Consider the following 115,343-nt stretch of genomic DNA (forward strand, 5'->3'; position numbering starts at 1 on the left):
TTGCCAAAAGGAGGAAAAGCGTTGTTGTTTGGTTCTCAAGCTCGTGGGGATGCACGGGTTGATTCTGATTGGGATATTTTGATTATTTTAGATAAAGAAAAACTGGAGTCTGAAGATTATGATAAGGTAAGTTTCCCATTAACTATGTTGGGATGGGACTTGGGAGCGCGGATTAATCCGATTATGTATACCGTGAAAGAATGGGCTGCAAGTTGCATTACCCCCTTTTATAAAAATGTAGAACAGGAAGGAATTGAATTGATATGAAATTGACAGATGAAGAACGCAATTCTTTAGTAATATTGCAATTAGAGAAAGCTAAAGTATTTCTAAAACAAGCAGATGAAATGTTTGATATGAAGTATTGGGATATTGCTTCCAATAGATACTACTATGCATGTTTTCATGCAGTTCAAGCCTTGTTAATACAAAATGGATTGTCATGTAAGACTCATGATGGATTGATAGCTTGCTTTGGTTTGAATTTTATAAAAACTGGTAAAATAAGTTCACGTTTGGGAAGTTTTTTGGCACGTATGGAACAATTGCGGCAGAAAGGAGATTATAATTGCATTTATTCAATATCGGAGGATGAAATCAGTACGATAAAGGCTCCGGCAAGAGAACTTATTGAAACTATTGAAGTCCTGCTTGCCGAATTATAATTATTTTAGTAAAGGCTATCATCACAAAAGAACCAATTCTTTAATCTTTTCAGCAGCATCTGCTATATATGCCGGATTAAACTCTTCCAGTTCACTCTTGGGACGAAATCCCCATGTCACTCCGCAAGCGGTAACTCCTGCGTTGGCAGCCGTTTGCATATCTACTCCCGAGTCGCCTATATAGAGAACATCTTTTTTTTCTACATTAGCCAGTTGTAATATATCAAAGACAATAATCGGGTCAGGTTTAACATTCACCCCTTCCCGTTGACCGAATACGGCAGTAAAATGAGTTTCGGGAAAGTAGTGGGCAACAAGCTTTTCGGTAGCAGCCTGATATTTATTGGAAGCTACGGCAAGCTGAACTCCTTCGGATTGCAAATAGGATAATAGTTCAGAAATACCCGGATAAGGGCGGCTGTCATCTGCATTATGAATGTCGTAATGAGGAACAAATTCATTGCGTACGCGACGAACATTTTCTTCTGTCTTTTCTCCTTCGGGCAGTGCACGTTCAAATAGTTTGTTGACCCCGTTTCCTACCATGAAGTTATACTTTTCTATCTCATGTGTGGGGTATCCCAGTTTATTTAAAGCGTAGTTGGTACTGTGTGCCAGGTCGGCGATAGTATTCAGTAATGTACCATCCAAATCGAATATTGCTAGTTTTTTCATTGCGGTTTGGGCTTGTTATTAATCCTGTATTTATAATCTTTCTGTGTACAAAGATAGGAATAAAAAACGGATAAATGAACCTGTTTCCGGTTACTTTCGTTATCTTTGTACTTACTTAAATGAAAGAAGAAAGGAGATAACAATGGACAATTCAATGGAACTGGAAGCATATAAAGCAGAATTGGCCCGTGAGATACTAATGTCGAATAGTCGTCAATTACTGGATAAGGTGAAGATGGTGCTTCATAGCGAATCATCAACTAATGTAAATGTTGTGAAAGAAGATTGTGAAGAATATAAACCTCGAACCAAAACAGAGGTATTGAGTGACTTGAGGGAAGCGTGTGAGGAAGCCCGGCTGATACGCGAAGGAAAGGCGAAAGGGATTTCAGCAGAAGATTTACTTAATGAATTGTAATATTGTAGCTACCTCTTTATTTAAGAGGGAATTGAAAAGATTGAGCAAACACTATAAATCAATGCAACAGGATTTTGCTGATTTACTGGACTCATTAAGGCAGAATCCACAGCAGGGAGTTGATTTGGGTAAGGGACTGCATAAAGTACGCATGGCAATCTCTTCCAAAGGGAAAGGCAAAAGTGGCGGAGCAAGAGTCATTACTCTTACAGCATTAATCTCAAAAACAGATACTAACATTGTTCTTCTGACTATTTACGATAAATCTGAATGTGAGAATCTCACAGACAAAGAATTGGCGGATATTGTGAAGAAGAGCAGTTTATAAGATTGCTGTTTTTATTCTCTTGTATCATTGAATGAGAATATATAAATTAGTATCGCCCTATTGATATGGTTATGTCAATAGGGCGATATTGTTTCTTTATACTATTCCATTGGAGAAAATTACTTCTTGGTAATGCGGAACCAATCCACATCCGCCCATCCGCCGTCATTAGTAACAACAGCCGGACGTGTGCAGAACATCCCGACCTTAGTACCAATCCATTGTCCTTCTCTTGCTTGGAAAGGACTGCCTAATGATTGATATTTCTTTCCGTCAAGGCTGTAACTGAAATCACACATGACAATGAGGTCATGTCCGCCTTCGCTGGCTTTGATTTTCTTGCCGTCACAACTAAAGCGAACTTTCAGATAAACTGTTTTTTGGGAAAGGTCAACGGTGGCTTTCGTTTCTTCCGGCTTCCCTTTATCTGCCCTTTTGCATTCAACTTGCGACAATACAAGTCCTTTATCTGTATTTTCTAAAATAAGTCCGGCATAATCCCTGCCCATAACGACAAGTCCGGTGCGTTCACCTTTATTCTTTTGGTTAGGGCTGAACGTTAGTTTCATCGTAGCGGTGAAATTGTCCGAAGGAGTTTTCTGTAATAAGAGGTTGGCTACATCCCACATATTCTTGTAGTCTTGTACGACAGGGTAGGAGTACAATCTCACGTAACTCTTGTCACCTGCATAGTACGCCCATTTTTCGTTGATGTTAGCGTGCCATTGCCATTGCGGAGACAGTGTGTAACCGTCGAATTCGTCGCTTTCCTGCGGGGTACAGATGGGATAAGTCTTTCCTACATTCGGCTTTTTGTAAGTCAGGACAGGTTCGCCGCAGCCGTCGCCGTCTTTATCTACGCCGATAACAGGCCAGTCGTTTACCCATTTCATGGGTTGCAGGTGCATGATACGACCGTAAGCGCCTACGTCCTGGAAGTGGAGAAACCAGTCTTCACCAGTAGGGGTATCTACCCATGCACCTTGATGAGGGCCGTTGACGGGAGAGTTGCCTTGTGCAAGCACTGTTTTCCATTCGTAAGGGCCATATACGTTTTTGGAACGTAACACCACTTGCCATCCTGTCGGTACGCCACCTGCCGGATGGAAGATATAATAATAATCGTTTCTTTTGTAGAATTTGGGGCCTTCACAAGTCTGGTGGGCTTCGTGACCGTCAAAGACAATGCGTGAAGGAGTGATGGCTTTTGTTGCTTCCGAATTCAGTTCGCAGATAGTGATGACACTTTTCAATCCGGCACGGCTTCCTGCGTATGCATGTACCAAATATACTTTTCCGTCTTCATCCCATAACGGGCAGGTGTCGATGATTCCTTTTCCTGCTTTAACCAAAACGGGTTCGCTCCACGGGCCTTTCGGGTCTTTGGCTTTCACCATGAAAGCACCCTGGTCGGGGTCACCCCAAAAGATATAGAATTCGCCGTTGTGATGGCGGATGGCAGGAGCCCAGACACGGTTGCCGTGTTCGGGACGTTCGGGAGTTTCGATAGGAGTGAGGGCATTGGGCACTGCTGCACCGATAATTGTCCAGTTCACCAAGTCTTTGGAATGTAGAATCTGCAATCCGGGAAGACAGTTGAAACTGGATGAAGTCATATAGAAATCATCGCCTACACGGCAAGCGTCAGGGTCGGAGTAATCGGCATAAAGTACCGGATTCTTGTATTTACCGTTTCCAAGGTCGGAAACCCATACTTCGGATACATAGTTGTTCTGTGCCAGTGCCGGAAAGGCGGTCAGCAGGCAGAGAACTAAAATCTGTGTCAGTCGTTTCATGATATAAGAAGATTAAATAGTTTTATATAAATGATTTATACGATTTATCTGATGTGGCAAAGGTAGAAAAAAAGACTCTGCACAGGGAGTAATAATTGTGCAGAGTCGTATAAAAATTGGTAGAAACCTCGTAAATTTTGTTTAGTTGTATTTGTATCTACCTTATTGGGTGGGATGTGGTTCTTTAATATGTGATTCTTTAGTATGTGGTTCTTTTAGAGTGTGTCTTCTTTATTTGTTAGCGTGGCTGTCCTTCACTTTTACAGTCACGGGATGAGCCAGTTCTTCTTTCCATTCGCGGAGATAGGCGAACCATGCTTCCGGTGTCTTGTATCCGAAGGTTTCCTTCATGGAAGTGAAAGTCGTGTGATACTGGAAATATTTGTTTCCCGGAGCGGTAATCGTATAAAGGAAGTTGGCTTTATCTTTCTCTTCTGATTTCACGTAACGTTGAGGAATACAAGTTCCCAAGCCTACAGTTTCTTTGGCATACTTCACTGTGTCGTTCACAGGCCAGTCTGTTCCCCAGCTCCCTACCAAGCCTTTATGGTCGGAGAAAGATTTGGAAGCACCTACGATGTCCTGCACACCTGTGCAGAAAATTTCTTTATCGAGCGGTTCGTCGAAGAATGCTTCGATACGAAGGTCGCGATGTCCCGCATAAAGCGTATAGCGTGTCATCATATCCAGTTCCGCGCCCTGATACTGCCATCCGGTCACTTCAATTTCCGCAATCACACGTACCGGGCCGTAAGAAATGATACGCTCGGTACGGGTTTCTACTGGGGTGATATGAGTCGCTTTCTGTCCGTCCCAACCTTTCAAAGCACCCGGACCGCAGCTATCGAACACGCGAAGCACGTCATCGCCGAAACCTTTGGCTAACTGTGCGTCCGTAGGATAGAACTGGGATTCTTTGATTTCCAACCCTTTGTTGAATTTGCCGTAAATGTCCGGTGTCTGTTTCTCATTGAAGTAGAGGCGGTAACCTACCAACTCCGATTCCAGGATAGGGCCGTGAGGACGTACCATGCTGTATATATTGCTCGTTCCGGGAACAGTAATCGCCTGTACACGTTGATGTTTCCCTTTCCGGGAGTCAGCAATGAACATATCGGCATATACCCGTTCAGGATAAGTCTTTGTACTTTTCTCCGAAGAAAGTGTGACTTGGAAAGTCTTTCTGCCACGAGCGGGAAGGTCGGTGACAAAGGCAAGTTCATCCATCTTCCTGTCTCTGTTCAAGTCGTCCAGTTGGGATGGAATTTCATTCCTTCCTTCCATGACAACTGCGGATTTGATTTTGAAACCTGCGTGCAGGTCATGCAGATTGATGACAACCGGAGCATCCGTTTTCGCCTGCTCCCAATTGTTGTGTACTTCTATTGTAAGGGTCTTCTCTTGTTTTTGAGCCCAGGCCGACAGACTAAAACTTCCTAAAAGGAAAGCAATTATAAAAAGATTCTTCTTCATGATTCCAAATGATTCAAAGGCTGATATTATTATACGTCGTATTTCTCTTTGCAAAAGTAGCTGAAAAAAAAGCAGACTGTCTATCTTTTGAAGATAAAATAGTCTGCTATTTGAGCTTTTTACTCTATATAATGATATTGTGGTTTTCTTTTCTAATATAGTGCAGGAGATTTATTTGAAACTGAGGAATTCTCCTTTCGCACTGATTTCTTCGTATGTCTTTCCGTCTACGGTCAGGTTCTTGGCGTTCTTGACGTTCAGGATATTGTTGCCTTTGGACGATTCTACATAAACATTCTCCAAAGTTACACCGTCCACCTGGCTGATGACAACACCATCCGTAGCTTCCGTCATCACGACATTTTTGACTGTGATATTGCTGATTGGCATTTCCGGCAGGCCGTTGAAGAACATGGCACGTCCCGAACCTCTGCACACAATATTCGAAATATGAATGTCGCGGAATGCAGGTGTTTCTTCCGTCACCGGCGGGATGGCTGTTTTCATGCGGTTCAACAAATCTTCTTCCGGTTCTTCTCCGGCACCTTTGCCGCCATAGAACAGGTCGAACAATAACGGTTCGTTCGGAATGTTAATCATGTTGATGTTGTTGATGTAGATGTTTTCCACTACACCACCACGTCCGCGGGTACTCTTGAAACGCAAGCCTACGTCAGTGCCCAGGAATGTACAATCTTCTACATAGATATTCTTCACACCGCCGGACATCTCACTACCTACAACGAATCCGCCGTGTCCGTGCAATACGGTATTATTCTTTACAATCACATTCTGACAAGGTTCTCTGCGACGGCGACCATCTTCGTCCTTACCGGATTTGATGCAGATAGCATCGTCTCCCGCATCAAACACACTATTGATAATCAGTGCGTTCTTACAAGATTCCAGGTCAAGAGCATCTCCGTTTTGAGAATACCAGGGATTGATTACCATGATATTGTTTACTGTGAAGTCTTCGCAGGACAGCGGGTGAAGACACCAGCTCGGTGAATTTTTGAAGGTAACACCTTCCAACAATATCTTCTTGCTCTTGATGAAACTCAACAATACAGGACGCAGCCACGGACGGATTTCATTCCATTCTTCATCCGTGTTGATACCTTCGGGCACGTTGAAGTCCTTGCAAGCCATAGCACCTTTCAGTGAGCCGGCAGTGGGATACCATATTTCTTGTTTCTCATCAAGGACACCGCCTGAATTGACCAGTTTTTTCCATTGAGAAGCAGTCAGTTTGCCTTTTTTTACCGGACGCCAGCAGTCGCCGTTTCCGTCGAATGTGCCGTATCCTGTGATAGCAATATTCTCCGCGTCGCGTGCCGAAAGCGGTGATTGGCAACGGCGGGTTTCCAAACCTTCAAAAGAAGTGGCGATGATAGGATATGCTTCGAAATCTCCGGTAAAGAGTACCAGTGAATTTTGTTCCGTATAAAGATTTACATTACTCAGCAGTTCGATAGGGCCGGTCAACCAGATGCCTTCCGGGATAACCACTTTGCCACCGCCGCGCTGGTTCACGTCTTTGATGGCATCGTTGATAGCTTTCGTGTTTAGGAACAGTCCGTCCCCTTTAGCTCCGAAATCTACAATGTTCACCTCATAAGCAGGGAAAGCCGGTTGTTGCACTTTCGGCATTTCGAAAGGTAAGTTCTGATAAATGGCGTCGTCTATGCTGCTTTCGCTAACTGTCTTCTCGCCGGATTTGCATCCTGCGACGAACGGCAGACAACATATGGCCATCCAGAGAAGTCTTTTTGTCAATGTGTTCATTTAGTAATCTTATTTTCTATAGGGTTATACATCTATTGTTTTCATTGGTATTTCATTGGATATTAATGAGGGTGTTTTTCATAATTCTTATGTCCTTCCGCAGGCTATCTGTCGCAGGCGGCCTGCAGGAGAGGAATAAGACGAATTCATGTTAACCTAATTCTAACCTTAAATAAATATTATGAAAAAACCTCTTAATTATCGAATGCAAAGATAGGAGCGAAACCCCAAGAGGATGTGGACTAATTGATAGATTACGTGTATTTTTTGTCATTTCTGTCTATTATTTGCACACATCTCGTGATTTTATGCAGAAAGTTCCTATCTTTGCACAAAATTTAACTATTAAAAGATATGAGTTACAACTTGTTGAAAGGAAAAAGAGGTATTATTTTCGGTGCGTTGAATGACCAGTCCATTGCGTGGAAGGTAGCTGAACGTGCTGTAGAAGAAGGTGCTACTATTACATTATCAAATACTCCGATGGCTATCCGTATGGGTGAAGTCGATGCTTTGGCCGAAAAACTGAACTGCCAGATTGTTCCGGCAGACGCTACCAGCGTAGAGGACTTGATGAATGTATTCAAAACCTCAATGGATATACTGGGTGGACAAATTGACTTTGTGCTCCATTCTATCGGTATGTCTCCCAACGTGCGCAAGAAACGTACTTACGATGACCTTGACTATGGAATGTTGGATAAGACATTGGATATTTCGGCTGTTTCATTCCACAAAATGATCCAGTCTGCCAAGAAACTGAATGCTATTGCCGATTACGGTTCAATCGTTGCATTGAGCTATGTAGCTGCACAGCGTACTTTCTACGGCTACAACGATATGGCGGATGCGAAGGCATTGCTGGAATCTATTGCACGTAGCTTCGGTTATATCTACGGACGCGAACGTAGCGTACGTGTGAACACTATTTCACAATCACCTACATTTACAACAGCCGGTTCGGGTGTGAAGGGTATGGACAAACTGTTCGACTTCTCCAACCGCATGTCTCCGCTTGGAAACGCGACTGCTGACGAATGTGCCGATTATTGCATCGTGATGTTCTCCGACCTTACCCGCAAGGTGACTATGCAGAACCTCTTCCACGACGGCGGATTCTCCAGCGTAGGTATGAGTCTTCGTGCCATGGCTACTTACGAGAAAGGACTCGATGAGTACATGGACGAAAATGGTAACATCATTTACGGTTAATACATTATGAAACTACGGATTTCTCTTCTTATAATAGTAATAAGTATGCTTTTCGCCTCCTGTGGGTTAAGCACAGGAAACAGTACGGAGCAGAAGGAAGAGGAGATTTCTGTTCTAAGATACGATAAGCTGTTGGGCGAATATGTTCGCTCCAACAGCTTTTCTGCTATGCAGAAGTTGACGATGGATTATCGTATGCCGACAAAGATTCTGATTGAAGATGTGCTGGCCATCGGTACGGTGAAGGATGATACCATCGCGCAGCGGCTGCAAAAATTCTATTCGGATACGACACTGGTTCGTCTGGTGGGGGATGTGGAAGCTAAATTCCCCAATTTGGATGAAGTGGAAAAGGGACTGACCAAGGGATTCAAGAAACTGAAGAAGGAGGTTCCCGATACGAAAGTGCCGTTTATCTATTCGCAGGTGTCTGCATTCAATGAGTCTATTATCCTGGTCGATTCCTTGCTCGGTATCAGCCTTGATAAATATATGGGAGAGGATTATCCTCTTTACAAGCGTTTTTATTACGATTACCAATGCCGCTCGATGCGTCCTGAACGGATTGTGCCGGATTGTTTCGCTTTTTATCTTTTGAGCCGTTATGGTATGAATTACCACGAAGGTACTTGCCTTGTCGACCTGATGATGCACTCCGGCAAAATCAATTATGTGGTGCAGAACTTATTAGGATATAATAATATAGGTGAAGCGATGGGATATTCGAAGGAAGAGAATGCCTGGTGCAAGGAAAATGAACAGGCGATTTGGGATTATATCTGTTCCAATGACCATTTGAACGCACGCGACCCGATGGTGTTCCGTTATTATATGAAACCTGCTCCGGCTGTTGAAATGCTAGGTGGACAGGCTCCTGCATTGATAGGTACATGGGTAGGCGCGAGAATCGTCGCTTCATATATGAAAAAGCATAAAGATATGAAGCTGAAAGACCTTTTGGAATTTACCGACTACCATGAGATGTTGAGTGAATCCAATTATATGGCTTCCTGAATCATTTCTCTTTCTTATTTCTCAATTTTTAATTCTCAATTCTCAATTTAAAAAGTGGAAACTGCCCTTTATTTGTTGCCCGTAACTTTAGGTGATACGCCTATTGAAAAGGTATTGCCTTCTTATAATAAGGAGATTATCTCCGGTATCCGTTATTTTATTGTCGAAGATGTTCGTTCAGCCCGTCGCTTTCTGAAGAAGGTGGACAGGGAGATTGATATTGACGCATTGACGTTTTATCCGTTGAACAAGCATACTTCGCCCGAAGATATTTCCGGTTATCTGAAACCTTTGATGAATGGTTCCTCTATGGGAGTTATATCCGAAGCGGGTTGTCCGGCTGTTGCCGATCCGGGTGCGGATGTGGTGGCTATTGCGCAACGAAAAAAGCTGAAGGTGGTTCCGTTGGTCGGCCCTTCTTCTATTATTCTGTCCGTGATGGGCTCGGGTTTTAATGGTCAGAGTTTCGCGTTTCACGGTTATCTGCCGATTGAACCGGGAGAACGTGGCAAGAAGTTAAAGGCGCTGGATCAGCGTGTATATGCCGAGAATCAGACGCAACTCTTTATCGAGACGCCTTACCGGAATCATAAAATGGTGGAAGATATTCTACTGAACTGTCGTCCGCAGACAAAGCTATGTATTGCCGCCAATATCACTTGCGAAGGAGAATATATACAGACGCGCACGGTGAAAGACTGGAAAGGACAAGTGCCCGATTTGTCTAAGATTCCTTGTATTTTTCTCTTATACAAATAACATTTTTCAGATGTTCGTATTCGTCTTCAAAGCAACTGCTGAAGAAGCCTTTATCTAAGTTTTCCTCTATCTGCTTGAAACTCCACAATTTACTGTTCTTAAAACGGGGCGTACAGAGGACGGAATCATCGTCCAAGTCGACAATGAACAGATAGATAAGGCGGTTTGTCACTTCATTTTCGAAGTGATAGGCGATGTTGAACTCCGGTTTTATATCTTCGACATGGGGGAGCGCGTTGTTCATCAGGCGGGTAGCGCCTGCTGTCAGGGATTCTCCGTAGCGAAGATAACATTCCATTGGAATATCCACCTTATTCTTGTCCAGAATAGCTGTTGACGGCCTGTCGCAAAGGAATAACATTCCGTGTGTAGACACGGCAATTCTTATCACCGGATTGATATAGGCATTTTTGTAATTGATTGCTTCAATGGCAGGTGTTTTTCCAATCACATCTCCTTTGGTATTGACGATAGGCACGTACTCTGTGTGAGACATCAGGTGATTAAAGAAACGGATAGCAATCTGATTGAACAGTATGCTTAATATAAAGATAGTAGGGGGCAGTATCTTATAGAGAATAAGCCCGCTTATCTGTCCTATCGGGTCTTGGAAAACAACAACGATGCTGATAATGATAAAATGCAGTACACCGAAGATTAAAGCGATGCGTGCCGATACGATGGCGGCTTCCGCTCCTTGTGCATACAGGCGTTTGTTACAGGAACCGATTTGTTTCAGGAAGTGGTTGATGAACCTTTTCTTATGCATGTAAAGTATCAGCATGGGAATGAGGATACTGACTTCCAATGTAATGGGAAGTGCGCCAGCCGGAACATAATCACCGGGAATAAGTGCGGCTAAGGATAATAGTGCCAGCATCCCGGTCGCAATGTATAAGATAAAGTTAGGAATTAGTATCCCCTTTCGTTGGTGGGAAAGATATATACCTACGATACCTATACCTGTACCGATATAAATGGCCGTGTCTTGCGTTATAAGTTCACACAATAAAATGGAAATAATAACGGGGATAAATCCCAGCGACATGTTGAATGCGGAAGAAAGTGTTCCTTTATGATTCATCTCTACTTTATGTTTATTTGTCGGTTCTATTGATAAAACAAATAGTGTCTGTGTTTTGTTTGCTAACGAATATGTTTCTCTGCATGGTAGGATGAACGAACAAGGGGAGCACTCTCTACGATGTTAAATCCTTTTTCTAAACCGGTGGTCTTGTATTTTGCGAATTGTTGTGGAGTCACGTATTCCGCAACGGGATAATGACGGTGACTGGGTTGCAGGTATTGTCCTATAGTAAGAATTTGGCAGCCGACTGCTAATAAATCGTCCATCAACATTTCTACTTCTTCGGGAGTTTCTCCCAGCCCGACCATGATGCCGCTTTTGGATTTGACTCCTTTGGCGGAGATGCGTCCGATAACTTGCAGGCTTGTATCATAGTTGGCTGCGCTGCGTACTAGCGGGCTGATGCGGCGGACGGTTTCCATATTATGCGAAATGATGTCCGGACAGGCTTCTATCACGAGGTCTACCAGTTCCATTCTGCCCTGAAAATCGGGTATCAGTACTTCGATGGTAGTTTGGGGATTCAGCCGTTTGATTTCACGGATGGTACGTGCCCAATGTTCCGCACCCAAATCGGGAAGGTCGTCACGGTCTACGGAAGTGATGACGGCATGGTCTAGCTTCATCAATGCGATGGATTCTGCCACATGGGTAGGTTCATTGATGTCCAGTGGATGCGGGCGTCCGGTCTGCGTGTTGCAGAACTTGCAACTGCGGGTGCAGATGTCACCGCCAATCATAAAGGTGGCAGTGCCTTTTCCCCAACATTCCCCCATATTAGGGCAACGCCCACTGCTGCATATGGTATGCAGGCAATGGGAGTCGACAATCCGTTTGGTTTCGGTGTATCGTTCGTTGGCACCAATATTTATTTTCAGCCATTCAGGCTTACGTACTCTATCCGCCATTATAAATTATTCAAGAAGAAGTTGGTCAACCGTGTGTACAGGTGTTGGCGGGTGTTGCCACCGTATATTCCATGATTGCGGTTGGTATATACTTGCATATCGAATTGTTTTCCGAGTTGAACCAGATGTTCGGCGTACTCGGTACAGTTCTGGAAGTGTACATTATCATCTGCCATACCGTGTACGAGCAACAAGTTACCATGAAGCTTGTCGGCACGGGTGAAAGCAGAGGATGCCTTGTAGCCTTCCGCGTTTTCTTTTGGAGTACGCATGAAGCGTTCGGTATAGACCGTATCATAGAAACGCCAGTCGGTCGGTGCGGCAACGGCTACTCCTGCTTTGAATACGGGAGTTCCTTCACTCATACTCATCAGAGTCATATATCCACCGTAGCTCCATCCCCAAATACCGATGCGGTCTTTGTCTACATAAGGTTGTTTGCCGAGGTAAAGAGCGGTTTCTACCTGGTCTTTGGCTTCTTTTACACCGATTTTCAGATACGTGCATTTTTCAAAGGCTTCTCCACGACCGCCTGTTCCGCGACCGTCTACGCATACAACGATGAATCCGCGGCTTGCCATATAGGTTTCCCAACTAATGCCCCAGTTGTCCAATACCTGTTGAGAGCCCGGACCGCTGTATTGATACATCAGCACCGGATATTTTTTCGATGCGGAGAAATCTACGGGTTTCATCATCCATCCGTTCAAGGTGACACCGTCCGTAGTCTGGAAAGTGAAGAATTCTTTCTGCGGCACTGCGTATCCTGATAAAGTCTCTTTCAGCTTGTCATTTGTAATCAATGTCTTGAGCGTTTTGCCTGAGTTATCGTTCAATGTTACCACCATCGGATTATTCAGGTTGGTGAACTTGTTCATATAATACTTCATTGATTTGCTGAAAAGCGGGGTGTTCGTTCCAACTTGCTGGGACAGTTTTATCTTTTTGCCTTTTTTGTCTGTCTTGTAGACAGCTTTGCGAAGCGGACTTTCTTCATTGCTGGTGTAGTAGAAAGAACCGTCTTCCTCGTCATATCCCAAGAAGTCTTTTACTTCGAACTTTCCGTTCGTCACCTTTTTTATAAGATTCCCCCCCATGCTATACCAGTACAGATGGCTGTAACCATCGCGCTCACTGAGCAGGCTGAAGTATTCAGGGTAGAATTCGATGTTGTCGAAGGTATTCTCTTTAATATAATAAGGAGATTCGTCACGCAATACGAGTTTGCAAAGCGTGGAACGAGGGTCGGCAAAGTAAAGGTCGAAACGGTCTTGATGACGGTTCAGCGTCATGATTGCCAGTTTGTTGGCATCTTTGGTAAAGCGGATGCGGGGGATATATCCGTCTGCATCCAGCGGCAGTTTCATGGTGCGGGTGACGTGTGATTTAATATCATACGTGCGTACTTCTACTTTAGAGTTCGGATAGCCGGCCTTCGGATACTTATACGTATATTCTCCCGGATAATCCTTGAGAGCATCTATGCGGGGAGCTTCTCCGGCAAATACCGGGAAAGAGTAGGAGGGGACTGCCGATTCATCGAAACGGATAAAGGCAATCTGCGTATTGTCAGCGCTGAATTCCAAAGCACGGTTGAAGCTGAATTCTTCTTCGTACACCCAGTCGGGGATACCGTTGATGATAGAGTTTGGTTTGCCGTCTTCAGTCACTTGGCTTTCACTGTTGCCATAGAGCAGCTTGACAAGGAAGATGTTATTGTCACGGACAAAAGCAATCATCGTGCCGTCCGGTGAAAAGACGGGGACCTGTTGAGGTCCGCCGTCAGACAGCCGTTCAATAATGTTGTTTGTCGTAACGCCCTTATCATTTCGTTTCAAAGGGTAGATATAATGTACAGCTGTATATGAATGCCGGTAAATCGGATTTGTCTTGGTAGCAATCAGCAATTTTTGCCCGTCGGGTGAGAATTGGTAGCTGTCGAAGTTCTTGAAGTCGCATTCACGCGCTTGAGCTACATCGAAAATCACTTCTACTTTTTCTCCTGTACGGAACGAGTATTTGATGATTTGCGTGCCGTCACTGTTCATCTGAGTATAGTGTTCACCATCGGGCATGGGGATTACTCCCTGAATGTTTTCCGGGCGGAAGCGTCCGGATGTGATGTCTTTTAAATCGAGTGCCTTTTGACCCTGTGCCATTCCGGTCAGGCAGATAAAGCAGAAGAGTAGGACTAAACTAACTTTTCTCATTTTATGAATTGTTTTATATTTTACTATTTATGGGTTTAAGCTCATATTGTGCAAAAATAGTAATAAACTTAAATACCTCAAAGTGCAAACTCTTTTTAAGCTTCGGTTGGCGCCTTATTTCCGTAACTTTTATATTTGTTTAGTACCAGCATACGGCCGTTTTTAGTTAAAAATATAATATGAGCGCGAAAAACGTTCTTCTTTCTTGCATATTTGAATAAAATAACGATATATTTGTGATATCAAAATAATATCAAAATAGAATGCTATGAATACAAAAGAAATTAAGTACGATGACGTAGTAGTCGATGGCTTTTTAGCCTTATTTTTAAATGTGGCAGTGTTGCCATGTCTGGCAGTGATGAGTTTTGTGCTTTTCAAAGGAAGCGGTATTTTGTTTGTTTTGCTACTGCTCTTTATCGCGTTGGCTATTCTTATGATTCCGGGTTACTTTTCACAAGAACCGAATGAAGCTCGCGTGATGGTATTCTTCGGAAAATATAAAGGAACATTCACCAAGACGGGGTTCTTTTGGGTAAATCCTTTTATGAATAAGAAGAAATTGTCTTTGCGTGCCCGTAATCTGGATGTGAAGCCTATTAAGGTAAATGATAAAATAGGTAATCCTATTTTGATAGGCTTGGTGCTTGTTTGGAAGCTGAAAGATACCTATAAGGCTATGTTTGAAATTGATGCGCAAACGATGGCGGACAATAAAGGCACTGGACAGATGAGTGTGACTGTTGCGGGAAGGATGAACGCTTTTGAAGACTTTGTGCGTGTGCAAAGTGATGCGGCGCTTCGCCAGGTAGCCGGTCTGTATGCTTATGATGATAATGAGACGGATGCGGACGAATTGACTTTGCGTAGTGGTGGTGATGAAATCAACGAGCAGTTGGAACAGAAATTGAACGAACGCTTGGCCATGGCCGGAATGGAAATAGTGGAAGCCCGTATTAATTATTTGGCTTATGCGCCGGAAATTGCGGCAGTAATGTTGCGTCGGCAGCAGGCATCGGCTATTATTACAGCTCGTGAAAAGATTGTGGAAGGTGCTGTGTCGATGGTGCGTATGGCATTGCATAAACTTTCTGAAGAAGAGATTGTTGAACTTGATGAAGAAAAGAAAGCAGCCATGGTTAGTAATTTGCTTGTGGTGCTTTGTGCGGATGAGTCTGCACAGCCGGTAATTAATGCCGGCACGCTGAATCATTGATAAAAATAAAATAAGAAGGTAGTAAAGAAGTGGCTAAAAAGGAATCTTCAATAAAGAATTTTGTTCTGCGAGTGGATGCTGAAACAATGGATGCCATAGAAAAATGGGCGGCTGATGAGTTTCGTAGTGCAAACGGGCAGCTTCAGTGGATTATTGCCGAAGCCTTGAAGAAAAGTGGGCGGTTGAAAAAGAAATCTTCTAAAACGGGGCACGGGCCAGTGAAATCTGACGAAGGAGAAGTGGATGATTAACTATTCTTCTCCTTCTTCACTGTTTTCTCTTCATTTTCTCCTATATTCATTGGGATAATTTAATAGGTGGTGATACTATTTTTGTATGGTTTTGATAAGGATTATTGGATGGGATTCAATATCTTTGTGAAAAGGACTTTAAATATTACCACTATGAATTCAAAAAGGAAAGACTTGCAGTATGCTTCTGTCTTCTTGTTGGCGGTGGCGTTGACCTTCCTGCTAGGGAAGGGGGATAATCTGTGGCTGGTGTCGTGGGGCGACTTGATACCGGGTTTGTTTGTACTGTTCATAGCAGGCGATTGCCTGTATAGTTCCCTGCTGCGTATTAAGCGCGGCGAAGAAGAAGGTGGCGCACGCTGGAGCACCTGCTTCACTTTTCTAGTGTTCAGCATTGTTTTTATGGGTGATTTATTCTTTATCGGCAACTTTATTGTCGATAAGCTGTGGGGATAAACTAGATGCTTTAGTTTACTTTAACTAGGAAAATTAGTTTATGAACTAAAACTTTTCGTTATTTGCAGTAAACAATGTTGCAAGTATGAAAGGATTAACAGCAAAAGAGGAAGAAATCATGGGCTTTTTTTGGGAAAAAGGCCCCTTGTTCGTGAAAGAAATGTTGGCTTTCTATGAAGAGCCGAAACCACATTTCAATACCTTATCTACTATCGTGCGTGGGTTGGAAGACAAAGGCTTTCTGGCTCACAATACGTTTGGTAATACCTATCAATATTATCCTGTGGTCAGTGAAGAAGATTTTCGTAAAGGAACGCTTCGGAATGTGATTAGCAAGTATTTTAATAATTCTTATTTGAGTGCTGTTTCTTCTTTGGTCAAAGAGGAAGATATTTCTTTGGATGAACTGAAGCAGCTCATCGACGAAGTGGAACAGTCAGATAAGAAAGACTAATCTGTTAAACGAAAATCTATACTATGGGAGCTTTCTTCATTTATATATTGAAATCATCTGTTTGCCTTGTCTTATTTTACCTATTTTTCCGGTTATTATTGAGCAAGGAGACTTTTCACCGTTTCAACCGGATTGCTTTACTGGGAGTGTTGTTCTTCTCGTTGCTCATTCCATGCATTGAGATGACTACCCGTCATCAGGTTGAAGTGCAGCAGGCTGTACTTTCTATCGAGCAGTTGTTGATGATGGCGGAACTGAACGCAACGACTCCGGAAGTGGGAACTGTAGTGCAGGAAGCGCCTTCTGTTTCCTGGATACAAATCGTTTTGTTGGTTTATTTGGCAGGCATTGTATTTCTTGCTTGTCGCAATATCTATTCTCTGATTTGTCTTTTCAGACTGATACATTCGGGTAAACATGAGAAGTTTGAGAAAGGAGTCACGCTTGTGGTGCATAATCGGGAGATTGCTCCATTTAGTTGGATGAAGTATGTCGTTATCAGTCAGAAAGACTTGGAAGAGAACGGCCGGGAGATTCTTATCCATGAAATGGCGCATATCCGTCACCGTCATTCTATTGATTTATTGGTAGCGGATATTTGTATCTTCTTTCAATGGTTCAATCCCGGCGCATGGTTGCTGAAACAGGAATTGCAGAATATCCATGAGTACGAAGCAGACGAGACTGTTATCCATGAGGGAGTAAACGCGAAAGAATATCAACTATTATTAATAAAAAAAGCCGTTGGCACAAGGCTCTACTCTATGGCCAACAGCTTTAATCACAGTAAACTTAAAAAACGTATCACTATGATGTTAAAAGAAAAATCGAATCCGTGGGCGCGTTTGAAGTACCTGTATGTACTTCCGCTGGCAGCTATTGCAGTAACTGCATTCGCCCGTCCCGAAATCTCTGAAAAAGTTGAAGAGATTTCAGCAGTCAAAGTTAATGATTTAGCGGAAATTGTGCAAGAAAAGGTGCTGCAAGATACAGTGAGAGTATCAAAAGTCGTGAAGAAGGATGATTCAAAGGTGACTGAAACGAAAAAGAAAGCGGAAGATGAACTTGTTATTTTTGAGGTAGTGGAGCAGATGCCTGAATACCCTGGTGGTATGAAAGCATTGAGTAAGTATTTGGAAGGTAAGGTAGCTGACTCTCCTATGAAAGGCAAAGCAGGCGGGTTGGTGACGATTGGCTTTACAGTTACTGAAACCGGAAAGGTGATAGATGTGCAAGTTCTTGAATCTGACCAGCCATCGCTGAATGAGGAAGCCGAAAGGATCGTTCGTGAAATGCCGAATTGGATCCCGGGAAAGCAGCGTGGCAAGCCTGTTCCTGTGAAATATTCTGTTCCTGTAAGATTCGGGAATATCAGATTTGGATTGGATAAGCAGCCGCTGGTTTTTGCTGATGGTAGAGAAATCAGTATGAATGCTATGGAAAGGATGGATCCATCGGAGATAGAGAGTGTGTCTGTACTAAAAGATAGTGCTGCTATAAAGATATATGGTAAGCGTAGCATAAATGGAGTGATACTCATAACCACGAAAAAGCCTGGTACGACAGGGGTATTTGGTTATTCTAAAGTGGATAATCAAGAAAACCTAGTGCCCGATTTTCAAGTTAGTGGAACTGTCGTTGATGAACAGGGACGTCCGAAAGCAGGCGTAAGTGTGCTTGTGCCTAATACAACTTATGGCTCAATTACGGATACAAATGGTCATTTTAGTTTGAAAGCGGTGAAAGGGGGGAATCTCCTGTTTTCATTTATCGGATATAAATCCATGAAAGTTCCCGTAAGTGCTACGATGTCAGTGCGGATGGAGCAGGAAGTAGTGAAACTCTTGCCGGAAACAACAAGTCGGCTAATGAGGATTAAAAGTACAGGATCTAATGGTCTTGTCAATGGTATCAGTGTTCATGGAATAAAAAATGGCGAAGAGCCTTTGATTATTATTGATGGGAAGGAAGCTATGGAAAAGGATGCTTTATCCAAACTTGCTCCCGATCATATCAAAAGCTTCTCTATACTGAAAGATAAATCGGCTACGGCTGTTTATGGGGAAAAAGGAAAGGATGGAGTAATTATAATAGAAATGCTGACAGATGAAGAATTTCAGGCTAAGAAGAAAAATCCAAAACGTACCTATGCTAATGCATGGCAATTAGCTGAAAATGCAGCGAAAGATATGTTGGGAGAAGTTATATATATCTTGGATGGAAAAGAAGTACATGCGGGCATATTGGAAAATATGTCAGCTGAGGTCATTAAAACCGCTTCTGCGGAAAATGTTGATGGCAAGGTTGTTATTCGTTTGGTGAGTAAAAAGTAAGATAGTCAAAGGCTTACGATAAAGATTGGCGGAGATACTCAAGTATCTCCGTTTCTTGTTCCGGGTGGAACCAGCGTATTTCTTCATCACGCTTAAACCAGGTCATCTGTTTGCGTGAATAAATACGGGAGTTTTGCTTGATTTTTTCTATGGCAAACGGTAGTTCCCATTCTCCATCCAAGTATTTGAATATTTCTTTGTATCCTACCGTATTAAGAGAGTTAAGGTGACGATAGGGAAGTACGGAACGTACTTCTTCCAACAAACCTTCTTCCATCATCATATCCACACGTCGGTTGATGCGGTCGTAAAGTTCTTCCCGGTCACGGGTTAATCCTATTTTGATAATACGGAAAGGGCGCTCTTTCTTTTGTTGCGTACGGAAAGAAGTGTACGTGCGTCCCGTCATATAGCAAATTTCCAGTGCATGAATCACTCGCTTGGGATTCTTTAAATCTACAATACGATAATACTCCGGGTCTAATAAGCGGAGTTCCGCACAGAGTTGTTCGAGTCCTTCTTCCTCATATTTCTGCAACATGAGTTGGCGGGTTTCCGCATCAACGGTAGGAATATCGTCAATACCTTTACAGATAGCATCGACATACATCATCGAGCCGCCGGTAAGAACCACGACCTCATGTTGAATAAATAACTTTTCAAGGATTTCCAGTGCTTCCGCTTCATATTGGGCTGCACTGTAATAATCTGTAAGATGGAGCGTACCGACCAAGTAATGGGGGACACGTGCCAGTTGTTCGGGAGTAGGCGCTGCCGTACCTATTTTTAATTCGGCATAAAGTTGTCTCGAATCAGCAGATATAATGCTTGTCTGGAAATTCTCTGCTATCCGTAGACTCAATTCGGTTTTCCCTACGCCGGTAGGACCTATAAGAACAATGAGAGTAGGCATGGATTTTAAGTATTAAGTATCAGGCATTAAGTATTAAAATGTGAGCTAAAAAATAGTAGGTATTAACTGCCTGGCATTGCATAGCAATTAATACCTAATACTTGATACTTAATATTTAAAATTTCTCCTCTTCGAATGAGCCACCTGCATCGCCACCAATATCGAATCCTTCCTGATCGAAGTCTTCCATATCGAAATCCTGGTCGCCATAGAAGTTTTCGTCCAAGTCGAGAGAACCACCGGCAGCAGCCATTTCTTCAAAATCGACTGTCTGTTTCGGGGCATCCCCTGATTTCTTGGTACATTTAGCACCGGTCATTTCTTTTCCGGTAATGATTTCAGATAACTCGATGAAGAAACAACGTTCTGTCATGTAATCGAATACATACAGTAACTTCTGTTTTTCATCTTCTACCAGTTCACTGATAGTAGTTTCTTTCATCACCCAGCTATCCATTTCCGGGTTGTCGTCCATTTCTTCCAAAGTCACTTCTTTTTCTTTTTCCCAATCGTCGTCGCAGATAAAGAAAGAAGTCATTTGGTCGTTTGCGTACCCAACTGATTTTACGATTGCCTCATGGAAGTCTAAAAAAGTAGCTTCCGGATCAATTTGTATTTCTCTGACAAAATCGTCAACTTCATCAGATATGATAGTAAATCTGTATATCATAATATGACTATTTTGAACTGTTTATTTAATTATACCACGTTCTGAATTACGGATGAAGTCGATGATGTAGTCGATTTCAGGACTCTTCTCGAATTCATCTTCAATTTTCTTTAATGCTTCTGTCGTGTTCAATCCACTTTGGTAGATGATACGATAGGCATTGTGAATACTTTCAATCACCTCATTGGTAAAACCACGACGACGTAAGCCGATAATGTTGATTCCGCTGAAAGCGATTGGTTCGCGTCCTGCAATAATGTAAGGAGGAATGTCCTTGCTGAAACGAGAACCACCTTGAATCATTACATAGCTGCCCACATGACAGAATTGATGCATTAGTACGCCGCCACTAATAATAGCGTTATCATCAATTACGATTTCACCGGCCATCTTGGTAGAGTTACCAATGATGCATCCGTTACCGACCAAAGCATCATGTGCTACGTGCACGCTTTCCATCAGTAAGTTGTTATTTCCCACAATCGTGCGCCCTTTAGCTGCCGTACCACGGTTAATTGTCACGTTCTCGCGAATCAGGTTATTGTCTCCGATTTCGGCTGTTGAATCTTCCCCTTGAAATTTGAGGTCCTGCGGAATAGCCCCGATGACAGCACCCGGAAAAATAGTATTTCCGTTACCAATACGTGAACCAAATAAAATGTTGGCATTAGCCATAATTTTATTGTTGTCGCCGATAACCACGTTTTTATCTATAAATACAAAAGGCGCAATTTCTACATTTTCCCCGATTTTAGCTTCGGGGTGAATATACGCTAAAGGACTTATCATTTGATTTTCCAATTGTTAATTACTTATTTTTTACTATTTGTGCCATAAATTCAGCTTCGCAAACTACTTTTTCCCCAACGAATGCGTAGCCTTTCATTGTGGATATACCACGACGGATAGGTGCTAATAATTCCACACGGAATGTCAGTGTATCTCCCGGCACAACTTTCTGGCGGAACTTCACACCGTCTATCTTCATAAAATAAGTAGAGTAACGCTCCGGTTCGTCAACAGAGTTGAGAACAAGCAAACCACCTACTTGTGCCATTGCCTCTACTTGAAGCACGCCCGGCATAACGGGTTCTTGTGGAAAATGTCCTTGGAAGAAAGGCTCATTGGCAGTAATATTTTTTACACCTACTATATAGTTGGCACCAATTTCAATCACTTTATCTACCAGTTGGAAAGGATAACGGTGCGGCAATAGTTCGCGGATACGGTTTACATCCATCACCGGTTCACGGTTACAATCATAGCTTGGTGCCTGAATATCGTGCAAACGAATTTCTTTCCGCATCTGACGGGCAAACTTGTTGTTAATAGTATGTCCGGGACGGGTAGCGATGATACGCCCTTTAATCGGCTTGCCGATTAAAGCAAGGTCGCCGATAACATCCAGTAATTTGTGACGGGCGCATTCATTCGCCCAAACCAACGGTTTGTGGTTGATGTATCCTAATTCGTCGGCATTCATGTGAGGAACTCCCATAACGTCTGCCAACTGGTCGAAACTTTCCTGTGACATCTTGCGTTCGTAGATTACGATAGCATTGTCCAGGTCGCCCCCTTTAATCAATCCCGCAGAGAGCAGCGGTTCTATTTCGCGAACAAAGACGAATGTACGGCTGGCAGCCACTTCGTCTTTGAATTTATGCATGTCTTCAAGTGTAGCAAACTGATTCGGGATAATGGTCGAATCATAAGAAACCAGTACATTCAGACTGAAATTTTCGTCCGGCAATACAATGATGGAAGAACCTGTCGATTCGTCACGGAATTCAATCTTTGACTTGATGATATAAAAGTCCTTGACAGCATTCTGTTCTACTGTTCCTACACGTTCTATTTCTTGTACATAATATTGTGCACTACCATCTAAAATCGGAAACTCCGGGCCGTTTACCTGAATAAGGCAGTTATCAATGCCCAATGCGTAAAGGGCTGCCATACCATGTTCAACGGTGCTTACTTTGACTCCATTCTTCGACAACACAGTACCACGGGTGGTTTCTGTCACGTTGTCGGCTACTGCATCGATAGTTGGTTGTCCTTCTACGTCAATACGCTGGATTTTGTATCCATGATTGTCCGGAGCAGGATTAAATGTTACAGTGAGATCAAGTCCAGTGTGAAGACCTTTCCCGCTCAGTGAAAAGCTATCTTTCAGCGTTTTTTGTTTCAGCATTGGCTATTTATTTACTTATTTAATAGTTGTTTTAATTCTTCGATTTCCTTGCGCAGGTTACGCAGTTCTTTCTGCATGTCAGGCAAGCTTCTTTGTGCGATAGATGATTTGAAATATTGTTTTAACTCCATAGGAGGGGTACCAATGAGCTGGCTACCGGACTTGATATCTCCCGGTACGCCTGATTGTGCGCCCAAGCCTACTTTATCTCCTATTTTCGAGTGTCCGGCAATACCTACCTGCCCGCCAATCATACACCATTCTCCCACTTTGGTAGAACCGGCGATACCGGCTTGTGCAGCCATTACGGTATGCGAACCGATCTCGTCATTATGGGCTATTTGTATCAGGTTATCCAATTTGACACCACTATGTACTACCGTAGCTCCCATTGTAGCACGGTCTACACAGGTATTGGCACCTATATCTACTTTATCTTCCAGAATAACAATTCCGATTTGAGGAATCTTATCGTATCCGTTCGGAGTAGGGGCGAAACCGAATCCGTCGGCTCCGATTACCGCACCCGAGTGCAGGATACATTCGTTGCCTATGCGGCAATCATGATAAACATTTACATTTGAGTAGAGCAGGCAACTGTTGCCTATCTTTACTCCGTCTCCAACAAAAGTATGTGGATAAATTTGAGTATTATCTCCGATCACGGCGTTTTCGCCAATGTAGGCAAAAGCACCTATATATACGTTCTCACCAATCTTGGCACTGGAGGCAACAAATGCTAATGAATCGATACCCTGTTTTTTAGGTTTGCTCATTTCATAAAGGTTGAGCAATTTTGCCAGGCTTTCGTATGCATTGTCTACTTTGATAAGGGTCGTTTTAATTTCGTGTTCAGGAGTGAAGTCCTTATTAACCAGGACAATGCTAGATTGTGTCTCGTAGATGTAAGGTGTATATTTGGGATTTGACAGGAAAGAAATTGCTCCGGGCATTCCCTCTTCAATTTTAGCGAATGTGTGTACCGTAGCGTTTTCGTCTCCAATGATTTCCCCTTGGATAAATGCTGCAATTTGCTTAGCCGAGAACTCCATGTCTTTAATTTAAAATTTAATTAGTTCACAAATAACGGACTTTTTTTTCAGATTTCCGTGTTATTGCATGAATATTTTATACTTATCTATGTAATCTCTGGTAGCAGAGATAGTATTTCTTTACCTTTTTGGACAATAACGAGATATTCAACATGTCCGATGCTTCGGCAATATTTTTGATAGTGCCGTCTTTGTAGATAATGTCAATACTGTCATCTGCCGGGTCGTACATATTCTTTTCGATGCTGGGGGTAGAGACAAAATAGTTCGCTTCGGAAAGTGTTATGCCTAATTGCTGGCTGATTTGCAAAGTTAATTCTTTTTTTCTGTCTTCACTAATCGGTTCCGACGAAATTTCCACTTTAAAGATATTTCGGTTAATCATTCCCATGCTTAAAGTGGAAAGAACCTTGTCGGTATGGGTACTCCATACTTTCAGGGCCGTCCATATATCGTTATCATCCAGTTGTACAAAGTTCTCCAGACAATCGGGGTTGTTGTAGAACTCTTCGGGAGTGATATCTTTGTAAAGGAAAAAACGCAATGCGGGTGATGCGAACAGCTCCACTCCCTGCGAAGCCAGTTCTTTGGCGCGCAAAAGGGTACTGATAAGCATCTTTTCGTAGGCTACCGAAGTCTTGTGCAGATATACCTGCCAATACATCAGGCGACGTGCCGTGAGGAAGTTCTCGATGGAGTAGATTCCTTTGGATTCGATGACAAGGCGGTCGTCTGCCACATCAAGCATCTTGATGATTCGTGCCGAGCCGATGTTTCCTTCCGTAACTCCCGTATAGAAACTGTCACGACGGAGATAATCAAGCCTGTCCATATCCAACTGACCGCTGACAAGCTGATGCAGGAAGCGTTTCGGATACTCGTCCTTGAAGATTTGAATGGCAAGGCTAAGCTGACCGTTCATTTCTTTGTTCATCCGTTCCATTAGCATAATGGAAATCTCTTCGTGGGGAATTCCTTTAACAATGGTGTCTTCCAGTACATGAGAGAAAGGGCCGTGTCCAATGTCATGCAGCAGAATGGCAGCCTGTACAGCTTCCGCTTCACTGTCGAAGATGAAATTACCTTTGGAAGCCAGTTGTGTGATTGCTTCGCTCATCAGGTAGAAAGCACCCAGGGAGTGTTGGAAACGGGTATGCTGCGCACCGGGATATACCACAGACGATAGCCCTACCTGCTTGATACGGGTAAGGCGCTGCAAAAGGGGATGCCGTACTATATCGTACAGCAACCCCTTCGGAATATTGATAAACCCGAATACCGGGTCGTTGATTATCTTTCTTTCGTGAGACATTCGTTTCTTTTAGAGATTTTGTTTTCTTTTCAGAGAATTGCTTTGAGCTGTTCGGCCATTTGTGCCTGTACTTCTTGTGCGGCGGTGCGGGCAGCTTCAGCAAATTTTTCCGTTTTGTCCACGTAGATTATACCACGGGATGAGTTAACAATTAATCCGCAAGTACTGTTCATTCCATATTTACAAACTTCTTCGAGTGAGCCACCTTGAGCGCCGACACCAGGAACAAGAAGGAAGTGATTGGGAACAATCTTACGAATATCCTCGAAAGCGCGTCCCTGCGTTGCGCCTACCACATACATCATGCAGTCGTCGCTTGCCCATTCCTGTGATTTGCGCAGTACTTTTTCAAACAAACGTTCACCGTTCGCGTCTTCTGTCAATTGGAAGTCATGAGAACCTTTGTTGGATGTCAAAGCTAATAATATAACCCATTTTCCTTCATAAGTAAGGAATGGAGTAACACTGTCCTCACCCATATAAGGAGCTACTGTGACAGAGTCGATATTCAGTTCTTCGAAGAATGTACGGGCATACATGGCGGAAGTGTTTCCGATATCGCCACGTTTTGCATCGGCAATGATGAACTGGTCGGGATAATTATCTTTGATGTATTTTACTGTCTTTTCAAACGCAATCCATCCTTTTACACCCATGCTTTCATAAAAAGCCAGGTTCGGTTTGTAGGCGATACACAAATCTGCTGTTGCATCGATGATTGCTTTGTTGAATGTAAAGATAGGGTCTTCTTCTTTCAACAGATGTTCCGGGATTTTCTTGATGTCGGTATCAAGTCCTACGCAAAGGAATGATTTTTTGCGTTTTATGTTTTCAAATAATTGTTGCTTATCCATCTTGTTATTTACTATTATGCGATTTACTATTTACAATTTAAAGCCCCGCTCTCAACTTTCTATTTTCTACAACTCACTTTCTTTCAATCTTTCCGCATTTTCTGCCACAATCAGGTGGTCGATGCAGTCTTGGATATCTCCGTCCATGAAAGCAGCAAGATTGTAAATTGTATAGTTGATACGATGGTCGGTGATACGTCCTTGTGGATAGTTGTAAGTGCGGATTTTAGCCGAACGGTCTCCGGTTGATACCATTGTCTTACGCTTGGAAGCAATGTCGTCGATATACTTTTGATGTTCTTTGTCGTAGATAAACGTACGGAGACGGGCCAATGCACGTTCTTTATTTTTCGGTTGGTCGCGTGTTTCGGTACATTCAATCAGGATTTCTTCGGCGATACCTGTATTCGGGTTCTTCCATATATAGCGCAGGCGCACTCCGGATTCTACCTTATTTACGTTCTGTCCGCCGGCACCGCCGCTTCGGAAAGTATCCCATTTGATTTCACCTTCATTGATGACTACATCGAATTCTTCCGCTTCGGGAAGTACAGCTACTGAAGCTGCTGAAGTATGTACGCGCCCTTGAGTTTCTGTGGCAGGAACACGCTGTACACGATGTACGCCCGATTCATATTTCAAGATTCCGTAAACATTGTCACCTGTGACGCTGCAAACTACTTCCTTGAAGCCACCGGCTGTTCCTTCGTTTGCATTGGACACTTCCATCTTCCAGCCTTTTGTCTCACAGAATTTAGCATACATACGGAAAAGGTCACCGGCAAAGATAGCGGCTTCGTCACCGCCTGCACCACCACGAATTTCAAGAATTGCATTCTTACTGTCTTGCGGGTCGGCAGGAACAAGCATCAGTTTGATTTCTTCTTCCAATACAGGAAGGCGTTCCTGACTATTGTCCATCTCTTCCTTTGCCATTTCACGCATTTCGGCATCCGACTCATTGGACAGAATATTTTTGGCTTCTTCAATGTTGCCCAACAATTGGATATATTCCTTACGGGCTTTCATTAAATCATCCAGTTCCTTATATTCCTTAGTCAGTTTAACATAACGCTTTTGGTCGGCAATTACTGACGGGTCAGTGATAAGGGTTGATATTTCTTCAAAACGGGCTACAAGACCGTCTAATTTTTCTAATATGGTACTGTTATCTGCCATTCTTTAATATCTGAATTCTCCGAACTCGCTCTTAATAATTAATTCCGTATTGTCACATTCTTCAACGCGTCCTACAATTTGCGCCGGGATACCGAATGATTCGGAGATAGCGATAACTTCAGCTGCATGCTCGGGTGACAGATAAACTTCAAGACGGTGTCCCATATTGAATACTTTGTACATTTCTGCCCAATCAGTACCGCTTTGCTCTTGAATAGTCTTGAACAACGGAGGAACAGGGAAAAGATTGTCTTTTACTACACGGACGTTTTCAACAAAGTGAAGCACTTTGGTCTGCGCACCGCCTGAGCAGTGAACCATTCCGTGGATTTCAGGGCGTAATGCATCCAGCAATTTCTTCACTACCGGTGCATAAGTACGGGTAGGAGAGAGTATTAACTTACCTGCATCAATCGGGGAATCTTCTACGCTATCCGTTAATTTTAGATTTCCTGAATAAACCAATTCTTCGGGAACTGCTGCATCATAGCTTTCCGGGTATTTTTCAGCAAGATATTTGCCGAATACATCGTGACGGGCACTTGTCAGACCATTGCTGCCCATGCCGCCGTTATATTCTTTCTCGTAAGTAGCTTGTCCGTAAGAAGCAAGACCAACGATTACGTCGCCCGGACGGATATTGGCATTGTCAATAACGTCTGAACGTTTCATGCGGCAAGTTACAGTAGAATCAACAATGATGGTGCGTACCAAGTCGCCGACGTCAGCCGTTTCACCACCGGTTGCATATACGCCTACACCCATTTCGCGGAGTTCGGCAAGTAATTCGTCTGTTCCGTTAATGATGGCGGAGATGACTTCTCCCGTGATTAATAACTTGTTGCGTCCGATTGTTGAAGAAACAAGAATGTTGTCTACAGCGCCTACACAAAGCAAGTCGTCGATATTCATAATCAAAGCATCCTGGGCAATTCCTTTCCAAACAGACAAGTCGCCTGTTTCTTTCCAGTACATATAAGCGAGGGAAGATTTGGTTCCGGCGCCGTCGGCATGCATGATATTACAATATTCCGGGTCACCTCCCAATATATCGGGAATAATTTTGCAGAATGCTTTCGGGAAAATTCCTTTGTCGATGTTCTTGATGGCGTTGTGCACATCTTCTTTTGATGCGCTTACTCCACGCATCATGTATCGTTGATTACTCATGAGTTATAGAATTATTTTGTATACGGCTGCAAAAGTACTGCTTTTTTTTCGTACAGCCAACTATCTTAATAGAAATGCCGCTGACTAATAAAGTTTTCGTGTCTAATGAGATACGAACACTTTTAGTCAGCGGCACAATCTTTTCAGCAGAGTTTTCTTAGAATTCTACTTTAGGCGCTTTTTCGCTACCTTCTTCTGCTTCAAAATATGCTTTCTTGTCGAATCCGAACATTCCTGCAAAGATACTCTTAGGGAAACGGCGGATATTAGTATTATAAGCCTGTGCAGCATCATTGAAATTCTTGCGTGCTACATTGATGCGGTTTTCCGTACCTTCCAGTTGAGCCTGCAATTCAAGGAAATTCTGATTCGCTTTCAAGTCGGGATAACTCTCCGTGATAGCTAATAACTTACCTAAAGCAGAAGTGACGGCACCCTGCGCTTTCTGATATTGCGCGAGCTTTTCCGGTGTCAGGTCGGCAGCATCCACTTTGATTTGTGTTGCTTGGCTGCGTGCGGCAACAACTCCTTCCAATGTCTCTTTTTCGTGCGTTGCATACCCTTTGACTGTATTTACCAGGTTGGGAATCAAGTCGGCACGGCGTTGATATTGCGTTTCCACATTCGCCCATTGACCGCTTACATTCTCGTCCATAGTAACCAGGCCGTTGTATACACTGACTGCCCAAAAGACAAGGATAGCTACAACGGCTAAGATGATGATAATTGACTTTTTCATGTTTATTGTTTTTATTGATATTGATAATCTGATTTATTAAATTAGGAGTTTTAGAACCGTGAACCGGCACCACCGCCGCCACCCATTCCGCCACCGAAGCTGCCGCCACTAAAGCCACCACCTCTGCTGCCGCCGAAACTTCCACCAGCCATTCCACCGATGAATGGTCCTCCTCCGCCACCACTACGATGATGATTGTTATTCTCGTAACTTTGCTGACGGCGTTTTACTTTATTCCCACAATTTGTACAAGTATAAGTAACGTCTTCTACCTTTATGCCATTAAGCCGGGAAATGATTTTGCTACCACTTCTTTGCAACGTATGTTTTCCGCATTTCGGGCAACGACTTTGCTTGCGTGCGGCAAAGAAAGAAATAGTTCCACCTATTAGACAGAAAAAGAAGATAGCAAGGAGAACATAAGCTAAACCATCGTTGCCTTCGCCCGAATCGGAAAGGGAATCATTCTCCATAGAACCGTCAAGCCGTTGGCAAGTTGCTTCCAACCCCGCTACCATTCCTTCGCTCCAATTCCCGTCTTTCAGATAAGGAATCATGTACTTCGTCTGAATCCTCTTGCAGATAGCATCAGGAAGAACTCCTTCCAATCCATAACCAGTGTAAAACTGGATACAACGCTGGTCGGTAACTAATAAAATAACCAAACCGTTATTTTTGTCCTTCTTTCCTACACCCCATTTATTGAGTAGCTGGTGGCAGAAATTGAAGCAATCTTCATCCCCGATAGATGGGACAGCAGCAACTACTGTTTCAATTCCCGTCTGCTGTTCCAAGGCATAAAGCATTGCATCTATTTTGTTACAAGCAGCCTGTGAAAGTATCCCCGCAGGGTTACAGACATACTGCATTTTATTTTGTAAGTGAACTTTCGGAAGATTATCTACCGTATATACTTTCTCTTGAGCCTGTAAGGGTATCAGCAGAAAAGTAAAGATTATAAGTGTGAATATTGATTTCATAACAGTCGTTTTACATTTGCAAAGATAGAAACTTTTTCTGTTATGAATCTAAAACTCCTTGTTATAATAGGTTTAATGAATGTATCGCCCGACGAACTCACGGACTTTATCGGTGTATTCCTGTTTATTCTCTTTGTATGAAACGGCATGAGCGGCACCCGGCACAATCCAAAGCTCCTTTGGTTCCGGTTTGGCTTCATAAAGCGAATATACCATCCAGGTCGGCACATACGTGTCTTTATCTCCATGAATAAAAAACATAGGCAACTCGCACTTAGCCACTTGTTTCAGTGAAGAAGCTTCTTTGAAATTCCAACCGTATTTCTTTTCGCATAGCCAGCTCGTGGTGTACATCAACGGGAAAGACGGAAGTCCGAAAGACGACTTCAGCTCATGTGAAAATTCATCCCATACACTGGTATAACCACAATCTTCCACAAAGCATTTTACAAAAGGCTGCTGTTCCTCACCGGATAGCATCATTGTGGTTGCACCGCCCATCGAAATGCCGTGTACGACCATCTGCGTACTGTCTCCGAATATATTATTGGCAATATTCATCCATTGTAATACATCAAATCGGTCTTTCCAGCCCATCTGAATGGCCCGTCCTTCACTTTCTCCCTGATGCTGAAGGTCGGGAAGTAAAATGTTATAGCCTAAATCGCGGTTATATAAATAACCAATCATAAACATACGAATAGCATTGTCCGTATGTCCGTGAACAATAACAGCCGTTTTATTGGTAGGTTCGGGAGCAGCGACATAGTAGGCATGAAGCTGTATGCCGTGCGGATTGATAATAAAGGTATCTTTCAATGCATCTGCCTGCCGCAGACTATCCACCCACGGACGCAGAAACGGATAGTTACTGTACATAAAAGGATAAGAGTCAGCGTCTTTAGACAAAATTTTGGCATTCGGAGTGAGAGAGAAGTTCAGCATATAGAAACTTCCCCCAATCGTACAACCCGTCATCATCAACATGATGATGATAATGCTATAAACAACTTTTCTCTTCATATTATACCTTTAACTTTTTTTGCTCCATCGCCTTGAAAAAGGGGTAGGAGAGATACTATTTATGCCAGATTTCCCAGGCGGCAAATGCCTGAAGAAGCAACATCTCAAGGCCGTTTTTGACGACGGCACCCTGTGCTTCTCCCTTTTTCATGAAAAGGGTAACGTTTGGATTATATAACAAATCGTAGAGCAAATGGTTTGGAGTAACTAATTCATAAGGAATGTTGGGACAGAAATCGACCTTAGGAAACATACCGACAGGAGTACAGTTTACGATTACTGTATATTCTGCCATAATTTCAGGACTTAGTTCTTCGTAAGTGAGCATACCGTCCGCTCTATGGGTACGCGAAACGAATACACTTTCGATTCCTAAATTTTTCAGACCGTGGTAGACAGCTTTGGAAGCTCCGCCAGTACCTAGAATCAGGGCTTTTTTGTGATGAGGTTGCAATAGCGGTTGTATAGACTGTGTAAATCCGATAATATCGGAATTATAGCCAACCAACTTTACCTTGCCTTTCGGTTGACGAATAATTTTGATTACATTCACTGCGCCGATTTTCGCAGTATCAGGATCCAGTTCACTTAAAAAAGGAATCACTTGTTCCTTGTAAGGAATGGTGACATTAAGGCCGCGCAGATTGGGATTCTCTTCAATCACTTCCATGAAATCATTGATTTGGGGAATCTCAAAATTCACGTATTCCGCATTGATGCCTTCGGATTTGAACTTCTCATTAAAGTATCCGATAGAAAATGAATGTCTCAAGGGGTAGCCGATTAAACCATATTTTTCCATAATACGAAAGGATTAAATTAATCAATCATAAAAACTCACTATTTTGTCGCGGTATAAAGAGTGCAGATGCCAAAGGTTAGTCGCTTGAAATTAACTTCGCTGAATCCGGCTCGTGAGATGACTCCTTTCATGATTTCCCCTTGGGGAAATGCCTTGATGGTGTCCGGCAGATAACGGTAGGCACTGTTGTCTTTGGAGAGAAGTTTGCCCAGCAATGGGATGACGACTTTAGAGTAGATGGAAAACAGTTGTTTCATCGGGAAACGGTCGGGAGTGGTAAGCTCCAGAATCACAAGATGACCGCCCGGTTTCAGCACGCGGCACATTTCGGAGAGCCCTTTGTCGAGGTCTTCGAAGTTGCGGATACCGAACGCTACGGTAATGGCGTCAAAGTCATTGTCGGCAAAAGAGAGTGAAGTACAGTCCTCCCGGGCAAAAGAAATTTTGTCCGAGAGTCCTTCCTTCTTTACTTTTTCACGTCCCACGTTCATCATACCCTCCGAGATGTCCGTGCCGATCAACTCGGCAGGTTGCAACTTGCGGCAGGCGAGGATGGCAAAATCACCCGTGCCGGTAGCTACGTCCATCATACGCTGTGGCTGGAAAGGGCGTAGCCAGGCAATGGCTTTGCGACGCCAACTGCGGTCGATACCTAAAGATAAGGTATGATTCAGTTTGTCATAGGCATGCGCGATGTTGTCGAACATGCGTTCCACTTGCTCCGTCTTCTTTCCTTCCTCATCGTAAGGCTTGATATGTTGTTGTGGGTAGTCCATTCTTATTTAGTCAAGAAATTCATTACGTTCTTTTCGATACGTTCAGCGATATTGCTGGTATCTTCTTTCACAAATTTCTCGCCGGTGATGTTTTCGAACAATTCGATGTAACGGTCACTGATGCTTTGTACGATAGCCGGAGTCATTTCAGGTACTTTCTGACCGTCTTTGCCCTGGAAACCGTTTTCCATCAACCATTCGCGAACGAATTCTTTAGAAAGCTGTTTCTGCGGTTCGCCTTTCTCGAAACGATCCTGATAACCTTCCGAGTAGAAATAACGGCTTGAGTCAGGAGTATGGATTTCGTCCATCAGGTAGATAATACCGTTGTGCTTGCCGAATTCATATTTGGTATCGACAAGAATCAATCCGCGTTCAGCAGCGATTTCAGTACCACGTTTGAAGAGGGCCAGTGTATATTTTTCAAGTACTTCATACTCTTCGGGAGTAGCCAGTCCTTGTTTCAGGATTTCTTCTTTAGAGATATCTTCGTCGTGCAGTCCCATTTCGGCTTTGGTAGTCGGGGTTACGATTGGTTCGGGAAATTTCTCGTTTTCACGCATTCCGTCCGGCAACTTCACACCGCAAATCTCGCGAACGCCGCTTTTGTAAGTACGCCATGCGCTGCCGCACAGGTAGCCACGTACAATCATTTCTACTGGAAAGCCTTCGCATAATACACCGACAGTAACCATCGGGTCCGGCGTAGCCATTTTCCAGTTCGGACAGATGTCAGTAGTGGCATCGAGGAATTTAGCTGCAATCTGATTCAGCATTTGCCCTTTGTAAGGAATACCTTCAGGCAGTACTACGTCAAAGGCCGAAATACGGTCGGTTGCTACCATGACGAGTTTTTCGCCGTTGATGTTGTACACATCGCGCACTTTTCCGTGGTACACGCTTTTCTGTCCCGGAAAGTTGAAATCTGTTTTTGTTAATGCTTTCATTGTTTTATTTATAATTACAAATTACAAGTTTCAAATCACAAGTCGCAATAGGTATTCCGTACCTGAAGCGATTATTCTTTTGCCAGTTTCACCGGACGTTCGCCGTTGAACACCAGTTGTTCGTTTTTCCGCTTATCCCGTTCGGCTTTTGTTTCTTTGTCGAATTTCTCATAAGCGTCTACGATACGTTCCACCAGTTTGTGGCGTACAATGTCTTTCTTATTCAGTTCGACAAAGCTGATACCTTTTACTCCTTTCAGGATGCGGATAGCCTGTACCAGTCCCGATATTTGTGAAGCGGGAAGGTCAATCTGTGTCATATCTCCCGTCACAATCATTTTGGTGTTCATCCCCATACGGGTGAGGAACATTTTGATTTGCTGTGCGGTAGTATTCTGTGCTTCGTCAAGAATCACGACTGCATCATTCAGCGTGCGTCCGCGCATAAAGGCTAACGGGGCAATTTGTATAATGTTCAATTCCATGTATTCCTTTAACTTGGCGGCGGGTATCATGTCCTGAAGGGCATCGTACAAAGGTTGCAGATACGGGTCAATCTTATCTTTCATGTCGCCGGGCAGGAAACCGAGCTTTTCTCCGGCTTCTACGGCGGGACGGCTGAGGATAATCTTCTTGATTTCCTTGTTCTTCAGCGCACGCACGGCAAGGGCGATGGCAGTGTAGGTCTTTCCCGAACCTGCCGGGCCGATGGCAAATACCATATCATTCTTGGCGAATCCTTCCACCAGCTTTAGCTGGTTTTCACTTCGGGGGATGATAGGCTTTCCCGTGACGCTGAACACAATCACGTTTCCGGTCTGTTCCGCTTGGGGAGCATTCCCTTTTATAATGTCGATGATAACTTCTTCTTTCAGAGAATTATATTCGGCGCAATACTTTTCGAGTTTGGTGATATTTTCTTCGAAAGCACACATTTCTTCCTCGTCGCCCAGCACTTTGATGACATTGCCACGGGCAACGATACGTAGCTTCGGATATAAAGCTTTAATTAACTGTATGTTGGCGTTGTTTACGCCATAAAAAATAACAGGATCAATATCCTCAAGAACAATCAGTTTCTCTATCATTCAATCGTATTAAAGAAAAATTTCTGCAAATTTAATGAAACGTTTTGGATTCTCTGATTGTTTGGGGATGAATTTTTATTCAACTATCCACTTCTCGATGTTTCTCGTCTCATTGCTGAAGTTTACACCGATTTTGATAATTTTTCGCTCATCAGCAGAGAAAGGTTGGGCATATTGTTTCTCGTTGATTTGTTTCAAAGCTTCTTCGGCACTTCCTTCCAGTTTGAATTCCATCACGTAGATGAAGCGTTCTGTTTGTAGCACAAGGTCAATGCGTCCCTGTGAAGTATGATACTCGGCTTTAACGTAAAATCCTATCAGCTTGAATACAATGAAAAGAACATTTTGATAATGTAATTCCAAGTCGCGTATCAGTTCATAAGGAGTATCTGCAAAGAAGCTTTGCAGACGGTGGAAGAAAGCATCATAATTACCTTGCTCTATTTCTGCAACGAATTTACGTATTTGAAAAGGAGATTCAATAGGATCTACATTCGCATAAAAGGGAAGAAGATATTTCACGAATCCTTCTTCAACTTCACGATTGGGGAAACCTAAGCGATAGATGTCAAACCGCTTGTCATATCCTTTAATCGTCAGATACCCACTCTGATAAATGACCGGAATAGGATTTCTGGAAGTTGAATCAATGCTGTTCAATATGTCCGAATCCGTTTCTTCGTTTGCCATGCGTTGAAGATCATAGTGCGAATGTTTTAATAATTCCACCAAATAGGTCGGAGTTCCGGTTTCAAACCAGTAACTTCCGAATTTCATCTTATAGAATGTATTAAGCAGGCTAAACGGATTATATATACCTATGGAGTCCTCTACAAAGTGATAGCCGTCATAGCAGTCTTTCAGTTCTTTACATACTTCTTCATACGTCATTTTCTGACTTTTTGCCAAGACGTGCAAGTCTTCCTCCAGGTTATCATGAATTTCTTTTTCTGTGATACCGCAAATATCGACGTATTGTTCGTCCATCGAAATATCAATCAGATTGTTCAGGTCACTGAATACGCTGATTTTTCCGAATTTAGTGACACCTGTCAGAAATCCCAATTTGATACAACCATCTTTGCTTTTCAATACTCCATAGAAAGGTTTTAGCGTGTTTCGGAAATACCGTTGCAGTTCTTCATTACCGATAGCTTGCAACATTGGTTTGTCATATTCATCCACTAGAATGACTACACGTTCTCCCGTTTGTTCGTAAGCGCGTTCGATGATTCCTGCGAAGCGTAGCGAAAAAGTAACCTCAGACGGACGTGTTCCGTACAGATTCTCCCAACGTTTCAGATTATCATTGAGAATATAATCAAGGCTTTCGGGCGTATCATATTTCTCAATATTCAAGTCAAGATGCAATATCGGGTGCTTTATCCAGTCCTTTTCCAAATGTTCGATAGCGAGTCCTTCGAAAAGCTCTTTTTTTCCCTCATAATACGCTTTGATGGTGGAGAGCAGCAGGCTTTTACCAAAACGGCGCGGACGACTGAGAAAATAGTAACGACCGGTCTTGGCTAATCGATAGACAAGCTTTGTCTTATCTATATAAAAATACCCGTCTTTTCTCAGACTTTCGAAATTTTGTATGCCGATAGGATATATTTTGCTCATAATCTGATGTTTTAAACTGTAGTCACACAAAGATAGATGTTTCTCTGCATAACACAAAATTAAAATGAAAGGTTTTGCCCCGTTCTGTCAAATCATCCGGAAAAGGTTTGTCAACGAGCTGTGATGTGGAAGCACCCTTGCTTTAACTCATATTTGATATAGCATTTTTCCGCTTTCCGCAAATCCCTTAGAACCTCTGACAGAACGAGTTTCAGCGTATCCGCGCTGACATCCTGCAAAGGGCGTCCATCTTTATCTTCCACCTTCTTGAAGCGTTTCCAACTGACATCGAAAGTGGCTCCGAAGCAGTGTGCGGAGTTGGCAGAAGCATTTCCATTCCGGCGGCGGAGGCGTTTCACATCGTTCTCGGTACGCAATACTGAAGTGACGATTACCTGATTCGGATTCAAACCTTTGGCAGTCAGTGAATCGAGGAAGTTGGAACCAATCGAGTCGAGCAGTGCACTGGCACGGGGAACGAGGTAAGGGATGGAGTGTGTAAGTGAATCTACCACATAAAAGTCATTACCAGTAATATGCTCTAGCTTTTCTTTCATATCTTCAGCAGCTTCACGGTCGGCCAGTGGACGGATGCCAATCTTCTTGGCTACTTCCAAATGGGCGTCATTCAAATCAGGGAAAGAACGTTTGTAGCTGACTACCCCATGAATGTTGCGCGGCTCGTTCAGTTTCAGCGACATATCTTTCTTTTTGCAGCCGGCTGTGAGAGTAATGAAACTTGTAATTAGTATAAATAATGGTAGAATGCGAAGTTTATTAGGGCTCATTTTGATTTTTTTGCCTGCAAAGTTATATGAAAACGTTGGAATATATGCATGAAATTGAAAGAATTGAATATTTTATAATGGAGAATGAGTATATAAATAGTGTGCTGATGAGAAAAAGAATTCCTTCTTTTCCCATCAGCGCACATTATGTCGGAACAGAATTATTTCTTATCCTTTTTCTCTTCTGCTTTTGTTGCAGGTTTCTCTTCCGTTTTGCTTTCCGGATTCATGATACCTTTCACGGTTTCACCGATAGGCAATTTATCCAGTACGCCAAGGCTAGGAGCTACCGTTTTTACTAATGAGCTGAGGAAGTTGCTTGTACCGCCGTTTCCACCATCGAATACAGTGATATTTCCTAAGTTCATGTGTTCGAACGCCTTCACCTGTTCGCCGGCAATTTCCTTCCACTGGTCTACCATCTTGTATTGGATAGCGATGGCCGGATTCGATTCGGCTGCCCTTACCATAGCTTCGAAACCCTCTGCTTCGGCAAGCAGTGAACGCTTCTTACCTTCCGCTTCGGCTTCCAACTTCATCTGAATAGCTTTTGCTTCTGCTTGTGCTTGTGCCAAAGTAGCTTTTGCACGGGCTTCCGCTTCACGGGTAATCTTTTCTGCAATAGCATTTGCCTGAAGAATAGCTTCCTGTCTTGCTATTTCGGCAGGAACAATCTTTTCTGCTTTCAGTGAAGATTCAACTTTGCGGGCTTTAGCTTCTTCCACTTCTTTTTGAGCAGTTTCGCGGGCAGTCTGTACGGCAGCTTCTGATTTTGCGGCAGCTTCACCGGCTTGTTTGTCGGCGTTGGCTTGCGTCACGGCCAGTTCGGCATTGGACAAGGCTACTTCTTTCTGTGCATCATTTCGTCCGATGGCAGCTTTTTTGGAAGCTTCCGCCTGTTTGATTTCCATGTCGGAATTCAGTTCGGCAACGCGGCTTTCCTTTTCGGTATTTGCCTGCTCGATGCGGATATTCTTTTCGGCTTCGGCTTTTGCTACTTGCGATTCTTTTTCAGCATTGGCTATGGCTACTTGCGAGATTCTGTCTTTGTCGGCATTCGCAACGGAGATTTCCTGTTGTTTCTTAGTCTCTGCGATAGCAATATCCTGGTCTTTACGGGTTTCCGCTACTTTCGTTTCACGTTCCTTGATCTGATTCGCAATTTTGATAGCACCCAGCTTTTCTTGTTCTTCGATGTTTGCCTGTGCTTCGTTCAATGCTTTACTTTCGGCTTCCTTACCTAAGTTGACGATATAGTTGGCGGCATCGCGAATATCACTGATATTGATGTTCATCAGATACAAACCGAACTTGCGGAGTTCCGTATCGATGTTGTCTTTTACTTTAGAGAGGAATTTGTCGCGGTCGGAATTCAATTCCTCAATAGTCATGTCGGCAATAACCAGACGCATCTGACCGTAGACTACGTCCGTAATCAGGTTTTGCTTGTCGTCTATAGTCAGTCCGAGCATACGTTCGGCGGCATTTTGCATTACATCCGCATCCGTACTGATAGCTACGGTAATGGTAGTTGGTACGTCAACACGAATATTCTGTGCGGATAGTGCGCCTGTCAGTTTGCAGTCTATCTGCATTGGTTTCATGGAAAGGAATTCATAGCCTTGTATAATCGGCCATACAAAAGCAGCTCCACCGTGATATAATTTCGCAGATTTCTTTTCTCCTCCTGTCTTACCATATACAACGAGTACTTCGTCACTCTTACATTTGCGGTAACGGGATAAGATACCGATAAAGGTGAGCAGGATAACCGCCACTAATATAGCGGCCATAATTAGCATTTCTTGTGTCATAGAATTGTGTAAATTTGAATAGTTATTGAATATATAATGTTCCGTCCTGATATCTGGTGATAACAGTGCAGTCCCCGGTTTGATATGTTTTTTCCGATTCGGAGATTACGTCTATTTCGCGCATGGCTCCATCCCGGCTTACCTGTACGGTATATTTGTTGTCGCTTTGCTTGAAGTAGATGGTACATTCGCGCCCCACGAGTTCGTTGGTCGCTTCGGAACGGTTCACCTGTTGCAGTTGATAGGCTTTCTTATACAGAAACCAAACGGCGAAGACAAAGAAGAGTCCAATCAGGATAGCGATGATATAGCTTTGTATCTCCGTGTTGTTTGCCAGATACATATACCAGCCGAAGCCGATACCGAAATGGGTGAGTCCTTTGAACGAGACTACACTGCTGATGTCAGCATCCACGTCTACATCTGCATCCATATCTCCGAAAAAGATTGATAGAATAAACTGAATCGCAAAAATGCCTGTCGTGACAAGGGCAATAATGAGGAAAATAGTACTGCTCATAATTTTGTACTGTTAGTGAATCATAGGTATTGTTCTCCAAATATACAGGTTTGTGCGGATAATACAAAGAGATATGGGATAATTTTGTACGGGTATATAGAATCTTGTCCATGCAAAAAATCCCCACCCACTCAATGCTACCTTCACAGGCGGCGTTTGAGTGGGGTGAGGAACACAAACAAAACAAACAATATTTTTATAATGCTAATCCAAGTAAATGGATTATGGGGCCCGTACGCTTACGGATTTTTTTCTTAAATGTTATTAGGACAATCAAGTACAAGAGTTGAATCTTCGCATAACATGATTGAGCATTTGTCCAGAATGTTCAGGTCGATTTCGACTTTCATATGACCACAGACGTCATGTATCTTGTTCTTGAAGTCTGCAAAGCCTTTCACGAAGTTTTCGATTCGTTTGGCTGAGCGTTCAAAAGCATACCAATGTCCGTTCTCCTCAAACAGATAGGCTTGTCGCGTATCTGATGCTTCTAGTTGCAGAATGTCTTTCGTTTTCATGGTATAATATTTTTTTATTCTATTTCTACGTCGCGTACACAACGTATTTTAAATTTCGCTGTTTTATCCACCTTATTTGATAAGTACAAATTCCTGTTTGCGCAAAAGAACCGTTCTCCTCCTTCATAATTCCAATAAGTACGGGCAAGAGTGTTGTTGGTGTTATCTTTATTTTGAATGTACATCAACATCATTTCCCGTTGATTAGGTGCTCTCCAAAGTCCCCGGTCACTTTTGTCAGCCTTTTCGGAATAATTTTTGCAGAGACTGCGGTCGCCGTCAGTGGTCAAATAATTTATATTATTGGCTGTTTTATACCAGTATGAGCGCATGACTACGTCCCAGGTAGTTAAAGTAAATGAATTATCACCATCACGTACTGTTGTTCCGCCTATTCTGTTGCTTGCCGGAGAATGAGGATTCGCCGACATCTGGAATGCTTTGTATGGTTTGTTGCCATCTTCAAAATTATGATGAATGGCTATTTCACCTATTCTGATTCGTCCACGTATGTTTAAGTCTGTTAATCGAGACATCTTGAAGATGTTGTTTGCCGTAATGGTTTCATCTCCGGATGTTGTATATACTTTTACCCGCGTTCCTGTTGACTTGTATTCATACGCTTGTTGTGGGAGATCCTTCGTTTTATCGACTGTTGTTTGCTTTGTTGTCTTGTCTATTCCCAAATTACGTACGCATCTGAAGTTCCTCGGTAATTTTGCGTTATTAACCGAGTAATCACCTACTGAAGCGCCTTCTTCCGACCAGATCCGTTTTTTGTCACTGGTGACATAATGATAATTCTCCCTATCATCATACACGAACGTAATGTTATCCGCATCAAATAACGGAGAAGGCAGACTCTTTGCTCCCAAATACATACCCATCAATTGTTCACTGCTGGGCACATACCATTTTACTTCATTCAATGAAATCGTTCCGTCTCCGTTTTCATCGCGATTGCGGGATAAACAACGTGCTAAAGCGATTGCATCGTTTCGGGTTGCAAATGTGCTCATCTTTTGATCCCAACTGGTAACGTTTACGTAAGTATTCCAAGAGGTTTTCTTGCGTAGGTATTCCCAGGTATTCCACAAACCGTTTGCGGCAGAAAGATCACTGACTTCCGGGCTTCCCCATGTGGCTGCCCCCGTTTCGTTGCTGTGTTCCATTCCTAAGGCTGTGGTGGACTCTGTACTGTAATAGGTTTGTATGGAACGCTGTGTCAACATATACTTGGCGCTGGCATAACTGCTGTTACCATCCGGGCTATACGTAGGAGAATATACTAACATCACATAACGATTGTCCGCATTGGCGAAGTGCCGCCAATAGGTTTTAGCGTCACTGCCCCAGTTTTGCCCTTTGGGTGCTTCTGTATAATAGTATTCATCTACAAATACTGTATAGTAATATAGCTTGTCCTTCGTTTTATCTGATGAGGCGTCCTTATTGTAACGTTCCTGTACGCTATTTGAAAGTCCGAATAAATCAATGACGTTATTTTTCTTGTATGTCTCTAATTGAGTTGCGCTATTGCTCGCATTTGATATGAAGTGAATCCAATGATAGTCTTGTTTGGCAGGGCTATTTGCATTATCGGGTGTACTTTTGTCCGTTACCTCTCCGAAAGGGGTTCTTACTACGAATTTTAATCCCGTACCTCCGGTCTTTTCGTCTACCACATTGTTGTAGCTGAATCCCATAACAAAATAATTGTAGTGTGCATCCAGGACACGGACATCCGAATCAGCGTCGATGACGTTTCCTTCTGCGCCCGGACGATTTTCAGTCTGTTCCAATACTTCAACCACAATATCTTCTACATCATTGATTGTCATTTCGTAGGTGTATTTCGTATTCCGTTTACTCGTGAAGTTGGCAGGATTGTCAATGCCTCCCCCAAGATGGATTCTATAAGTTACGGTAGCTACCCGCTTGCCGGCATTATTGTCGTCACGCTTGATTTCCAATTCACCTTTAATTTCCACAAACGTGGCATGCGGTTCTGAATATTTGTATATACCCGTGTTTGTCCCGTCCTGGTTTTTAATTTCGGCTTCTCGCTTGGCGTATTCTTTTATTTTCTCCTCGTTCGACATTCCGCTGACATTCCGGCTTATGGAACTGCCCTCGTATTCTTTTGCATTCTTGATGTTCTCCGTCATATAGAAGTCGAAAGTACGGAAAGATTTGTTCGATTCGTTTTCAGTGCCGAATCCTGTAGATACCTTACTGTTTCCATAATCGCTTTTTTCATTGAAACTGCTTGTAGTTTGCTCGATTATTTTTGATTTCAACGGTACTTCCTTAACCTGCCAACTAGTAGGAACGAAACTTAGAACTTTGGGACCTGTTGATATTTTAAATTTGATATGTGAATCCAGGCGTGTAAGTTCTATCTTTCCGCTTGATATAGTTCCTCCCTCTTCGGGAATAACACAATATCCCTCCGGTTTCACCTCCGATTCATTTGTCCGCCTGAATGCGCCACTCATGACCAGACTGCCTTGTACGCGTTCTATATTGGCTTCGGATATACTACAGTATACCTTAAATAAATCGTCGATATTACTAACTTGGTCCAATTGGCTTCGTATTGCACTTAATTCGTTGGTTTCTACATTGGCTACGGCATAAATACGGCATACTCCGCTGGAGGTCTTCAAATTCAACGTACCTTCTCCCTTGTTTTCCAGTGTACTAATGATTTCATCCGTCGAGTAGAACTTGCCGGTTTTCAGATTTCCGCTCGTAGCGTCGAATACCAGTACATAAAGGTCATTTATGCGACTTTCTTCTTTTTCGGGAAGTGCGCGGGATGTTATTTTATCCATTCCGGGGATGGATAAACCGAGGTTGATTTCTACGGGAATACCCTCTTTGACATGAGTAGGAGTATATATGTCATCATCTGCACACGCATTGCAAAATATGCAGGCGAATGTTATATATAAGAATTTTAATATATTGTTTTGCTTTTTCATCAGGCTTTCCTCCTTATATTAATTGAATGGCGGGACGATTACTGTTTCAGTATCCCATGCAAGTACTTCATATGCCAATTCACAATCAAATTCGGTTTTTACACTTACGATATTGAATATATATATATAATTGCGAAGAACATCATAGGGCATATTATTTTCTACGAATGGCAGTGTATAAGTCTTGCTGTAGCTTCCATTTATTGTCGCTGTTATGGTCAGATAGATTTTCTTGCTGTCATCAACTCCTATGTTTTTATGCTCTGGAATGTAAAAGCGGTCTGCAAAATTGTTTCCTTCAGCACCAGACAGAGGACCGGAAGTCAGCGCTTTGGTGGAACACGTGGCATCCGCCGGGACAGACGGTTGGCCGTCTGCCACTGCCGGGATGGGAGCACAATATCCTTTTGTATTATAATTTTCCAATTTGATTTCCGTTATTTCAAAACCTTTCAGCCCATTGCCGTCATTGACAGTTACGTTCACTTTGGCAATTGCACGTCTCAATGCCACTTCTCCGACATTATAACCTCCTTCTGTGATTGGTAGTGTGACACTGCTCACTCCCCACATCGGGATATTTTCCGTCCAATTATTGCTTGCATATGTATAGGTCAGTTGTTGGTACAAGTCGTTCTTGCTACTGATGCCTTTGTTCAGACTGATATTGGTGACATCTTTGCTTTTTGCGTTGGCGATGACAACAAATTCCATCTTACCCTTGCTTGCGTAAGTCTCTGATAGTCTTCCCTCTATACGTCGGGTTGTTGAACCGTCTGTACCGCTTATCAGTATATTTTGTACTTCTTCAATGAATCGGTCATTAAAGAAGGTGTAGATTTGCACGTCATTAATCTTTCGTTCTCCTTCCAGCCCACCGGTTTCACCGATGATGCCGCGTGTGTCAGTAGTCGGAAAGGAAAGTATGAGATTTACTTTGCCGCCTTTTATAAGAGCCGGGTTATTCTCGTCGCTGTTGTCCGAACGATCATCCATAACTCCGTCTGTGACACACGAAGTTGCTATCATGCAAAGGATAGCCAGCAAGTAATATGTCAATTTAGAGTATTTCATCGTTTTGTTTATTTTAGAGTTCAATTTCGTTAAGATGGATGATCCAATCGTTCACGTCAATTACGGTATTGATTAATGCCAGGTTTTCGTCTACAAAAACGATGATACCATAATTATCTTCACGGTCCAAGTATTCTTGGAGAGTGTAATTTCGATCTTTGTATTTTTCTAACTGAAGCAATTCAAAATAAGTGACTAGATTATCGCATTTGAATAATGTTTCGTTGGTGATGGTGTTTTTAATGACCAATTGCGGTGTCTTGTCTTTTATTAACCTGCCGACATTTAGTTCACTGACAATTGCGGGGTACTCTTTAGCGCCTTCACCTTCGGCGCTGAAAGCTCTGGATTTGACATTCTCTTCATTGATAACGATAGGCTTATAAGTGAGAAGATTGTCATCCAGCAGGCTATTGTCATAGTTCATATATCCATTGTCATCATAGATCACGCAGCCGAATGACTTCTTGGTCAATGCTCTTGTGACCGGACCGCCTGATTCGTTTTTCTGTGCGATGATGATTCGGATGCTATTGGTGTTTTTTACCAGGTTTACTGTTGTAATCTGTTCTCTTCCATTGATGGTAGTAACGCTACGGGTATTGGTGGCGTTTTGTTTGACTTCTCCGTGCCATAGTGAGTGAAGACTTTGCTCCACTAAGTATTTCCCTTTTTCTTCTTCTTCGGGAGATGTACGGACCTGAGCCGCTTCTCTACGCAGAGTTTTTACTTTTAGTTCTTCAAGTTTGGATTGCTCCGGAAATAAAACTGGAATAGCAAATGATTCGTCATTTAATCCCGCCCATGCAATGAGATGATATTGGGTGGGGTCGATGTCTAAATCCATGGCATAAATTTCATTTCCCAACATTTCTCCTTCATCCGTTTTCTGGTATACCAGATTGTTTTTATCATCAAAAGCATAGAGTGTGACGGTTCTCACTTGTTTGGCAAAAGCGTCTACTTCGTCCATATTATAGTCATACTTGAACTTCACACGATATTTGATACTGCAATCGCCATCGTCGTATCCCAAAACGGAGTCGCAGGATGCGATTGCACTAGCCAATATGGTGAGCAACAATGCCTTGCTTGCCTTTTTTTGTATGGTCGTCAGTATTCCTTTCATCTTTTTTCGTTTTATGCTTTTGAGAAGTTGATGTTTTGTTTGAAGTGATGTTCGTAGATGGAAAAATCGGGAGAGGAGACTTCTTCTCTCCCGATTTTATGCTTTTAGATATTGTTAGAGTCCGATATTATTCTTGTGAATTGTCCAAGGCATAATATTTGCTTTCACTGTCAACTTGGTCGGATCAGTTGCCGGCGGAGGTACTTCACCCGGCCAGCCTAAATCTGCAATCTTTGTAACTGTAAGCTGATACCAATTGTTGCGAACGATTGTACAACCTTTACCCACATGCTGAATCGGAGCTTCGTAATAACATATACCGTCTGTGTATTTCACTATACCATTGTTTTTGAGGTAATCTGCGTCTCCTTCTTTCTCGCTAAGACCAGAGAAGTCTGCTCTCATCTCTGCCCAAGTTTTATAGACCGTTTTTACTTCTTCATTATTGTTATTGTAATAGCTCTTTACGTAGAAGGTTCCAGCCTGTGTAGGAACCTCGCCTACCATATAATATACTTGCCCTTTGTACTGTACATTGGTAGCGGAAGCTTTTGCAGCATCCCAATCTCCACCAACTTTATTTTCAAGACAGTAGGTGATAGAGTTAGTAATCCATTCATAATTACCTGTAGAGTACGCCTGTAAATAAGGGGATTGGCCTTTCCAACTAGATGTTTGTGACAATACGTAAGAGTCCTTTATTAAATTGGAATATGAATGTCCAATGATAGCTACTGCCAACGTTTCTTTGTTACCATCTACATTTACGGTTGGGTCCGATAGACTGAATTTAGTGTCATCTGTCTTTTCTTCCAGTTTAGCGCATACACGATTCACTTCTATAGTTTCTTCATTGGTGTCAACGCCTGCAAGAATATTTACACCTGTTTCCACTCCGCTCATGAGAAAGTTATTTTCCTTGGCAATACCTGTTGTCAGAAAAGTGTTAAGTGGCAATACCTGGTTTCCGATGAGCAAATTTTCTAAACTGCCAGTGTTTGATGCAATAGCTGCATTTAACGCTTCCGACGGATTAATAAATACAGTAATTTTCACATTACTACCGGAGGCTACTTCAAACTTAGGAGTACTAGCTATTAAAACCTTATCTCCGTCCGGCGTTCCGTTTAAAGTCAAGTTGTTTTTGACAATACGTTTATTGTCACCATAATCTAATACGATTGTAGCAGTTGTGATGCTTGACTCTGCTTTAGTTCCTTCATCCTTACCACCGTCTGTAACACTGGATGCTCTGGTTATAGCCGATGTAGAGAAACTGATTCTCATATTGGCTTGTTCACCGGTTGGGGGTTGAATACTGTTATCTACGAATTCTTCGCTGTTGCTACAAGCTGTCATGGCAGCTACTACCAAACCTGCTAATAATAAATTTTTGATTTTCATTTTTTTTGTTTTAATGTGTGATGCAATATTTTTTCTTGAGTGATGTATATACCTATTATATATACAACATAATTTGTTTTGTTTTCCCTTTTGAAAGGGAAGTTGAGGTTCATCGAAAGTGATGAGAGGACATTTGTTCTGGTTTTAAAATCAGTAACATCATATCTTTTTGGTTGGAAGCCCTTATACTATATAAGGAAGAGAGTCTTCCGGAAAGTGGTGGAGTTTTTACTTCTTATAGGCAATGTTTGTTTTTTTGTTTATTACTCTATTATGTTATGTTTTGTTTCTTTTATTTCAGTGAGATTTTAGTGAGTTCCGTATCTCTTACTGACACTGCAAAATTATGCAAGAAAAGCATAACCAGTGGTTGGCATTCTCTTCAATATTCAAGGTGATTTTTGCAATCTTTTATATTTGATTTTGGTAGTGGGTATTTCATTCATTTCTGAATGATATTACAGGTGGAATGATTATTTTACCTATTTTTGTCTTTGATTTACCCTTGTTCTTAAGGTGGATGGATATGGGAGAAGTATATTCAGTCTTCGTATAATTCTGTATATACAGCCGTATTGGGAGAAATTGAGAAAAATAGTGGTATATTTAATCAGTAAATAATGAGAGTTGATAGCAGAACTGGAATAAAACAGTATTTGAAAAGAACTAATTCATTTCTGTACGGGAATGAATTAAACGTATCGGTATGAATAGTTCCTGCATATTCCTATTTATTATATGGGTTGCAATTAATTTCCAATTATACATAAATTTAATCGTCTGACTATAGTTTCTTTTTCGTCTGACTATAGTTAGACGAAAGTTCAACTATAGTCAGACGAAAGAAGCACTATAGTCAGACGATTAGAGTTGTGCATAGCATGTATTAGTTTTCGGTGAATAAAGAACTAATATTTACTATGAATAATTTTATTCGTCTGACAGCTGTTGTCTTTGCGTCTGACAGCTGTTAAACTTTCGTCTGACAGTTGTTGTCTTTGCGTCTGACAGATGTCAGACGAATAAAATTATGTATGACTGGAGCTAATTGTAATCTATATAATAAATAGGAATATACAAGAACTATTCATACCGATATGTTTAATTCAAAACAGTACAAGGATGAATGAAAGTTTGTTTTAACTACTGATTCGGATGAATGTGTTGAACTTGATATAAAAAGAAAACGCACGACCTTCGCAGGCGGTGCGTTTGATACCATTTTAAGGGAAATGGTTTTGGGGGTATATTGTTAGTTTTCTAGTTTGCAGGATAGTTTTTCTTTTTCTTTAATTCTATAAGATTCATATCCGCTTGTGTTTTGAGTCCGGCAGCTTTTGCTGCATCAAAGTACTTTTTTGCAGCTTGCATATCACCTTCTATCAGCGCAATGACTCCTAAATTATTAATAGTCTCTGCCGCTTTTGGATCGGCTTTGGCCAAATGCTTTTTGGCATTTGTCAAATCACCACCTTTTTGAATTTCCATAGCAGCAGCATTCAGATTGGCGATCGGGTCATCCGGGAACATGACGGCAGCTACCTGGAAAGCATGGTTGAATTCTTCACTTCCCGGCTTATAACTTTGTGCTACAAGATAAATCTCCTGTAAACTCAGTAACTGCGGACGTTTTTTGATAATTTCTTTCGACTCTTCAAGATTAAAACCGCGTACAGTGTAATTTACTACATAGTCGGAGTGGCGTAATGCCGGATAGCATTCGGACAATAGGTATTGATAAGCCTGTACGCCGATTAGTTTGGCAATGTTGTGTTCTTTAATATCAATATTCACTTTCTGATTATCCATCATGCGAAGTATCTCTTCTTTTTTATCCATTGAAGAAGATTCTACGAATTTGCGGAAACCGTCCCAATCTTCCGGTGTATATTCTGAAGAAATAAGATTGTGGTCGAAATTATAATAACTGGTCACATAATCAACAAGTGCTTGAGTACGCCCTTTGGCTAGATGCGTGTTGTTGGCATATCCTCCTTCGGGAGAAGCATAACCATGTATTTTGATTCCGGTTAATTGAGTATTCTTATCATTACGTACCGTGTCGATGCTTGCCCGTATTCTAGCCAGTTCTGCCGAGTTACGACGATATTCCGGATAAATAATCGTTTTGTTTACCGGGAAGTCCAAAAAGGCACTGCCTTCTACGGCACGGTGTTTCACTCCTTCAGCCTTCGGGGTGATGTAAGCTATTGCCGGATGTAATTTTAATAACTCAATATTCAGCTTAGTAATCATTTCACCGCTACTTTCTTCTACTACATCGCAACAGCCACACATATCCACATTCAGTTTCAAGTCAGCCTGACGCATCCAGGCTTCATAAGGTAATTGTATTAAATAGTCGATTTTTTGATTTTCGTGTCGTTTGTGACGGATGATAGTGTATGTACCTTCAGGATTTTGATGATTTCGCTGGTTTATGAGTTGGCGTTTACGTCCATATATCACAATGGCTGGCAACACTTTTGTTTTTCCTTGTGATTCGAGGAATGGAGTCAGGGTGGCAACATTGTTGGAGGCTAACTTTAGATTCTCCTGCAAAATGAGCTCCATACGAATGGTCAGGCGATTGTCGTCACTGCGTGTGATGGACTCGTTGTCTACACGTATCTGGCTTCTGTAAAGAGTCTGCGCTTTCCCACCCAGTACGGGGAGCAGGCAGAAGAGTATATATAGTATCTTTTTCATATTTGTTTTGTTTTAGAATAAATAAATCAGACTAACGGCAGCTTTGGTAGGACCTACATAGTTTTTGTGTCCTTCATCTGTTTTTTCGCCACAAGTCTTACATTCATATTGTTTGTACTTGACACGGGCGTAACCCACGCCTATGTTTCCTTCCAGATTCCAGTGTCTGCCCAGAATCCACTGATATCCATAGGATACGCCAAAGCCATAGAAATGACCTTTGAAACGATGTTCCTTTAATTCAGGCCAAATGCCCCAAGGCATGTCAATGGCAGAAGCCTGGTAAACACCTCCATGAAGATGCGCGCCAACAAAATGACCATTGAACTTGTCGCAGAACCAATAACGAAGTTCCGGCTGAAAAGCCAGCATCTTCATCATTTTTGGGTCTTTGTACTTCCATGGATTGTAATTGGCATACAGTTCTAAAGTTAGCTTCTTACTCAAGCCTACTTCGGCTCCAAGATTAATGATTTTCAACGCGTCCATTACAACATTCGTTTTAACTCCGACAACCTGACTATATAATAAGGTGGAAGTGAAAAATGTAACAAACAGGAATAAGATTCTTTTCTTTTTCATTATTACGATGGGTTTTGTTTGTTGATGTGCAAATGTAGGGATATTCTTAATTGGCCTTAAATGGCATATTCATCTTTCTTCGGATTGCTTTCAGTGGAAATTAATAATGGGGTGGCTATTTCTTTTATAAGGAGGTGGTATATTAATCTTTTTGCGACATAGGTGTTTTTATCGTCATGGGTGAATGATTTACCGGTGATGTGTTTTTAATACTTGCAGAATCTATTTATCTACTTGTATGTGTTGTGTTTTGTTCATTAAAGAATGGTAAAATGTTCATTTTGAGGGCAAAAAAGTTTTTCTTTTTGAATAAAATACCTATGTTTGCCCAGTTGAACAAAACAACAGCGAACAAGCAATAGTAAAAGTAGGAATCTCCTCCTGAGGAACGCAAACGAACAACAATGTATGTCTAACGTCGAATTGCTAAACAGAACAACAATTCGCAAACATTTTAAACAAACAAATTAGGAGGAAATATTATGAAATCTATTCATCTCTTTTTCGTATCAATGATTACATTAGCTTTCATGGCATGTACTAATGCTGAAAGTGATAGTTTTGAAGATAATGCTTCAAACTTTGAATCCATGAAGTCTTTATATGGTATTGAATCTGCTGCATATGATGATGCGCCGGTAAGTGAAGTTCCTTCTGTGACAACAGAAGAAATGGGAAGTGTATTGGAGGCACTCCGTAAAAATACCACAGGCGTCCAGAATTGTAAAGTGGAAGATGCTGAAGGATATTATGGAACTGATGGCGACAAAAGGACGGTGATGATGACTGCCGAATATCAGGCCCGTACACGAAGCGGTGCTCTCCTGGAAAATTTTGCATTATGTGTCTCTTTGAAATTTAATGTGGATGAGGGTGCATTATATTATGCAGGTACCAGCTATGATTGTGTAACAGACCTGTTCACTTGGAAAGGATATGGAGCTTCACTGACAACGGCTGCCGGTGGTGGCACCTCATTCAAATCCACTTCTTTTCTTTATTTCCGCGTGAGTGATCAAGATAATTGCCTTGTAAAAGTTTCAGTTACTTTTAAAGGAAACTATGATTTTGCAGCTAACCGAGGTACGTATCATTTTATTCTCTCTAAGGTTGCCCAATAATTCAGCTTGCTATTTATTAAATAGATATTAAAGTATTATATACAAAGATGATTTTGTTATAGCACGATAACAGAGTCAATAAGTGAGGAACCAAACAGCAAACAATTTGTAATTAGTAGGTTAGGGGTTGGGGAATAAATGTGCGAGACTGGTTGTAATGAGGAATTCTACTGATTCTTGAGAGAAACAGTGGACTTCCTCACTATGAAATGTTCTTAAAAATAGCTGCTCAAGTTTTGCTCTTTAATATATATCCTTTATCTTTAACAAATAAAATCGCATGAGCAAAACGCTATATAATTATGGGAAAACTCTCACTTGTGTTACTCTTCCTGTTTAATATCAATTTGTCATATTCTCAGGATGTTCATTGGAGTTCGGAACCGATAGTTGTTACGAATGGACTAAACAATACGGTCTATAATATTAATAATGGAAAAGATGGCTTCATATGGTTATCTACCGATAGGGGAATTTCACGTTACGACGGATTTCGCTTTCGTGATTATCCGCTTGTGATGGGAGTTGATTCTCTTTCTGTTCCTTTCCCACAGGCAGTAAAAGCTCTTAAAGAGACTCCCGACGGACTTTTTTATGCTCAATTATATCAAGGTGGTATCGTTTGTTTTGATAAAGTGGAAGAGAAATATCTTCCATTTGTCTTTAATGCATCTTTCTCTTTAAGAGACATTCTTGATTTCTGTTGGAATGACGATACCTTGTATTTGGCTACGTCTCATGGATTGTTTCAGGCTCATGTTACCCGTAAGACTGAACATGAGGAAGATTTCATCTCCTGCACTTTGAATACTAATGCTTTAGTGGAAGGGAGTATTACGAATTTGTGTACTGATAGTAAATCCAATTTGTATTTTTCGGTCGATGGGAAAAAGGTAGTGCATTATAATATACCGTCTCAAAAGGTATCTTTAATAAAAGAATATAATACAGTAAACCGATTGTTTCTAGTCAAAGGGTATTTATGGATATGCAGACTGTGGAATGATATTATATGTTATGACCTTAAAAGACATCAGGAACGTAGTATTTCAATAAGTGATTTTGAAACCATCGATTTTTCCAATCCTTATATTACGGATTTGGAATGTAAGGATAAGCGCACCTTCTATCTGACAACTTGGAACGGATTGTTTAAATTGGAGTTTAGTACTGATGATTTTTGTAAGAGCCCGTTTACGTTGACACCGTTGACACCGTATGAAGATGCCTATCATCATAATATGGAACGTAAAATGACCAGTCTGATTTGGGATAATAGACAGAATATTTTTTGGGTGAGTACATTTGGTGGTGGGATTGTGAAGTTTGATATGAGCGATAGTATGTATAGCCGTGTGCGGCAGAAAATCACTCATAGGGTAAGAGGAATGGTAGAGGATACAAGGGGATATGTCTGGCTGATAATGTCGAATGGAAAGATAATGAAAAGTACGACTACTTCTTTATCTATTACAACGAAATTCGATTGGTGGAAAAAGTCATCCGGCTTTTCCGGACATTATATTATATATAAGGATAAGAATGGGATGATTTGGTTGGGGAACAATTTGGGAGAGCTGGTGCGTATAAATCCGTTGACTGATGAAATGAGCTCTTTCTCATTGAAAACAAAGGATGGGAAGAAACTTGTAACCCGTATTTATCAATTATGCCTGAATGCCCGGAATCATTTGTGGGTAGCTACTGCCGATGGCTTAATATGGGTTGATCCGGAAAATCTCGAATGTAGGAAAGTAGAGCCGGAGAATGAATCTATTGAAACTGCGCGTGCCGTAGTGGAAGATAAGGAAGGGAATATATGGGTTGGTACAAACAAAGGTATAAGAAGACTGGTGTATCAAGGGGATAAATTCCAGTGGAAAGGAGACTACGAGAAAAATAGCGGCTTGGAAGAAACGGCTGTACAAACTATTTATGTGAATAATTCGAATCAGATTTATGTAAGCTATCTGAACATGGTAGTCCGAATTGACGGACGGGATAAAGATAAACTGGAATCTGTATATACTTTGGATAATGGGTTGACTAGCGGGCATATTGCCTGTATGGTGGACGATCAGATGGGAAATACCTGGGCAGGTAATAATGTCGGAATTATGACAATCAGGAGTGGACAGGATGCTTTTTATAATTATCTGTCAACGGGAAACTGTTGTGCGGTATGCAGATTACAGGATGGCAGATTGCTATGGGCTAATTCCTGGGGATTGTTTTATTTTGATCCGGTTGTTTTTAAAATTGATAAAGGAAAGAAAAAGCTGATACTTTCGGATATAGAGGTAAGTGGAAAGGCCGTTCTGGCCGGAGAGGAAAGAAATGGGCAGATTGTTCTTTCGGCATCCCCGGAGAAACAACAGAAGCTGGTTTTTAATTCCGATAATAATGATTTTCGTTTATACTTTTCAGACTTGGGTTACGGAACGGTGCAACGTAAAATGGCTTATCGGTTGCTTCCTGAAGATGAGGAATGGAGAATGCAGTTACTTGGAGATTGTTTGTGGTATAATAGATTGCCGGCGGGAGAATATACGCTACAAGCCAAACTGGTATTCCCGGATGCGACAGAAGGTAATATCATTCAGATACCTATTATCATTAAAGCGAAGTGGTATCATTCTGCCTGGGCTTATTGGAGCTATGGTTTGCTCCTAATTATTATCGGATATCTGATTTATCGTTATTTTGAGAAGAAAAATACTCGCAAACAGATGCACCGGGAGCGTGAAATCTTATTGAGGGAAACATTGAATATTGAAAAGGTGAAACAAAACCAGAAACAGGAAATGGAATCTATGCGAAACCGTTTGTTGATGCTGTTTGTTCAGGAATTGCGTACCCCGCTTTCGTTGATTATTGGTCCGTTGAAAGATATGTTAGGGGAGCAGACGCTTATCCCCGGTTTTGCGACTCGTGGGCGGGTGGCTTATCGGAATTCTCTTCGTATGTTGGATGCCTGTAATCAGTTGCTGGCTATTTATGGTCATGGTGATTTGAATAATAAGTTGAAAGTGGCCCCTTATCAGGTAGAGAAATTGATTGATAGTAGTTTGTTGGATACCCATGAACTACTGAAGGTTTATTCCATTCATTTCCAGTATGAAAGGCGGATTAGGAAAGAGTTGGAATTTTATGTGGATAAGAAAAAGGTGGAGTTTATCATCCATAATTTGGTGACGAATGCTCTTGTACATACCAAATACACAGGAAGTGTGTCTTTAACTCTTTCGGAGAAAGTGGAAGAAAATATGCATTATGTCACTGTGACAGTAGAGGATGATGGAAAAACTCCTGTAAAAGTACCGGTGGAATTTATGTCTGAAGGTGAACGGACAGAAGATGCATTTGCTCTTATCGAAGTTGGATTCTCTGTCATGCAAAGGATGCTTGAAATGCATCATGGCACGATTGCTATGGAAAATTCACAGAAGAAAGGAACAAAAGTGACTGTCAATTTCCCGCTGGATAAATTTGTATTGGAGAGTGACCCGAATATTGAATTTGTAGAACCCGAGGAAATTGCTGACGTAGAGTCTGAAGTCCTGGAAACTTTGCAACCGGAACCTGTGGCTGAAGCCGCATCGCCCACTGTCGTTACAGAAACGAAGAAAACATTACTGATTGTAGAGGATCAGAAGGATATACGCCTTTATTTGAAAGTATTGTTTAATCATGAGTATAATCTGCTGATGGCAACTAATGGACAGGAGGGTGTCGATATGGCAATCAAGGAACTTCCTGATTTGATTATTTGTGATGTGATGATGCCGGTGAAGGATGGCTTCGAATGTTGTAGCGAGGTGAAGAACGGGTTGGAAACATGTAGTATTCCTTTTATCATGTTGACGGCAAGAGTGGAAGATGAAGATATAGTACGTGGACTGGAAGCGGGAGCGGATGATTATATTCTGAAACCATTTACACCTACTATTCTGAAAGCTAAAGTGCGTAATCTGATTAATAGCCGGCAATCTTTGAAACAGATGTATACCAAATTGTTTATGTTGCCGGGTACGGATACTGCAGAATTGAGTGAAGCGGGACAAACAGAAGAGAATGCAAAGGAGGAAGACCCTTTCATCAGTTCGGTTATCAAGATTGTAGAGGAGAATATTGGCAAAGCGGACTTTAGTGTGAAAAAACTGGCGTCGGAAATGAATATGAGTCAGCCTACCTTATATCGTAAAGTGAAACAAAGTACGGACTACACGATTATTGAACTTATACGGGGAGTGCGTATGCGCCGTGCGGGTGTGCTCTTGAAGACAAAAAACTATGGTGTTCAGGAAGTGGCGGAAATGGTGGGATACAATGACATTCCTACCTTCAGAAAACATTTTGTAGATGCATTTGGTACTACTCCTTCCACTTATGAATAAAAAAATGACTACTTTTGCACGCGAAAACCCTAAAAAGAAGGAATGAGCGTGCAAAGGTATTTTATTTATTTGGCTTATGACGGAACCAACTATCATGGTTGGCAGATTCAACCGAATGGGATTAGCGTACAGGAATGTTTGATGAAAGCATTGTCTACCTTTCTGCGTCGTGATATAGAAGTGATAGGTGCGGGCAGAACGGATGCGGGAGTACATGCATCTTTAATGGTGGCTCACTTTGATAATGAAGAGCTATTGGATACTGATTCTGTCACTGATAAGCTGAATCGTCTGTTACCCCCGGATATTTCCATTTATCGGGTTTGCCGTGTCAAGCCGGATGCTCATGCTCGTTTTGACGCAACAGCCAGAACATATAAGTATTATGTGACGACTGCGAAATACCCTTTCAACCGGCAATACCGTTGCCGTGTTTTCAATCCATTGGATTATGAACGTATGAATGAGGCCGCACGTACCCTGTTCGAATATACGGACTTTACAAGTTTCAGTAAGCTGCATACGGATGTAAAGACGAATATTTGCCATGTGACTCATGCCGAATGGACACAGGAAGAAGATGCTACCTGGGTGTTTACCATTCGTGCCGACCGCTTTCTGCGGAATATGGTGCGCGCCATAGTGGGAACTCTGATTGAAGTGGGGCGCGGAAAACTATCGGTCGAGGGTTTCCAGCGTATTATAGAGCAGAAAGATCGTGGGAAAGCAGGAACGTCGGCTCCCGGCCAGGCTTTGTTTCTGGTGAATGTCGAATATCCCGACGATATATTTGAAGTTAGTAATTTGTAATTAGTAGATACTCTCATGTGGTTATTATTAGCATTTCTCTCGGCGACTTTGCTGGGATTTTATGATGTATTCAAAAAGAAATCGCTGAAAGATAATGCGGTACTTCCCGTTTTGTTTTTAAACACTTTCTTTTCCAGTCTTATCTTCCTGCCGTTTATCCTGCTCTCCGTATATCAACAGGATTTGCTGGGTGGAACGATATTTAATGTTCCGGTTGCGGGCTGGGAACAACATAAATATATTATCATCAAGTCATTTATCGTATTGTCTTCATGGATATTCGGTTATTTTGGTATGAAGCATCTGCCCATTACCATCGTAGGCCCTATCAATGCCACTCGTCCGGTGATGGTGCTGGTAGGAGCTATGCTTGTATTTGGCGAGCGACTGAATCTCTATCAATGGATTGGTGTAATGCTGGCTATCGCTTCTTTTTTCATGTTGAGCCGTTCGGGAAAGAAAGAAGGAATTGATTTCAAACATAATAAATGGATCTTCTTTATTGTATTGGCAGCAATAACAGGGGCTATCAGCGGACTGTATGACAAATATCTGATGAAGTCATTGAATCCGATGTTGGTGCAATCCTGGTACAATGTCTATCAGGTCTTTATCATGTGTCCTATCTTGCTGTTACTTTGGTGGCCGAAAAGAAAGTCCACCACTCCGTTTCGCTGGGACTGGACAATCATTCTGATTTCCATTTTTCTTTCGGCGGCAGACTTTGTCTACTTTTATGCATTAAGCTATGACGACTCCATGATTTCTATCGTTTCGATGGTTCGCCGGGGAAGTGTAATTGTTTCTTTCATTTTCGGAGCTCTTTTCTTCCGTGAAAAGAATTTAAAAAGCAAAGCGATTGACCTTATACTGGTGTTAATCGGAATGATATTCTTATATTTGGGGACTAAATATGATTGATATGAAAATAAATAAACTTTTTATCGCTATACTCTTTTCAGTTGTCGGATTATTTTCCTTGACTTCCCTTCAAGCACAAGAAGCTAAAACCTTGTTTGTGAATATGCCGGATTCTTTGAATCCCTTACTGACTAAAGTGAATCGGGCGGATTGTGTGGATTTTTTGGAAAGCAAAATGAAGGCACAAGTAGAAAATCGTTTTGGAAAGAAGTCGGAAATGACTGAACTTGGAAAAGACTACATCCGTATGCAAATGTCTCCGCAAACTACATGGCAGATGAAAGTCTTGGCATTGAATGATACAACGAACGTGATTTGTACGGTTTCTACCGCTTGCGCTCCGGCTTGTGATAGTAGTATCCGTTTTTATACGACTGCCTGGAAACCTCTTACCGAGTCACAGTTCATTACACTGCCTGTAATGAGCGATTTTCTGAATACGCCGGACTCGGCAGCTATCTATGACTTTGATGAGGCTAGCCGTTCAGCCGATATACTTTTAATGAAAACTGATTTCAACAAAGAGAATGCAGAGCTGACCGTTACACTTACTACTCCTGACTATATGTCAAAAGAAACGGCAGAAAAACTGAAACCGTTTCTCCGCCGTCCTATTGTGTATCGTTGGGAGAATGGAGCTTTTACTAAATTGAGAATTGAGAATTAAAAATTGAGAAATAAGCTATGCAGCGCGCAGCCATTTCTCAATTTTTAATTCTCAATTTTTAATTTAATAAGCATTCATTGATGAATGACACCATTTCCGGTGTGTGTGCTTCTACGCTTTGAAGTAATTTGAACTGTGCTTTCGTACGAACCAGGTTATGTTCGGGATATTTAATCTTGTAGTAAGTATCTCCATTGATATAATCGGCAAGGAAACGTACGCATTGCATATATGGGAATAAAGCAGCAGCATAAGGAAGATTTTCTATCTCAATCGGTGTCAGGAATGACTTGGCACCTTTTAAATATCCCTTGGTAAATGCTTTGAATATGTCCATATTGAAGTTTACGCGGTCGAGGTCTTTGTCATCCTCATCACCTGTGTTGGCTCCTGTACGCAGGAAGTCACCGTAATCGGAGAATATAAAGCTAGGCATCACTGTATCCAGGTCGATAACGCAGAGTACTTTACCCTCTTCGTCGAACATCATATTATTAACTTTCGTATCGCAGTGGCATACACGTTTCGGCAACTTACCTTCTCGGTACAGACGTTCTGCTTTGCACATTTCGTCTGCACGCTTTTCTATTTCATCCAGAAAATATTGCACTTCTGCTACTCGTCCTGCAGCATTGGCAGCAACGGCATCGCGTAGTTGTTTCAGACGGAACTCCATATTATGAAAATCAGGGATAGTCTCACCCAAAGTTTCGGGAATATCTGCCAACATGGCCTGGAAGTTACCAAAAGCTTCTCCGGCATAATTTGAGTATTCGGGATTTACCGTTTCATAAGTCTTGGCACGTGGAATAAATACCATAACGCGCCAATAATTATCACCGTCGAACCAGTAAGTCTTGCCTTCTTCTGTTTCAAGGAAGGACAGAACTTTACGGTCGATATCGGATTCTCCTGCTTCAGTCAATTTCTTGCGGATATGTCCTGTTACGGCAGCAATATTGGATTGAAGCATTTCTACATTCTGAAAGATGGCATGGTTGATACGTTGCAAAACGTAGTCAGGGGCGTCTGCTTCTTTCGTGTTTACTTTGTAAGTGTCGTTGATAAGTCCTGCTCCCAACGGTTTGATTTCTTCTACCGTGCCTTGGACTTTGAATTTAGCTACAATGCTAGATAAATCTTTCATGGGTCTTTTCTTTAAAAATTTATACTAAGGTTATTGATAATCGTATTTAGCTGCTTCATTAACCTGATTGGCTGAACGAACGGGAACCAAGGTGAATCCCCAATTGTATTCGCGATTGGCAGGAATCTGATAGAAAGGTTCAGGGCGTGCTCCCCAACTGTCATAACCACCGACTCCCTGTTGCTTCATGTCTACACAGACTTCTACGAAATCCCTTGGAGTGATGTCATTGACATGGTGCATTCTTCGTAATACGTTGCGGGCAGCCTTCTCGTCATGATTGGCAACTTCTTCCGGGCTGAAGTTGTTCCATTGATAAGGGTGGGGCAGGGCTTCTTCCGAGTCGAAGTCTTCGATGGAGTTGCGTAAAGCATTGAATCCGACAAGACTATCGGCTACAATAGCCAGTCCGTTACCTTTATCGGGTGATAGTGCAATCCAGCGGGTATCCGTACGATGTCCGTTTTCCTGCGGGCGAACGTAGTTGAAATACATCTTGTCTGCTGTTGTCTTGTATACTCCAACAAGAGTACCATGATTACGGTCGATATAATTTTCTTCCGGGCCACGGCCGAAATATTGCACATTATTCATTTGTGCCGGCAGACGGAAACGTACGCCGATACGGGGAACTTCCAGTTTCGAAGCAGCCTTACGGGCCGCATCACTTCCGGGAGTGAAGGTTGCCGTGCGGGTAGCTTCGGACGCTTCTGTCTCTGTCGCTTTCATATCTGTAGATGTAAACTTGGCATTTACGTTTACGACTCCGCTCGGATAAATCTTATAAGTAACGACATAGAGATTGCCGGCAGCCAATAGATAAGTCACTTTCAATGAAACAACTTTATTCTCGGTAGTTATGCTGGCATCTGTCACTTGGAAATTCTTGCTTGATTGTTTCCAAACCTGCAAACGTTTGGGGGCGCTGTTTCCATAATCATTGTCATTAGGAGCACGCCAGAAGTTGGGTTGGATACCAAATCCGTCTTTGAAATATTCCGTTCCGTCTACTTTATAAGAAGTAACCAATCCGCTTTTCTTGTTAAATACAAAATTCACCTTTGAGGATGAGGCCATTAGTTCATCTCCTTGCGTGGATGTATTCAATGCAGGACCACTGACTTTATATCTTCCTTTCTCTGCCTGGATAGGAAGCTGGAACTGGTCGTATGCAATTTCATATCCAACAGGAATCAACGGTTCCGGTTCCGTAGTTGTCACGCTGAAGTTGACAAAATATTCTGTTCCCGGTTGGGCTTTCAGACCATTTACCGGTACTGAAAACTCTTTGGATGCTTGCGGAGCAATATCCAGGGAGACTTTTCCACCTCTTATTATCTTACCATTGGCAAGTACATTATAATGAATCTGGTACTTTTTCAGATTAGTGAAGTAGAAACGGTTGGTGATTTTGAATTTACCGGATGCGGCATCTGTTGCTTCAAAGCCTACGTTCTGATGTACATATTTAATCTCTGCCATTGCCGGATGCGGACCACGGTCGGGGTTGACAAGGCCGTTGCAAAGGAAGTTACCGTCACTAGGTGCATCTACACCGAAGTCACCACCGTAAGCCCAATATTCTCTTCCGTTCTTATCTTTCTGAAGGATACCTTGATCCACCCAGTCCCAAATATATCCACCCTGAAGGTTCGGATATTTATAGATAGCCTGCCATTGTCCCCACAAGTTTCCGGTGGAGTTACCCATGGCGTGTGCATATTCGGAAGGAGCTACAGGACGGTCGCTGCCGTTCTTACCAATATTTTCCAGCCAGTCGGCACCCGGATATTGGGGAACATACATATCAGAGTTCCATTCCCATTGCGCACGCTCATAGTTTACAGGACGTGCCATGATGTCTTTATCCGCTTCTTTCACCCAAAGATAGGTCTGATAGAAGTTATATCCATTTCCGGCTTCATTACCCAGTGACCAGAAAGTGACACTCGGATAATTCTTGTTGCGTTCGAACATATTGATAGTACGATCCATGTGCGGTTTCAGCCATTCCGGGTTGTTACCTAACGAGCCGCCTTTACGCAGGTCGTAATACATGCCGTGACTTTCGACATTTGCTTCATCGTAGACATATAGTCCGTATTCATCGCAAAGTTCATAGAAACGACGGTCTTGCGGATAGTGGCAGAGACGTACACTGTTTAAGTTGTGCTGTTTCATCAACTCGAAGTCGCGACGCATTAAATCTTCTGTTACATAATGCCCTGTTTCAGGATTATGTTCATGGATATTCACACCTTTCAGTTTCAACGGCTGTCCGTTGATAAACAGACAAACATAAGGTTGTCCATTAGCTGCTTTTTGTTCTATAGGTTTAATTTCTATACGACGGAAACCGACATTGAACGGGATAATTTCGTTTACCATCCCATTTTCTTTTACTGTCAACAGTAGTTTATATAGGTTCGGATGCTCCGATGTCCATGTACTTACGTCAGTTAGATTCTTGTCGAAAGAGAGAGTACGTACTTCATTCGAAGGAACATAAGCCGTTTTTTCTTCCGTTGCAACGACTTTTCCCTGAGCGTCCAATAACTCATAAACCAGTGTAAGATTGGTCGCTTCTTTTTCGTGGTTTCTCAAATCCACATTCAGACCGAAAATACCATTCTTGTAGCTGTCGTCCAATGTAGATTTAACCCGGAAGTCCTTGAGGGCAGCTTTGGGTTGTGAATATAGAAAGACATCACGTTCAATACCACTTATGCGCCAAAAGTCCTGACATTCGAGATAAGAACCTGTGCTCCAACGGAAGATTTTTATAGTAAGCACGTTCTTGCCGGGCTTCACGTATTTGTTAATTAAGAACTCGGCGGGATTCTTTGAATCTTCACTGTATCCTACTTCCTGTCCGTTGATATATACATATACACCCGATTTTGCACCTGACAAATGCAGGTAAATATCACGTCCGTCCCAATCAGCCGGGATGTCTATATCACGGCGATATACGCCTACCGGATTAGCTTCGGGAAGGGTAGGGGGCTGCGGATGGCGCGGTTTGAATTCATACCCATGATTGGTATAAATAGCTACTCCATGACCTTGAACTTCCCAGTTGCCCGGAACTGTTATATCATTCCAGGATGCAGTGCTGACGGAAGGGTCAGTAATGTTATCGGGAAGATTCTTGTAACTGTCTACGAAGAAGAATTTCCAGGTACCGTTCAGCAACTGGTAATATTTACTCTTTTCGTATTTCCCGGTCAGTGCGTCCGTGCGGTTGTCATACGTCATAAAAGAAGTACGTGGATACTCCTTGTTGACTGAAACCACCTGTACGTCCTGCCAGTAGGGTTTCACGGCTTTATCAGCCTTTGCACTCAATGCTGTCAGGGAAAATATTCCCATGAAAATGCCTGTTAATAAATTGGGGGTTGGTCGAAATTTCATGTTTTTCAATATTGGTTTTTCATTCTTTTTTATTTTACTTTAATATGATCAAATCCTTCTCCGTAAACTCCGATGACCGCACTTTGCGAAACAAATGCGTTGGGGTCTATATCTTTTATCAACCGGAATATAATGGGCGATTCCCTCTTTTTGGCAAGTACGAACATCATCTTGATTTCCCGTCCTGTATAGAAACCGCTTCCATTGATAATAGTGACTCCGCGATGCGGATATTCGTTGATGCACCGTCCTATTTCTTCATATTTGTTGGATATGATAAAGAACTGTACGGACTGTCGTGCACTATTCACTACCTGATCGAGTACGAAGCTACAAATATATAGAGTTACGAATCCATACACTACTTTTTCCCAGTCTTTTAAGACAAAATAACTGGATGATATAATAATCATATCACAAATTAATACGACCCTTCCTAGTGTGATATCCCGGTATTTGTTGATAATAGCCGCAATAATGTCAGTACCGCCGGTACTTCCGTTAGCTGAAAAGGCGACACCAATACCACCACCGCAGAAGGATGCTCCGATGACACATGCCATAAAGGGTTGGTCTTGAAGCAGACTGATACCTGCCGCTAGCTTTTGGATGACAGACAGAAAAAAGGTCAACGTGAATACACCGAAGATTGTCTTGATACAGAACTTCAAACCCAAGAGCTTGAGAGCTAACAACAGCAGGAAGAAATTGATGGCAAAATACGTATATTGCACAGGAAAGCCGGTTGCCCAATATACGATAGAAGCAATACCCGGTACTCCCCCGGTGGTGATATCGTTAGGAAGTAGAAATACAGTCCAACCGATACCATACATAATCATGCCGACGGCAATCATTACATAATCTCTGGCTTCACGGATAATGCTTTGCTTGGAAGGCTTTGGAATAGCTGTTTTCATAAATGTGATTATGATATTCTATAAAATGTTCAAACACGAACCTATGAATAATCCGGCTTTGGGGGGGAAAGCCGGATTGGTTCGCAGTGTTCGTGCAAAAAAGGAAAATTCTATTTTATTATTTTGCAAAAGCGTGACGGTAGCCTTGTACCTTATTCCATCCGCCGCGAGTGAAATCGGGAACTTCAACCGGAGCCGAATTGTTTTCGATAGAAAGGCGGGTAAGTTCAGCCATACAGCACCATTCTGCAAGGTCGTAAACGTCCATGTCCAATGGCAGACCATTCTGCAAACAGTATGCCAGGCGATAGTCCATGATAAAGTCCATACCACCGTGACCACCAACTTTCTTAGCAGTCTCTTCCAGTTCGATGTGAATAGGATCTTTGTATTTATCCATCAAGGCTTTCTTAACATCTGCAGGAACAGAACCATGTGCGTTCAGATTTTCGTGATTAGGAACATCGTTAGAATCAATTTGTGAAGGTCTCAAACAGTATTCTTCAATCGGATATTTGCTTGCATAACCATCAGCACCTACTACCTGATACATACGGCTGTATGGACGGGGAGTCATTACGTTATGCTGAATCAACATAGTCTTACCGTTTTCAGTGCGAATCAATGTTGAAGTCTGGTCACCATTCTGGAAATCAGTAACTTCTTCACCTGTCTGCTTTTTGATATAAGCCGGTCCGTTGACAGCTTTTGTATCCATAGAAACCAATGTTTTCATGCGGTCACCACGGTGGATATTGAGAACCTGACAGGCAGGGCCCATGCCATGAGTAGCATATACATCACCACGATGCTTATGATTGTAATCCATTCTCCAGTTATCCCAGTATTCAGGCCAGAAATCTTCCAGATTATGGATGTATGAACCTTCTACGTGAAGTACTTCACCGAATACACCTTGTTGAGCCATGTTCAAAGAAGTCAGTTCAAAGAAGTCATATACACAGTTCTCAAGTTGCATACAGTGCTTACGAGTTTTTTCGGATGTATTGATTAATTGCCAAATTTCGTCCAGTGTCATAGCAGCGGGAACTTCGATAGCCACGTGCTTACCGTGCTCCATTGCATAAACACCCATTTCTGCATGGTGCTTCCAGTCTGTTGCGATATACACGAGGTCGATATCGTCACGTTCGCAAAGTTGTTTCCATGCATCTTCCGAACCGCTGTAAGAAGCAGCTTCTGCCAGTCCGGCATTTTTCAGGATTTCCTGTGCTTTCTCAACACGTTCAGGGCGCAGGTCGCATAAAGCTACAACTTTACTGCCTGGAATATGTGTCCAACGTGCAACAGCACCGGGACCGCGCATTCCTAAACCGATGAAACCGACACGTACAGTGTCAATCTTAGGAGCAACGAGTTGGATTACATCTTCTTGCCCTGCAGGACGAACAGGTGTTTCTACTTTAATAGGAGTAAAGGCTTGTGCTGCCTTTGGTTGTGTGCAACTGGTGTGCCAAGTCAACAAAGTGAGACCGATTGCAACGGCTGTTAGTAGTTTCTTCATCATTTTTTAAGTTTTTAAAATAGGGGTTATTTGTTGTTTTTCATTCCGCTGTCAAAAGTAGTAATTAATAGTCAATTATGTATATCTGTAACAGATATTTTTACTATAAATTCATATTTCAGGTAGAAAATGAGTCCTACTTTTTTCTTTGATTTCATCTTGTCTTAATGTGTTTGCGTTGCGACGGTAATACTTCGTTAATACGGAATAAATACACGTGGAAAAAGCATAACCCTATGTTATGATACTTTTTTTAGCATTTCTTAAATATCCATAGGAATACTGATTATCACAACGCATCCATATAAAGGACACGCATTGAGGAACTTCTCCTAAAAAGAAACGGCCTTTTTAGTATAGCTTAACGTTTTAGTGCCCTTTACTTGAATGCGTTGATAATCTGTGTTAAGTAATAATTATCCAGCTAACAGGATCCGTTTTCCATCAGCCTGTACAGCGTATAGTTTGGCATATGTCAGCGATACTGACAGAGGTATTTCGAACTTGGTGAAGGTAGAAAAATAAAGTAGTTTTCCATTGGCATCTTTTTCTCTTAGTTCGAAAGCTACGGCTTCATCTCCATTGGTGATACTTACTTCCCGGCCGTTGATGTGTCCGTCAATATCTTTTGTTATCGGCTTCAGCGTTTGGAATTGCGTATAGTAACCCACATTCGGTGGAGTAGTATCCAATCCTTCATCGCCTGCTTTCCTGTCTTCCAGATAATAGAATGGCTTGGCTTTCTTCGGATATTTAGCCATAGCTTGCCTGGTTTCCTTAATCATATCATCTGTCACGATGTACTGATAGCTACCATATTGGTCTATCTGTGTATTCACAGGCACAAAGAATCCCCACATTTCGAAGAACTCGGTCAAATCTTCCTGTGCCGCTTCGCAGGCCATTCGGGCAAATAATAGCTGTTTATCTCCAGGATTAATGGAACTCGTCCGGTGTTCCCGCATCAACTTAAATAGTTTCTGCCAAAAATCAGGTTTATGTCCACAGCGGTGATAGTAGTTCCATAACTGCCAGTTCATACGCATATGTAATTCAGTGTTTTCTCCTTGATAATTACTGCCAAAGTTGCACCATGCCCGATTGAGTACACAATGAGCTTCCGAGAGTGTCATACTTGTAATATTTCCATTAGTGTCAGTCGTTCGGTTATCATCAGCTTTAGGGAGATTCAACTCCGTGCCGCGAGAGCAATATTTACCAAGTTTATATAGAATGAAATTGGAAAACAGATTATTGGACGACTCTGTAGAACTTGGCCAGTCTATTGCTAGTTGGTGGATATGCCCGATTTCATGCGCAGGTCCCCAGGCATTATCTTTGGCGCTCATTACATTATCATATAACAAGATATTCTGCAAGTAAGTATATACAAATGCGATGCGATAATCAGATGCCCACATGTAAGCACCTTCGGGTGAAATAGCAAACAAATGATTGTTTACCTGAGCGGGTCGTACATCTTCAATGCCCATCAACTCTTGTTCCCAACCGATGATATTATCCCACAGACCGATGGCGGATAAAATTTCATCTTTAACGAACTCGCGCAGTTTATCCCGGTGAAAATAGAAGATAATCTTATCTCCACGTACTCCGAAATACTTGTCGGTCGCTTTGGATAGCAACTCGGCATACTTGGCATCTGTCTTATGTTCTTTCAAGTCAAAGAAACCACTGACAGTTCCGCTCCCCAATGGAATATGTATTTTTATGGGCTTCGGATTACTGGTCAGGTCGCAGTTGTACATGACAAACAACTGTCCCTTGTTGCGTATCTTGATTTTATTAATACCCGGTTCCAGATAATAAACATCACCCGAAGCGGCAGTCTGCACATATTCATTTGCTTCCCAGAAATTCGTTTTTTCTTCTCCCACACATTGTAGCGAAACTTCGCGTCCGTAGGTGTCGCCAACAAGAACAATGATTTCATCGTCTTTCTCTACAGCAATTCCGGTCAGGTTGTCCAGACTGCTGTAATGTTTGGTCATCAGTTTCTCAGCCCATTCGTTGATGTCACTATAAGCATTGTATTTGCGAATACGGAATTCTTTCTCCCATTCGTCATAAGAATTGTTTTTCAGTGCTTCGGCTATGCGGACAAAATAGTTGCTTGGTAGCTTATTAATGTCTTTATCGGTGGCATCAGGCTTCAATTCGCTACAAGTGATATCTTTGAATACGCCCAATAGCTTACTTTCTAATGTCTTGTCTGTATTCTTTTGAAAAAAATGCATTTCATCACAACTGACAAAGTTGCCGAGCCCGCTTTTGACAACAAACTTTATTCCCGTGGCTTTTACTCCCTTTTTGAAAACGATTTTGCTCGGGTCGTTTTTCATCTTGAAGTCGTAAGTTCCCTGCAATGTATAATTCTTTCTGCCGGAATCAGTAGAGGTGTATACTTCGACTTCGCCAAAGTTACCATTTCCGGAGCGGGTATAATAGATGAAGTAATTGATTTCCGTATCTCCTTTGAAGAAATACTCCAACGTGACAGGGAAAGTTGTATTGCTCCATGAACTGTGATAATGAGATTCGTCAGTTCCTTCTGTGAATTTACCGTCGTATGATTTGTCTATGTCATAACCGGGATGACATTCACTGGCTTTTCCGCTGATCGGGATAATTTGAATATCCTCAGGTAGTACTACACCTTTTATTTCTTGTTTTGATACATCTGCAGAAGACTCTTCCGATGGTAATTGGCTTTTGGCTTGACATGAGAATAGTATACTGCTATTGCAAATAAAAAGAAATGGAATTAATATAGTGAACTTATAAAGTGTATTCATAGATATTCTTGATTAATATGGTCAATATGTATTATTTTAGTAGATATATAAGAATGGCAGGTCTTATGCTACCTACCATTCTCATAGCTTTTATCTATAGTGTTGATATTAAATTCAAATTAGTGCGATAAATTTTCGCACTCCATCTGCCTGCACCGCATAGAGAGAAGCTCCACTTGTGTCAATAGAAGAAGGTATAGTGAATTGGACAAAATTTGAAAAATAGAGTAAATCTCCAGTTTCATTTGTACCTTTTCTTATTTCGAATGCTACAGCCTCGTCTCCGTTTGATATGGTAATTGATTTACCAGAGATAATAGCTGACGGAGTCTTGTTTATTTTTTGATTATCTTTGAATTGCGTATAGTATCCGACATCTCCCACTTCCGTATATCGATAGTCTGTTGATGGAAACTCATCCTTTTTACGATCTTCTATATATTGGAAAGCATGTTTGGGTTTGGGGAACTGGCTCATGTATTCTTTTGCCGCATTAATCATGGATTGGGTTACTGTATATTGGTACTCTCCATACTGTTCGATTTTAGTATTCACTGGTATGAAGAATCCCCACATTTCAAAGAAATCTGTAAGGTTTTCATTGGCAGCTTTACTTGCCATTTTAGCAAATTCAAGTTGTTTTCGTCCCGGATCATCCGTATCGTTCAGTCCCATTTCACGCAACAATTTGAATAAGGTTTGCCAAAAATTGTTTTTATATCCGCATCGATGATAATAATTCCATAATTGCCAGTTCATGCGCATATGTACTTCAGTATCTTCGTTTTGATGAGTGGCATCTCCCATATTATACCAAGCTTGTTTATTTGCATATCGGGCAGTGGCAACTTTCATTAACCCGTTTCCACGAGACTTGTATTTACCGAGTTTGTAGATGATATAATTGGAGAACAGATTATTGGACGATTCAGTGGAACTAGCCCAGTTGATAGCCATTTGATGTACATGCCCAATTTCATGAGCAGGTCCCCAAGCATTATCTTCAACTGCCATTACATTATCTTTTAATAAAATATCGCCCAATTTGGTTGTTGTGAACGCAATTCGGTAGTCTGAAGCCCACATATAACTTCCTTCTGGTGAGATGGCAAATATATGATTGTTTACCTGCGACGGACGTACATCTTCTATTCCCATCAACTCTTGTTGCCAGCCGATAATATCATCCCAGAGGTTTATAGCCGAAAGGATATTATTAGGTAGATGCTCACGCATTTTTGTCCGGTGGAAATAGAACATAATCTTTTCTCCCCGCACACAGAAATATTTATGGGTTGCTTTTGATAACAACTCTGCATATTTCTCATCCGTTTTGTCAGTCTTTAAATCGAAATATCCGGTAACTTTGCCACTGCCTAGTGGAATATGTATTTTCACAGGTTGGGCACTAGCCGAAGTTATATCCGTGTTGTACATAACGAATAGTTGGCCTGCACTACGCATTGTTAATTTATTGACTCCTTCTTCCAAGAAATAAGATTCGCCGCTAGCGGCTGTCTGCACATAGTTATGTGTACTGCCGCCCTCGCCTGATTCTGATTGATTTTCCTCTCCGATACATTGTAGAGAAATATTTTGATGATGAGTATCTCCTACAAGTACGATGATTTCATCTCCCTTTTCTACGCTGATTCCAGTGGGGTTGTCCAGATTGCTGTATTTCTTGGTCATCAATTTTTCAGCCCACTTTTCCACGTTACTGTATGCTTCATAATTATGAATTCGGAACTTTTTTTCCCATTCATCATATGTATTATTGCGAAGCGCTCCCGCTATGCGCACGAAGTAGTCGGGTAGTGCATCTATTTGTTCCTGTGTCACATCCGATTTTAGTTCCGAACAAGTGATATCCGTAAATACAGTCATCAATTTTTGTGGCAGAGTTTTTTCTGTATTTCGTTTAAAGAACTGCATTTCATCGCAGCTGACGAAGTTGCCTAGTCCGCTTTGGACTTCAAATTTGATTCCTGTTGCTTTGACTGGTTGCGCGAATACAACTTTCGAAGGTGAATTTTGCATTCCGAAATCGTAACTACCTTGGAGTTCATAATTTTTGCGTCCTTGATCGGTAGCAGTATAAATATCCACTTCTCCAAAGTTTCCATTACCGGAACGAGTATAATAGATGAGGTAATCTATTTCTGTATCTCCGCGGAAATAATATTCCAAAGTTACAGGAAAACGGGCACTTTGTCCCCATTTTGTATGAAATGGCGTACCACCATCATTTGAGAATTTGTCATCGAAAGTATTGGTTATATCTTGACCTTCCTGATGTTCACTATCCTTACCACCATATGGCTTGACTTTAAAATCACTTTCTGTTATGACGTCGTTTGGACCATACTGGGTAATATCGATCGTATATTTACGAATGGACGAGATGACATTAATAGTAGCAGTTCTCTTGTCTCCCGTATTTTCTTGTACTGAAATACTTATTTGATTGTTTGACTGAAATGTGGTAATCCATTTATCTGTGTACTTTATTTGCCATTCTTTAGTAGAAAGTGTAGTGTTCACTGGTATTGAAAAACTAACCGCAGATTTGTCAATCTCTTTTTTCAAATATTCTGTTGATATTTCAAAGATAGCAGTATCGGCTTCCTTGTCATCCTTGCAACTAAATAATGCAATCAATATCAAACAGGTTATGTATCTGAATATAAATCTTTTTTTGAGCATAGTTTATAGTTTTATATGAAAATGAGGTGCTTTACATGCATCCTCATTTTCATATTCATTAGTATTAAACCTTATAGAACGTATAGACTGAATTCACTCCATACAAAGTATGCTCCGCCTGTCCAGTTCTTTTTACAGGTAAACCGTATGCTGTTGAAAGCTGATTCACTTTTTAATTCAGTAGAATTAAATACTCCGGCGCCTGTACCGGGAAGCCCGTCGATATCTTTATCGAAACTCTTTATTTTAGTGAAATTCTTCTTATCGCTGCTAACACTCACATCAAATATGCCTAGAGCAGCATTACCATTCGCTTCTCTATTGATATATGAGAACATGAATGATGAATAAGATTCCGGCAAATCAACTTGTACATAATGTTCTTCACTTATTGCAATACTCCATGCACTGTGGAAGTATGTTCCTATCTTACCATCCAAAATATTAGATAAGGCACCTTCGCTTGGTTCCTGAGCGTTGGTCGATAACATATTTGACATTAGTGGATATTGGGAATTTATTCCTAATAAGTAAGCCTCCTGATCTTTTCCGAATGTTTCGAGACTGACGCTTTCTATCGATAAAGGAAGTACAAGTGTTTCCATGTTTAATTCTTCCAGCTCTGCTTCTGCTCTGTCTACTGTTACTTTCAGTGTGGCTGATTTATTACCTTTGGAGAAAGTTACTACGCCGTCGTTTGCTAAAGTATATCCTTTACGCAGTAGTGTGTTACCTTGAATCTTGCTCTCATCTACTCCGACTGTACAGGTAAAGTCCCATTTATTATCAATTTGTAGTTCTAGAGGAACTTCTATTGTTGTTTTTCCTTTTCCGCAATATTGAGTGACCAATCCCGTCTGTTTGAATAGTACAGATGGAATGATGATATTGGGTTTAATGATTAATATATTCTTACTTTCGTTGATAGAATCATTCTCACTTTTCAGTATTAGCGGAATTACATAGTCTGCCTCACTAGCAGGTAACTGGGCTATCATATTAGTATGCAAGGCCAGTTCTATTTTTTTATATCTTTCGTTAGGATTAAAATATAATTCCTTTTCGGATAGTTCATAGCAATTTGAAGGAACCTCCAGAAGATTTAGTCCCCGATCATCTGAATAGGTTTGCAACTCTTCTTCGGTCATTGGCGAAATATAAGCATTAGCTGTTGTTTCTGGTGAAGTACCGGATTTCATGACTGAAAACTCATAATTTGAGTCTTCACCTGTATTATATACAGTCAGGTCTAATACACCATTTGTTTTCAGCAAAAGAATTTTATGAAATTCATTTTGATAGATTTCATTTTCATCAACGTCGCTACAACTAATTTGGGTAACTAGTAGTCCTAACAATAATGATGCTAAATATATCTTTTTCATATTCATATGCATTTAATAATTAATAATTGGGTGCTTGAACCATTTGTGGATTCTTATACACCTCATTGTAAAAGACAGGAGCAATATACATTCTGTTTTCCCACATATAAGGCTGTGGTACTTTTATGCGTTGATTGTACTCATCAAAAGTCGGATTCACTTTAGCTTCAGCATTCAGACCTTCACGTTTACCCGAAGCTAAGTATTTAGGACCTTCCGCCCATCGGCGAATATCAAAGTAGCGTTGTCCTTCACCCCACAATTCAATGAAGCGTTCATTGCGTACCCAGTCCATTAACGTCATTTCTCCGGTTAAGTCCGAAGTTGTCAATGCCGGTACACCTGCACGTTCACGAATTACATTCAAATTTTCTAGCGCATCTTTGTCATCTAACGCAGCCTGACATTCGGCAAGGTTAAGATACAGTTCTGCCATTCTTATCAAAGGTTTGGGTTTAGCTTCCCGGTTCCAGGAATTATTGACAGACAAATTTAAATTAGGTTGAATAAATTTCTGACACAGGAAACCTGTTACACAATGGTCTCTATTGAAGAGTGAAGGATTGTATCCTTGTTTTTCTCCATTTCTCATTTCTAGTTTAAGCGGCTGTCCGGCACATAGGGTAGAAGTAAAATCACCTCCATTGAAAGCAATCCATGCATAATAACGTGGTTCGCGATCTAGATTAATATTGGTAATGTCTTCTCGTCCAGCTATATTGGCACTCTTCAACCAATCACCTTTATCATAAAAACTTGGATCTTTTTCCGGAAGCTTCCCTTTTTTAGTATAAAAATGCTCTATAGTATAAAGATAGGGTGATATGCCACTATATCCGCTATACCAGTTACCGCTATTTAACTTTAATACGCGAGTGGGTAATGATGCCATATAATTACTATCATCAGAATTCAATCCCCATATCGTTTCTCTATTACCTTCACTGGCTCTCATTTGTATAATATAGCGCATCAAAAGTACTTTCTTGGCGAATGCCTGACCTTCTTCTGTTGTAGTATTAACATTGGGTATGTAAGGTAAAGGAAGTTTTTGTTCCAAGTACTTCTCTTCATTGGTGAAGAGTGCAAATCCGTTGTCTTTTGCTGCTTGTAAAGCTTCTTCACATGCTTTTTCTGCACGTACCCATTTTTCTCTACTATAAGTTTTGCTAACTAGCTCCTTTCCATAACCGGGAGTCTCACAATTCTTATTTTGCCATTCCGGGAAAGGAAAACTGCCATTCCATAACGGTGAAGCGGCATACAGCAATACCCTTGCTTTCAGTGCCTTGGCTATTACCACGGTTGCACGTCCCCATTCGGTGACATCAGAGCGAGTTTCAGGGAGTCCGTTGTTTATTGCGTCTTGCAACATGTTGACAATCCATTCCGTTACATAATCGTAATGAGAACGACCGTGATATTCGGCATTAGGAGTATCTTGTGGTACATAAGAATCTGTAATAGGACAAGGACCGTAGAAACGAAGTACTTCAAAATGGTAATAAGCAAGCAGGAACTTAGCTTCAGCCGTCCATTCAATTCGCTGTTGTTCCGTGATGGCTTGTGCATTATTTAGTTCTTGCAGGAATAAGTGAGTTTGTCCGACAAAACGGTAAAATGAGCCCCAGCGATGGTCTACAAGACTTTGAGGTGTATTCAAGTTATAAGCCATTTTATGTGCTGCATGTCCCCATAGTTCGGGTAAGGCATATTCATCCGCACTTGCTTCCGAATCAGTATAAGCCATGGGATTTCTAACTCCGGCATAGCAGGAATAAAGAAAACCGAGTGTAGATTCTGCGTCTTTTGTAGCATCCGGAAGACTTGCTTGCTCAACAGGAACTACATCAAGGAAGTTACATGAACTTACCAGGCAACATGTTGCTGCAAAAAATGCGCAACTCCATACTTTTATATTATTAAGTAATTTCATATTCTAACAGATTTTTTTATTTAAAAATTCAGTTGTAATCCGACATTAAACGTTCTCTGCAATGGATATTTGTACCATTCCAATTCTGGATCCCATTCTTTAAACGGTGAAAATATGGCAAGGTTATCTCCTGTAAGATAGATGCGTCCATATTTGAAGCGATAACCTACTTCTAAGGTTTTAAAACGGATAAAGTTACCGTTTCTCATCCAGTAAGTACTGGTTTGCTGGTTGTTGGCTACGCTTCCGTTGGTAAGCCCGAGACGAGGATACTTGGCGTTTGGATTCGGATTAGCTTCTGTCCAGTAGTCATCAGCAATAAATTGGAAAATGTTTCGGTCTCCTTCTCCGAAAGGATGAATACCTGATACAAAAATTTTACGCATGGCAGAACCGTTGAAAAAGACTCCCAAGTCGAATTTCTTGTATGTGATATTTAGTCCGATACCATACTGGATACGTGGTGTCTTTCCATATTCGGAAATAAGAGAACTATCGTAAGAGTCAATAATGCCATCACCATTCAAATCGCGATATTTGATATCACCGGGTTGCGGTGTACTTCCCAAGCTTTGTACAGGACTATTATCTATCTCTTCCTGACTTTGGAATAATCCTTCTGCAATGTAACCGTAAGATGCAGCTAATGAATGTCCGGTTGAAATTTGCCAATTGTATGGATAAAGCGGTTCGTCCAAATTCTCATATCGATTTTGGGTATATGTGAAATTACCACGAATATCCATAGATAAATCTTTTGTAATCTGTTGATGATAGTTAGTGCTGAACTCGAATCCCCAGTTGCTTACTTCTCCCATGTTTTTCCATGGTTTGGCAGTGTAGTAACCAAGGGATTCCGGCCATGCTTCACGGTGAATCAGAATGTTGTAGCGGCGTTCATGGAAATAGTCAGCTGTGATATTCCAGTTTTTGAATAGTGTCAAATCCAAACCTATGTCAAGTTTGCGCGAACGTTCCCATCCGCCGTTAACAACTCCATATTGATTGACAAAAGGTCCTTTTTTCGTAGTATTCCAATCTTCTCCAGTTGTAAAACCGACATTGTTAAGGGTAAATGAATCGATGTAAAGGAAGTGCGGTGAATTTGCTATTAAACCTGTTTCATCACTACCGACAAGCCCAAAAGAAGCCCTTAGTTTCATGTTATCGATTTTATGGCGAAGTGATTCAAAGAAAGGTTCGTTGCTGACAACCCAACCAATAGATGCTGCAGGAAAGAATTCAAATCTGTTTCCTTTGGCAAGACGTTCTGTTCCATTGTAACCAAAATTGAATTCAAACAGATAGCGTTGCCCGTAATCATAAGTAAGGCGTCCGGAAAGTCCCTGATTACGTTTTGGCAAAAGATTACCATAATAAGTCTCCTTATAGTCACGCTGCATGTACATTAACATTCCACCTATATTATGTAACCCGAATTGACGTTGATAATTAAGTTGGAATTGTAATGTTATGGTACGGTCACTATTTTTGATTATATCACCTTCTGAGATATAGTCAGTACCAGATGTTCCTAATCTTTCTAAATCATATGTGGTGGGATTGGCAGGATCATAGCTACCGCTGGCTACACGATAATAATAAGGCTCTATGCTTCGTGCATAAGCAGTAGTTGAAAAACTTTTAAAGTTAACCAAAGCATTGACACTTAATCCTTTTGTGACAAATTCTAACTCTTGGGCTATTTTTAGAGTTGTATTTAAGGTACTTTCATCTGTTTGTTTAAATGAAGTAGACATAAATGCGTATGGATTCACCCGGTAATTAGTACCGCTGAGATAGTTGTTACCAAATCTCATGTGATCATCTCCTTCCTGTGGGTAGTAGGCTGGGAAATTTATAGGATTGGCAGTCAGGGTCATTTGGAATAAATCGGTGGAACTGAAATTCGGTCCCTTCAAATTACCTATTTGCGCATTCATATTTAAGTCTATCTTCGTACTGGAAGTCACCTTGTATGAAATGTTGTTTTGGAAATTGTATTTTAAATTATTAATGTTGTTATTCCATGAATACAATTTCGGGGAATCTAATAAACCAGTATCATGATTTACATTTAAACTCATATAGTAAGTAACTTTAGAGCCACCACCCGATAAATTGATATTAGCGCGTTGATTCATTGACATATTTTTAAAAATCAAATCGCCCCAGTCAACATCTGGATAAACATAAGGGTTTAAATGATTGCGTGTACCATCAATTTGTTCTTGTGAGTATTTCGCTGTTGCTCCTGGTGTACGAGTTAATTGAGCCTCATTATACATTTCCATCCAAGTAGCTCCATCTGCGAATTTAGGGAATCGCATCGGATTGCTGAATGAGTTTTCTACAGTGATATTGATTCTGGCTTTTGTGTTTTCCTGCCCTCTTTTGGTGGTAACCAACATAACGCCATTCGCTCCACGTGCACCATAAATAGCTGTTGCTGATGCATCTTTTAGAATAGAAAAGCTTTCGATCGTTTCAGCCGGTATGTTATTTAAGTCTGTACTGTTGATTTCTACATCGTCTAACATGATGAGCGGGGTAGCCCGTCCGCCGAATGTTGCAATTCCACGGATATAGAATTCAGATGCAGCTCCAGGTTCACCACTAGTGGTTGTTGAAATTACACCAGCCAACTTTCCGGCAAATGAATTTGTGAGTGAAGAACTTGGTGCTTTTAGCTCCATTCCTTTCACGCTTGTGATAGCACCTGTAACGCTGACCTTTTTTTGCGTTCCGGAGCCAACAATGACAACTTCATCCAATACTTCATTGTCAGATTCTAATTTTATATTGATTATACCTAAATCTTCTACGGGAACTTCCCTCTTTTTGAAACCGATATAACTAACGATTAATATTGTTCCTTTTTTTGCTGGAATTGAAATGCTGAAATTTCCATCTATATCAGTAATTACTCCTGTATTTTCTCCCTTTACCAGAATATTTGCTCCGATAATTGGAGTTCCATCTACTGCATCCGTCACTGTACCGCTCACTGTACGTCTCTTTTGTTGTGATGCGGTCTTCTCTTCTACTCGTAAGATGATCTCTTTACCTTTAATGATATAGCTAATGCCACTGTTTTCGAATACCTTGTCCAAAACATCCTTAATAGGTCCACTACAGTTGATGTCTTTATTTGATGTTTTCTTTAAATCTGCATCATTGTAAAAGAAGGTATAATCACTGTTTTTCTCAATGATTTGCATCATTTGTTTGATACTTATCGATTGCCCTTTTACCGAAAGATGTCCTTGTGCTCCAAGAACTGATAACGGATACAAAAGCAAAACGAATGCGATATACCTCAGATATCGCATGTAGCTTGAAATCTCTAATTTTCTCATGCTTTTCTAAATTTATTGGTTAAACATAGGTTTATAAAAAGATTTTATTAGTGAATAATTATTTGTTCATTTTTATTTTCTTTTGTCAGATTCAGACTGAAACAAATTTTGTATAATATGTCGTCAATGCTTTCGTCGTATCGTATGCTGCCACTAAATGCAGTTCCTTTTTTAGATGTGTTTAAAATTATGTTGCTGTTATATTTTTGATTGACGATCTGAATTAATTCCTCTAGTGGAATGTTATTAAAGGTGTATCTTCCATTTTCCCAATTAATGGTCGTTATATTATTGATTTGTATTTTTGTGTTATCTGTGTTATAAACTAGCTGTTGTGAGGGCAGCAGGGCTATTTTCTCTCCTGATGCTTCTGCGATGAATTCTATTTTCCCATTAAATAAGGTGATTTCGTTTTGTTTCGTTTTGTTCTGTTTAACGAGGAAACACGTGCCTTTTACTTCGATAAGTGCTTTGTCGATATATACTTGAAAAATGCTTCCTGCATGTTTCTGTACTTCAAACAAGGAGTTACCTTTCAACCACACTTTTCTGTTCTTGTTGAATGTTTTTGCATATTGAATGGAACTTCCCGGATCCATCCATACTTTTGTACTATCTGGTAAAATATGCATTTTACTTTCCTGAGCTACAATTCTAATATATTCCTCTTTTATAATATCTTCTTCAGAGCTTATCCATAGGCTTCCAATAGTTACTAAAAGAACGAATGAGGCCGCAATGGAATACCACATAAGTTCTACAAGTACTAATGTGAATTCGAATTTATTCCTTTATATTCTTGATTTTTTTTAATGATGTAATGTGAATATAATCAGATACTTAATGGTACTATGAATGTTTTTTTACTATTTTTTTTATGATGGATGTGGGGTTAGGGCTGTGTTGTGTGTATTTATAATATGAAGCCCTTAAAAATAAAAACGAACAAGGTCGAAAGGAATGAATAAAGATAAAAGAAAGCAGTTGATTAAAAGTTTGCTGTCTGACAGATTGACTAAGAGTCGGCGAAAGGACTTTGCTGACCTACCTGCTGTGGACAAAGAGATAAAAGACCAGTGGAGTGAATGCGGAAACAGAAATGTGGATGTGAGGATAAAAGAACAAATATGGGAGAAAGTAAAAGCAAAATGTGATCATAAAAAAAGTAGCAAAGTTCTTGTAGAACTTAGTAGAAAAAAGGACTAATTTAATTGAGAAATGGTATGTTGAGAAGAAAAAAAAATGCTGCTACCATGGAATAAAATTCTTAATAAATGTTGTACTTTGTCGTTGTTTCCTTACATTTGTGACATAATTTAATACAAATGGAAGAGAAATCTGTTTTGGAGAAAGTAAAAGTTGGTGATACAGTAGCGTTCTCATTGCTCTATGAACGTTATTGGTTAAAAGTCTATGATTTTACACGGCTTTATATTATTTCTTCCTCTGAAGTTTCAGAAGTAGTCCAGGATGTTTTTGTTAAAGTATGGGAATCCAAAGAACAGCTTGATATCGAAAAGAATTTCGATGGCTTTCTTTTTATGATAACCCGGAATATAATATTCAATTATTCTCGCAGGTATTTTAATGAATTAAACTTTAAAATGACTGTACTGAAAGGTCTTGAAAGTTCTTATGATATGGAAGAAGAATTGGATGCTGCTGATCTGAAAAATTATATTGATAGTTTGATTGCGCAACTTCCTTTGAAAAGACAACAAATTTTCAGAATGAGCCGTGAAGAACATTTATCTAATAAGGAGATTGCGGAACGTTGTGCCGTTACTGAAAAAGCAATAGAACGACAAATAACTTTGGCTTTGAAATTCATTAAGGATAATCTCCCTTTATTCATGCTATTTGTCCGAGGAATACCATAAACTTATCGTTTTGTTAAATATAAGGCAGTTTCGTTTCCTCGTAGAGAAACGCCAGTTTCCATACTGGGGAACGCGCGTGTCCTCGTATGGAAACGACAGTATCCATTGCGGGAAACTAGAGTTTCCTTGTATGGAAATTGAAGGAAACTCTAATGTTTTGAATTTTAGATGTATAAGTGATTCATCTTATACCTTCTTATGCCGTAAGAATTATCTATTTGACTTTTTGAAAGAATGGATTCTTACTGATTTTTATATCCGATGACTTCATCTTTTCAAACTTGACAGTACGTCCCAATACATCGCCTTCGATTTTATTGTTTGAGATAACCACCGATTTGCAGGCTTCAAGTGTTATTCCTTCTTTGCGATAATGATATGGCTGATAGGTGTTGTCACGTATCAATGTATTGTTAGAGAACGTGAGTCCGTCAACAGAGCGGGCGAAAAGAATCGGATAATCGAAAAGATGGAATGTATTGTCTACAATGCGTATGTTACGATGATATGGATACTTTTGCTCGGGTGTCGGTATTTCCGGATCAATGCTGATTACTGCTTCGCAGAATTGATAAAGTGAAGAGTTGCACGGATAGCGAAAATCATTGTTACGTATTAATACATCCTTTACTGCGCCCGATTCATACCAGGCGTTGGCATCTCCGGCAATCAGGATGGCGGAACCACTGGATTCGAAAACATTATCCTCTATTACAACTTTGCCCGGAGTGGATACAAGCAAACCACGTGCACGACAACTTCCGAAGTGGCAGTTGCGTATTTCAGCATCCGGCGTACAAGTCAGGTTTTCTATTACGTGTCCGGCTTCTACTCCTGCAGGAAGTGGAGCGGATAGTTCTATAATAAATTCAGCTTTGTTTAATGCTTCGAACTTATTCATTTTGCCGGTGGCTACCGTACGCATTGTATTGTGTTCTATAAATCCGATAGTTTCATTCGGGCGTCCCCATTCCATACCTTCGCTCATGTCTTGCATGAATTTACACTTGATGCGGGTAGGGGAAATAACTTCCATGATACGTGAACAAGTTCCGTGAATGTTGATAGGGTCATCCATTAGTCCAGCCCAACTGCAATTTTCAATTTTGAGTAAACCACTGCATCCCATAAAATGAAAGCCATCGTCGTGTCCGCTTAGCACACGACCTTTAGAAGCGTTCGGGATAATATGAACGTCATTGAAAGATATATTCTTGCTGTACTGTGATAAAATACCTAATCCGCACGTATGGAATAATTTCAGGTTTTCCATTTTGGTATCTGTGCTATGGAAAATGAAGATACCGGCATGGTCACGAGTGCTATGTCTTAACACGAGGATGGTACCCACTGCAGGATAGAACTTGTTTGCTTCTCCTTTAGGATCGGACAGGCGAACGCGTCCGGGACTTACTTCTACTGCGTCATAGCCGCGCCAACCTAAATTATCTCCTGTGTTGGGCAGAACGAAGTGAGTTTTGGGATCGAATTGCATGATAGACCATACGCTGCTTTTCCATCCTTCACCAACAAAAGTCAGTCGTTTGTTTTCGATGATGTACGGATATTGACAAGCGTCGATTTCGATTTCCATAAAGTCGGAGGTTGATTCAGTTACAGTGCCTTGTGCTGTCAAGGGGATGTCCCAGTCTACGGTAAAATTCTTCAGTGTAATGTTTTGGCAATGATCCAAAGTGAATGGTTGCATTCGCCCGTGCATAATGAATTCCGAGCCATTGCCGTCAATGGTCAGGTTATTCACTTCGTCTAGCAGCACAGCAAGTATTTTGGGATTTACATCATATGTGTTTGTCTCGTGATATTCCTTTTCAACGGCATGTTGTGCCCAGAAATCATATCTCCCTTTGGGAAAGACAAGCGTGGAGCCCGGGTGTTCTTTGCAGACTTTAATGGCCTTTTGTACGAATGGTACGGCATTGATACGACTATTTGGTTTTAAACCAAACTCGGTGACTGAAATAACTTTACTTGCTGAAATACTGGCGGTACAAAGTAAGAGTACAAGAAGTAAGCAAGCTTTGAATGATAAAAGTGTTTTCATGTTTTGTACATTATTATGCGATAAATTTAATATAAATACTGTTTGTTTGCTTGTAACCCTACGCTTTTCCTTTAAAAAAAAGATTTTTTAGTATTTATCCTCTATTAGAAGAGGATTATTGCATAACGAATGGAAATAAACCGTGGAATGTGGCAGAAAGCTACCGTAGTTCTATATGAACTAAAGTTTTGGATCTGCCTTCACAACTACGCTGAATATTTCTCCATATTCGTTTTTTTATTCTTGAATTAACTGGGTCATTTTCAAATTGTTTCCATTGCTTTTTCATCTCCTTTTCTACCGAGTTTCTCTTTAGTAGATTTTGTTTTTCCTCCGGCAATAAGTGTTCTGCTAGCAGTGCCCTTATCAATCTTTTTCTTTTATCTATATTTGTTTCCATTTCAATTTCGTTCTGCGATAATTAGTGCTACATATATAAATACACCGCAACTTGGCTTATCCCTACAATGAATATGTCTTTTTTTTGAAAATAGATAGCTTTTAAATGAATAGCCTTTGATTATCATTCCTTTCCCTTTAGGAACAATATAGTTCATATAGAACTATGGCATTCATTGGCTGCTGCCGTTGCAATCCTCTTAGTGATAGGCGGTTTGCTATTTTTATCCGGGAATGATAAGATAGGAGTAGAAAAATACGTCAAGATAATCGCAGAAAATAATCAATTATACGTGTTGCCCGATAGTACTAAAGTGTGGATGCAGCCGGGTAGCTCAATCCGGTATGCGAAAGCATTCAATCAAGATCGGAAAGTATGGCTGGAAGGCAATTCCTTATTTGAGGTGCATAAACATCAGGGAAGTACATTTCAAGTATATATTAACGATGCATTTATAGAGGTGAAAGGAACTTGTTTTTTGGTGAAGCAAGAGGACGCACACTGTAGTGAGGTCACTTTATTTGAAGGTAAGATTGAATTTAATATTCCATCTATCAGGCAGAAGACGGTGATGCGTCCCTTGCAGAAGCTCACTTACAATCCGGTTGATTCACAGTCACAGATAAGTGATATTGCCAATATCAGCTGGGAGGACGGAAGATATAACTTTAAGGATGTCCCATTGACCCAGTTAATTCAAACCGTGGGCCAAATGTATCATACTGATATTCTCCTACAGGGAGTACACAAGGATGAGTCTTCATTTAGCGGTAGTATCCATTATAATGAACCTTTGGACAATGTGCTGAACAAGATTTGTTTTAGCCTGAATCTTAATGTCCGGAAAGCCGACGGCCGGATAATTCTATACTAATTTATTTTTATTAACCATATGTCTAATCAAATTATTAAAAGCATGGGAAAATTACTCAGTTTACACTGTGGTGTGCGATATATCAGATATATCGTGCTGGTTTTGCTTTTTTATCCGTTGACAGTCCTTGGCGCTCAAGGTCATATTACGGTTAAAGGGCAGTCTATTACAATTAAAGAGGCTATTATGCTTATAGAAAAAAGCAGTAATTATGTTTTCTTCTATAATGCTGCCGATTTAAAAAACATTCGATTGAAAAACATTAATTGTTCGGGTACAATTGATAAGGTGTTGAATGAAGTTTTTTCTAACACCGGAATCAGCTATTTAATTCAAGGCAATGATGTAGTTCTAAAAGTGAGTAAGGCAGAATCTACCCAACAGGTCAAGAAGACGGAAATTGTGGGTGTCGTGACCGATGCACGCACAGGGGAGTCTATCATTGGTGCAAGTGTTGCTATTGTGGGAAGTGCAACGGGAGTCATCACGGATATGGATGGTAAGTTTGTCCTTCAGGCAAGTCCGAAGGATGTTTTGAGAATATCTTATGTAGGATATACCGCTAAAGAAGTGAAGGTAGGCAATCGGAAAGTACTTGCCATTGATTTGTCAGAAGACGCACAGGCGCTTGATGAGGTGGTAGTGACAGCTTATGGAACAGGACAAAAGAAAGCAAGTATGGTAGGTTCGGTACAAGCTATCCGTCCGGCTGAATTGAAAGTTCCTTCGACGAATCTCTCCAATTCGTTTGCAGGACGTTTGTCCGGTGTGGTAGCTGTTCAACGTTCCGGTCGTCCCGGCGCAGATGGTTCTGATTTTTGGATTCGTGGTATATCAACCTTGAGCGAGGCTACATCGCCTCTGATTATCATTGACGGTGTGCAGGTATCTTCGGCCGATTTGAACGCATTGGATCCGGAAGTGATTGACGGATTCTCCATTTTGAAGGATGCTACGGCAACAGCAATGTACGGAACACGTGGTGCCAACGGTGTTATGATTGTAACGACCAAATCCGGCCAGAATCTGGACAAGCCGATCATAAACTTCCGTGTAGAGGGACAAATCAGCCAACCTACCAAGACTCCTAAGTTCGTAGACGGAGCTACGTATATGGAACTGTTCAATGAAGCTGTAAAGAATGATGGCAGTCCGGACGTTTTGTATAGCCAGGATAAGATTAACGGTACGCGTATGAAACTGAATCCGTATGTTTTCCCGGATGTGAACTGGTATGATGAGATGTTTAATAATGTAGCTTTCAATGAGAAAGTGAACTTTAACATTCGTGGTGGAGGAAAGAAGATTGATTACTTCTCAAGTATCTCGGTCAATCACGAATCGGGTATGCTGAAGAATCGTTCTAAAGACTTTTTCTCTTATAACAATAATATTGATGTGATGCGTTATGCTTTCCAGAACAATATTAATGCATACCTCAGCAAGACATCCAAGTTGTCAGTGAGATTGAACGTACAACTTCGTGATTTGCGTGAGCCCAATCGCGGTATTGATGATATTTTTGCGGATGCTATGAACTCAAGTCCGGTTGAAGCGCCCGTTTTCTATGAACCGGATGGAACAACCAATCATGTGAAATGGGGTACTACTGACCGTTTGATTACAGCTTATCAGGGTAATCCGGTTGCCCAGTTGACTACGGGGTATAATGATACGTTTGAAAGTACGGTTATCGCTGCTCTTGAGTTTGAACAGAAATTGGACTTTCTGACCAAGGGACTTCGGTTTAAGGCATTGGGAACGTTCAAAAACTGGTCGAAATCAGTTAATAAATATAGTGCCGAATGGAACAAATATTTGTTAGGGGCATATGAACAGAATGAAGACGGTTCGTATAGTTACACCACCAATAGAGTGGGTAATGAAGTGTCTACCGACTTGAACAATACTATTGCTACGGCGGGAGATCGCCGGATTTATCTGGAAGCAATGGTTGATTATAACCGCACATTCGGCAAGCATGATATCAATGCCATGTTGCTTTATAATCAAGACGAACTTGTCAATAATGTGCCGAGTGGCGATACAGGTAGCCAAAGGCTTATCAGCTCGCTGCCCAAACGTAAACAAGGTCTTGCCGGCCGCCTTTCGTATGCATACGACGGAAAATATATGGCGGAAGTCAATATGGGTTATAATGGTTCGGAGAATTTTGCGAAGGGACATCGCTGGGGATTCTTCCCTTCCATAGCGCTGGGATATAATATCAGTGAAGAAAGTTTCTTTGAACCTCTGCGTAAGGTTGTCACCAGTATGAAATTACGCGGTTCATGGGGATTGGTCGGTAATGACCAGATTGGTGGTGAAAGGTTTATTTATATGCCTACGATTAATCTGTCCGGTATGGGATTTACTACCGGTATTGACCAGAACTATGGATTGAGCGGACCGGTTTATACCCGTTATGAAAATACTAATATTACTTGGGAAGTGGGAGAAAAGATCAACCTTGGTATTGACTTGCAATTATTGAACAGCCTGAACATTGTTGTCGATGTTTTCCGTGAGACTCGTAGAGATATATTCCAGAAAAAAGGGACTATTCCTACGTATCTGGGAACCGGAACAACCGATGTATTTGGCAATCTTGCCGAGATGAAAAATCAGGGACTCGACTTCTCTATTGATTATAACAAGGCATTCAGCAAGGATTTCTATATGAACTTTAAGGGAACGTTTACATACGCCCACAATGAGATTACCAAATATGATGAAGCTCCTAAATATGCCTTCCAGTCGAAAGTCGGCCAGAGCGCCAATGTCAACCAGGGATATTTGTCGAACGGGTTATTTTTAGATGAGGCCGAAATAGACCGCTACAATCAACAGATGGGTTCTACACTGGGAGCAGGTGATATCAAATACCTCAATGTATCGAATATGCATGGCTATGGAGATGATATAGTGGACGTGGACGACTGGACATGGATTGGAAATCCTACGGTTCCTGAAATCGTATATGGTTTCGGTCCTTCGTTCAAATATAAAAACTGGGACTTCTCTTTCTTCTTTCAGGGAGTAGCGAAAACTTCTTTGTTTATGAGTGGATTCCATCCTTTCGGTGATAACTCGTTGCGTAATGTGCTGCAATTTGTGGCAGATGACAGATGGTCGCCGACGAATCAGAATGTAGATGCGAAATATCCGCGTTTGACCCGTAAAACCAGTTTGAATAATACGAATCCCGGTAACTCCGGTCGTACATCTGATTATTGGATGCGTGACGGTTCGTTCTTGAAACTGAAAAATATGGAGATTGGATATACATTTAAAAGAATGCGCTTCTATGTCAGCGGTTCCAACTTGTTGACATTCTCTAAGTTTGATTTATGGGATCCGGAACAGGGAGGCGGAAGCGGATTGAAATATCCTACACAACGTGTCTTTAATGTAGGTTTCCAAATGACATTCAACAATTAAATTTACATAGTATGAAAAATATAATAAAATATCTGTTTTTAGCATTGTTTGCGGGAACTGTGATGGTGTCCTGTGATTTTCTGGATGTGGTACCGGCAGAGAAAGCCAGTGATAAAGATGCTTTTTCCAGTCCTAAAGCAGCAGAAAGATTCCTGTATTCATGTTATGGATATATACCGCAGATTAATAAGGTGCAGAATTGCCTGGATTTCAGTGGAGATGAAATTATAAGTCCTTTTACTCAGGAATCGTACGTAAAATTTGCCGAAGGTGTTTATACTTCGGGAAACTTGATCATCAGTTATTGGAATGATTTGTTTCTGGGTATTCGCCAATGTTATTTGTTAAAGCAGAATATAAACTCAGTTCCCCGCATTGATCAGGCAACTATAGACAGTTATGTGGCTCAGGCTGATTTCCTGATCGCTTATTTTCATATGCTGTTGATTAAATGCTATGGTCCTGTCGTATTAGTGAAGGAACTGCCGGTTCTGGATACTCCAAAAGATAATTTATTGGGACGTACCTCTTATGACGAATGTGTGCAGTGGACTTGTGATATGTTTGACAGTGCTGCCGGAAGACTGCCGGCAACACGGACGGGGTCGGAGTATGGGCTTGTAACCAGTGTGGCTGCCAAAGCTCTTAAAGCCAGATTGTTGCTTTATGCGGCTTCTCCCTTGTTTAATGGTAATACGGAATATTACAATGACTTTGTCGGCACGGACGGTAGTCCGTTGATGCCTCTTTCTTATGACGAAAATAAGTGGAAAAAGGCAGCAGATGCCGCACTTGAGGCTATTAATCTGGCTGAGTCTAACGGATATAGTTTATATGAGATGAAAGAAGGGGACTTGAGCGGCTATCCCGAACCTCAGGATTTGACACAGCGTACGATGCGTTTTACATTTATGGATAAGGACAATTCAAAAGAGGTGTTGTTTGCCGAGACGCGTAAGGCGGGTGCATATGGTTTGCAGGCTAAATCCTTGCCTTATTTGAGTGATGGTTCCTGGAATGGTGTTGCGCCGACTTTGACTATGGTGGAGCGCTTTTATACGAAAAACGGTCTTCCGATTGACGAAGATCCTGAGTTTGATTATCAGAACCGGTTCTCGGTAGTTCCATTCCCCGATGATGCTGCTTATGGTGAAGGACAAACATTGAAGATGAATATTGACCGCGAACCTCGTTTTTATGCCTGGATTGCATTTCAGAATGGTTATTATGAATGTCAGGCAGAGTCTAAGGAGAATGCCTATATAGCGAAAGCCGAGCGTGCGGAAGGTAAGAAATGGTTGACGGATTTTACAGAACAGGGAAATTGCGGCAAGCAGGGCAGAAATAATAACTACTCAAAAACCGGATACTTGAATAAAAAAGGTGTTCATCCGGGAGTGGCTGCTTCCAAATCGCAGAAAGAACCTTCCAAGGATTATCCGTGGCCGGTCATTCGTTTGGCAGAATTGTATCTGAGCTATGCGGAAGCATGTATCGCCTATGATAAAGAAGGTTATCTTGAAAAGGGGATGGAGAAACTGGATAGAGTGCGTCAGCGTGCCGGACTTCTTTCTGTTAAGGATGCTTGGAAGAATGCGAAGAATCCTATGGTGAGTTATACGGGAAATGGTGGTTTGAACGGCAAATTGACAGAGATTGTAAGACAGGAAAGAATGATAGAACTTTATCTGGAACAGCAGAACTTCTGGGATATTCGTCGTTGGAAACTGGGGAACAAGTATTTTAATGTGCCGGTAAGGGGTATGAATATTGATGCCACTGATATTAATGGTTTTGCTACTGTGAAAACTCTTCCTGACGTTCGCAATTTTGATACTCCGCGCCAATATTTGTTGCCGATCCCGGCTGAAGAAGTGAGTAAGAATCCTAATATGGTGCAGAATCCTAATTATTAATTAAATTTTAGCATGACTGTTATGAAGAAAAATATTTTTTTATTGGTTGTCACTCTACTCTTGGCAGGGTTTGCTGGTTGCAGTGACGAAGATACAAAGTCTGTTGTTCCTTCTGATGTGATTGATTTAAGTGCCGATACTCAAGACAAGCCCGGTTATATTGTGCTTCGTTGGGTTACGCCTGATGATAATACGATCAGATATATTAAAGTATCTTATTATGATTATTTGTTGGAACAGGATGTGGTAAGGCTGGCCAGTGTTTATGCGGATAGTGTGTTGATTCCGGATACGCGTAAAAAGTTCGGAGAATATGAATTTAAGGTCCAGTCTTATAGTGAAACGGGTGATGCGGGAAATGTCCAGACAATCCAGGCTGTTTCGGAACCGGCTCCGGTACAAGTGGTTTTCGGAGAGTCCAAACAAATAGTATTGACGGTGGACCAGTTGTCAACGAATGCCCAGGAAGCTTCAGAAGGCCCTATAGCAAATCTTATTGACGGGAATACCGGTTCTTATTTTCATACGGCCTGGAGCGGGACAGTTCCTCCGTCTCCTCACTGGTTCCAGATAGATACAAAAAAAGAAATAACTTACTTTAAGTATGAGTCGGTGGCACGTAATGGAAACAACATTCCTGATGATGTGGATATTATGGGTAGTAATGACGGAGTCAATTTTGAATTGATTGAGAATCTTACAAAGGCTAAGAATGGAATGTTGATGAGTACAACTCCATATATGTCTCCTGTTTTGGGGGATAATTCCAAGCCCTATCGTTATATACGCTATTCGGTAAACCATACAAATACGGGTTCTGTCTTTTTCAGTATGGCGGAATTCAAATTATTTGAGGTTAATGCAAGTGTTGTTGATCCGGAGGCTGAATAATAAGGTTTACAGGATACTGTAGATATTCAGATAATAGGATAAGCTTTGTCTTATGGGCAAATCAGGCGGAAATTATAAATGCTTCTTTTCAAGAATTATTTTGGATTTCCGCCTTTTTATTTGATGCTTTGGTTATTCGATGAAAGTATTACATAATACGTATTATAGATGGTAAATTATTATATAAAAAAATGCTTGTTGGTTCTCCTTGTGCTTGTACATTGGGTTGTGGCTTTTTCTTGCTCAAGCGATGAGGAAGTATTGGTGGTCGATTTATCCGTAAATAAGGAGATTGTGGATTTTAACAGTGAAGCCGGAACACAAAATATAACGGTTTCAACAAATGCTTCAACTTGGGAAGCAAAGGCGGATAAAAGTTGGTGTACTCTTTCCGTTTCGGGGAAGATTTTGAAGATTTCTGTAGATGAAAGTGAAGAACGGTTGGTACGTGAAGCACTTGTAACAATTACGGCAGAAGGGCAAATGCGGACGATTAAGGTTCGTCAGTTAGGGTATGAAGCTGCTATCTTGATTGATAAGAATGTTTTTGAAGTAGAGGTTATTGGTAAAGAGATAACTTTTAATGTTACTACGAATGTAGAAGTGAGTGCCGGCTTCCCTGATTGGATTTCAGAGAAAGCTAAATCCCGTGCACCCGAAATGGTAACGTCAACTCATACTTATGTGGTGAAAAGCAGCACATTGGATGAAAAGCGGGAAGGCGCCATAGTCTTTACTGAAGTTTTGCCGGAAGGTGCCTCGGAAGAAAATGTACCGGTTTCTGCTTCGGTGCTGGTTTCACAGCATGGACTGAATGAATACAATGGGGGAGCAGGAGAGGATATTGAAGGAGACTTTAAAGTAAAAGTTGTGAGTGGAACTGATTCTTCCCACCAAGGTGAGGATGGTATTGAGAAATCCTTTGATGGTGATTATAAAACCCTGTATCATTCGAACTGGTCAAATGGCGGAGCGAATTATTTTCCTATTACGCTGACTTATAATTTTGAGGAAGCGTCTGATGTGGATTATCTGATTTATCATCCTCGTTCTACAGGATATAATGGCCATTTCAAAGAGGTGGAAATTCAGTACTCGGAAGATGGGAGTACATTTACGAAGTTGCTTGATAAGGATTTTGAAGGCTCTGCAACAGCCACCAGGGTAACTTTTGATAATACGGTTCGTGCCATTTCTTTTCGTTTTATCGTGAAGAGTGGGGCGGGAGATGGTCAGGGATTTGCTTCTTGTGCTGAGATGGAGTTTTATGCCAAAAATCTGAATGCATTTGATTATTCTACTCTTTTTGAAGACGAGACATGCAGCAACTTGAAAGCGGGAGTCACAGAAGCAGACATAGAAAACTGTAACTATCCTTTCTTCAAGAATCTGGCTTACTATATGTTCAAAGGCAAGTATGACAGGAACTTCCGTGTGGCAGATTACAAGGCGTTTCCGCATCCGGATATTCAGTCGGAAACTCACAAGACAAACCCGTATAGCCTTCTTGACAATCCGACAGGTATTTCGGTAGGAGCAGGTGAAACATTGGTAGTGATGGTGGGTGATACATACGGACAGAGTATAGGAATGAAGGTACAGAATTTGGACGCACCGGGAAGTGATGGTTTCGGAGGAATTACCTATCCATTGTATCGAGGTATTAATAAACTGACGATGACAGGAAAAGGATTGATATATGTAATGTATCATACTAAAAGTCTGGAAGAAGCAGAAACTGCACAACCTGTTAAGATTCATTTTGCTTCGGGCACAGTGAATGGCTATTTTGATTCGCAGAATGAGGAGCACCGAGGGCGTTGGAATGAATTGTTGGGTAAGGCTACGGATAAATATTTCGATGTGGTAGGCAAATATGCGCATCTGACTTTTGAAACCAATGACTTCAGAAAGTATGCTGCCACCAATGGTGATGAATTGATCGACCTTTATGATAAGATTGCCCATAGTGAGATGCAACTTCTCGGATTGGAAAAATATGACAAGATGTTCAAAAATAGGATATATTTGAATGTCATGTACCAGTCTTTTATGTATGCAACTGCTTATCATACTGCTTATAATCAGACTACAATGGGAGATGTTTGTGACCCGGATGTGCTGAAAACCACGGGTTGTTGGGGACCTGCCCATGAAATAGGGCATTGCAATCAGACACGTCCGGGAGTCAAGTGGATAGGATTGACTGAGGTGACTAACAATATCATGTCCGAATATATACAGACTACTGTTTTCGGGCAGCCTTCACGGATACAGACCGAAGATATGGGAGCGGTATACCGCAACAGATATTCGAAGGCATGGAACGGTATTATTGTTCCGAAGGCTTCTCATGCTAATTTTACAAATATAGATGATTCGGATGATGTCTTTTGTAAATTGGTTCCTTTTTGGCAACTGGAACTTTACTTTGGTAAAGTGCTTGGACGGACGCCGCTCCAACAGCCGGATTATGGAGGCTTCTATCCCGAAGTTTACGAATATGCCCGTGCGAAGAACTATGGCGGCATGAGTGAAGGAGAGATACAGCTTGATTTTGTGTACAACTGTTGTGTAGCGGCCCGGATGAACTTACTTGATTTTTTTGAAAAGTGGGGATTCCTGACTCCTGTGGATAGGTCGATTGAAGATTATGAAACAAAAACACTGAAGATAACTAAGGAAATGATTAGTAGGTTAAAGGAGAAAGTGGAGAATTTGGGATATGAAAAATTGCAGGATGTAGCTTTGGAATACATTTCGGATAATACATGGGAGTTGTATCGGAATCGCCCTCAGGTAGTGCCTGAGGAAAATGCGACCCGGAATGGCAATACCATTACAATCAGAAACTGGCAGAATGTGGCAGCCTATGAAGTGGAGAACCAGTCCGGTGAACTTATCTTTATCTCTAGTGGTGAGACAACGCCTTCTGCTACCGATGTATTTACACTTTCCGGTGATTGGAAGGACGGGCATAAACTTTATGCTGTATCAGTGACGGGAAAACGGACGGAAGTGCCGATGGTGAATTAAATATATATGTGCAAATTGTACCATAGGTTAACGCAGGGTTGTTTTGCCTGTTTGTATTAGGTTATTACAACATACTGCGTTGATTTATGGTATTTTTCTTATGATGTGTTCACAATGATATAAATAAAAAAGATAAAATGGGGTTTTGAAATTAATTGGCTCGTCATAGTATATTTTATTTTAAATATATTACTTTTGTCTATCATAAGTTTTGAACAATATGGAGGAAAAAGAGCTGATTAATCAAATGAAAAATGGCAATAATATTGCCTTTGCTACGTTGTATGATTATTATTGGCAGAAAGTCTATAATTTTACCAAGCTTTATGTGACCTCTTCTGATACAATTTCTGAGATTGTCCAAGATGTTTTTGTGAAATTTTGGGAAGCTCGCCATTTATTGGATAATAATAAAAGAGTGGAAGGCTTCCTGTTTATTATTACCCGGAATATCATTTTTAATAAAGTTCGAAGCAAGGTTCGTGAGGATATGTTCAAAATGACGGTACTGCGTTCAATAGAGAGCGAAGAATCGTATAATCAGGAAGACCAGATGGTGGCGGAAGACTTAAAAGAATATATCGACCAGCTAATTGCTGTATTACCCAAGCGGCAACGCGAAATATTCTTGATGAGCAGAGAGGAAAATATGACTTATCGGGAGATTGCTGCCCGTTGCGGTATTGGTGAAAAAGCCGTGGAACGTCATATTTACCTGTCTCTAAAGTTTCTGAAAAAGAATCTCCTCTTATTTATTTTATTTTCCACGCTCTCCGAGTAAAGTCCGGTATTTCTATTGCCATGCTTTTGTTTAATACCGATTTCTCGCTTAGTTCTGTAATGCACGACCATTCGGCTGCGTCATATACGTCCATATCCAGTGGAAGCCCGTTGCGTAGGCAATAGATAAGGCGGTAATCCATCACATAGTTCATTTCGTTGGGTAACCCTTTACGGTGCGCTTCCTCGCCGATAGTTGCGCTGAAAGGGTGTTTGTAGCGCGCCAGTGTTTTCTCCAGTCTTTCTCCAGAAAGCGGTGTATCGCCATTGGGTTCCAACGCAATGCAAGGAACCGGATATTTCTGTGCGAATCCCAGTGTGCCGCATACGGTTTGCAAACGGCTGTAAGGGCGTGGCGTAGACACGTCGTACTGGAGCATGATTGTTTTTCCCTTGACCGTATGGATAAGCGTTGTATTGACATCTCCCAATTGATACTTTTGACAGGCTTCCGGTGAATACTCGCCAAATAGCCGACGGGCATACTCACTCATTCCTGCCTGATGGGTAGACATAGAAACAAGATATTCCATTCTGTCACTGCGATGAATATTGAGAATCTGACAGGCAGGGCCCAGGCCATGAGTGGGGTAGGGATTGCCGGTATGTTCGATGCTATACTTTTTCCCCCAATGATTGTGATAGCCACCTTCACTTTCCTCGGCAAAATACATCGAACGAAGGTCGTGAATGTAAGCTCCTTCTACGTGCATGATTTCTCCGAGTATTCCCCGGCGAGCCATATTGAGCGTAGTCAATGCGAAAGGATCGTAACAGCAGTTCTCTAACATGATGCAGTGGCGGCGGGTTCTTTCCGCTGTGTCCACCAGTTGCCAACATTCATCCACGCTCATGGCTGCCGGAACTTCAATGGCTACGTGTTTCTTACATTCCATCGCAAAGGTAGCCATTGGTGTGTGCATCAGCCAGTCGGTACAAATGAAGACCAAATCCAATTCGTCCGATTCGCACATATTTTTCCAGCCGTCCGTTCCGGTATATCCGATAGCTTCGGGGCGGTCTGCCTCTTTTAATAGCTGCTGGGCTTTGTGAAGGTTGCCTTCCCTGATTTCACAGAGAGCCTTGATCTCCACACCTTCTATTTGGAGATAGCGTTGCAGGGTGAGCAATCCCCGGTTGCCCAATCCTATGATTCCGATATGAACGGTTGGGATAGGGGGAAGCGCTAACCGGAGTACGTGAGTTTGTGTCAGAGAATCTTTCATAATCATAGCGGTCTAAAGTAAAACAAAAAAAGAGAACCTAATTTCTCAGATTCTCTTTGGAGAGCGGAAGACGGGGCTCAAACCCGCGACCCTCAGCTTGGAAGGCTAATGCTCTATCAACTGAGCTACTTCCGCAATTTTTGTGGGCAAAGATGGATTCGAACCACCGAAGTCGAAAGACAGCAGATTTACAGTCTGCCCCATTTGGCCACTCTGGTATTTGCCCTTTTTTGCTTTTGAGATAGTTTGTTTCTCAATCGCGGTGCAAAGATACAACTATTTATTTAAACTCCAAACAAAATCAATCATTTTTATTGCGGAAATTGCACATTCGTCTCCTTTGTTACCTAGCTTGCCACCGGCGCGATCCTCTGCTTGCTCCATGGTATTAGTGGTAATTAATCCGTAAATAACTGGTATATCGCCAGTTGCGTTTAATTCGGTAATTCCTTGGGTGGCTCCCATACAAACATAATCAAAATGTGGAGTATCTCCCTTAATTACGCAACCAATTGCAATAATTGCATCGATATCGCAATTTTCCATCATTTGGTTGGCGCCGAAAGTAAGTTCGAAACTTCCCGGTACAGTTTTCACCAAAATATTTTCTTCTTTAGCTCCATGTTTTTTCAATGTTTCGACTGCGCCTTTCAGCAAAGCACCTGTAATATTGAAATTCCATTCGGATACGACGATACCGAATTTCATGTCTTCAGCGTTCGGAACGGAGTTGAAATCATATTCGGATAAATTATGATAAGCTGTTGCCATAATAAATTGAGGATTGAGAATTAAAAATTAAAAAATGAAAGTTTTAGAAAGGATTGAGAAAAAAGGCACGGATTACACGGATTTCACGGTTGTAGTTGATAACTGTTTTAATCCGTGTCAATCTGTGTAATCCGTGCCTGATATCTTATATATAATAAGGTATATTATTTCTTCATCAACTTAGCCTGCTCGATATATTTGTCGATGTCCATAGCTTGGTAAGATTGGAAGTATTTGTCCTTGATCTTTGTATAAGCGTTCACTGCATCATCAAATTTACCTTGTTTCACCAGGATTTCTCCGGCTTGTACCAGGAAGATCGGGCTCAATGTGTTGTTGTCAGCTTTGTCTGCTGCCGAGAGCAAAGTAGAAGCTGCTTTATCCAGTTGGCCGAGTTGTGCATAGCAGTTACCGGCAGCACCCAAAATTGCGGGAGCAACCATCTGGTCTTTTCCGTTGAAGCTATCCAGCATCTTCACTGCTTCTTCGTATTTGCCGAGTTGTGCATAGCAAATACCTGCATAAGCTTTCGCTAAATTAGCGGCTTTTGTTCCGCTGTAGTCATCTGCTACTTTCAGGAAACCTGCAAAACCAATGCTGTCACCGTTCAGTGCTTGTTCAAAAGCATCCTGTTCAAAGTATTCCTGTCCTTTGAAAAGAGCTGCTTGTGCTTTTTCTTCACGTGGTTCAGCATAGAGGTTTTTGTACATGATAAAACCTGCTACAATAATAATCACAGCAACAACACCGCCGATGATTGCGTTTTTGTACTTGATAAGAAATGCTTCCGATTGTGTCAGTGCATCTTCTACGTTCAGATGTTCGTTCTGATTCTTTTGTTCTGCCATTTTATATGATTCTTTTTGTTATTATTCACGGTTTGATATTTCGACTCGCAAAAGTAGTTTTTTTATATCTACAAATGAAATTTAGAGCCATCTTTTTTTGTTTTACACCCGAAAACCACGAAAATCTTGCTACTTTTGTGAACAAATTAACGCGTACACAATGATACTGAAACGAATATCCATATTAAACTATAAGAATTTGGAAGAAGTGGAGCTGGGATTCTCCGCTAAACTGAATTGTTTTTTCGGGCAGAATGGAATGGGAAAGACGAATCTGCTGGATGCAGTGTATTTCTTGTCTTTTTGCAAAAGTTCCGGCAATCCGATTGATTCACAGAATATTCGTCACGAACAGGACTTCTTTGTTATCCAGGGTTTTTATGAAGCTGAGGATGGAACTCCCGAGGAGATTTATTGCGGGATGAAGCGTCGCTCGAAGAAGCAGTTTAAGCGTAACAAGAAGGAGTATAGCCGCTTTTCCGACCACATTGGTTTTTTGCCTTTGGTCATGGTGTCGCCTGCCGACTCTGAATTGATAGCCGGGGGAAGTGATGAACGGCGCCGGTTTATGGATGTCGTGATTTCCCAGTATGATAAGGAGTATTTGGATGCGCTGATACGCTATAACAAAGCATTGACACAGCGTAATACCTTGCTGAAGAGTGAGTTCCCAGTCGAAGAGGAATTGTTTTTGGTATGGGAAGAAATGATGGCGCAGGCCGGTGAAGTTGTATTCAGAAAGCGTGAAGCGTTTATCAAGGAGTTTATTCCTATCTTCCAGTCTTTCTATTCTTTCATTTCACAGGATAAGGAACAGGTCGGATTGTCTTATGAGTCTCATGCACGGGATGCTTCCTTGATGGAAGTACTGAAGCAAAGCAGGGAACGGGACAAGATTATGGGATTCTCCCTGCGGGGGATTCATAAGGATGAGTTGAATATGATGCTGGGCGAGTTTCCGATAAAGAAGGAAGGGTCGCAGGGACAGAATAAAACGTATTTGGTGGCATTGAAATTGGCACAGTTTGACTTTCTGAAACGTACCGGAAGGACTGTTCCTTTATTGTTGTTGGATGATATTTTCGATAAACTGGACGCTTCGCGTGTGGAACAGATCGTTAAATTGGTTGCAGGAGATAACTTCGGGCAGATATTTATAACGGATACGAACCGGGAACATTTGGATCGCATCTTGCATAAGGTAGGCAGTGATTTTAAAATTTTCCGTGTAGAAGCAGGAGTGATTCACGAAATGGAAGCTGAATAATGAAACGTAACGATGCAGAACAAATAGGAAAACTGATTCAGCAGTTTCTTCGTCAGGAGAGTTTGGAATCTCCGCTGAACGAACAAAGATTGCTGGATGCCTGGCCCAAAATCCTGGGGCCTGCGGCGGCTTATACCAACAATCTTTATATTCGTAACCAAACTTTGTATGTGCACCTCACTTCCGCAGCTCTTCGTCAGGAATTGATGATGGGACGCGAAATGTTGGTACGTGCACTGAATGAGAAAGTAGGGGCTACGGTGATTACAAATATCATTTTTCGGTGAGAAAAGGTATCGTGTCTGTTACCTTTATTCCCAACTTCTTGAGTGTTTCGCCTGCACGGTCATAATAGAATGGTGTTTCCAAATACTGATTATTATGTGCATCCACTCCGATAATGGCAGTACAACCTTCGTGAGCAGCTATTTCCCAAAAGTCGGGGTGAGGGATGGTTATAATTCCGTGCTCCTCATTGTAGTCTTCGTAGCCGAGGTTATACTCCAACGGCAGGTTTAACCGTGCCGCTGTCCGGCAGATATGTCTGCTGACTAATTTGCAGTGACGGTCGAATCGGGGATAGGAACGCATGAATAAATCCGGGTGTGCCAGGTAAGCGAATAATCCGCTTTCCATTCCTTCAATGGCGCTCTCTTCATAAAGCTCAAGCATATCTACTGTATCTGTGTGCCGACCGAAGTAGGGGAATTTCTCATCTGTATGGAAATGGTGATTTCCGAAGATGATATAATCCAATTGATATTCCTTGATGATTCCTTTCAGCCAGTACAGGTAATCCGGGAAATATTCACATTCCAGCCCTATTTTTATACTGATTTGTTCTTTGTACTTTTCCCGCAGCGAACGCAGACTTTCTACATACTCCGGCAGTTCTTCGGGAGTCATGCGGATGTCGGATACATAATTGGTATTGTATTTCCACGGAGTATGGTCAGAGAAACCTAATTCCTGGTAGCCGCCTTTGATGGCGCTTAAAACAAATTCTTCGTCACTCCCTGTCGCATGATGGCAGCGGGTGGTATGGGTGTGATAATTCGTCCTCATTGCTTGTTATGATTATGTCCATGCGTACATCATATGAATCCGCAGGAACTTCTTCTACTAATTGAAACGGAAAACAGATGCCTGCTTTATAGGCTGACGGAATACGTGGCAGAAGGCGGTCATAATACCCCTTTCCCCGTCCCAACCGGTTACCTTTGGCATCAAAAGCAACTCCGGGAACGGCAATAAATTCTATAGCCGCATAGTCTGTGAATATTTCTCCGGTAGGTTCTTCTATTCCATAACTGCCGGTTGCCATGTCTTCCGGACCACTATATATGCGTAATTCCAATTCATCGCCTACAACTACCGGAAGTAGAATCCGTTTTTCATTACTCCATTTCCGGATAAACGCGTGCGTGTCTACTTCGTCTTTCAGCGAATGATAGAGCAATATAGTATTTGCCGCCCTGAAAGCCGGATGGGCTTCGAGGGCGGCAAGTACTTTAGCTGATTGCAACTTCCGCATATCTGAATCCTCGTGACGGGTCTTCAGTGATGCTATATACTTGCGCAGTTCTTTTTTTCTTTCCATCTTTTTTGTCCTTTGTCACTTCTTCCTCTTCTACTGCTACCGGAGCTTTCGGGAAGGCTTCTCCATTTTCGAGTATCTCGATACCTTTATTGACAGTGGCATCTGTTCTATTGAAGTATTGGAGATAGGCTTCCAACCCTAGCATATTGTAGATGATGTTGCCATAGATATTCTTTTCCAGCAGCTTGTAGGATTTTTGGATAAGAATATTTCTTCTTTTCACTCCCTTACTATCGGCAAAACGGACAAACTGTTCTACCAATCCTTGGTGGCGAAGATAGTTCAGCAAGTCCTCTTCGGTTTCGTACTGGCTGAGTTTTTTCCGGTTATTATCCGTATATTGGAATGTAAACTGGATAGTCAGTCCACGGTTGATAACTGTAGACAGATAGGAAGTGACTCCTGTCGTATCTTGTGGCACGAATATATCGGGCATGATACCGCCGCCGCCATATACAGTACGTCCCAGGCTCGTGTTATAGCGTTCTTTCTCATTTTGCTTGATGCTGTCGCGAGAGAAGAACTCACCATGTTCGTAACGGTTGTATAAGTCGAGTTCGTAGTTACGGTCTTTACCACTTTCGTAAGGGCGTTGGATGCAGCGTCCGGACGGAGTGTAGTAGCGAGCAATCGTCAGGCGGATAGCCGAACCATCGCTGAAGTCGATAGGCTGTTGAACCAATCCCTTGCCAAAGGAACGGCGTCCTACTACTGTACCCCGGTCGTTGTCCTGGATAGCTCCGGTAAAGATTTCACTGGCAGAGGCAGAACCTTCGTCAATCAATACAACGAGCGGCATCTTCTGACAGCTACCTGTACCGTTGGCAAATTCTTCCGCACGCGGATATTTACGGCCTTGAGTATATACAATTAGTTTTCCTTCAGGCAGGAACTCATTTACCATGCGGATAGCGGCTTCCATATATCCACCGGTATTACCGCGCAGGTCGATAATCAGTCCTTTACATTTCTTATGGTTGAGTTGAGCCAATGCATTGAGCAGTTCTACATGAGTAGTACGGCCGAATTTGCTGACTTTTACGTAGCCGATGTCGTCATTTACCATATAAGCGGCATCAACCGTATTTTGAGGAATGTCTCCGCGGGTGATGCTGAAGTTTAATAGTTCTTTTTCTCCCATACGTTTGACTCCTAGCTTCACTTGAGAACCTTTAGGTCCTTTAAGGGTACGCATCGCTCGTTCGTTAGTCACCTTTTTACCGACAAAGAGACTGTCGTCTACGGTGACGATACGGTCGCCCGCCATCAGCCCTACTTTTTCGGAAGGGCCGCCCTGGATGACTGCATTCACATGGATGGTGTCATTCTGTATGGTGAATTGAATTCCGATTCCGCTAAAGCTGCCTTCCAGTTCAGAGTTGACTTCTTCAAGATTCTGAGCCGGGATGTAAGTTGAATGCGGATCGAGTTCAGCCAAAATCTGTGGCATCGCTTTTTCTACAAGATCGGTCATGTTAACAGTGTCTACATACTGGTCATCTACAATTCGCAGCAATGCGTTCAGCTTGTTGGAAGAGCCGTTGATGATACCCAGGCGGTTGCCGGCGAAATGCTTGGCATAAAATGTGCCGATAAGAATCCCGAGAACCACGCTGACGGCTATGATGACAGGTGTGAAACGTGAAGAGTTTTTTGTACTCATGTCTATTCCTTTTTTAAAACGTTCGTCTTATTATTTGTTCGAAGCAGAATTTTCATCCGGTTCTGTGTAGATGACCTCAATTCCTGCCCGTTTTAATAACTCTATTCCATCTTCCAGGCGATAATGCTCGGAGTAAACTACCCGTTTGATTCCTGCCTGTATGATTAACTTTGCACATTCAATGCAGGGTGAAGCTGTGACATACATCGTGGCTCCGTCGCTACTGTTGTTCGAACGTGCTATTTTAGTAATGGCGTTTGCTTCCGCATGCAAAACGTATGGCTTTGTCAAGTTGTTTTCATCTTCGCATACATTCTCGAATCCGGAAGGCGTTCCATTATATCCGTCGGAGATAATCATTTTATCCTTAACGATTAAAGCTCCTACTTTACGGCGTTGGCAATAGGAATTTTCAGCCCAAATGCTAGCCATACGTATATAACGTCTGTCAAGTTCTAATTGTTTTTTTTCTGAGTCCATGTTGTTTTGCTGATTACTTGTTTACTACACGGAAAACCATGCGGAAAGTTTGTTTACTATCTTTGGGTTTGTATAAAAGATACAAGTTCTTATCGTCTCCTTCGTAAGATGTTGCATTTCTCAGTCCTTCTATAAAGTTTTTGGCAAGTTTGTCACCACCATCATTTCCTTCTGTGATATTGGCGTTGAAATCATTGTTTTTGCCGTTTGCACTCCAGGTTCCTGCAAGAGAATAAGAAGCGACTACAGTTCCTCTTATTTTTCCACTGATGAGATCTCCCTCAGCTACGCCTTCAAATATGACATTATATGTTCCATTTTTATTTAGCTCTTCGATACTTTTATTTTCTTCTATTTTGTTTTCCCAGAAACTGAACATTTCATGTTGTCCGTCAACGGTGATATAGTTTAGCTTCCATGTTTTTCCTGTAAATATGGAAGCTACGTCATCAGAGTCGTTGCACGCTGAAAATAAAGGAAGCAATAATAGCAATCCTACTATTTGAAATATATTTTTTTTCATACTTAATACTTATTTCTTAATTCCGTTTCTGATTAATAAGGCGTCAATAGTCGGTTCCTGTCCGCGGAAGCGTTTATAAAGCGTCATCGGATGCTCTGTTCCCCCTTTCGACAGGATATTCTTGCGGAAGGAGTCAGCAACTTCCTGGTTGAATATTCCTTTTTGCTTAAATAGTGAGAAAGCATCAGCATCCAGTACTTCCGCCCATTTGTAGCTGTAATATCCTGCGGCATATCCACCTGCAAAGATATGCGAGAATTGAGTACTCATACAAGCTTCTTGTACTACCGGCAGTATCTGTGTCTTTTTCCATGCTTCTTGTTCATAGGCTTTCACATCTCCCTCGAAAGGAACATTGCGAGTGTACCACGCCATATCAAGCAGTCCAAAACTTAACTGTCTCAGACAAGCATAGGCAATATTGAAGTTCGAAGCGTCTACCAGGCGTTTTATTAATTCGTCCGGCAATATTTCCCCAGTCTGATAATGACGGGCGAAAGTATTCAGAAAGTCCTTCTCTATGGCGAAATTTTCCATAATCTGTGAAGGAAGTTCTACAAAGTCCCAATATACATTTGTACCGCTTAAACTCTTGTAAGTAGAGTTGGCAAACATGCCATGCAGACTGTGTCCGAACTCATGCAAGAATGTTTCTACTTCATTGAATGTCAATAGAGCAGGCTTGTTCTCGGTCGGCTTGGTGAAGTTCATCACGACAGATACATGCGGACGGCTGTTCTCACCCGTTTGTTGATCTATCCATTGCTCTTTGTAACTTGTCATCCAAGCGCCCGAACGTTTGCCGAGACGTGGATGGAAGTCTGTATATAAGACAGCCAGGAACTTTCCGTCTTTGTCGAACACTTCGAATGCTTCCACTTCCTTGTGGTAAACGGGAATCTCCGTATTCTTCCGGAATGTGATTCCATATAACTTTTCTGCCAGTCCGAATACCCCTTTCTTTACCTGTTCGAGTTCGAAGTAGGGGCGAAGCATTTCTTCGTTGATATTGAATTTCTTATCTTTCAGCTTGTTTGAATAATAGCTCCAGTCCCAAGGCATTACGACAAAGTCGTCTCCCTGCTCTTGACGAGCAAGTTCCTGCACTTCCTTGTATTCTTCCTGGGCAGTAGGTGCATATGCTTCCAATAGCTGGTTGAGCAGCTTGTATACAGATTCACTGTTTTCGGCCATCCTTTTCACAAGCATATATTCCGCATAATCTTTATATCCCAGCAGTTGAGCTATCTTCATGCGTGTATTGGCTATCTTCTTCACGATTTCGATGTTGTTGAACTCATTATCGTGCGTACATTTCGTATTATAAGCCATATACAATCTCTGACGTAAGTCGCGGTTGTCGGCGTATGTCATAAATGGAACATAGCTCGGTGCATGAAGGCTGAATACCCATCCTTCCTTACCTTCGCTTTTAGCCGTTTCGGCTGCTGCTTCTACGATAATATCCGGCAATCCGGCAAGACTTTCCTTCTTCGTCAGCAACATCTGATAACGATTGGTTTCTTTCAGGTTGTTCTCGCTGAAGTCAAGTGTCAGTTTACTCAATTCGTTAGTCAACCGGCGGTATTCTTCCCGTGCTTCACCTTCCAGATTGGCACCGTGGCGAACGAAACTGTTATAGGCATTTTCCAGTAGCTGGCTTTGCTCCTGTGTAAGTGATAAGTTCTCTTTCTGGCTGTACACCTCTTTCACGCGTGCGAAAAGCTTTTCGTTCAGCGTGATGTTGTTACTGTGCTCGCTAAGTAATGGCATAATCTTTTGAGCCAGTTCCTGCAGGTCATCATTTGTTTCTGCACTGAGCATATTCCCGAAAACGGCTGCCACTCTATCCAATAAATCTCCCGAATTTTCGAAAGCTTCTATTGTATTGTTGAAAGTTGCTTTTTCCGGATTCTGTATGATAGCATCTATTTCTGCATTCTGCTGCTTGATCCCTTCAAGGATGGCAGGTTCATAGTGTTCGGTTTTTATCCGGTCAAAGGGCACGGTTTCGTGCGGTGTCTGATATTGCCCGAAGAAAGGATTCTGGGCATTTATTATATTGTTCATGGTGCAAACTAGTATCAATGTTATTAATAATCTCTCCATAGAGGTACAAAACTACTAAAATTGTAGCTGATTCAACGGATAACAGCTTGCTTTTTAACAATATATAAAATGAATACAAAAAAACCGCCACGGTTACCCGCAGCGGTTTCAATTATGTTAATCTTCTAATTAAGCGTTAACTGATGCCATGTGAGCGATCAAGTCAAGAACTTTGTTAGAATAACCGATTTCGTTGTCATACCAAGATACAACCTTAACGAATGTATCAGTCAAAGCGATACCAGCTTTAGCATCGAAGATAGAAGTACGAGCGTCACCCAAGAAGTCAGAAGAAACTACTGCATCTTCAGTGTAACCCAGGATACCCTTCAATTCGCCATCAGCAGCTTCTTTCATAGCAGCGCAGATTTCAGCGTAAGTAGCCGGTTTAGCCAAGTTAACTGTCAAGTCAACTACAGATACGTCCAAAGTCGGAACACGCATAGACATACCAGTCAATTTGCCGTTCAATGCAGGGATAACTTTACCTACAGCCTTAGCAGCACCAGTAGAAGAAGGGATGATGTTGCCAGAAGCAGCACGACCACCTCTCCAGTCTTTCATAGAAGGACCGTCAACTGTTTTCTGAGTAGCAGTTGTAGAGTGAACTGTAGTCATCAAACCGTCAAGGATACCGAACTTGTCGTTCAATACTTTAGCGATAGGAGCCAAACAGTTAGTAGTACAAGAAGCGTTAGATACGAACTGAGTACCTTTCACGTATGTTTTTTCGTTTACACCGCAAACGAACATCGGAGTGTCATCTTTAGAAGGAGCTGACATTACAACATATTTTGCACCAGCTTCGATATGAGCCTGAGCTTTGTCTTTGCTCAAGAACAAACCTGTAGATTCAACAACGTATTCAGCACCTACAGCATCCCATTTCAAGTCAGCCGGGTTTCTTTCTGCAGTGATGCGGATAGCCTGACCGTTAACGATCAATTTGCTGTTTTCAACATCTGCTTCGATAGTACCGTCGAATTGACCGTGCATAGTGTCATACTTCAACATGTAAGCCAAGTAATCAACCGGGCAAAGGTCATTGATACCTACGATTTGAATATCGTTTCTCTTCATTGCAGCGCGGAAAACGAAACGTCCGATACGTCCGAATCCATTAATACCTACTTTAATCATTTTGTTTAAACTTTTAAGGGTTTTATAATATTTGTTCAAATATCTCTCGGTCTCCGCATTTGTTTTATTTTCAAATGCGGTGCAAAATTACAAAAATGTTTTTATATTCGCATATTAAATTCACATTAAATATTGAAAAAAGATGGGAAAGAGCACATTTTTACAGGACTTTAAGGCGTTTGCTATGAAAGGCAACGTCATAGACATGGCTGTCGGTGTTGTTATCGGTGGTGCGTTTGGAAAAATCGTATCATCATTGGTTGCCAATGTTATCATGCCCCCGATCGGCTTACTGGTTGGCGGAGTGAACTTTACAGATTTGAAATGGGTAATGAAAGTGGCTGAAATCGGAGCTGACGGTAAAGAGATTGCACCTGCGGTGTCGTTGGATTACGGTCAATTCTTGCAGGCTACTTTTGATTTCCTTATTATTGCTTTCGCTATATTCTTATTTATACGTTTGCTGACTAAGCTGACAACAAAGAAAAAAGAAGAAGCCGCAGCGGCACCGCCCGCTCCTCCTGTACCGACGAAAGAGGAAATATTGCTGACGGAGATTCGCGATTTGCTGAAAGAAAAGAAGATTTGAACCTAATAAAATAAGGAGATTCCAGGTGTTATCTTGTGAATCTCCTTATTTTTCTCTTCATTATTAATATAGATTGCGCACTTTTTTCTACTTTTGCAAACCAATTTATTTAAAATCCAACCATTAAGATGCAGGAGAAAATAATTATTCTTGATTTCGGTTCGCAGACGACCCAGCTTATAGGCCGTCGTGTCCGCGAATTGGATACGTATTGTGAAATAGTTCCTTACAACAAGTTCCCTAAGGAAGACGCCTCCGTTAAGGGGGTTATTCTTTCCGGAAGTCCTTTTTCAGTCTATGACAAAGACGCTTTTAAAGTAGATTTGAGTGAAATTCGTGGCAAATATCCTATATTAGGTATCTGTTATGGTGCGCAGTTTCTATCGTACACCAATGGCGGAAAAGTAGAGCCGGCAGGTACACGCGAATATGGACGTGCGCATCTGGCTTCTTTTTGCAAAGATAATGTGCTGCTCAAAGGAGTTCGTGAGGGTTCGCAGGTATGGATGAGTCATGGTGATACGATTACAGCTATTCCTGATAATTTTAAGAAAATCGCTTCGACGGATAAAGTGGAGATTGCTGCTTATCAGGTGGAAGGAGAGCAGGTATGGGGTGTACAGTTCCATCCGGAGGTATTCCATAGTGAAGATGGAACACAAATTTTGAAGAACTTTGTAGTAGATGTTTGCGGTTGCAAGCAGGACTGGTCGCCGGCTTCTTTCATTGAAAGTACAGTGGCTGAATTGAAAGAGCAGTTGGGCGATGATAAGGTAGTACTCGGTTTGAGCGGTGGAGTTGACTCTTCGGTTGCTGCGGTATTGCTGAACAAAGCTATTGGTAAGAACCTGACTTGTATCTTTGTAGATCATGGTATGCTGCGTAAGAATGAGTTCAAGAATGTGATGGTTGATTACGAATGTCTCGGCTTGAACGTGATTGGTGTAGATGCCAGTGAGAAATTCTTCTCGGAATTGGCTGGCGTGGTTGAACCGGAAAGTAAACGTAAGATTATTGGTAAGGGCTTTATTGATGTATTTGATGTAGAAGCTCACAAGATAAAAGATGTGAAATGGCTGGCTCAAGGTACAATCTATCCTGACTGTATCGAGTCTTTGTCTATCACAGGTACGGTGATTAAGAGCCATCATAATGTAGGTGGTCTTCCCGAAAAGATGAATCTGAAGTTGTGTGAGCCACTTCGTTTGTTGTTCAAGGATGAAGTTCGCCGTGTAGGTCGCGAATTAGGTATGCCTGAACATCTGATAACCCGCCATCCATTCCCTGGGCCAGGTTTGGCTGTACGTATTTTGGGGGATATTACTCCGGAGAAAGTACGTATCGTACAAGATGCTGACGATATTTTCATCCAAGGATTGCGTGACTGGGGATTGTATGATAAGGTTTGGCAGGCAGGAGTTATTTTGTTGCCGGTACAGTCTGTTGGCGTAATGGGTGATGAACGTACTTATGAAAGAGCAGTTGCCTTGCGTGCTGTAACATCTACGGATGCCATGACTGCCGACTGGGCGCATTTGCCATATGAATTTTTAGGTAAAGTTTCGAATGATATTATTAATAAGGTGAAAGGCGTGAACCGCGTAACCTATGATATTAGTTCTAAACCACCTGCTACGATAGAATGGGAGTGACAAATATCCATCATAAAAAAGCCTCAATGGGATTTCCCGTTGAGGCTTTTTTATGATATAACTGTGTATCTGTCTATATTTTATCCAAGATTATTCGCTTACTAACTTTTGTGCATCCGGAATAAGAATCTCTTTCCGGCGTAATTCGAGCAATCCGTTATCTTGCAATTCATTAAGCGCTTTGGAAGTATTCAACCGCGTGTCATCCAAATAACGGGCAAGGTCGTCCATCTTCACTTTGAATATCTTTTCTCCCTGTGGCTTCTCGCAATGTAGCAGGAAAAAGCGAATGATTTTATCCTTTAAATCCTCTGTAGGCTCTTCCCATAAGCGTGAATAAAGATTTTGTGCCCGGTTGCTGACAATATTCATGTAGTTGAGCCGGAAAATCTCGTATTTGAACAGGTCGCTGAGTACAAACACTTTACTGATACTTACTGTATGTGCTTCCGTGTGCGCTATATAAGAAGAATTATAATTAGTATTCATTCCAAATAACGACTGCGGTTCTATCAGGTAGGGCGCTTCCATTTGTTCAATGACAGTGTAAATGTTTTCTTTAGAATTGGTGACAATTGAAACCTCGCCTTTTAGCAGAAAACGGAGCTGTGTACAAGGACTACCACTCTCAATGATAGTTTCTCCCGCTTTATGCTTGATAAAGTGTAGCTTTACCTTATCCAGTATACTGGTGAAATCTTCATGACAAAGACCTTGGAATAAAGGCAATTGGAGCAAAGTGTCGAACATTGTTTCCATACGTCGTAATCTCTTGTTAATCGTACAAATTTACTCATAATACAACACTGCCGTCAACATATACCCCTTCTTTTTGTTTTTTTTATTGTTTGAATGCATAAAAATAGAGTATATTTGCAGAAAAAAAGGAGGAAATTATGTTCGCAGGCTTTAATTGGCAACAGATGATTAGTGCGTTTATCGTACTTTTCGCGGTAATAGATATTATCGGCTCTATACCTATTATTATTAACTTGAAGGAAAAAGGTAAAGATGTGAATGCAATGAAAGCTACTGTCATCTCCTTTGCCTTATTGATAGGATTTTTCTATGCGGGAGACATGATGCTGAAACTCTTCCATGTAGATATTGAATCGTTTGCAGTGGCGGGGGCGTTTGTCATTTTTCTCATGTCTCTGGAGATGATTCTGGATATTGAGATTTTCAAGAACCAGGGTCCTATCAAAGAAGCTACTTTGGTGCCGCTTGTCTTTCCTCTGCTTGCGGGTGCCGGAGCCTTCACAACGCTACTTTCCCTTCGGGCAGAATATGCCAGTGTCAATATTATCGTAGCCTTGGTGCTGAATATGATTTGGGTATACTTCGTGGTGAGTATGACCGGACGGGTAGAACGTTTCCTCGGAAAAGGCGGTATTTATATTATTCGTAAGTTCTTCGGTATTATCCTGCTGGCTATTTCCGTGAGGCTGTTTACAGCAAATATTACATTGTTGATCGAGGCATTGCATAGGTCTTGATAATCCACCTCCTTTTTTAGATGTTGTGCCACCTCGATGGCACAGTTGTGCCACCACTTTGGCATAAGCGTGCCACTTCGATGGCACAGTCGTGCCAATAAGGTGGCATGGACAGGCAATATGTAGCGTATAGGATAGGTATTATATCATTTCGCCTTTTTGCTCTATATCTTTGTTTTCTTCTTCCCCTTCTTCCTTTTCTTCGGTATTCTCTTCTTCTACTTCTTCATCCTGTTCATCTGCAAAAGGTTCTGGCCGTTGCGGTCCGTGATTAATGAAAGCAAAAGCGCAGAGCGTACCCATGATGCCGCCGCTTAGATGCCCTTCCCATGACATATTCGCGGGCGAGAAGTAGGGAAACATATGCCATATAATCCCACCATATAAAAAGGTGACAAGTAGGGAAATGGCAATAAGCGGGACATACTTACGGAGAATACCACTGAAAAAGAGAAAGAAAGCAAGTCCGTAGATAAGTCCGCTGGCGCCGATGTGCCATCCCGGTTTTCCGATAAGGAAAGTGAGCACGCCGCCGCCAAGCCAGATGAGAATAAAAATCTTACCAGCTATTCCCCGGTAAAAGTAAAAAAGACACCAGGAAAGAAAGAATAAAGGGAGTGTATTTGCCAGTAAATGACTGAACCCGCTGTGTATCAACGGATGAGTAAAAATACCGATTAAGCCTCGCTTCTCCATAGGGTATACCCCCGCGTGAGAGAAGTCCCAGTCCATCCCGACTTCCAGGAACTTGAGTATATATAAGATAAAAATTAGGAACAAAGGCTTTGCTGCAGCCACCATGATACGCTGAATATCTTGCTTCATGACATTCTTTTCTTTAGATATTTTACGCAATACTACGAATATTTGCACAAAAACTGAAAATAAAAAGCCTTTTTATTTTTGTTTTTATCTATAATTTGTACATTTGGGCGTTATACCCGTTGTATATGCTGCTACAGCCAATATATATGCAATGTAGCAATAATATATATACAATATGATGACCAATAATTAACCTTTAAATAATGCACAACTATGAGTTATTTACGATTTGACAAGACCCTCATGACGAATCTGGAAGAATCTCTTCAGAGAGAAATTCTCCGGACGAACAAGGCAGGAGCTTATCATTGTACAACGATTGTTGATTGTAACACACGCAAATATCACGGCCTGTTGGTGATTCCAGTTCCCAATATCGACGATGAAAACCATGTGCTGCTATCTTCTCTTGATGAAACGGTAATTCAACACGGTGCAGAGTTTAACTTGGGATTGCATAAATATCAAGGAAACAACTTTAGTCCCAACGGACACAAGTATATCCGCGAGTTTGACTGTGAACATATCCCGGCGACAACTTACCGTGTTGGAGGTGTGATTCTCCGCAAAGAAAAAATCTTTGTACATCATGAAAACAGAATCCTGATTCGTTATACTTTACTTGATGCGCACTCGGCGACGACTCTGCGCTTCCGCCCGTTCCTCGCTTTCAGGAGTGTACGAGAGTACACACACGAAAACGCACAGGCAAGCCGCGAGTATCAACCCGTGGAAAATGGTATCAAGACTTGCATGTATCCCGGTTATCCGGAACTTTACATGCAGTTGAACAAAAAATGTGAGTTCCACTTCCAGCCCGACTGGTATCGTGGCATTGAATACCCGAAAGAACAGGAACGCGGGTATGACTTTAACGAAGACCTTTATGTTCCCGGCTATTTCGAGGTAGATATAAAGAAAGGAGAGAGCATTGTATTCTCTGCCGGAACTTCGGAAATCACTCCCCGTCGACTGAAGCAGACTTTTGAAGCGGAAGTGGCCGACCGTACGCCGCGTGATAGCTTCTACCACTGTCTGAAAAACTCTGCTCATCAATTCCATAACCAACAGGAAGACGAACATTATATTCTTGCCGGTTATCCGTGGTTTAAGTGCCGCGCCCGTGACATGTTCATTGCCTTGCCGGGACTGACACTCGCTCTCGATGAAGTCGACCAGTTTGAAGATGTGATGAAAACGGCGGAAAAGGCGATTCGTAACTTCATTAATGAAGAGCCTGTCGGATACAAGATTTATGAAATGGAGCATCCTGATGTATTGCTTTGGGCTGTCTGGGCTTTGCAACAGTATACAAAGGAGACTTCCCGCGAACAATGCCGTCAGAAATATGGAGAACTCCTGAAAGATATCATGGAATTTATCCGTCAGCGGAAACATGATAATCTTTTCCTGCATGAAAACGGACTGCTGTATGCAAATGGTACGGAAAAAGCAATAACATGGATGAATTCTACTGTGAACGGACATCCGGTGATTCCGCGTACAGGATATATTGTTGAATTTAATGCTTTGTGGTATAATGCACTGCGTTTTGTGGCCGATTTGGTGCGCGAAGGCGGCGATGCATATTTTGCAGATGAACTCGACACACAGGCGGAAGTGACAGGTAAGTCATTTGTTGATGTATTCCGTAATGAATACGGGTATCTGCTTGATTATGTGGATGGCAATATGATGGATTGGAGTGTACGTCCTAACATGATATTTGCCGTGGCATTTGATTATTCTCCATTAGACAGGGCGCAGAAGAAACAAGTGCTCGATATCGTGACCAAAGAATTGCTGACTCCTAAGGGAATCCGTTCGTTGAGTCCGAAGAGTGGGGGATATAATCCGAATTATGTAGGCCCGCAGGTACAGCGTGACTATGCATATCATCAGGGAACGGCCTGGCCTTGGCTGATGGGATTCTATTTGGAAGCTTATCTTCGGATTTATAAGATGAGTGGGCTGTCGTTTGTTGAACGCCAACTGATTAGCTATGATGATGAAATGACAAGCCATTGCGTTGGTTCGCTTGCTGAACTGTTTGACGGAAATCCGCCTTTCAGAGGACGCGGCGCTGTGTCATTTGCGATGAATACGGCAGAAATCTTGCGTGTTTTGAAGCTGCTGTCTAAGTATTATTAAAAAAAGGAGGAACGAAGATGAAAGTTTTAATGTTTGGATGGGAATTCCCCCCAAAAATATATGGTGGTCTTGCAGTTGCTTCTTATGGAATAACTAAGGGATTGAGTTTGCAGGGTGATGTCGAGACGATCTTTTGTATGCCTAAACCCAGCGGTGAAGAAGAGAAATTCCTGAAAATAGTCGGTATGAATCAAGTGCCTGTCGTATGGCGTGATATTAATTATGACTATCTGAAGTCTCGTTTACAGGCAAATATGTCACCGGAAGAATATTATTCTTTCCGTGATCATATCTATGCCGATTTCTCTTATATGCATGTCAATGATTTGGGATGTATGGATTTTGCCGGTGGTTATCCCGGGAACTTACACGAAGAAATCAATAATTTCTCTATTATCGCCGGTGTAGTAGCCCGTGCGCAAGAATTTGACATTATTCATGCACACGACTGGCTGACTTATCCTGCCGGTGTGCATGCCAAGATGGTAAGTGGCAAACCGCTGTGTATCCATGTGCATGCTACGGATTTCGACCGTTCTCGTGGAAAAGTCAATCCTACTGTTTATTCGATAGAGAAGAATGGTATGGATCATGCTGATTGTATTATGTGTGTGTCCGAATTGACTCGCCGTACTGTTATTAACGAGTATCATCAGGACCCGAGAAAGGTATTTGCCATGCACAATGCCGTTTATCCATTGTCACAAGAACTTTTGGATATTCCGCGTCCCGATCATTCTAAAGAGAAAGTGGTTACTTTCCTCGGGCGTATCACCATGCAGAAGGGACCGGAGTACTTTGTGGAAGCTGCTGCGCTTGTGTTGCAACGCACCCGTAATATCCGTTTTGTGATGGCAGGTTCGGGCGATATGTTGAATGCCATGATTAATTTGGTGGCAGAGCGGGGGATTGCCGATCGTTTCCACTTCCCGGGCTTTATGAAAGGTAAGCAAGTATATGAGGTTTATAAGAATAGTGATGTATTTGTCATGCCTTCTGTCTCCGAGCCTTTCGGTATCGCTCCGTTGGAAGCTATGCAATGTGGAACACCTTCCATCATTTCAAAGCAATCGGGTTGTGGTGAAATCCTCAATGAGGTGATTAAGACCGATTACTGGGATATTCATGCGATGGCCGACGCTATCTATTCACTTTGTACCAATCCATCTCTTTTCCAATATCTTCAGGAAGAAGGTAAGAAGGAGGTTGACGGAATTACTTGGGAAAAAGTCGGCTTGAGAATCCGTGCTCTCTACGAGGATGTGTTAAGAAACTATGGTAAATAACGAAACAATATACAAAAATGAGAACTATCTGTCTTTATTTTGAAATACATCAAATTATCCATTTGAAACGCTATCGTTTCTTCGATATTGGTAATGATCATTATTATTATGATGATTATGCGAACGAAATGAGTATGAATGAAGTTGCCGAGCGTTCATATATTCCTGCCCTTAGTACACTGATTGAAATGGTGAAGAACTCAGGCGGTGCTTTCAAAGTTGCGCTTTCTATTTCAGGCGTGGCGTTGGAGCAACTGGAAATTCATGCTCCGGCAGTGATTGACTTATTGCATCAACTGAATGATACCGGCTGTTGTGAATTCCTTTGCGAGCCTTATTCGCATGGTCTGTCTTCACTTGCTAACGAGGATTGCTTCCGTGAAGAAGTGATTCGTCAGCGTGATAAGATGAAGCAGATGTTTGGCAAAGAACCAAAAGTGTTCCGCAACTCCAGCTTGATTTATTCAGATGAAATCGGAGGTTTGGTAGCTTCTTTGGGCTTCAAGGGAATGTTGACAGAAGGTGCTAAACATGTATTGGGTTGGAAGAGCCCGCACTATGTATATCATTGTAATCAGGCTCCGAGCCTTAAACTTTTATTGAGAGACTTCAAGCTATCGGATGATATAGGTTTGCGTTTCTCTAATTCGGATTGGGCGGAATATCCTTTGTTTGCGGATAAATATATCAATTGGATTGATGCACTTCCACAGGAAGAACAAGTTATCAATATCTTTATGGAATTGAGTGCGCTTGGTATGGCTCAACCTTTGTCTTCCAATATTCTCGAATTCCTGAAAGCTCTGCCGGAATGTGCGAAAACGAAAGGTATTACTTTCTCTACGCCGACCGAAATCGTAACGAAGCTGAAATCCGTATCTCAACTTGATGTCGCTTATCCGATGTCATGGGTAGATGAGGAAAGAGATACTAGCTGCTGGCTGGGTAATGTTATGCAGCGTGAAGCTTTCAATAAGTTGTATAGTGTGGCAGAACGTGTTCACTTGAGTGACGACCGTCGTATCAAGCAGGACTGGGATTATTTGCAGGCTAGCAACAACTTCCGTTTTATGACTACGAAGAATACCGGTATTTGGCTGAACCGTGGTATTTATGATTCTCCTTATGATGCTTTCACTAACTATATGAATATTCTTGCTGACTTCATCAAACGGGTGGATTCATTATATCCTTCGGATGTGGATAGCGAAGAACTTAATTCTTTGTTGACTACGATTAAGAATCAGGGTGATGAAATAACCGAATTGCAGAAAGAAGTTGAGAAATTGCAAGCAAAGGTTGCAAAGGAAGCTGCCGCGAAAAAGAGTGCAGCAAAGAAGACAACTGCGGTTGCTGCTAAGGAATCTGTAGCTAAAGAACCAGTTGCAAAAGTTGCTTCAGCTAAACCTGCTGCCAAGAAAGCTACTGCTAAAAAGGCTGCTGCTGAACCAAAGAAGCCGGCTGCAAAAGCTAAGAAAACTACAGCAAAGAAAGAAGAATAAGATAATTACTTCTTGATATAAAAAAGCCGTGAGTTTGATAAAATCAAGTTTACGGCTTTTTTATTGTATTGTCGTCTTTCGAGTATTTCTATAAAATAATAGCGCGAATTACATTCAAGTAATCCGCGCTGATGTTTTATAGATGTGTCTCTATTGTTTCTTATTTCGATTTTGTTCCAAAGTTTGTGGAAACAACTTCAAGCTTTAATACATTATTGGGATCAGGCTTGCCGTCAATCTTTTTAGTACCTCCTTTCAAGCGTACATAACCAGGTTTTAAGTCATGTTGTATACTTATTACATTAGAAGTAGAGGTGCCGTAATAATTATTACTTGAAGAAGAATCTTTGGTAACAAGTACCGGGATAAGTACAAACTTATTCCATTCACTGTATTCTTCCCACTCTTCGATAGTTGTTGCTGTTTTGGTTTCTTCAACATTAGTCACCGGATCAGTAACTTTAAATGTCATTGGCAATAAATTCTTCGCTGCTTCCCTATCCGCCAAACAATTATTTATCATTTGAGTGATATTATTGAATGTATACTGGGTAAAGCTAAGTGTATTATTTGAATAGTCAAAGAGCGATGAAATTGTACCATCACTAAGTTGATTCTTTTCAAAGAAAGTATCTTTATACTTTTTGCGTATCAATAAAACACTTCTAGGTTTGGACATTCCAAATTTCTTTTCATTCGTTTCGTTATAAATAGGAATTCCCAGTTTTACAGCATTCAACGTGTCTCCTTGTAGCTTTTCTGCTATTTCGCTAACAGGAATAGTTACTTGAGTAAAGATACCTGCAGGGCTTTTTATATAAGTCAAATCAGGGTTGTTTATACAATCCTCCATAGCAGCCTGGTCATTATCCAAACCATTTGCTTGAATAACTTCACGGGTAGAATTAAACATACGATATCCATAATATGTGGAGTCTCTAGGCGTTGTCTCGTTTTCTTCTAGTACCTTCTTTTTTAGCTTAAGACCTGTAATACTATCAACAGCATAGCATTTATATACTACATTCATTTGTACGTCATCTATATAAAGTATCGTACCATCACCATAATCACCCTTTACATAGATTCCTTTAAATGCTTCTTTAAGTTTATCTCTATCGAAATTGGTTCCTGATTTGTAGGCTTTTTTAATGATTTCTTTTCCTATTCTTATGGCAGCATCTTTTTCAAAACTAACATGTACGCTAGGTACGTATGTACTAAGTTTACGAATAGAATCTTTAACAGATAGGTCAACTGCTGTATAGGCTTTAGTACCTAAAATATTTTGTGGATCATAAAAGTCATTGGGATCAATATTCGTATAATATGCATTATCTTTGTTTAGTGTTTCTTTTCCATTCCCCCCCAATTCATAAACACTTAGACGGGAAGCTGTTAATGAATCTCCGAAATAGCTGCTATACCACAAATAAAGTTCGATTGTATGGATATTACCAATGATTTTGCCATTATCTTCCACAAAGGTAATATCTTCCTTATCTTTATCATCTCCGTCTTCGCCGACCATTGTTTGAGTAAGCTTGTTATCACTGTCGAAAGCTGTACCGTTATATACCCCCGGGAATGTCATTCCCTTTGTACAATTTAATTCTGACAGAAATCCGGCCTGATAAGTACCAAACAGGTCATCAGTAAACTTTCCTACATAACCGATGTTACTCTTTGCATAAATCTGACCTGCAGGGACAGATTCCGTTGTAACATCATATGTTGTCAGCTTTCCATTAATATTCTGGTCGCTTCCCGGAAACATTCCCAGTCCCAATCCTGCTGTGTTATCATCACAACCGAAAAAAGTGATTGCCAGTAGAGCGATTAAGGCGTATTTTGCTTTCATGATCGTCGTATCTTGATTTTTTTATTCTTCTTCTTCGTTGTTGTTGGAAGTGGCTTCCCA

Annotated in this window: 93 protein-coding genes and 2 tRNA genes (2 of these 95 cut by a window edge); 33 read left to right on the plus strand and 62 right to left on the minus strand. The window is 41.5% G+C overall.

Going from position 1 to position 115,343, the window contains the following annotated elements; all coding sequences use genetic code 11:
* Nucleotides 1-267: the 3' portion of a nucleotidyltransferase domain-containing protein gene (locus HC965_RS18435; protein ID WP_191032825.1), read on the plus strand. Its footprint begins 60 nt before the window's first position; 267 of the gene's 327 nt are visible here — the last part of the coding sequence; its start codon lies beyond the left edge, outside the window; the stop codon is at nt 265-267.
* Nucleotides 264-665: a HEPN domain-containing protein gene (locus HC965_RS18440; protein WP_191032826.1), complete on the plus strand. Its 402-nt coding sequence runs from the start codon at nt 264-266 to the stop codon at nt 663-665. Before HC965_RS18435 ends, HC965_RS18440 begins: the two co-directional genes overlap by 4 nt.
* 21 nt (nt 666-686) lie before the next feature.
* Here the strand turns inward: HC965_RS18440 and HC965_RS18445 are convergent, their stop codons facing one another.
* Nucleotides 687-1,340, minus strand: a complete 654-nt coding sequence (locus HC965_RS18445; protein WP_191032827.1) for an HAD family hydrolase — start codon at nt 1,338-1,340, stop codon at nt 687-689.
* 142 nt (nt 1,341-1,482) lie between these two features.
* Between HC965_RS18445 and HC965_RS18450 the strand changes: the two genes are divergently transcribed.
* On the plus strand, nt 1,483-1,758 hold the full coding sequence (locus tag HC965_RS18450) for a hypothetical protein (RefSeq protein ID WP_191032828.1): 276 nt from the start codon (nt 1,483-1,485) through the stop codon (nt 1,756-1,758).
* Nucleotides 1,748-2,086 carry a type II toxin-antitoxin system RelE/ParE family toxin gene (locus HC965_RS18455; RefSeq protein WP_191032829.1) on the plus strand — a complete coding sequence of 113 codons (339 nt, stop codon included), beginning with the start codon at nt 1,748-1,750 and terminating at the stop codon, nt 2,084-2,086. Before HC965_RS18450 ends, HC965_RS18455 begins: the two co-directional genes overlap by 11 nt.
* Nucleotides 2,087-2,205: 119 nt before the next feature.
* On the opposite strand, the gene HC965_RS18460 is transcribed toward HC965_RS18455, so the two are convergent.
* The 3 genes from HC965_RS18460 to HC965_RS18470 all read right to left on the minus strand — a co-directional run bounded on the left by HC965_RS18460 (nt 2,206) and on the right by HC965_RS18470 (nt 7,143).
* The gene (locus HC965_RS18460) at nt 2,206-3,882 is read right to left on the minus strand and encodes a glycoside hydrolase 43 family protein (protein WP_191032830.1); all 1,677 of its coding nucleotides are present in this window, start codon (nt 3,880-3,882) and stop codon (nt 2,206-2,208) included.
* A 231-nt stretch (nt 3,883-4,113) separates the two neighbouring features.
* Nucleotides 4,114-5,355, minus strand: a complete 1,242-nt coding sequence (locus HC965_RS18465) for a DUF4861 domain-containing protein (RefSeq protein WP_191032831.1) — start codon at nt 5,353-5,355, stop codon at nt 4,114-4,116.
* Nucleotides 5,356-5,526: 171 nt separating this feature from the next.
* On the minus strand, nt 5,527-7,143 hold the full coding sequence (locus HC965_RS18470; RefSeq protein WP_191032832.1) for a glycoside hydrolase family 28 protein: 1,617 nt from the start codon (nt 7,141-7,143) through the stop codon (nt 5,527-5,529).
* A gap of 354 nt (nt 7,144-7,497) precedes the next feature.
* Here HC965_RS18470 and HC965_RS18475 point away from each other — a divergent pair, with 354 nt between their 5' ends.
* The 3 genes from HC965_RS18475 to HC965_RS18485 are packed head-to-tail and all read left to right on the plus strand — an operon-like array spanning nt 7,498 to nt 10,128.
* A complete protein-coding gene (locus HC965_RS18475) occupies nt 7,498-8,355 on the plus strand; it encodes an enoyl-ACP reductase (protein ID WP_167962652.1) in 858 nt (285 codons plus the stop codon).
* Nucleotides 8,356-8,361: 6 nt separating this feature from the next.
* Nucleotides 8,362-9,369 (plus strand): gliding motility lipoprotein GldB, encoded by a 1,008-nt coding sequence (locus tag HC965_RS18480; protein ID WP_191032833.1) that lies wholly within the window; start codon nt 8,362-8,364, stop codon nt 9,367-9,369.
* 54 nt (nt 9,370-9,423) lie between these two features.
* Nucleotides 9,424-10,128 carry an SAM-dependent methyltransferase gene (locus HC965_RS18485; RefSeq protein WP_191032834.1) on the plus strand — a complete coding sequence of 235 codons (705 nt, stop codon included), beginning with the start codon at nt 9,424-9,426 and terminating at the stop codon, nt 10,126-10,128.
* Here the strand turns inward: HC965_RS18485 and HC965_RS18490 are convergent.
* From HC965_RS18490 to HC965_RS18500, 3 genes are all read right to left on the minus strand, one after another.
* Complete coding sequence (locus HC965_RS18490) at nt 10,094-11,212, minus strand: hypothetical protein (protein ID WP_191032835.1); 1,119 nt, start codon at nt 11,210-11,212, stop codon at nt 10,094-10,096. The genes HC965_RS18485 and HC965_RS18490 overlap by 35 nt on opposite strands.
* A gap of 62 nt (nt 11,213-11,274) precedes the next feature.
* The gene (gene lipA / locus HC965_RS18495) at nt 11,275-12,123 is read right to left on the minus strand and encodes a lipoyl synthase (protein WP_191032836.1); all 849 of its coding nucleotides are present in this window, start codon (nt 12,121-12,123) and stop codon (nt 11,275-11,277) included.
* Nucleotides 12,123-14,333, minus strand: a complete 2,211-nt coding sequence (locus tag HC965_RS18500; protein WP_191032837.1) for a S9 family peptidase — start codon at nt 14,331-14,333, stop codon at nt 12,123-12,125. The genes lipA and HC965_RS18500 overlap by 1 nt, the downstream gene beginning before the upstream one ends.
* A 268-nt stretch (nt 14,334-14,601) precedes the next feature.
* Here HC965_RS18500 and HC965_RS18505 point away from each other — a divergent pair, with 268 nt between their 5' ends.
* The 5 genes from HC965_RS18505 (at nt 14,602) to HC965_RS18525 (ending at nt 19,043) form a co-directional block, all read left to right on the plus strand.
* Nucleotides 14,602-15,549 (plus strand): SPFH domain-containing protein, encoded by a 948-nt coding sequence (locus HC965_RS18505; RefSeq protein ID WP_191032838.1) that lies wholly within the window; start codon nt 14,602-14,604, stop codon nt 15,547-15,549.
* A 29-nt stretch (nt 15,550-15,578) separates the two neighbouring features.
* On the plus strand, nt 15,579-15,800 hold the full coding sequence (locus HC965_RS18510) for an Arc family DNA-binding protein (RefSeq protein WP_191032839.1): 222 nt from the start codon (nt 15,579-15,581) through the stop codon (nt 15,798-15,800).
* A 153-nt stretch (nt 15,801-15,953) separates the two neighbouring features.
* Nucleotides 15,954-16,256: a hypothetical protein gene (locus HC965_RS18515; RefSeq protein ID WP_022139388.1), complete on the plus strand. Its 303-nt coding sequence runs from the start codon at nt 15,954-15,956 to the stop codon at nt 16,254-16,256.
* An 85-nt stretch (nt 16,257-16,341) separates the two neighbouring features.
* Nucleotides 16,342-16,710 carry a BlaI/MecI/CopY family transcriptional regulator gene (locus HC965_RS18520; protein ID WP_191032840.1) on the plus strand — a complete coding sequence of 123 codons (369 nt, stop codon included), beginning with the start codon at nt 16,342-16,344 and terminating at the stop codon, nt 16,708-16,710.
* Nucleotides 16,711-16,733: 23 nt separating this feature from the next.
* On the plus strand, nt 16,734-19,043 hold the full coding sequence (locus HC965_RS18525; protein ID WP_191032841.1) for a M56 family metallopeptidase: 2,310 nt from the start codon (nt 16,734-16,736) through the stop codon (nt 19,041-19,043).
* A gap of 13 nt (nt 19,044-19,056) precedes the next feature.
* On the opposite strand, the gene miaA is transcribed toward HC965_RS18525, so the two are convergent.
* From miaA to HC965_RS18660, 27 genes are all read right to left on the minus strand, one after another.
* On the minus strand, nt 19,057-19,956 hold the full coding sequence (gene miaA, locus HC965_RS18530) for a tRNA (adenosine(37)-N6)-dimethylallyltransferase MiaA (RefSeq protein WP_191032842.1): 900 nt from the start codon (nt 19,954-19,956) through the stop codon (nt 19,057-19,059).
* 115 nt (nt 19,957-20,071) lie between these two features.
* Nucleotides 20,072-20,626, minus strand: coding sequence for a hypothetical protein (locus HC965_RS18535; protein WP_191032843.1), 555 nt, complete (start codon nt 20,624-20,626; stop codon nt 20,072-20,074).
* A gap of 21 nt (nt 20,627-20,647) precedes the next feature.
* Nucleotides 20,648-21,415 carry an acyl-ACP--UDP-N-acetylglucosamine O-acyltransferase gene (gene lpxA / locus HC965_RS18540; protein WP_191032844.1) on the minus strand — a complete coding sequence of 256 codons (768 nt, stop codon included), beginning with the start codon at nt 21,413-21,415 and terminating at the stop codon, nt 20,648-20,650.
* Nucleotides 21,416-21,434: 19 nt separating this feature from the next.
* Nucleotides 21,435-22,820: a bifunctional UDP-3-O-[3-hydroxymyristoyl] N-acetylglucosamine deacetylase/3-hydroxyacyl-ACP dehydratase gene (locus HC965_RS18545; protein WP_191032845.1), complete on the minus strand. Its 1,386-nt coding sequence runs from the start codon at nt 22,818-22,820 to the stop codon at nt 21,435-21,437.
* Nucleotides 22,821-22,831: 11 nt separating this feature from the next.
* Nucleotides 22,832-23,872, minus strand: coding sequence for a UDP-3-O-(3-hydroxymyristoyl)glucosamine N-acyltransferase (lpxD, locus tag HC965_RS18550; protein WP_191032846.1), 1,041 nt, complete (start codon nt 23,870-23,872; stop codon nt 22,832-22,834).
* An 82-nt stretch (nt 23,873-23,954) separates the two neighbouring features.
* Complete coding sequence (locus HC965_RS18555) at nt 23,955-25,184, minus strand: HD domain-containing protein (protein WP_191032847.1); 1,230 nt, start codon at nt 25,182-25,184, stop codon at nt 23,955-23,957.
* Between the two features lie 29 nt (nt 25,185-25,213).
* Nucleotides 25,214-26,038 (minus strand): orotidine-5'-phosphate decarboxylase, encoded by an 825-nt coding sequence (gene pyrF, locus HC965_RS18560; RefSeq protein WP_191032848.1) that lies wholly within the window; start codon nt 26,036-26,038, stop codon nt 25,214-25,216.
* A gap of 66 nt (nt 26,039-26,104) precedes the next feature.
* Nucleotides 26,105-27,217: a peptide chain release factor 1 gene (prfA, locus tag HC965_RS18565; protein ID WP_191032849.1), complete on the minus strand. Its 1,113-nt coding sequence runs from the start codon at nt 27,215-27,217 to the stop codon at nt 26,105-26,107.
* A 3-nt stretch (nt 27,218-27,220) separates the two neighbouring features.
* Complete coding sequence (locus tag HC965_RS18570) at nt 27,221-28,387, minus strand: AIR synthase-related protein (protein WP_191032850.1); 1,167 nt, start codon at nt 28,385-28,387, stop codon at nt 27,221-27,223.
* 157 nt (nt 28,388-28,544) lie between these two features.
* Nucleotides 28,545-29,126: a LemA family protein gene (locus HC965_RS18575; protein ID WP_073347734.1), complete on the minus strand. Its 582-nt coding sequence runs from the start codon at nt 29,124-29,126 to the stop codon at nt 28,545-28,547.
* A gap of 50 nt (nt 29,127-29,176) precedes the next feature.
* Nucleotides 29,177-30,106: a TPM domain-containing protein gene (locus HC965_RS18580; protein ID WP_191032851.1), complete on the minus strand. Its 930-nt coding sequence runs from the start codon at nt 30,104-30,106 to the stop codon at nt 29,177-29,179.
* A gap of 72 nt (nt 30,107-30,178) precedes the next feature.
* A complete protein-coding gene (locus HC965_RS18585; protein WP_191032852.1) occupies nt 30,179-31,129 on the minus strand; it encodes an alpha/beta hydrolase in 951 nt (316 codons plus the stop codon).
* Between the two features lie 55 nt (nt 31,130-31,184).
* The gene (locus HC965_RS18590) at nt 31,185-31,931 is read right to left on the minus strand and encodes a shikimate dehydrogenase (RefSeq protein WP_191032853.1); all 747 of its coding nucleotides are present in this window, start codon (nt 31,929-31,931) and stop codon (nt 31,185-31,187) included.
* 38 nt (nt 31,932-31,969) lie between these two features.
* Nucleotides 31,970-32,707 carry a bifunctional demethylmenaquinone methyltransferase/2-methoxy-6-polyprenyl-1,4-benzoquinol methylase UbiE gene (ubiE, locus tag HC965_RS18595; RefSeq protein ID WP_191032854.1) on the minus strand — a complete coding sequence of 246 codons (738 nt, stop codon included), beginning with the start codon at nt 32,705-32,707 and terminating at the stop codon, nt 31,970-31,972.
* 2 nt (nt 32,708-32,709) lie between these two features.
* Entirely contained in the window at nt 32,710-33,654 is a 945-nt protein-coding gene (locus tag HC965_RS18600; protein ID WP_191032855.1) for a phosphoribosylaminoimidazolesuccinocarboxamide synthase, read from the minus strand.
* Between the two features lie 71 nt (nt 33,655-33,725).
* A complete protein-coding gene (locus HC965_RS18605; RefSeq protein ID WP_191032856.1) occupies nt 33,726-34,742 on the minus strand; it encodes a PhoH family protein in 1,017 nt (338 codons plus the stop codon).
* A gap of 75 nt (nt 34,743-34,817) precedes the next feature.
* Nucleotides 34,818-36,365, minus strand: coding sequence for an ATP-binding protein (locus HC965_RS18610; protein WP_191032857.1), 1,548 nt, complete (start codon nt 36,363-36,365; stop codon nt 34,818-34,820).
* Between the two features lie 110 nt (nt 36,366-36,475).
* The gene (locus HC965_RS18615) at nt 36,476-37,153 is read right to left on the minus strand and encodes a DUF5715 family protein (protein ID WP_191032858.1); all 678 of its coding nucleotides are present in this window, start codon (nt 37,151-37,153) and stop codon (nt 36,476-36,478) included.
* A gap of 161 nt (nt 37,154-37,314) precedes the next feature.
* Nucleotides 37,315-38,967, minus strand: a complete 1,653-nt coding sequence (locus HC965_RS18620; protein ID WP_191032859.1) for a flotillin family protein — start codon at nt 38,965-38,967, stop codon at nt 37,315-37,317.
* Nucleotides 38,968-38,989: 22 nt separating this feature from the next.
* Nucleotides 38,990-39,487: a hypothetical protein gene (locus HC965_RS18625; protein WP_191032860.1), complete on the minus strand. Its 498-nt coding sequence runs from the start codon at nt 39,485-39,487 to the stop codon at nt 38,990-38,992.
* 254 nt (nt 39,488-39,741) lie between these two features.
* Nucleotides 39,742-40,005 (minus strand): hypothetical protein, encoded by a 264-nt coding sequence (locus HC965_RS18630; RefSeq protein WP_191032861.1) that lies wholly within the window; start codon nt 40,003-40,005, stop codon nt 39,742-39,744.
* 14 nt (nt 40,006-40,019) lie between these two features.
* Nucleotides 40,020-42,992, minus strand: a complete 2,973-nt coding sequence (locus tag HC965_RS18635; protein ID WP_191032862.1) for a fimbrial protein — start codon at nt 42,990-42,992, stop codon at nt 40,020-40,022.
* An 18-nt stretch (nt 42,993-43,010) separates the two neighbouring features.
* The gene (locus tag HC965_RS18640; protein ID WP_191032863.1) at nt 43,011-44,066 is read right to left on the minus strand and encodes a FimB/Mfa2 family fimbrial subunit; all 1,056 of its coding nucleotides are present in this window, start codon (nt 44,064-44,066) and stop codon (nt 43,011-43,013) included.
* Nucleotides 44,067-44,079: 13 nt separating this feature from the next.
* Nucleotides 44,080-45,195 (minus strand): FimB/Mfa2 family fimbrial subunit, encoded by a 1,116-nt coding sequence (locus HC965_RS18645; protein ID WP_191032864.1) that lies wholly within the window; start codon nt 45,193-45,195, stop codon nt 44,080-44,082.
* A 114-nt stretch (nt 45,196-45,309) separates the two neighbouring features.
* A complete protein-coding gene (locus HC965_RS18650; protein ID WP_191032865.1) occupies nt 45,310-46,599 on the minus strand; it encodes a fimbria major subunit in 1,290 nt (429 codons plus the stop codon).
* Nucleotides 46,600-47,859: 1,260 nt separating this feature from the next.
* Nucleotides 47,860-49,308, minus strand: coding sequence for a DUF3868 domain-containing protein (locus tag HC965_RS18655; protein WP_191032866.1), 1,449 nt, complete (start codon nt 49,306-49,308; stop codon nt 47,860-47,862).
* A 12-nt stretch (nt 49,309-49,320) separates the two neighbouring features.
* Nucleotides 49,321-49,890: a DUF3575 domain-containing protein gene (locus tag HC965_RS18660; RefSeq protein ID WP_191032867.1), complete on the minus strand. Its 570-nt coding sequence runs from the start codon at nt 49,888-49,890 to the stop codon at nt 49,321-49,323.
* Nucleotides 49,891-50,372: 482 nt separating this feature from the next.
* Between HC965_RS18660 and HC965_RS18665 the strand changes: the two genes are divergently transcribed.
* The 5 genes from HC965_RS18665 to HC965_RS18685 all read left to right on the plus strand — a co-directional run bounded on the left by HC965_RS18665 (nt 50,373) and on the right by HC965_RS18685 (nt 57,806).
* Nucleotides 50,373-51,011: a DUF5033 domain-containing protein gene (locus HC965_RS18665; RefSeq protein ID WP_191032868.1), complete on the plus strand. Its 639-nt coding sequence runs from the start codon at nt 50,373-50,375 to the stop codon at nt 51,009-51,011.
* 302 nt (nt 51,012-51,313) lie between these two features.
* A complete protein-coding gene (locus HC965_RS18670) occupies nt 51,314-55,408 on the plus strand; it encodes a response regulator (protein ID WP_191032869.1) in 4,095 nt (1,364 codons plus the stop codon).
* Between the two features lie 48 nt (nt 55,409-55,456).
* A complete protein-coding gene (gene truA, locus HC965_RS18675; RefSeq protein WP_191033158.1) occupies nt 55,457-56,218 on the plus strand; it encodes a tRNA pseudouridine(38-40) synthase TruA in 762 nt (253 codons plus the stop codon).
* Nucleotides 56,219-56,233: 15 nt separating this feature from the next.
* The gene (locus HC965_RS18680; protein ID WP_191032870.1) at nt 56,234-57,139 is read left to right on the plus strand and encodes a DMT family transporter; all 906 of its coding nucleotides are present in this window, start codon (nt 56,234-56,236) and stop codon (nt 57,137-57,139) included.
* Nucleotide 57,140: 1 nt separating this feature from the next.
* Entirely contained in the window at nt 57,141-57,806 is a 666-nt protein-coding gene (locus HC965_RS18685) for a DUF3256 family protein (protein ID WP_191032871.1), read from the plus strand.
* Between the two features lie 58 nt (nt 57,807-57,864).
* Here HC965_RS18685 and HC965_RS18690 read toward each other — a convergent pair whose 3' ends face one another.
* The 10 genes from HC965_RS18690 to HC965_RS18735 all read right to left on the minus strand — a co-directional run bounded on the left by HC965_RS18690 (nt 57,865) and on the right by HC965_RS18735 (nt 77,766).
* A complete protein-coding gene (locus tag HC965_RS18690) occupies nt 57,865-58,953 on the minus strand; it encodes a phosphotransferase enzyme family protein (protein ID WP_191032872.1) in 1,089 nt (362 codons plus the stop codon).
* Nucleotides 58,954-58,983: 30 nt separating this feature from the next.
* Nucleotides 58,984-62,325: a glycoside hydrolase family 2 TIM barrel-domain containing protein gene (locus HC965_RS18695; RefSeq protein ID WP_223854941.1), complete on the minus strand. Its 3,342-nt coding sequence runs from the start codon at nt 62,323-62,325 to the stop codon at nt 58,984-58,986.
* A 71-nt stretch (nt 62,326-62,396) separates the two neighbouring features.
* The gene (locus HC965_RS18700) at nt 62,397-63,287 is read right to left on the minus strand and encodes a YitT family protein (protein WP_191032874.1); all 891 of its coding nucleotides are present in this window, start codon (nt 63,285-63,287) and stop codon (nt 62,397-62,399) included.
* Nucleotides 63,288-63,405: 118 nt separating this feature from the next.
* Nucleotides 63,406-64,812 (minus strand): Gfo/Idh/MocA family protein, encoded by a 1,407-nt coding sequence (locus tag HC965_RS18705; protein ID WP_191033159.1) that lies wholly within the window; start codon nt 64,810-64,812, stop codon nt 63,406-63,408.
* Nucleotides 64,813-65,228: 416 nt separating this feature from the next.
* Nucleotides 65,229-67,628, minus strand: coding sequence for a M60 family metallopeptidase (locus HC965_RS18710; protein WP_191032875.1), 2,400 nt, complete (start codon nt 67,626-67,628; stop codon nt 65,229-65,231).
* Between the two features lie 114 nt (nt 67,629-67,742).
* Nucleotides 67,743-70,334, minus strand: coding sequence for a M60 family metallopeptidase (locus HC965_RS18715; RefSeq protein WP_191032876.1), 2,592 nt, complete (start codon nt 70,332-70,334; stop codon nt 67,743-67,745).
* A gap of 71 nt (nt 70,335-70,405) precedes the next feature.
* Entirely contained in the window at nt 70,406-71,719 is a 1,314-nt protein-coding gene (locus HC965_RS18720) for a BT_3987 domain-containing protein (RefSeq protein ID WP_191032877.1), read from the minus strand.
* Nucleotides 71,720-71,738: 19 nt separating this feature from the next.
* A complete protein-coding gene (locus HC965_RS18725; RefSeq protein ID WP_191032878.1) occupies nt 71,739-73,655 on the minus strand; it encodes a RagB/SusD family nutrient uptake outer membrane protein in 1,917 nt (638 codons plus the stop codon).
* 20 nt (nt 73,656-73,675) lie between these two features.
* Entirely contained in the window at nt 73,676-77,014 is a 3,339-nt protein-coding gene (locus tag HC965_RS18730) for a TonB-dependent receptor (RefSeq protein WP_191032879.1), read from the minus strand.
* A 47-nt stretch (nt 77,015-77,061) separates the two neighbouring features.
* On the minus strand, nt 77,062-77,766 hold the full coding sequence (locus HC965_RS18735; RefSeq protein WP_191032880.1) for a FecR family protein: 705 nt from the start codon (nt 77,764-77,766) through the stop codon (nt 77,062-77,064).
* 208 nt (nt 77,767-77,974) lie between these two features.
* On the opposite strand from HC965_RS18735, the gene HC965_RS18740 reads away from it, so the two are divergent.
* Both HC965_RS18740 and HC965_RS18745 read left to right on the plus strand, forming a co-directional pair.
* A complete protein-coding gene (locus tag HC965_RS18740) occupies nt 77,975-78,220 on the plus strand; it encodes a hypothetical protein (RefSeq protein WP_191032881.1) in 246 nt (81 codons plus the stop codon).
* Nucleotides 78,221-78,339: 119 nt separating this feature from the next.
* Nucleotides 78,340-78,894: an RNA polymerase sigma-70 factor gene (locus HC965_RS18745; protein WP_191032882.1), complete on the plus strand. Its 555-nt coding sequence runs from the start codon at nt 78,340-78,342 to the stop codon at nt 78,892-78,894.
* Between the two features lie 214 nt (nt 78,895-79,108).
* Here the strand turns inward: HC965_RS18745 and HC965_RS18750 are convergent, their stop codons facing one another.
* Nucleotides 79,109-80,956 carry a right-handed parallel beta-helix repeat-containing protein gene (locus HC965_RS18750; protein ID WP_191032883.1) on the minus strand — a complete coding sequence of 616 codons (1,848 nt, stop codon included), beginning with the start codon at nt 80,954-80,956 and terminating at the stop codon, nt 79,109-79,111.
* 160 nt (nt 80,957-81,116) lie between these two features.
* Nucleotides 81,117-81,356: a hypothetical protein gene (locus tag HC965_RS18755; protein WP_191032884.1), complete on the minus strand. Its 240-nt coding sequence runs from the start codon at nt 81,354-81,356 to the stop codon at nt 81,117-81,119.
* Between the two features lie 241 nt (nt 81,357-81,597).
* Between HC965_RS18755 and HC965_RS18760 the strand changes: the two genes are divergently transcribed.
* The 6 genes from HC965_RS18760 (at nt 81,598) to HC965_RS18785 (ending at nt 92,295) form a co-directional block, all read left to right on the plus strand.
* A complete protein-coding gene (locus HC965_RS18760) occupies nt 81,598-82,230 on the plus strand; it encodes a FecR family protein (RefSeq protein ID WP_191033160.1) in 633 nt (210 codons plus the stop codon).
* Nucleotides 82,231-82,272: 42 nt separating this feature from the next.
* On the plus strand, nt 82,273-85,671 hold the full coding sequence (locus tag HC965_RS18765; RefSeq protein ID WP_191032885.1) for a TonB-dependent receptor: 3,399 nt from the start codon (nt 82,273-82,275) through the stop codon (nt 85,669-85,671).
* 11 nt (nt 85,672-85,682) lie between these two features.
* On the plus strand, nt 85,683-87,587 hold the full coding sequence (locus HC965_RS18770) for a RagB/SusD family nutrient uptake outer membrane protein (protein ID WP_191032886.1): 1,905 nt from the start codon (nt 85,683-85,685) through the stop codon (nt 87,585-87,587).
* 21 nt (nt 87,588-87,608) lie between these two features.
* Nucleotides 87,609-88,478, plus strand: a complete 870-nt coding sequence (locus HC965_RS18775) for a discoidin domain-containing protein (protein WP_223854944.1) — start codon at nt 87,609-87,611, stop codon at nt 88,476-88,478.
* A 168-nt stretch (nt 88,479-88,646) separates the two neighbouring features.
* A complete protein-coding gene (locus HC965_RS18780) occupies nt 88,647-91,514 on the plus strand; it encodes a M60 family metallopeptidase (RefSeq protein ID WP_223854945.1) in 2,868 nt (955 codons plus the stop codon).
* A gap of 220 nt (nt 91,515-91,734) precedes the next feature.
* On the plus strand, nt 91,735-92,295 hold the full coding sequence (locus HC965_RS18785; RefSeq protein WP_191032888.1) for an RNA polymerase sigma-70 factor: 561 nt from the start codon (nt 91,735-91,737) through the stop codon (nt 92,293-92,295).
* Here the strand turns inward: HC965_RS18785 and HC965_RS18790 are convergent.
* The 5 genes from HC965_RS18790 to HC965_RS18810 all read right to left on the minus strand — a co-directional run bounded on the left by HC965_RS18790 (nt 92,267) and on the right by HC965_RS18810 (nt 95,139).
* Entirely contained in the window at nt 92,267-93,520 is a 1,254-nt protein-coding gene (locus HC965_RS18790) for a Gfo/Idh/MocA family protein (RefSeq protein WP_191032889.1), read from the minus strand. The two genes, HC965_RS18785 and HC965_RS18790, sit on opposite strands and share 29 nt — an antisense overlap.
* A 62-nt stretch (nt 93,521-93,582) precedes the next feature.
* Nucleotides 93,583-93,655, minus strand: a tRNA-Gly gene (locus HC965_RS18795).
* Between the two features lie 8 nt (nt 93,656-93,663).
* Nucleotides 93,664-93,746, minus strand: a tRNA-Tyr gene (locus HC965_RS18800).
* A gap of 50 nt (nt 93,747-93,796) precedes the next feature.
* Nucleotides 93,797-94,291, minus strand: a complete 495-nt coding sequence (ribH, locus tag HC965_RS18805; protein WP_167962760.1) for a 6,7-dimethyl-8-ribityllumazine synthase — start codon at nt 94,289-94,291, stop codon at nt 93,797-93,799.
* Nucleotides 94,292-94,455: 164 nt separating this feature from the next.
* Nucleotides 94,456-95,139, minus strand: a complete 684-nt coding sequence (locus HC965_RS18810) for a tetratricopeptide repeat protein (protein WP_191032890.1) — start codon at nt 95,137-95,139, stop codon at nt 94,456-94,458.
* 160 nt (nt 95,140-95,299) lie between these two features.
* On the opposite strand from HC965_RS18810, the gene HC965_RS18815 reads away from it, so the two are divergent.
* Together HC965_RS18815 and HC965_RS18820 are read left to right on the plus strand one after the other, a co-directional pair.
* Entirely contained in the window at nt 95,300-96,406 is a 1,107-nt protein-coding gene (locus HC965_RS18815) for a DNA replication/repair protein RecF (protein ID WP_167962763.1), read from the plus strand.
* Nucleotides 96,406-96,693 (plus strand): DUF721 domain-containing protein, encoded by a 288-nt coding sequence (locus HC965_RS18820; protein ID WP_167962765.1) that lies wholly within the window; start codon nt 96,406-96,408, stop codon nt 96,691-96,693. Before HC965_RS18815 ends, HC965_RS18820 begins: the two co-directional genes overlap by 1 nt.
* Here HC965_RS18820 and HC965_RS18825 read toward each other — a convergent pair.
* The 7 genes from HC965_RS18825 to gap form a co-directional block, all read right to left on the minus strand.
* Entirely contained in the window at nt 96,680-97,471 is a 792-nt protein-coding gene (locus tag HC965_RS18825; protein WP_191032891.1) for a histidinol-phosphatase, read from the minus strand. The two genes, HC965_RS18820 and HC965_RS18825, sit on opposite strands and share 14 nt — an antisense overlap.
* Complete coding sequence (locus tag HC965_RS18830; protein WP_255508787.1) at nt 97,416-97,940, minus strand: 5-formyltetrahydrofolate cyclo-ligase; 525 nt, start codon at nt 97,938-97,940, stop codon at nt 97,416-97,418. The genes HC965_RS18825 and HC965_RS18830 overlap by 56 nt, the downstream gene beginning before the upstream one ends.
* The gene (locus tag HC965_RS18835) at nt 97,918-99,669 is read right to left on the minus strand and encodes a S41 family peptidase (RefSeq protein ID WP_191032893.1); all 1,752 of its coding nucleotides are present in this window, start codon (nt 99,667-99,669) and stop codon (nt 97,918-97,920) included. The genes HC965_RS18830 and HC965_RS18835 overlap by 23 nt, the downstream gene beginning before the upstream one ends.
* Nucleotides 99,670-99,699: 30 nt before the next feature.
* On the minus strand, nt 99,700-100,149 hold the full coding sequence (locus HC965_RS18840) for a dCMP deaminase family protein (protein WP_191032894.1): 450 nt from the start codon (nt 100,147-100,149) through the stop codon (nt 99,700-99,702).
* Between the two features lie 13 nt (nt 100,150-100,162).
* Nucleotides 100,163-100,672 (minus strand): DUF4847 family protein, encoded by a 510-nt coding sequence (locus tag HC965_RS18845; protein ID WP_191032895.1) that lies wholly within the window; start codon nt 100,670-100,672, stop codon nt 100,163-100,165.
* Between the two features lie 9 nt (nt 100,673-100,681).
* The gene (locus tag HC965_RS18850) at nt 100,682-102,742 is read right to left on the minus strand and encodes a M3 family metallopeptidase (RefSeq protein WP_191032896.1); all 2,061 of its coding nucleotides are present in this window, start codon (nt 102,740-102,742) and stop codon (nt 100,682-100,684) included.
* Between the two features lie 168 nt (nt 102,743-102,910).
* Nucleotides 102,911-103,921, minus strand: a complete 1,011-nt coding sequence (gene gap, locus HC965_RS18855; RefSeq protein WP_191032897.1) for a type I glyceraldehyde-3-phosphate dehydrogenase — start codon at nt 103,919-103,921, stop codon at nt 102,911-102,913.
* 142 nt (nt 103,922-104,063) lie between these two features.
* Here gap and mscL point away from each other — a divergent pair, with 142 nt between their 5' ends.
* Nucleotides 104,064-104,510, plus strand: coding sequence for a large-conductance mechanosensitive channel protein MscL (gene mscL, locus HC965_RS18860; protein ID WP_191032898.1), 447 nt, complete (start codon nt 104,064-104,066; stop codon nt 104,508-104,510).
* Nucleotides 104,511-104,638: 128 nt separating this feature from the next.
* Nucleotides 104,639-106,162: a glutamine-hydrolyzing GMP synthase gene (gene guaA / locus HC965_RS18865; protein ID WP_191032899.1), complete on the plus strand. Its 1,524-nt coding sequence runs from the start codon at nt 104,639-104,641 to the stop codon at nt 106,160-106,162.
* A gap of 90 nt (nt 106,163-106,252) precedes the next feature.
* Here the strand turns inward: guaA and HC965_RS18870 are convergent, their stop codons facing one another.
* Complete coding sequence (locus HC965_RS18870) at nt 106,253-106,921, minus strand: Crp/Fnr family transcriptional regulator (RefSeq protein ID WP_191032900.1); 669 nt, start codon at nt 106,919-106,921, stop codon at nt 106,253-106,255.
* Nucleotides 106,922-107,058: 137 nt separating this feature from the next.
* On the opposite strand from HC965_RS18870, the gene HC965_RS18875 reads away from it, so the two are divergent.
* On the plus strand, nt 107,059-107,658 hold the full coding sequence (locus HC965_RS18875; protein WP_191032901.1) for a MarC family protein: 600 nt from the start codon (nt 107,059-107,061) through the stop codon (nt 107,656-107,658).
* Between the two features lie 141 nt (nt 107,659-107,799).
* Here the strand turns inward: HC965_RS18875 and HC965_RS18880 are convergent, their stop codons facing one another.
* Nucleotides 107,800-108,483 carry a rhomboid family intramembrane serine protease gene (locus HC965_RS18880; RefSeq protein ID WP_191032902.1) on the minus strand — a complete coding sequence of 228 codons (684 nt, stop codon included), beginning with the start codon at nt 108,481-108,483 and terminating at the stop codon, nt 107,800-107,802.
* Nucleotides 108,484-108,696: 213 nt separating this feature from the next.
* Between HC965_RS18880 and HC965_RS18885 the strand changes: the two genes are divergently transcribed.
* The 3 genes from HC965_RS18885 to HC965_RS18895 are packed head-to-tail and all read left to right on the plus strand — an operon-like array spanning nt 108,697 to nt 113,422.
* The gene (locus tag HC965_RS18885; protein ID WP_191032903.1) at nt 108,697-110,634 is read left to right on the plus strand and encodes a glycogen debranching enzyme N-terminal domain-containing protein; all 1,938 of its coding nucleotides are present in this window, start codon (nt 108,697-108,699) and stop codon (nt 110,632-110,634) included.
* Between the two features lie 17 nt (nt 110,635-110,651).
* Nucleotides 110,652-111,920: a glycosyltransferase family 4 protein gene (locus HC965_RS18890; RefSeq protein WP_191032904.1), complete on the plus strand. Its 1,269-nt coding sequence runs from the start codon at nt 110,652-110,654 to the stop codon at nt 111,918-111,920.
* Nucleotides 111,921-111,937: 17 nt separating this feature from the next.
* On the plus strand, nt 111,938-113,422 hold the full coding sequence (locus HC965_RS18895; RefSeq protein WP_191032905.1) for a glycoside hydrolase family 57 protein: 1,485 nt from the start codon (nt 111,938-111,940) through the stop codon (nt 113,420-113,422).
* 160 nt (nt 113,423-113,582) lie between these two features.
* Here the strand turns inward: HC965_RS18895 and HC965_RS18900 are convergent, their stop codons facing one another.
* Together HC965_RS18900 and HC965_RS18905 are read right to left on the minus strand one after the other, a co-directional pair.
* A complete protein-coding gene (locus tag HC965_RS18900) occupies nt 113,583-115,283 on the minus strand; it encodes a DUF4270 domain-containing protein (protein ID WP_191032906.1) in 1,701 nt (566 codons plus the stop codon).
* 21 nt (nt 115,284-115,304) lie between these two features.
* Nucleotides 115,305-115,343: the 3' portion of a glycogen/starch synthase gene (locus HC965_RS18905; protein ID WP_191032907.1), read on the minus strand. 804 nt of this gene lie beyond the right edge of the window; the window shows 39 of its 843 coding nt (coding positions 805-843); its start codon lies beyond the right edge, outside the window — the gene reads right to left on this strand; the stop codon is at nt 115,305-115,307.

Source organism: Bacteroides sp. GM023, assembly GCF_014750685.1.
In the GTDB taxonomy this organism is placed as follows: domain Bacteria; phylum Bacteroidota; class Bacteroidia; order Bacteroidales; family Bacteroidaceae; genus Bacteroides.

What these genes read in the sequence shown, in the direction of transcription:
- HC965_RS18440 (WP_191032826.1), top strand. Translation starts at nt 264, where the DNA reads ATGAAATTGACAGATGAAGAACGCAATTCTTTAGTAATATTGCAATTA.
- HC965_RS18445 (WP_191032827.1), bottom strand. Translation starts at nt 1,340, where the DNA reads ATGAAAAAACTAGCAATATTCGATTTGGATGGTACATTACTGAATACT.
- HC965_RS18450 (WP_191032828.1), top strand. Translation starts at nt 1,483, where the DNA reads ATGGACAATTCAATGGAACTGGAAGCATATAAAGCAGAATTGGCCCGT.
- HC965_RS18455 (WP_191032829.1), top strand. Translation starts at nt 1,748, where the DNA reads ATGAATTGTAATATTGTAGCTACCTCTTTATTTAAGAGGGAATTGAAA.
- HC965_RS18460 (WP_191032830.1), bottom strand. Translation starts at nt 3,882, where the DNA reads ATGAAACGACTGACACAGATTTTAGTTCTCTGCCTGCTGACCGCCTTT.
- HC965_RS18465 (WP_191032831.1), bottom strand. Translation starts at nt 5,355, where the DNA reads ATGAAGAAGAATCTTTTTATAATTGCTTTCCTTTTAGGAAGTTTTAGT.
- HC965_RS18470 (WP_191032832.1), bottom strand. Translation starts at nt 7,143, where the DNA reads ATGAACACATTGACAAAAAGACTTCTCTGGATGGCCATATGTTGTCTG.
- HC965_RS18475 (WP_167962652.1), top strand. Translation starts at nt 7,498, where the DNA reads ATGAGTTACAACTTGTTGAAAGGAAAAAGAGGTATTATTTTCGGTGCG.
- HC965_RS18480 (WP_191032833.1), top strand. Translation starts at nt 8,362, where the DNA reads ATGAAACTACGGATTTCTCTTCTTATAATAGTAATAAGTATGCTTTTC.
- HC965_RS18490 (WP_191032835.1), bottom strand. Translation starts at nt 11,212, where the DNA reads ATGAATCATAAAGGAACACTTTCTTCCGCATTCAACATGTCGCTGGGA.
- lipA (WP_191032836.1), bottom strand. Translation starts at nt 12,123, where the DNA reads ATGGCGGATAGAGTACGTAAGCCTGAATGGCTGAAAATAAATATTGGT.
- HC965_RS18500 (WP_191032837.1), bottom strand. Translation starts at nt 14,333, where the DNA reads ATGAGAAAAGTTAGTTTAGTCCTACTCTTCTGCTTTATCTGCCTGACC.
- HC965_RS18505 (WP_191032838.1), top strand. Translation starts at nt 14,602, where the DNA reads ATGAATACAAAAGAAATTAAGTACGATGACGTAGTAGTCGATGGCTTT.
- HC965_RS18515 (WP_022139388.1), top strand. Translation starts at nt 15,954, where the DNA reads ATGAATTCAAAAAGGAAAGACTTGCAGTATGCTTCTGTCTTCTTGTTG.
- HC965_RS18520 (WP_191032840.1), top strand. Translation starts at nt 16,342, where the DNA reads ATGAAAGGATTAACAGCAAAAGAGGAAGAAATCATGGGCTTTTTTTGG.
- HC965_RS18525 (WP_191032841.1), top strand. Translation starts at nt 16,734, where the DNA reads ATGGGAGCTTTCTTCATTTATATATTGAAATCATCTGTTTGCCTTGTC.
- miaA (WP_191032842.1), bottom strand. Translation starts at nt 19,956, where the DNA reads ATGCCTACTCTCATTGTTCTTATAGGTCCTACCGGCGTAGGGAAAACC.
- HC965_RS18535 (WP_191032843.1), bottom strand. Translation starts at nt 20,626, where the DNA reads ATGATATACAGATTTACTATCATATCTGATGAAGTTGACGATTTTGTC.
- lpxA (WP_191032844.1), bottom strand. Translation starts at nt 21,415, where the DNA reads ATGATAAGTCCTTTAGCGTATATTCACCCCGAAGCTAAAATCGGGGAA.
- HC965_RS18545 (WP_191032845.1), bottom strand. Translation starts at nt 22,820, where the DNA reads ATGCTGAAACAAAAAACGCTGAAAGATAGCTTTTCACTGAGCGGGAAA.
- lpxD (WP_191032846.1), bottom strand. Translation starts at nt 23,872, where the DNA reads ATGGAGTTCTCGGCTAAGCAAATTGCAGCATTTATCCAAGGGGAAATC.
- HC965_RS18555 (WP_191032847.1), bottom strand. Translation starts at nt 25,184, where the DNA reads ATGTCTCACGAAAGAAAGATAATCAACGACCCGGTATTCGGGTTTATC.
- pyrF (WP_191032848.1), bottom strand. Translation starts at nt 26,038, where the DNA reads ATGGATAAGCAACAATTATTTGAAAACATAAAACGCAAAAAATCATTC.
- prfA (WP_191032849.1), bottom strand. Translation starts at nt 27,217, where the DNA reads ATGGCAGATAACAGTACCATATTAGAAAAATTAGACGGTCTTGTAGCC.
- HC965_RS18570 (WP_191032850.1), bottom strand. Translation starts at nt 28,387, where the DNA reads ATGAGTAATCAACGATACATGATGCGTGGAGTAAGCGCATCAAAAGAA.
- HC965_RS18575 (WP_073347734.1), bottom strand. Translation starts at nt 29,126, where the DNA reads ATGAAAAAGTCAATTATCATCATCTTAGCCGTTGTAGCTATCCTTGTC.
- HC965_RS18580 (WP_191032851.1), bottom strand. Translation starts at nt 30,106, where the DNA reads ATGAAATCAATATTCACACTTATAATCTTTACTTTTCTGCTGATACCC.
- HC965_RS18585 (WP_191032852.1), bottom strand. Translation starts at nt 31,129, where the DNA reads ATGAAGAGAAAAGTTGTTTATAGCATTATCATCATCATGTTGATGATG.
- HC965_RS18590 (WP_191032853.1), bottom strand. Translation starts at nt 31,931, where the DNA reads ATGGAAAAATATGGTTTAATCGGCTACCCCTTGAGACATTCATTTTCT.
- ubiE (WP_191032854.1), bottom strand. Translation starts at nt 32,707, where the DNA reads ATGGACTACCCACAACAACATATCAAGCCTTACGATGAGGAAGGAAAG.
- HC965_RS18600 (WP_191032855.1), bottom strand. Translation starts at nt 33,654, where the DNA reads ATGAAAGCATTAACAAAAACAGATTTCAACTTTCCGGGACAGAAAAGC.
- HC965_RS18605 (WP_191032856.1), bottom strand. Translation starts at nt 34,742, where the DNA reads ATGATAGAGAAACTGATTGTTCTTGAGGATATTGATCCTGTTATTTTT.
- HC965_RS18610 (WP_191032857.1), bottom strand. Translation starts at nt 36,365, where the DNA reads ATGAGCAAAATATATCCTATCGGCATACAAAATTTCGAAAGTCTGAGA.
- HC965_RS18615 (WP_191032858.1), bottom strand. Translation starts at nt 37,153, where the DNA reads ATGAGCCCTAATAAACTTCGCATTCTACCATTATTTATACTAATTACA.
- HC965_RS18620 (WP_191032859.1), bottom strand. Translation starts at nt 38,967, where the DNA reads ATGACACAAGAAATGCTAATTATGGCCGCTATATTAGTGGCGGTTATC.
- HC965_RS18625 (WP_191032860.1), bottom strand. Translation starts at nt 39,487, where the DNA reads ATGAGCAGTACTATTTTCCTCATTATTGCCCTTGTCACGACAGGCATT.
- HC965_RS18630 (WP_191032861.1), bottom strand. Translation starts at nt 40,005, where the DNA reads ATGAAAACGAAAGACATTCTGCAACTAGAAGCATCAGATACGCGACAA.
- HC965_RS18635 (WP_191032862.1), bottom strand. Translation starts at nt 42,992, where the DNA reads ATGAAAAAGCAAAACAATATATTAAAATTCTTATATATAACATTCGCC.
- HC965_RS18640 (WP_191032863.1), bottom strand. Translation starts at nt 44,066, where the DNA reads ATGAAATACTCTAAATTGACATATTACTTGCTGGCTATCCTTTGCATG.
- HC965_RS18645 (WP_191032864.1), bottom strand. Translation starts at nt 45,195, where the DNA reads ATGAAAGGAATACTGACGACCATACAAAAAAAGGCAAGCAAGGCATTG.
- HC965_RS18650 (WP_191032865.1), bottom strand. Translation starts at nt 46,599, where the DNA reads ATGAAAATCAAAAATTTATTATTAGCAGGTTTGGTAGTAGCTGCCATG.
- HC965_RS18655 (WP_191032866.1), bottom strand. Translation starts at nt 49,308, where the DNA reads ATGAAAAAGATACTATATATACTCTTCTGCCTGCTCCCCGTACTGGGT.
- HC965_RS18660 (WP_191032867.1), bottom strand. Translation starts at nt 49,890, where the DNA reads ATGAAAAAGAAAAGAATCTTATTCCTGTTTGTTACATTTTTCACTTCC.
- HC965_RS18665 (WP_191032868.1), top strand. Translation starts at nt 50,373, where the DNA reads ATGAAATCTATTCATCTCTTTTTCGTATCAATGATTACATTAGCTTTC.
- HC965_RS18670 (WP_191032869.1), top strand. Translation starts at nt 51,314, where the DNA reads ATGGGAAAACTCTCACTTGTGTTACTCTTCCTGTTTAATATCAATTTG.
- HC965_RS18680 (WP_191032870.1), top strand. Translation starts at nt 56,234, where the DNA reads ATGTGGTTATTATTAGCATTTCTCTCGGCGACTTTGCTGGGATTTTAT.
- HC965_RS18685 (WP_191032871.1), top strand. Translation starts at nt 57,141, where the DNA reads ATGAAAATAAATAAACTTTTTATCGCTATACTCTTTTCAGTTGTCGGA.
- HC965_RS18690 (WP_191032872.1), bottom strand. Translation starts at nt 58,953, where the DNA reads ATGAAAGATTTATCTAGCATTGTAGCTAAATTCAAAGTCCAAGGCACG.
- HC965_RS18695 (WP_223854941.1), bottom strand. Translation starts at nt 62,325, where the DNA reads ATGGGAATATTTTCCCTGACAGCATTGAGTGCAAAGGCTGATAAAGCC.
- HC965_RS18700 (WP_191032874.1), bottom strand. Translation starts at nt 63,287, where the DNA reads ATGAAAACAGCTATTCCAAAGCCTTCCAAGCAAAGCATTATCCGTGAA.
- HC965_RS18705 (WP_191033159.1), bottom strand. Translation starts at nt 64,812, where the DNA reads ATGAAGAAACTACTAACAGCCGTTGCAATCGGTCTCACTTTGTTGACT.
- HC965_RS18710 (WP_191032875.1), bottom strand. Translation starts at nt 67,628, where the DNA reads ATGAATACACTTTATAAGTTCACTATATTAATTCCATTTCTTTTTATT.
- HC965_RS18715 (WP_191032876.1), bottom strand. Translation starts at nt 70,334, where the DNA reads ATGCTCAAAAAAAGATTTATATTCAGATACATAACCTGTTTGATATTG.
- HC965_RS18720 (WP_191032877.1), bottom strand. Translation starts at nt 71,719, where the DNA reads ATGAAAAAGATATATTTAGCATCATTATTGTTAGGACTACTAGTTACC.
- HC965_RS18725 (WP_191032878.1), bottom strand. Translation starts at nt 73,655, where the DNA reads ATGAAATTACTTAATAATATAAAAGTATGGAGTTGCGCATTTTTTGCA.
- HC965_RS18730 (WP_191032879.1), bottom strand. Translation starts at nt 77,014, where the DNA reads ATGAGAAAATTAGAGATTTCAAGCTACATGCGATATCTGAGGTATATC.
- HC965_RS18735 (WP_191032880.1), bottom strand. Translation starts at nt 77,766, where the DNA reads ATGTGGTATTCCATTGCGGCCTCATTCGTTCTTTTAGTAACTATTGGA.
- HC965_RS18740 (WP_191032881.1), top strand. Translation starts at nt 77,975, where the DNA reads ATGAATAAAGATAAAAGAAAGCAGTTGATTAAAAGTTTGCTGTCTGAC.
- HC965_RS18745 (WP_191032882.1), top strand. Translation starts at nt 78,340, where the DNA reads ATGGAAGAGAAATCTGTTTTGGAGAAAGTAAAAGTTGGTGATACAGTA.
- HC965_RS18750 (WP_191032883.1), bottom strand. Translation starts at nt 80,956, where the DNA reads ATGAAAACACTTTTATCATTCAAAGCTTGCTTACTTCTTGTACTCTTA.
- HC965_RS18755 (WP_191032884.1), bottom strand. Translation starts at nt 81,356, where the DNA reads ATGGAAACAAATATAGATAAAAGAAAAAGATTGATAAGGGCACTGCTA.
- HC965_RS18765 (WP_191032885.1), top strand. Translation starts at nt 82,273, where the DNA reads ATGGGAAAATTACTCAGTTTACACTGTGGTGTGCGATATATCAGATAT.
- HC965_RS18770 (WP_191032886.1), top strand. Translation starts at nt 85,683, where the DNA reads ATGAAAAATATAATAAAATATCTGTTTTTAGCATTGTTTGCGGGAACT.
- HC965_RS18775 (WP_223854944.1), top strand. Translation starts at nt 87,609, where the DNA reads ATGAAGAAAAATATTTTTTTATTGGTTGTCACTCTACTCTTGGCAGGG.
- HC965_RS18780 (WP_223854945.1), top strand. Translation starts at nt 88,647, where the DNA reads ATGGTAAATTATTATATAAAAAAATGCTTGTTGGTTCTCCTTGTGCTT.
- HC965_RS18785 (WP_191032888.1), top strand. Translation starts at nt 91,735, where the DNA reads ATGGAGGAAAAAGAGCTGATTAATCAAATGAAAAATGGCAATAATATT.
- HC965_RS18790 (WP_191032889.1), bottom strand. Translation starts at nt 93,520, where the DNA reads ATGAAAGATTCTCTGACACAAACTCACGTACTCCGGTTAGCGCTTCCC.
- ribH (WP_167962760.1), bottom strand. Translation starts at nt 94,291, where the DNA reads ATGGCAACAGCTTATCATAATTTATCCGAATATGATTTCAACTCCGTT.
- HC965_RS18810 (WP_191032890.1), bottom strand. Translation starts at nt 95,139, where the DNA reads ATGGCAGAACAAAAGAATCAGAACGAACATCTGAACGTAGAAGATGCA.
- HC965_RS18815 (WP_167962763.1), top strand. Translation starts at nt 95,300, where the DNA reads ATGATACTGAAACGAATATCCATATTAAACTATAAGAATTTGGAAGAA.
- HC965_RS18820 (WP_167962765.1), top strand. Translation starts at nt 96,406, where the DNA reads ATGAAACGTAACGATGCAGAACAAATAGGAAAACTGATTCAGCAGTTT.
- HC965_RS18825 (WP_191032891.1), bottom strand. Translation starts at nt 97,471, where the DNA reads ATGAGGACGAATTATCACACCCATACCACCCGCTGCCATCATGCGACA.
- HC965_RS18830 (WP_255508787.1), bottom strand. Translation starts at nt 97,940, where the DNA reads ATGCGGAAGTTGCAATCAGCTAAAGTACTTGCCGCCCTCGAAGCCCAT.
- HC965_RS18835 (WP_191032893.1), bottom strand. Translation starts at nt 99,669, where the DNA reads ATGAGTACAAAAAACTCTTCACGTTTCACACCTGTCATCATAGCCGTC.
- HC965_RS18840 (WP_191032894.1), bottom strand. Translation starts at nt 100,149, where the DNA reads ATGGACTCAGAAAAAAAACAATTAGAACTTGACAGACGTTATATACGT.
- HC965_RS18845 (WP_191032895.1), bottom strand. Translation starts at nt 100,672, where the DNA reads ATGAAAAAAAATATATTTCAAATAGTAGGATTGCTATTATTGCTTCCT.
- HC965_RS18850 (WP_191032896.1), bottom strand. Translation starts at nt 102,742, where the DNA reads ATGAACAATATAATAAATGCCCAGAATCCTTTCTTCGGGCAATATCAG.
- gap (WP_191032897.1), bottom strand. Translation starts at nt 103,921, where the DNA reads ATGATTAAAGTAGGTATTAATGGATTCGGACGTATCGGACGTTTCGTT.
- mscL (WP_191032898.1), top strand. Translation starts at nt 104,064, where the DNA reads ATGGGAAAGAGCACATTTTTACAGGACTTTAAGGCGTTTGCTATGAAA.
- guaA (WP_191032899.1), top strand. Translation starts at nt 104,639, where the DNA reads ATGCAGGAGAAAATAATTATTCTTGATTTCGGTTCGCAGACGACCCAG.
- HC965_RS18870 (WP_191032900.1), bottom strand. Translation starts at nt 106,921, where the DNA reads ATGGAAACAATGTTCGACACTTTGCTCCAATTGCCTTTATTCCAAGGT.
- HC965_RS18875 (WP_191032901.1), top strand. Translation starts at nt 107,059, where the DNA reads ATGTTCGCAGGCTTTAATTGGCAACAGATGATTAGTGCGTTTATCGTA.
- HC965_RS18880 (WP_191032902.1), bottom strand. Translation starts at nt 108,483, where the DNA reads ATGAAGCAAGATATTCAGCGTATCATGGTGGCTGCAGCAAAGCCTTTG.
- HC965_RS18885 (WP_191032903.1), top strand. Translation starts at nt 108,697, where the DNA reads ATGAGTTATTTACGATTTGACAAGACCCTCATGACGAATCTGGAAGAA.
- HC965_RS18890 (WP_191032904.1), top strand. Translation starts at nt 110,652, where the DNA reads ATGAAAGTTTTAATGTTTGGATGGGAATTCCCCCCAAAAATATATGGT.
- HC965_RS18895 (WP_191032905.1), top strand. Translation starts at nt 111,938, where the DNA reads ATGAGAACTATCTGTCTTTATTTTGAAATACATCAAATTATCCATTTG.
- HC965_RS18900 (WP_191032906.1), bottom strand. Translation starts at nt 115,283, where the DNA reads ATGAAAGCAAAATACGCCTTAATCGCTCTACTGGCAATCACTTTTTTC.